The organism is Microbacterium sp. SYP-A9085, assembly GCF_009649635.1.
Classification (GTDB): Bacteria; Actinomycetota; Actinomycetes; order Actinomycetales; family Microbacteriaceae; genus Microbacterium.
The window spans coordinates 56,116-169,110 of sequence record NZ_WJII01000002.1; the positions used below are offsets into that span (position 1 = coordinate 56,116).

Consider the following 112,995-nt stretch of genomic DNA (forward strand, 5'->3'; position numbering starts at 1 on the left):
GTGGGCTCCGAACCTGTTCAGCGGCATCCGGGTGAGACGGATCGCCGAGGACTGGACGAGTGCCACCGTCGAGCTGCATGTGAACGTGATCACCCGCAATTACGTCAAGACGGCGTTCGGCGGCGCCATGTCGGCGATGACGGACCCGTACTTCTTCATGCTCGTGATGCATCAGCTCGGCCGCGACCACGTGGTGTGGGACACGCGGGGCGAGATCGAGTTCGTCAAGCCCGGCCGCGGCGTGCTCACCGCCCATTTCAAGGTGCCGCGCGAGAAAGCGCAGGAGCTGCGTGACCGCGCCGCCGGTGGGGTAAAGGTGCTGGAATGGTTCACCACCGAGATTGTCGACCGTGAGGGCGACGTCGTCGCCCGGGTGCGGCGCGAGGTGTACGTGCGCGAGAAGAAGCGCGTCAGGGCTCCGGCGGCATCTTGACCCTGTAGCCGCCCCGGACCCTACCGCCGCACGGCGCCGAGGCGCTACCGTCGGACCGAGCAGAGGGGCCGCCATGACCGCACGGTTCGTGTACTGGATGAACGTCTCGCTCGATCTGCGCATCGAGCGAGAGCACGACGAGCAGGGCGGCGGCGACTGGATGCGCATCGGCGAATCGCTGCACCGCGAATTCAACGCCCGCGCGAGCCGTATGACGCAGATGGTGCAGGGCCGGATCGTCTACGACACCATGGCGTCGTTCTGGCCGGCCGCTCGTGACGACACCGACCTGGACGATGTCATGCGCGAGTATGGCGCCATCTGGACCGCCATGCCGAAGGTGCTCGTCTCGCGCACCCGAACGCACGCCGAGTACAACACCCGGGTCATCGGCGGACCCGACGCCATCGATCAACTCGCGGCGCTGCGCGCGTCTGCCGACGGCGACATCGGCGTCGGCGGGGCGACTCTGGCCACCGCCCTCCTGGAGGCGCACCTGCTGGACGAACTGCTGCTGTTCAGCCATCCCGTGGTCCTGGGCGCGGGACGCCCGCTGTTCGACCGTCTCCAGCAGCCCCTGCAACTGGATCTTCTCGAGGAGCAGTCGTTCGCGGGCGGAGTGGTGATGCACCGCTACGCGGTCCGCGGCGCGCGCTGATCGCGGTCAGCCCAGCGGCCGGCGCTCGATCCCGTCCTGCCCTGCCGCCACGAGCGCGAACGCCGTGTACCCGTCGGCCGCGGCCCGCTCCAGCAGCGCCTTGAGGTTCTTCGTCCGGGTCTCCAGCCGTACCCGCGCCCCGTCGGCGACGAGCCGCGCCTTGTGCGCGGCAAGCTCCGCCATCGGCACGTCGCGATCGTGCACGAGCACGACGGCGTCGGCCGCGGCATCCTCGTCCTGCGTGACGAGGTCGACGATGCGCTCGAAGCCGATCGAGAATCCCACGGCGGGCACGTCCTGGCCGAGGAACCGGCCGATCATCCCGTCGTAGCGGCCTCCGCCGCCCAGCGAATACGCCACGCTCGGATGCGCGAGCTCCAGGATGGTGCCGGTGTAGTACCCCATCCCCCGCACGAGGAACGGATCGAACACGAGCGCGTCGCCGGACCCGGATCGCGCGGCCGCGACCGCCGCGCCGATGCCGACCAGGTGCGCCACGACGTCGTCGGGTGCGCCCGTCGGCAGCGCCGCGCGAATCTGCTCCTCGCCGTACGGTCGCTGCTCGAGCGTCTGCGGGCGACGCAGGAACGCCTCCACCGCATCGACGGCGGCGGGCTGCGCGCCGCGCTCGCGCAGTTCGGCGGCCACGCCGTCGGCGCCGATCTTGTCGAGCTTGTCGATGGTGATGAGCACGCCCGCACGCTCGTCCGCGGCGAACCCGAAGTGCCCCAGCATCCAGTCCAGCAGGCGCCGGTCGTTGATCCGGATGCGGCCGCCGGCAAGGCCCAGGGCGTCCAGCGTGTCGAGCGTCGCTATCGCCAGCTCCGCCTCGGCACGTGCCGTCGCGTCGCCGATGATGTCGATGTCGCACTGCACGAACTGGCGGTAGCGCCCCTTCTGCGGCCGTTCGGCGCGCCACACCGGTGCTATCTGGATCGCCCGGAACACGCCGGGCAGCTCGCCGCGGTGGGTCGCGTAGAAGCGGGACAGCGGCACCGTGAGGTCGTAGCGCAACCCGAGATCGGTCAGCGCCGCCGGGTCGTCGGCAGCGTTGCGGATATCGTCCGCGTCCAGGCCTCGGCGCAGGATGTTGTACGCCAGCTTCTCGTTGTCGCCGCCCATCCCGGCGTGCAGCCGCCCGTACTCCTCCATCACCGGCGTCTCGATCTCGTCGAATCCGTGCGCGCGGTAGCGGTCGCGGATGACGGCGAGCACCCGTTCGCGGCGGGTCTTGTCGGCGGGGAGGAAGTCGCGCATGCCGCGCGGCGGATTCACGGAGGGCACCCCCCTATCTTGGCAGGTCGCCCTCCGGCTCCCCTGCGGCGGTCTCCGCCGCCCGCACGTCCCGCGCCAGCCGGCGCAGCCGCTCCCGCAGCGCGCGCTCGGCATCCCATCCGCGAGCACGGGCCTGGGCGACCAACGCCAGGAGCGCGTCGCCGAGCGCAGCCTCGGTCTCCGGCGGCGCCGCCGCGGCCGCGGCATCCTCGACCATCCCGGACGCGCGTCCCAGCAGCTTCTGCGCGAGCGCGAGCGCCGGCATCCGTTCGCTGACCCCGTCCAGCACCGACCGGCGCTCGTGCTTCTCGGCGGCCTTCGCCGCGTTCCACAGCACGAGCACCTCGTCCGGCGTGCGGGCCACCGCGTCGCCGAACACGTGCGGGTGTCGCCGGATCATCTTCTCGGCCAGCCCTGCCGCGACATCCTCGATGCCGAACGGCTCGTCCCCGTCGCGCGACGCTATCTCGGCATGGAACAGCACCTGCCACAACAGGTCGCCGAGCTCCTCGCGCAGCTCGGCCCGCGATCCGGCCTCCACGGCGTCGATGAGCTCCGCGCTCTCCTCGACCAGGTACGGGATGAGGTCGCGGTGCGTGATCTGCTGCGTCCACACGCAGCGGTCCCGCACGGCGTGCATCACCTCGACGGCGCGCCGCAGGGGGTCGGATGCCGCCGGCCCGGCCGCCGGCCGCGCTGCGTCGTCGTCGCTCATGCGGTCTCCTCCTGCGCGCGGATCCGATGCGCGCGTGCACGCCACGATACGACGATCCCGGCCGCGACCAGCGACACCGTGGATCCGGCCAGCACGCCCAGGACCGCCTGATCGCCGAGCATCGGATCCCCCGCGAACGCGAGATCGGCCAGCAGCAGCGACACCGTGAACCCGATGCCGCCCAGCACCCCCGCGGCAACGAGGTCCGCGAACGCCAAGCGCACCGCCGCCGGTACGCGCAGCACGCGCTGGGCGAGCCACCCGATGCCGGCGATGCCGACGAGTTTGCCGACCGGCAGTGCGACAAGGATCGCCCAGAACACCGGGGACAGCCCGCCGGCCCCGACGTCCGGGATCGCTACGAGCGCGGCCGACAGCGCGAACAGCGGCAGGAACGCGCCGTTCACCCACGGCTCGAGCACGTACCGCGCCCGCATCCCCGGATGCTGCCCGATGGCGAGCCCGAGCATGACGCCGGCGATGGTGGCGTGCACCCCGGAGGCCAGCACGAGCGCCCACACCGCGAGAGCCAGCACGATCATGGCGGCCATGATCGGGCGCGTGCGCCGGCCGCCGAGCGCCCGGCTGAGCGCCCCGAAGACGATCACGAGCACGACGGCGGCCGCGAGCGGCAGAAGCTCCACGTCGTGCGCGAACAGCACGGCGATGAACACTATCCCGACGATGTCGTCGAGGATCGCCAGCGCGAGCAGGAAGATTCGCACGCCCGACGGCATCCCGCGCCCGAACACCGCGAGCACCCCGAGCGCGAAAGCTATGTCGGTCGCGGTGGGCACCGGCCATCCCGCAGCCAGCCCCGCGGGCGCCGCGAGGGCCAGGTAGACGACGATCGGCACCGCGACGCCGCCGCCGGCCGCCAGCGCCGGCAGCACGGCGCGGCGCGCGGAGCGCAGCTCGCCGGCCGTCAGCTCGACCTGCAGCTCGACGGCCACGCTGAAGAAGAACACGGCGAGAAGTCCGTCGGCGATCCACGAGCCCACCGGCAGCGCGAACGGCGTGCCGGCGATCCCGAGGTGCGCGTCCTGCACCGCGAACGCGACCGGCGCGGCGGGCGTGTTGGCGAGCAGGATCCCGGCCCCGGCGGCCGCCAGCAGCAGCACCGCGGGAAAGCGCGGACCGCGCAGCAGGCGCACGAACGAACGGAGGGGCGTGATCGGACGGATCGAGGTCATGGTGCTCCCAGTCACCCCGCCGCACGCGCGACGGGCGCCGACCAGGCTTCCCGGCACACCACGGTCCATCGTATCCGCCGCGGGTCGCGCCGCCGATGTCGCAGGCCCGGGTTACCGTCGTGCCATGACGACGAGGGATGCCGCAGCCGAGAAGATCGCCGCGCCGGAGACGTGCCCGGTGTGCGCGTCGGCGGACGTGCGGGCCATCGAGCTGGCGTGGTTCGCGATCGAGCTGGAACGCGCCGCCGAGGTGCGTGAGGCGGACGTGGAGTTCGCGTGCCGGGACTGCGGGTCGCGCTGGCGGTGAGGCTCAGTCCAGGCGCCGGTCGTCGGCGTGCCGTGACAGGCTGCGCCCGTACCGCTCGGTGAGCTGGACCATCAGGTCCGGTGTCTCGCGGTCCAGCCCGAACACGTAGCCGGGGAAGTCCAACTCCTGCTGCGCGGCCCAGATGCGCTCGTGCTCGGCCGCCGACAGGATCTGCACCGGGTCCCCCACGGCCACCCACCCGATCGGCACCACGGTGCGCTCCGGCAGCCGGGTGCGCAGGTGCACCACCGCGTTTATCTGCACTTCGCAGCGCGCCTCGATGTGCGCGCCGTTGAAGATGCGCGTTCCGGTGGCGAGGAACACCTCGTCTCCGATCGTGGCCCCGGACACGCTCGCCATGGGCCCCACGAGGGTGTGGTCGCCGATGTGCACGGGGTTGGCGGCGCTGGCGCGGATCAGCGCGTTCTCCATCACGATGACGCTGGCGCCGAGCGTGATGGGGCCGCCTTCGGACGTGATCACGGCTCCGTGCAGCACCTGGCAGTCCGGTCCGATGGTGACGTCGCCGCTGATCACGGCGGTCGGGGCTATCACTGCGGACGGGTCGATCCGCGCCGACGCGGACAGGTGATCGAACAGCATGAGCGCTCCCTTTGTTACAGCCACCGGCTGAGTGTCAGCGTAGCGTCGGTAGAGTGGGACGGATCGCGCGTGCGCGCGATCCTTTCGTATCCGGCCAGAAAGCCCTTCCCCGTGACCACGATCCTCACTGCGCTGCCGTCCTCCGTTCGCTCCGTCTACGACGATGTCGTGGCCCGCAACCCGCACGAGCCGGAGTTCCTGCAGGCGGTGCACGAGGTCCTGGATTCGATCGGGCCGGTCCTGGACGAGCACCCGGAGTTCGTGGACGCCGGCATCCTCGAGCGGCTCGTCGAGCCGGAGCGGCAGATAATGTTCCGGGTGCCGTGGGTCGACGACGACGGCCTGCTGCGCGTGAACCGCGGTTACCGGATCCAGTTCAACTCCGCGCTCGGGCCGTACAAGGGCGGGCTGCGCTTCCACCCGTCGGTGAACCTGTCGATCATCAAGTTCCTCGGGTTCGAGCAGACCTTCAAGAACGCCCTCACCGGTCAGGGCATCGGCGGCGGCAAGGGCGGCAGCGACTTCGACCCGCACGGCCGCAGCGATGCCGAGGTGATGCGGTTCTGTCAGTCGTTCATGTCCGAGCTGTACCGCCACATCGGCGAGCACACGGATGTCCCCGCCGGCGACATCGGCGTCGGCGGGCGTGAGATCGGCTACCTGTTCGGCATGTACCGCCGGATCACGAACCGGCACGAGTCCGGTGTGCTCACCGGAAAGGGCATCGGCTGGGGCGGCGCGGAGGTGCGCACCGAGGCGACCGGGTACGGCGCGGTGTTCTTCGTCCAGGAGATGCTCGCGGTGCACGGCGACACTCTCGAGGGCAAGCGCGTGGGCGTCTCCGGCTCCGGCAACGTCGCGATCTACGCCATCGACAAGGCGCGCCAGCTGGGCGGACTGCCGGTGACGGCATCCGACTCGTCCGGGTATGTCATCGACGACGCCGGCATCGACGTCGACCTGCTGCGCCAGCTCAAGGAGGTCGAGCGCGTCCGCATCTCGGAGTACGCCGTCCGCCGCCCCCGCGCCCGCTTCATCCCCGGCGCGCAGCCGTGGGAGGTGCCGATGGATGTCGCCATCCCGTCGGCGACGCAGAACGAGATCGACGAGCACGCCGCGCGCGCACTCGTCGAGGGCGGCGTGCGGGCGGTGGCCGAGGGCGCGAACATGCCCTCCACCCCCGAGGCCGTGGAGGTGTTCCAGTCCGCGGGTGTGCTGTTCGGGCCCGGCAAGGCCGTGAACGCCGGCGGCGTCGCGACGTCGGCCCTGGAGATGACGCAGAATGCCGGGCGCGAGAGGTGGAGCTTCGCCGACAGTGAGCACCGGCTGCGCGCCATCATGCGCGACGTGCACGCGGCGTCGTTCACCGCCGCGCGCCGGTACGGGCATGAGGGCGATTACGTCGTCGGCGCGAACTGCGCGGGCTTCGAGCGCGTCGCGAAGGCGATGCTCGCCCAGGGCGTCATCTGAGCGCTCAGGCGCGGTGCGCGGACAGGCTGCGCGCGATTGCGAGGATCTCCCGCGGTGACGCCGTCGGCATGTACGCACGCAGTATCGCGCGCGCGATAGCAGGCAGGCCCGCCGCGTCCTCGTACGACAGGTAGATCGTCTCGAGCTCGGGGTGGAACTTCTTCTTGAACTCGAACAGCGAGCGGAAGCCGTAGACCGGCTCAAGCACGTCAGCCAGCCACGCCAGCATCCGGTTCAGCAGGAATGAGCGCGGAGGCAGGCGTCCCTCGGGCGCGGGGCGGGTGACCAGCGGAGCGCCGGACAGGCTCATCACGGAGATTCCGGCGTCGCGCATCCGCATCGCCGCCGACGCGATCAGGTAGACCATGATCTCGGGCATCGCGTCGTCGCTGCGGCGCATGAAGTCCAGCGTCCATCCGGTCACCACCCCGTCTCGCCACGACGGGAGCCAGCTGGTCACCGCTTGCAGGTCGCCGTCGGCGCCGATCGCCAGCAGCAGCCTGACGTCCGGGTCGCGCAGTTCCGTGAGACCACCGAGCGTGAACCCCAGCTCCGGCAGTGCCTTCTCCGCCACCCAGTGCTCGCTGAGCACCTCGATCTGCGCGGCCAGCGATGCGGGCAGGTCGCCCCAGGCCGCCCATAGCGACCGCACACCCTCACGGTCGGCCTTCGCGAGCGCCTGCCGCACCCGTTTCCACCGTCCCCCCGTCAGATCCATCTCGGCGGGTCGGACGAGGGTCTCCTCGCCCACCGGGACATCATGCCAGCGCCGGGCGCGCAGCAGGTCTCGCGTGCGGGCGTGGATGCTGTAGAACACGGGGACCCATCCGTGGCGATCGCAGAACTCGATGAATGCGGCGAGCAGGCCTGCACGCCCCTCCAGCGGGCCGATCGGGTCGCCGATCACGAGCACGATGCCGCCGATCAGCCGATACGCGACGGCGCCGTCGTCGCCGATCCACTGCCGCGCCCCCTCCCACGTGCCCATGAAGCTCATGGTTCCGCCGCCGGTGGTGCGCAACAGTTCGCGGTACCGCACCCGCGGCAGGTCGTCGCTGCGGCCGACCGAACGCAGCAACCGGCCCGCGGCGACGATCACGGCGAGCCAGAGGACCAGCCCCGCCCACTGATCGACGAGCAGGGCCGCGCCGTGCCCCGGCAGTGCGCCGTGCGGGATGCCACGCGTGAATCCGGCGGGCAGCAGCAGCACGACCGCGTCGAGGAAGACCCGCCGGAACCCGAGAGGCACGGCGGGCCGCCCCGTGACGACGATCGCCACGGCCCACACCGCGATCACGGCGACGAACGCGATGCCGACGATGAGCCAGAAGTGACGGAGCGCGCCCCGGGAGGCGGTGATCTCGAACCGGCGGCGAGTCATCATCAATGCGACCAGCACCGCGAGGGGCACTCCGACGGCCATCACCGCACTGAGCGCAAAGCGCTCGCCGACACGTGCGATCCCGGTCGCTGACGACAGGCCGAGGATGCCGACCGCCGCGCTGGTGGCCACGAGGACGACGGCACTGACGACGACCGCCAGCACCCATGCGGCGCGTCGGCCCCTCCGCAGGCCCCACGCGGCGACCAGGCTCATCGCGACGGGCACCAGACTCAGCAGAATCTGGCCGATGCCGTGCGCGACGACGTGGATGTCGCTGGGGGCGCCGCACGAGTTGCGGAAATAGGTGGCGCAGGTCTCGAATGCCTCGCTCCGGTCGACCTGCGCGAAGCCCGACACGACGAGGGCGAGCGGTCCGATCACCGCCCGGTCCGCCAGCACGATCAGCGGCCCGATGCCGGTGACGGCGACGACAGCGGCGACGAGGGTGCGCACTTCGCCGTAGGAGGCGCGTCGCGGGCTGCGCGTGGGTGGTCGCACGCGCGCGTCCGCCACCGGCCGGTCGCGGCTCAGTACCGCGCCGAGTGCGAGTCCGAACACCGCGGCGATCATGCGGTAGACGCTGTCCTGGTCGCCGCCATACAACGCGAAGGTGAGCACCACGGCGAAGCCGATGACGCGGATTCGGCGACGGAACAGTGTCGGCGCGAACGCGCTGCCGGTCATCACTGTGCCGAAGATGCCGGTGGGCGGGTCGAGGGTCAGTTCCGGTCGCGCGAGCAGCAGCAGCGGCGAGCCCAGCCAGATCGTGAGGAGGTGAAGTCCGATCCCGGCGAGGAGCGCGACCACGCCGATGCCGACGTACGCGAGGACCGTGCGCACCGTACCGACGAGCCGCTCGATATAGGCCATCACGGTGAGGGCGAGGGCTGCGCTCAACAGCGCGTCCAGGAGCGAGCTGGGTACGAGCAGCGCCGTCACCAGCGTCCACCAGAGGTGCTCCTCCCCCGTGGTGACCGGCCCCGCGGCGAGCCAGCGCGTGGCGTGCGTACGCGGCAGCGAGAAGATGAGGCCGGTCACGATGACCGCGACCGCGACGGCCGCCGAGAAAGGATGCCGGCGGAGGTACCGCGCGGCGACGCGCACAAGTGCAGGCATCACGCGTGCGGCGACAGGCCGAGCACCGGATACAGCTGATCGAACGCGTCGGTCAGGCCTGCGCTGAGTGCAGTGCCCACATGAGTGGCGTCGCGTATCTCCATCAGCGTGGCGGTGAACCCCGCCGCGCGCAGCATCTCGGCGTTGTGCCGCGCATACCCCGAGAACCGCGCGTCCAGCGAGCCGCTCGTGAACAGGGCGACGTGACCCGCGAATCGCCCGGCATTCTCCTTGACGAACGCTGCGGGCCGCTGCGACAGTTCAAGACTCACGCTGCCGCGAAAGGCTTCGCGCAGTGACGTGGCGGGTTCGGAGGCACCCGGATAGTCGTCACCCGAGATGCTGATCATGTTCCCCCAGATCTGCGGATACTCGACGGCCCACTTCAACGAGCACCCGCCTCCGTCGGAGTATCCGGCGATCGTCCAGTACTTCGGGTCTTCGATGATGTTCAGATGCGTCCGCGCGTACCGGACGATGTCCGTGTTGACGTACCGCGACACATCACCGAACGTCGAGTACGGCGAGCACGCGGGCTGCTGCACGGGGCTGCCGAGCTGGTCCGCGACGATGACGATCGGCGCCAGGCCGTCGTGCCGCGCGGCAAGCCGGTTGAGCGCCGCCGCGACGAAACGGGGATTCGGGCTGCCCGGCTTTCCGTTCATCATCACCACGAGCGGGAGCGCCGGGGCGTTCTTGACGAGGGCTGCGGGAGGCAGGTAGATCGTTGCGTCCCGCGGAACGAACCGGCCCGAGGACCCAACGCGGTCGGCACCCGACAGTGTGCCGACCCGACCTGCCCGGGGCATGTCCGCCGGTGGTTTCCAGCGCAGGAACAGCGGAGTGGTCTGGTTCGGAGCCGGGACGTGCGAATGGGCGCCGGGAAGCGCGCCCGCACCGGGCAGCGTGTTGACGCCGAAGACGTCGGCGATCGTCGGCGTCAGGCCGAACCCGCCATTGATGCCCATCGCTGCCGACAGCGGTGCGATCAGGATGAGCGCACCGGCCAGGGCCTTGCGCCACACGGGTGTGCGCCACATGCTCGCCACGCCCAGGCCGACCCCGGCGCCGGCTGCCGCCATCCACCACGTCGTGCCCTTCGGCAGCGGCACGCCGAATGCGTCGGTGGCATCGCTGATCCACACGGCGATCGCGCCGGCGACGGCACCGCCGGCGACGGTCGGCAGTGCCGTGATCGTCCATGTGCGGGTGTGATCGCGCACCAGAAGCACGACGGCCACGGCGGCGGTGAGCAGCCACACGGTCTCCGGGACCGGCCCGCTCATCACATCGAGGTTCAGGAACCACCGGTCCATCGGCATTGACCCTTCTCCGCGATGCATGGCGCGCTCGCCCGTGATCGTATGAGAGCCGACTCACGGCATTCCCCGAAATCGCTATGCGCGCGCTTCAGGTCACCGATGTCGGGCTGAGCGTGGGATCCGCACGGTCAGGGTGCCGGCGGCCCAGCGGCTCGCTCAGACTCGGCCGCCGGCAGGGGCCACAGCTGGTCCAGCAGCTGACCCACCCACGCGATGAGGTGCGCGTCTGGCACGCGGGCGCCGTCGGCGGTGGGCAGGGGCACCACCATGGCGTCGCCGCCGGCGACGACTTTCGCCTTCGGGTGCAGGCGCTGCAGGCGCACCCGCATCGAATCGGCCAGGTGTGCGGGCGCCACCCGCAGGTTCGGCCCCATCGCCACGATGTCCGCCAGGCCCGCCTGCGCGGCGCGGCGCCGCAGCCGCGCGACGGCGACGAGCCCTTCGACCTCGGCCGGTGGCTCGCCGTACCGGTCGCGCAGCTCGTCGACGACGAGGTCGATGGCGTCCGGCTTCGCGCCGACGGATGCCGCGGCCGACAACTTCTGGTAGGCCTCCAGCCGCAGCCGCTCGCTGTCGATGTACTCCTCGGGGATGCGCGCGTGCACCGGCAGCTCCAGCCGCAGCTCGGTGGGGCCCTCGCTCTCCTCGCCCCGGAACGCCGCGACAGCCTCGCCGATCATCCGCAGGTACAGGTCGAAGCCGACGCCGGCGATGTGCCCGGCCTGCTCGGCGCCCAGCAGGTTCCCCGCGCCGCGCAGCTCGAGGTCCTTCAGGGCGACCTGCATGCCGCTGCCGAGGTCGTTGTTCACGGCGATGGTCTCCAGCCGGTCCGCGGCGGTCTCGCTGAGTGGCTTCATCTCGTCGTACAGGAAGTACGCGTATGCGCGCTCGCGCCCCCGGCCCACCCGGCCGCGCAGCTGGTGCAGCTGGCTCAGGCCGTACTTGTCGGCGCGGTCGATCACTATGGTGTTCGCATTCTGGATGTCCAGGCCGGTCTCGATGATCGTCGTGGACACCAGCACGTCCGCCCGGCGCTCCCAGAAGTCGTCGACCACCTGCTCGAGCGCGGTCTCCCCCATCTGTCCGTGCGCGACGACGATCCGCGCCTCGGGCACAAGTTCGGACAGGTGCGCGGCGACCCGCTGGATCGACTGCACCCTGTTGTGCACGTAGAACACCTGGCCCTCGCGCAGCAGTTCGCGCCGGATCGCGGCGGCTATCTGCTTGTCGTTGCGGGGGCCCACGTACGAGAGGATCGGATGCCGGTCCTCCGGCGGGGTCTGCAGCGTCGACATTTCGCGGATCCCGGTGACCGCCATCTCCAGCGTGCGCGGGATGGGCGTCGCGCTCATCGCGAGGATGTCGACGTTCGTCTTCAGCTTCTTCAGGGCGTCCTTGTGCTCGACGCCGAACCGCTGCTCCTCGTCGACGATCAGCAGGCCGAGGTCGCGGAAGACCACCTTCTCGGTGAGGATCCGGTGCGTCCCGATCACCATGTCGACGGTGCCGTCGGTGAGGCCGGCGAGGGTGTCGCGCGCCTGCGCGTCGGTCTGGAACCGCGACAACGGCCGCACCTTCACCGGGAAGCCGGCGAACCGCTCGCCGAAAGTGTCCAGGTGCTGCTTGACCAGGAGCGTGGTGGGCACCAGCATCGCGACCTGCTTGCCGTCCTGGATGGCCTTGAACGCGGCGCGCACGGCCACCTCGGTCTTGCCGAAGCCGACGTCCCCGCTCAGAAGCCGGTCCATCGGGACCGGCTTCTCCATGTCGGCCTTTATCTCGTCGATCGTCTGCAGCTGGTCCGGCGTCTCGGCGAACGGGAACGCCTCCTCGAGCTCGCGCTGCCAGGGCGTGTCCGGTCCGAACGCGTGGCCCTTCGAGGCCATCCGGGCGGAGTACAGCTTGACGAGCTCGACCGCTATGTCGCGCACGGCGCGGCGGGCCCGGCCCTTGGCCTGCGCCCAGTCGCTGCCGCCCATCTTCGAGAGCGTGGGCGCCTCACCGCCGACGTACCGGGACAGCAGGTCGAGCTGGTCGGTGGGCACGTACAGCTTGTCGCCCGGGTGGCCGCGCTTGGACGGCGCGTACTCGAGCACGAGGTACTCGCGCACGCTCTTGACCGGGTGGCGCCCGCCGCTGGAGACCTCGCGCTGGGTCAGCTCGACGAACCGGCCGATGCCGTGCGTGGCGTGCACGACGATGTCGCCGGTCTTCAGCTGCAGCGGGTCGACCACGTTGCGCCGGCGCGACGCGAGCTTGCGCACGACCCGCGTGTCCGCGCCGATCGTGCGCCCGTAGAACTCGGTCTCGGTCAGCACCGCCAGCCGCGCGGGCTCGGACTGAAAGCCGCGCTCCAGGCTCGCCACCACGACGTGCGCGACGCCCGGCTCGGGCGGCTCGAGGACCTCGTCGACCCGCCGCGCCGCGAACCCGTGCTCGGCGAGCACGTCGCGGGCGCGGTCGGCGAGCCCGGGGCCGGACGCGGCCACGACGACCCGGTATCCGTCCGCCAGCAGCTGCCCGACGTGCGCGGTGGCGCCGTCGATGTTGCCCTGGAACGACGGCACCGGAGTGCCGGGGATGCGCACGGCGTCCGCGTCGGCACCCGCGTCGAATGCGCTCAGCGTCCACCACACCCCGCCGCGGCCGTGGGCGACCTCGCGCAGCGCGGGCAGCGTGACGAAGTCGCCGGCGCCGAGATCGACGGGCACCTCTCCGCCGGCGGTGGCGACGCTCCACGCCGCCTCGAGGAACTCACGGTTCGTCTCGGCGAGCGTGAGCGCGCGGGTCACCGACCGCTCCGGGTCCAGCAGCGCCACCGCGGATGCCGCAGGCAGGTAGTCCACGAGCGTGACGAGGCGGTCCACGAGCGCCGGGGTCAGCGATTCCATGCCCTCGGCCGGGATCCCCTCGGCCATCTTCTCCAGCATCCCGCGCAGTCCCGGGGAGCGCTGCGCGAGCTCGCGCGCGCGGCCGCGCACAGCGTCGGTGAGCAGCAGCTCGCGGCTCGGCAGCAGCTGAACCGCACGCACCTCGCCGGGCAGGCTCCGCTGGTCGGCGACGGAGAACGCGCGGATCTCGTCGACCTCGTCGCCGAAGAACTCGATGCGGAACGGGTGGTCGGCCGTGGGCGGGAACACGTCGAGGATCCCGCCGCGCACCGCGAACTCGCCGCGGCGGGACACCATGTCCACACGGTGGTACGCACGCTCCACGAGCATCGCGGTGACCGTCGTCAGCTCATGCGTGCGCGCGCCGACCCGCAGCGCTATCGGCGCGGCGGCGTCGAGGCCGCCGGCGAGGGGCTGCAGAGCGGCGCGCACGGACGCCGTGACCACCAGCGGTCCGCGGTCCGCCGGCGCCGCGGCGTCCCACTCCCGGATCCGGCGCAGGGCCTCCAGGCGGCGGCCCACGGTCTCCACGCTCGGGCTGAGCCGTTCGTGCGGCAGCGTCTCCCATGCCGGGAAGTGCAGCACGGTGGCGCCGGGAAGCAGCGCCTGCAGCGCGGGCCCCACGGCGTCTGCGCGCCGCCCGGTGGGGGTGATCACCAGCAGCGCGGCGGGGAGGTCGGCGAGCAGGCGCCGCTCGAGGAGGGCGGCGAGCGCGGGGGCGGCGATGCCTTCGACGAGGGAGAGGTCGAGGTCGACGGATGCCGCCGCCAGCGTGTCGCGCACTGTCTCGGCCTGCGCGAGGGCGCGCGCGATCCCGGGAACTGTCACCACAGGAGTCTACGGCGTGGGCCGGTCATGCCCGCGGGGCGTGGTGTGTCTGCTGGGCGGCCACGAGGCCCGCGTCGATGAGCTGCTCGACGGCGTCCGCGGCGTCGGACAAGACCAGCGGCAGCGCCTTGCGGTCGGCGGCGGAGAACGGGTCGAGCACCCAGTCGGCGGCGTCGCGACGGCCCGGCGGCCGGCCGATGCCGACCCGCACCCGCGCGAACTCGGGGGTGCCGAGCGCCTTCGCGACGTCGCGGACGCCGTTGTGGCCGCCGTGACCGCCGCCGACCTTGAGCCGGATGGTGTCGAACGGGATGTCCAGCTCGTCGTGGACGACGACGAGATGGTCGGGCTCGATGCCGTAGAACCGCACGAGGCCGGCGACCGGGCCGCCGGACACGTTCATGAACGAGTTCGGCTTGGCCAGCACGATCTTCGCGGCGCCCGGGCGCAGCCACGTCTCGGCGACGCGGGCGTTCGCCCGGTGCGCCTTGAACGTCTCCCCGCGCCGCTCGGCGAGCTCATCGAGGACGAGCTGACCCACGTTGTGGCGGGTCAGCTCGTACTGGGGTCCGGGGTTGCCCAGACCCACGACAAGCCACGTCACTCCGCGGCGGCCTCCTCGGCTGCGGCGGGCGCGGCGGCCTCGGCCTCGGCGGCCTCGTCCTCGGCGGACACTGTCGGCACCGAGATGGCGACGATCAGCAGGTCGGGCTCGTCCATCAGGGCGGCGCCGCGCGGCAGCGGGATGTCGCCGGCGGTGACGTGGGCGCCCTCTTCGCGGCCCTCGACGCTGACCTCGATGTGCTCGGGGATGCGCGTGGCCTCGACCTCGAGGCGCAGGGTGACGGTGTCGAGGTTGACCATGGTGCCGGGGGCGGGCTCGCCGACGACGACGACGGGCACCTCGACCTCGATCTTCTCGCCCTTCTTGACGACGAGAAGGTCGATGTGCTCGATGATCTGGCGCACCGGGTCGCGCTGGATGTCCTTGACGAGCGTGAGCTGCTCGGTGCCGTTGACGTCGAGCTCGAGCACCGCGTTGGCGCGGCGCACGAGCAGCGACACCTGGTGGCCGGGCAGGGCGACGTGCACCGGGTCGGTGCCGTGGCCGTAGATCACGGCGGGGATCTTGCCGGCGGCGCGCAGACGGCGGGCGAAGCCCTTGCCGAAGCTGTCGCGCAGCTCGGCGCGGACCTTGGTGTCCTCAGACATGTGTTTCTCCTTGCAGGCCCGCGCGACGCGGGTTCGATGTTTCGGGGGTCTGTGTGTTCAACTCGAACGCATGCGCGTGAGGAAAGCCGCCGGGGCCCGCATCACCGCGTCGATCACGGATGTCACGGCCCGCACCGCGGGCGCACGGCATCCCTCGCCGAAGTTGCGATTCAGAGTCTACCAGGCGGCCCGATAGCATGAGGACGACCGTCCGCACACCGCCCTGGAGGAAACATGAACGCTCAGCTCGCCTCGGATCTGCTGCTGGGGTTCGTCGGCCTCGTGGTGGGCCTGGGGATCGTGGGCGTCGTCGCCTCGTTCTGGTTCCTGGGACGGCAGAACTACCGCAAGCACTGAGCCGCGCCATACGCCCGCGCCCCGCGCGGCGGACACCGTAGGCTGGGCGCATCCCTGATCCGGCGTCCCCGAGGAGTGCGTGTGACCGAGCAGAACGACCGTCCGCAGGCGAACATCGGGGTCGTCGGGCTTGCCGTGATGGGCTCGAACCTCGCGCGCAATCTCGCCAGCCGCGACGGCAACACGGTCGCGGTGTACAACCGCACCAGGGCGAAGACGGACGAGCTGATCGGCGCACACGCCGAGGCCGGGTTCATCGCCGCCTCCTCCTATGCGGAGTTCGCCGCGAGCCTCGTCCGTCCCCGCACCGCGATAGTGATGGTGAAGGCGGGACGGCCCACCGACGCCGTGATCGACGAGCTGCTGGCGGTCTTCGAGCCCGGGGACATCATCGTCGACGGCGGCAACGCCCTCTTCACGGACACCATCCGGCGCGAGCAGGCGGTGCGCGCCGCCGGCGTCGACTACGTCGGCATGGGCGTGTCCGGCGGCGAGGAGGGAGCGCTGCTCGGCCCCTCGCTGATGCCGGGCGGATCGGACGCGTCGTGGGTCACTCTGGGCCCGATCCTGCGCTCGATCGCCGCGGTCGCCGAGGGCGAGCCGTGCGTCACGCACGTCGGCCACGACGGCGCCGGCCACTTCGTGAAGATGGTGCACAACGGCATCGAGTACGCGGACATGCAGCTGATCGCCGAGGCGTACGATCTCATCCGCCGCGGCACCGGCCGGTCCCCCGCCGAGATCGCGGACGTGTTCGCGCAGTGGAACAGCGGCGAGCTGGAGTCGTACCTGATCGAGATCACCGCGGAGGTGCTCCGCCAGCAGGATGCCGCGACCGGCGCGCCGCTCGTGGACGTCATCGCCGACCAGGCCGGCGCGAAGGGCACCGGCGGATGGACCGTGCAGACGGCGATCGACCTGGGCGTTCCGGTGTCCGGGATCGCCGAGGCCGTGTTCGCCCGGTCGCTGTCCAGCCATCCCGAGCAGCGCGCGGTCGCCGCCGCCCTGCCCGGTCCCGCCTCCGCGCTGACGGTCCAGGACCCCGACGCCTTCATCGAGGACGTGCGCCTGGCCCTTTTCGCGTCCAAGATCGTCGCGTACTCGCAGGGCTTCGACGAGATCCGCGCCGGCGCCGCCCGATACGACTGGACTATCGACCTCGGTGCCGTGGCGCGGATCTGGCGCGGGGGCTGCATCATCCGCGCCCAGTTCCTGAACCGGATCGCCGACGCGTACGCGCTGACCCCCGACCTGCAGGTGCTGCTGACCGCCCCGTACTTCGTCGAGGCGCTGGGGCGAGCGCAGGACGCGTGGCGCCGGGTCGTCGCGCAGGCGGCGGCCGCCGGCATCCCCTCCCCCGCTTTCTCGTCGTCGCTCGCGTACTACGACGGGCTGCGCGCCGACCGGCTGCCCGCCGCCCTGATCCAGGGACAGCGCGACTTCTTCGGCGCGCACACGTACCGACGCACCGACCGCGAGGGCACTTTCCACACGCTGTGGTCCGGCGACCGCAGCGAGGTCCCCGCGGTGGACACGCACTGAGCACCGGCGGCGTATTCCGCGATTCACAGGAGCGGCATAGTCTCTCCCATAGGTCACTCACAGTCGGGTGACGAGAATCGGGGCATGACCATGACCGCTGCCGGAACCTCGCTGCACCGCGCGGACGGAGCCGCCCCGCGCATCCTCGTCGTCGACGACGAGCAGATGCTCACCGACCTGCTGTCGATGGCGCTGCGGATGGAGGGCTGGGACGTGCAGGCGGCCGCGAGCGGGTTCGAGGCGCTGCAGGCGGCACGCGAGTTCGCGCCGGATGCCATGGTGCTGGACATCATGATGCCCGACCTCGACGGGATGAGCGTCCTGCAGCGGCTGCGGCACAGCGGCAACAACGTGCCGGTGCTGTTCCTGACCGCGAAGGACTCGGTCGGCGACCGGGTCGCCGGGTTGACCGCCGGCGGCGACGACTACGTGACGAAGCCGTTCAGCCTCGAGGAGGTCGTCGCCCGGCTGCGCGGGCTGATGCGCCGCGCCGGCACCGCGCAGGCGGTCCACGCCGAGCCGATCCTGCGCGTGGGCGACCTGTCCCTGAACGAGGACAGCCACGAGGTCGATCGGGCCGGGCGGCAGATCGAGCTGACGGCGACGGAGTTCGAGCTGCTGCGCTACCTGATGCGCAACCAGCGCCGTGTGGTCTCCAAGGCGCAGATCCTGGACCGCGTGTGGAACTACGACTTCGGCGGCCGCTCGAGCGTCGTGGAGCTGTACATCTCGTATCTGCGCAAGAAGATCGACCAGGGCGAGGAGCCGCTGATCCACACCGTGCGCGGCGTCGGCTACATGATCAAAGCCCCGCAATGACCTCGGCCCCGGCGCCGACACGCGGGGTCCGCCGGCCGCTGAGCCTGCAGACGCGCCTGATGGCGACGGTGATCGGGATCGTGGCGCTGATTCTCGCCGCCGTCGCGGTGGGCACCAGCGCCATCCTCGGCGGCATCCTGCAGCAGAACCTGGACAACAAGGTCCGGGATGTCACGGCCGGCGTCCTGCAGCGCGGCCTGCCGGCCCCCTCTCTGACGACCGGCACCATGCTCGCGTTCCGGACGCTGCAGGACTCGCGCAACCAGCCCGGGTTCCTGCTCGTGGTGCGCGCGCCCGGCGGTATTCCCGACGGGGCATACGTCGATGATGAGGGCGACGTCCGGCAGCTGACGGCGCGCCAGGTGCAGCAGGTGGTCGCGAGCCTGCAGCAGTCGCCGTCGTCGACGGCCGCGGTCGACGCCCTGGGCGCCTACCGGGTGCGCGCCTACACCGTCGGCAACACGTATGACCTCGCGGCGGGACTGCCGCTGAGCGAGGTGAACACGACGATCGCGCAGATCCTCACCACGGTGCTGCTGGTCACTCTGGGCGGCCTGCTGCTGCTGGCGGCGGCGATCGCCGTGGTGATCCGCCGCGGGCTGCGGCCGCTGCGCGCCGTGGCCGCGACCGCGACCCGGGTGGCGGCGCTGCCGATGGCGCAGGGCGAGGTGTTGATAGCGGAGCGGGTGCCGGCCGACCAGGTCGACGAGCACTCCGAGATAGGGCGCGTGGGCGCCGCGCTGAACACGCTCCTGGACCATGTGGGCGCGTCGCTGCAGGCGCGCCAGCATAACGAGGAGCGGATGCGCAGCTTCGTGGCGGACGCCAGCCATGAGCTGCGCACTCCCCTGGCATCCATCCGCGGCTACTCCGAACTGTCGCTGCGGGACCCGTCGCTGAACGAGAACACGTCGCAGGCGCTGGAGCGCATCCAGGCGCAGTCGCTGCGGATGACCGCCCTCGTCGAGGACCTGCTCCTGCTGGCCCGGCTCGACGAGGGGCAGGAGCTCGTGGTCGGCACCGTCGACCTGACCCAGCTGGTGCTCGAGGCGGTCGGCGACGCCCGGCCGGCCGGCACCGACCACCGGTGGGTGGTGGACGTGCCCGAGGATCCCGTGGTGATCGCCGGGGATGCCGGGCGGCTGCACCAGGTCGCGGCGAACCTGCTGGCCAACGCGCGCACGCACACCCCCGCGGGAACCGAGGTGACGGCGACGGTGACCCGGGAGGGCGCCAGCGCGGTGCTGCGCGTGCACGACGACGGGCCTGGCATCGACCCGTCCGTGGCCGCGGAGCTGTTCGAGCGGTTCGCCCGCGCGGACCGCTCCCGGGCGCGGCAGACCGGCGGCACCGGGCTCGGCCTGTCGATAGCGCGCGCCATCGTGCAGGCCCACAACGGGACGCTCACCGTGCGCTCGAGCCCCGGCGACACGACGTTCGAGGTGCGCCTGCCGGCCCGGCCGACGACACCGGGTCAGTAGCCGCTGAAAGCGTCGGTCGTGATCGACCGGGCCCGCTCCAGCGCGGGGGTGAGGTCGGCGATGAGCTTCGCGGGACCGGACACGTACGCGTGCCGCCGCGCGATGTCCGGCACCGTGCGGGCCAGGCCCTCGGCATCCAGCCGCACGCCCTGCGCCCACTCCCACCCCGCGGGCAGCTCCGCGGGCCGGTCCCGGGTGAACACGATCACCCGCACCCCCGCCGCGGCGAGATCGTCGCGGAACGCCAGCTCGGATGCCTCGGAGGCCACGTACACCACGAGGATGTCGCGGCGGCGGTCGGTGGCGGTCAGGTGGCGCAGGTGCGAGACGAACGGCGTCACGCCGATCCCGGCCGCCACCATCAGCAGCGGGCTGTCCTCGTGCCGCGGCAGGACGAAGTCGCCCCACACGCCGGTGACCGCGAGCGCCGTGCCCGGACGCACCGCCGCGAGGGCCTTCTTGTATGTGGACTGGGATCCGCGACGGAACGCTATCCGCACGATGGGCAGGTCTTCGGGGGCCGACGCGATGCTGAACTCGCGGCGCGTGCCGCGGGCGTCGGGATGCCGGTGGGGCACGTCCAGTTCGAGGAACTGGCCCGCGGTGAACGAGAAGCCCCGCTCCGCCCGGAACGTCAGCTCGTCGATGCTCGGGGTGACCCGCGCGGTGCCCTGGTAGACCAGGCGCACGGCGGTGCGGACCGCGAACGCGAACGCTATCAGGTTGCCGACCAGCACCGCCCGCTCCTGGCCGAGCCCCACCGGGAACGCGCCGAACAGCGGCGCCCAGCCGACGAGCACGCCGACCACGGCGGCGACGACCATCTGCTGCCACCGCCGCGGCGGCAGGGTCAGCGGCTCGGACAGCATGAAAGCGCCCAGGAACAGCAGCGGCGACGACCACAGCTGCTGCCAGACGAGGGACCAGACATCGACCTCGACGCCCTGCTGCCGGTATGCGGTGGCGACCGCTATCACGCCGGCGGCAAGGCCCACGACCCAGAACAGCGCTATCACCCGCAGCTTCTCGGTGCGCCACAGCACGACCACGCCCATCAGCAGCACGATGGGGCCGAACAGCGGCGAGCCCACCCACCAGGAGGACCCGCCCAGGGCGTATCCCCCGGTGAGCGCCGCCAGGAGCGTGAGGACCGTCGCCCCCACCGCGGCGGGGTTGAACACATGCCGTCCCCGCCAGGCGAGCAGGTACTTCGAGATAGCGGCGGCCGCTCCCGCGATCGCAATCCCGGCCAGACCCACGGGGTCGGCGGCGGGCCGCAGCACGAACAGCAGGATGCCGGCGGTGATCAGCGACGACTCCAGGCGCCACGGCAGGTGCAGCAGCCGCTGCGCCGCGGCATCCACCGCCGCCGCCACCAGCACCAGTACCACCGTGGTGGCCAGCAGCTCGTACCAGGCGGGGCCGGCGAGGCCCGCGAACGACAGCAGCAGCGCGATGCCCGCGAGCACGCCCAGCGCCAGCAGCGTGAGGCGGTACATCGAGATCCGCCCGAGCACCGCGAAGCCGCGGGTGGACAGCGAGGTGAGCGAGGCGGTCACGGCGGACGGGTCAGGCGGCGCCGTCGAACATGCTCGTGACCGAGCCGTCGACGAACACCTCGTGGATGGCCCGCGCGAGCAGCGGCGCGATCGGCAGGACCGTGAGGCCCGGGAAATGCTTCTCGGCCGGCAGCGGGATGGTGTCGGTCACCACGACCTCGTCGATGACGTCATCCTGCATCCGCTGCACGGCGGGGTCGCTGAACACGGCGTGCGTGGCCGCGACGATGACCCGCTCCGCGCCGTTCTCCTTGAGCGCCTCGGCGGCCTTCAGAATCGTGCCGCCGGTGTCGATCATGTCGTCCACGATCAGGCATACGCGCCCGCGGACGCGGCCGACGATCTCGTTCATCGTCACCTGGTTGGCGACGTTGGGGTCGCGGCGCTTGTGGATGATCGCCAGCGGCGCGCCCAGCGAGTCCGACCACTGGTCGGCGACCCGCACCCGGCCGGTGTCCGGGGAGACCACCGTGAGCTTCGCGCGGTCTTCCTCGCTGAGGGTGCGCCGGAAGTAGTCCTGGAGCACGGACTTCGCGAAAAGGTGGTCGACGGGGCCGTCGAAGAAGCCCTGGATCTGCGCGGCGTGCAGGTCGACGCTCATCACCCGGTCGGCGCCCGCGGTCTTCAGCAGGTCCGCGACAAGCCGCGCGCTGATCGGCTCGCGGCCGCGGCCCTTCTTGTCCTGACGGGAGTACGGGTAGTACGGGGCCACGACGGTGATCCGCTTCGCGGATGCCCGCTTGGCGGCATCCAGCATGATCAGCAGCTCCATCATCCACTCGTTCACCGGCGGGCCGAAGGACTGGATGAGGAACACGTCGCAGCCGCGCACCGACACCTCGAAGCGGGTCAGGATCTCCCCGGACGCGAAAGTGCGGTATTCGGTGGGAACGAGCTCGGTGCCCAGGGCCGCGGCGACCTGGGCGGCCAGCGCCCGGTGCGAACTCCCGGACGCCACCACCAGGCGCTTCTTGGTCTTGGCGACCAGCCCGGGTGCTATCCCGCGATCGCGATCGAGATCAACCCTCTTGTCCTTGTGGCCCATCGCCGGCTTTCTGTGCGGACCGTGCGCGCGCTGCGACATCCGCCGCTTTCGTGCCCGGTCGGTTCTTCTCGACCCACCCCGCCACATTGCGCTGGGGTGCGACGCTCAGGGCCAGGGCTCCGGCGGGCACATCCTTGCGGATGACGGCTCCGGCCCCGGTCTTCGCGCCATCTCCGATCCTAACGGGCGCGACGAACACGTTGTGCGAGCCGGTGTGGACCTCGTCGCCGATCTCGGTGCGGTGCTTCGTGAGGTCGTCGTAGTTGGCGGTGATGGCGCCCGCGCCCAGGTTCACGCCGGTGCCGATCGTGGTGTCGCCGATGTACGACAGGTGCGGCACCTTGCTGCCGGCGCCGATCGTGGAGTTCTTCGTCTCCACGAAAGTGCCGATCTTGCCTCCGGCGTGCAGGTACGTGCCCGGGCGCAGGTACGCGAACGGGCCCACCGTGGCGTCGGCCTCGATCACGGCGAGCGTGGCGTCGGTGCGCCGCACGGTGGCGCGCGGGCCGACCTCGCAGTCCACGAGGCTCGTGTCCGGGCCGACCACGGCACCGGCGCCGATCGTGGTGGCGCGCAGGATGTGCGTGTTCGGCAGCACCGTCACATCCGGCTCGAGCGTGGCCGTCACGTCGATCCAGGTGGTGGCCGGATCCATGACGGTGACGCCTTCCAGCTGCCAGCGGCGCACGGTGCGCGCGTTCAGGAGCCGCCCGACCTCGGCCAGCTGCGCGCGATCGTTCACGCCGTATGTCACCGTCACGTCGGAGACGAGGGATGCCGCGACCCGGTCCCCGGCACGCCGCAGCATCCCCGGCACGTCGGTCAGATACTTCTCGCCCTGCGCGTTGTCGGTGCCGACGGCGGGCAGGTGCGTGCGCAGGGCCTCGGCCCGGAACACGTACACGCCGGCGTTGATCTCGCGGACCGCCACCTCGGCGTCGTCCGCATCCTTCTGCTCGACGATCCGGGCGACATCCCCCGCGGCGTCCCGGATGACGCGGCCGTAGCCGGTCGGGTCGTCGACCACGGCGGTCATCAGCGTCGCGGCGGCGCCGCCGGCGCGGTGACCGGCCAGCAGCGCGCTCAGGGTCCCGGCGTCCAGCAGCGGCACGTCGCCGGAGAGCACGAGCACGTCGCCGGAGAAGTCCGGCAGCGCGGCCAGGGCGACCTCGACGGCGCGCCCGGTCCCCGGGATCTCGTCCTGGTCGACGAGGCGCGCGGCGGGCTCGGCCTCGGTCACGGCCTCGGCGACCTGGTCGCGTTCGTGGCGGACCACGACGAGGACGTCGGCGGGGGCGAGGGCGTGCGCCGTGTCCAGCACGTGTCCGACGAGGGGCCGGCCACCGATCCGGTGCAGGACCTTCGGCAGCGCGGATCTCATCCGGGTGCCCTGACCCGCGGCGAGGATGACGACGGCAAGGCGGTGATCGGTTGTATCGGACATGCTCCGCCGCCAGGACTCGAACCTGGTCCTCACAGCTCCAAAGGCTGTCGTGCTGCCATTACACCACGGCGGACCGCCGCGACCGCGGCCGGATCAAGTCTGCCAGATCGCGCCCGCCCCGCCCCCTGCCCGATAATGGGAAAGTGACCGCGCAGACCGACGAAGTGGACCGCATCGTCGAGGCGTGGGTCTCGCAGCGGCCGGACCTGGACTTCTCGCCCCTCGAGGTGCTCTCCCGCGTCGACCGGCTCTCCCGGCATCTGGACCGCGCGCGCCGTGAGGCGTTCCGGCGCAGCGAGCTCGAGCCGTGGGAGTGGGATGTGCTCTCGGCGCTGCGCCGCGCGGGCGAGCCGTTCCGGCTGACCCCGAAGCAGCTGCTGCAGCAGACGCTCGTCTCCAGCGGCACGATGACGAACAGGATCGACCGCCTCGTCGGCCGCCGGCTCGTGCACCGCGAAGCCGATCCCGACGACCGGCGCAGCATCCTCGTCGTCCTCACCGGCGACGGGAAGACGCGCGTGGATGCCGCCATCACCCGGCTCGTGGACGCGGAGGCGGTGCTGCTGGCGCGGCTGGCGCGCACCGACCGGGAGCGGCTGGCGGCGCTGCTGCGCAAGCTCAGCCTCGGCTTCGACACCTGAGCCGGCGTGCTCAGTCCACGAGCGGCGGATGCGGCGCCATCCGGCTGGATGCGAGCCAGCCCACCTCGTCGCCGCGGTCGAAGAAGTGGCGGAACGCGTACACCAGCGGCCGCCACGCCGCCGGCTCGATGTCGTCGGTGCCCTCGCGCACGAGCGCGGGATCGGCGTGCACGCGGATCACCTCGGCCTCGACCATGAAGTAGCCGCCGTCCACGCCCGGCGTCATCCGCCGCACGGTGGCCTCGAACTGCAGCCGGCATTCCTGTACGCGCGGCGCCGTGACCAGGTCGGCGGGCTGCGGGGTGAGCCGGGCCGCCCCGAACTTGTCGGGCTCGTACGTGTACCGGTCGGCCTTGGCCGCCGGCACCGGGGTGCGGCCGGTCAGCCGCGACAGGCGCACCACGGCGGGCCACAGCTCGAGAGAGGGGAAGTTCACGGTGATGCCGGGCCGGTCGGCCATGTTGAGGGCGGTCTGGCCGTCCGACTCGATGCCCAGGCACAGCATGGTCCCCAGCGCGAAGTGGCTCGACGCGGCCGCGAGGTTCGCCGATCCGTCCGGGTTCGTCGAGGCCACCAGGTACGCGGGCGTACCGACATACAGCACGTTCGGGTGCGCGAGGATGTGGGAGTGCTCCGCCGCGGGCGGCGCCGTCAGCGGTGACACCCACCGGCCGTGCTCGCGGTGCAGCGGCGCGGCGGCGATCACGGCCGGTCCCCCGTCGCGCCGCAGCGGCGCGTACACGCGCGCGCCGTGGGGCGGGACATCCTCCACCCGCACGCCCTCGGCCCGCAGTGCCGCGGCATCCAGCGTCACCAGCGTGAGCGGCAGCTCGAGGTCCCGGTATCCGTCGTCGAGCAGGTCCTGCAGCCCGGCGGCGGTGGTCGCCCGCAGGTATCCCCCGGTCTCGTGGGCGACGCCGCCGGTCGCCGCCGCGTACTCGCCGGCCATCGCGCTCTGCTCCCAGTCGTCGGTGATGACAACGTGGTAGAGCGGTTCGGCGGTCATGAGGCGAACGTACCAGCGGCGATCAACCGGTCGACCCGGTGTGACGTGACTCCTTCCCCGCCGAACCCACCTCCCGTTGCCGAACCCACCCGCTGTCGCGAGTGGGTTCGGCAACAGCGGGTGGGTTCGGCGAGGAGCGGACCCGGGCCGCGCGCAGACAGAGGATGATGAGGGGATGGGCGAGGACGAGTGGGGGCGGGGTTTCGACGACGGCGCGGGCGGCGACGCCGCCTGCTGGCTGCCGAGCCTGTGCGCGGAGTGCGGCGCCATGATCGAGGGACCGCGGGGTGCGGCCTGCTGGCGCTGCGGCGGCACCCGGCGGGAGGGCGAGGACTGAGCATCGCCCGGCGCATCTAGGGTGATCGCATGGCGGGCATCCGGTACGAATTCGAGGCGACGCTGTTCCGCTGGGCGGCGCGGCGTGAGCTGTGGGTGTTCGCCCGGGTGCCGACCGAGATCTCCGAGGAGATCCACGACATGCCGCACCCGCCGGCCGGCTTCGGCTCGGTGAAGGTCGACGCGAGCCTCGGCTCGTCCCGCTGGTCGACCTCGATCTTCCCCGAATCCGACGGGACGTACGTGCTCGCGATCAGCCGCCCGATCCGCCGGCGGGAGGGCGTCGACCTGGGCGACACCGTGCGCATCGGCATCGAGACCCTGGTGTGACCGCGTGCAGGCCGTGATCCGCGCGTAGGGTACGGGCTGGCCGGTGGCCGGCCGTCCCGCCGGGTGGCCTAGCCTGGGACGGATATGGCACATCTTCTCGGGGCCCAGGCCCTGCACCTGGAGTACCCGACCCGGGTCGTGTTCGATTCCGTCAGCCTCGGCGTGTCCGCCGGCGACCGCATCGGGATCGTCGGCCGCAACGGCGACGGCAAGTCGAGCCTTCTCGGCATGCTCACCGGGCGCATCGAGCCCGACGACGGGCAGGTCACCCGCCGTGGCGGCGTGCGCGTGGGTGTGCTCGCGCAGCAGGACACCCTCGACGACGACGAGACGGTCGGGCACGCGGTGGTCGGCGACGCGCCCGCGCACGAGTGGGCGGGCGACCCGCGCATCCGTGACGTGATTGCGGGCCTTCTCACGGACCTGCCCTGGGACGCCCCGATCGGCGTGCTCTCCGGCGGCCAGCGACGCCGGGTGGCCCTCGCGGCCCTGCTGGTCCAGGACCTCGACGTGATAGCGCTGGACGAGCCCACGAACCATCTGGACGTCGAGGGCATAGCGTGGCTGGCCGCGCACATGAAGACGCGGTGGGCGACGGGCGCGGGCGCGCTCCTGGTGGTCACCCACGACCGGTGGTTCCTCGACGAGGTCTGCACGGCCATGTGGGAGGTGCACGACAGGATCGTCGAGCCGTTCGAGGGCGGATACGCGGCCTACATCCTGCAGCGCGTGGAGCGCGACCGGCAGGCAGCGGCCGTCGAGGAGCGGCGCCAGAATCTCGCCCGCCGCGAACTCGCCTGGCTGCGCCGCGGCGCGCCGGCGCGCACGGCGAAGCCGAAGTTCCGCATCGACGCCGCGAACGCGCTGATAGCGGACGTGCCGCCGCTGCGCGACCCGGTCGCGCTGCAGGCGCTGGCCACCGCCCGGCTCGGGAAGGACGTCGTGGACCTGCTCGACGCCTCCGTGTCGTATCCGGACCCGGACGGCGCAGCGCCGCGGGAGGTGCTGCGCGACGTCGTGTGGCGGATTGCACCCGGCGAGCGCACCGGCATCCTCGGCGTGAACGGGGCCGGCAAGTCCACCCTGCTCGGACTCGTCGACGGCACCGTGACCCCCGCCGGCGGCCGGGTCAAGCGCGGCAAGACCGTGCAGGTCGCGGCGCTGTCGCAGCGAATGGACGAGCTGGCCGAGCACCAGGACCGGCCGGTGCGGCTCGTGCTGGAGCGGCTGCGCACGACGTACACGTTCGGCAGCGGCTCCAAGGCGACTGAGCTGACGCCGGGCCAGCTGCTGGAGCGGATGGGGTTCTCCAGCGCGCAGCTGTCCACGCCGGTGAAGGACCTGTCCGGCGGGCAGCAGCGGCGACTGCAGCTGCTGCTGGTGCTGCTGAGCCAGCCGAACGTGCTGATCCTGGACGAGCCGACGAACGACCTCGACACCGACATGCTCGCCGCGATGGAGGAGCTGCTGGATGCGTGGCCGGGCACCCTGCTCGTGGTCTCGCACGACCGGTACTTCCTGGAGCGGGTGACCGACCAGCAGTACGCGATCCTCGACGGCCGGTTCCGCCACCTGCCCGGCGGCATCGACGAGTACCTGCGCCTGCGAGCCGACCAGCGCGCCGCCGGTTCGGAGCGCGAGACGCCGCAGCACGCGGCATCCACCACTCTCCTCGCGGGCGCCGAGCGGCGCGCCGCGCAGAAGGAGCTCACCGCCATCGACCGCCGACTGCACAAGCTGCAGGGCGAGATCGCCGCGGTCGACGCACGCCTGGCCGACGCGCACGACGACTACACGGCCCTGGTCGCGCTGCAGCACCGGCGCGACGCGCTCACGGCCGAGACCGCCGAACTCGAGGAGCGCTGGCTCGAACTGTCCGAGCAGCTGGAGGGCTGAGCGCGGTTCAGGCCACCGCTTCCTGCACCGCCGGCTCGATGCGGACCACGATGGACTTCGACACCGGCGTGTTGCTGACCTCGGCGGTCGCGCCCAGAGGCACGAGCGGGTTCGCCTCCGGGAAGTACGCCGCCGCGCACCCGCGCGCGGTGGGATACGACACGAGACGGAAGGAGCGCACGACCCGGTCGACGCCGTCGGTGAACTCGCTGTGCACGTCGACGCGCTGGCCGTCGCGCAGGCCGAGCTCGGCGATGTCCAGCGGGTTCACGAACACGACGTCGCGGCCCTTCTTCACGCCGCGGTAACGGTCATTGAGGCTGTAGATCGTCGTATTGAACTGGTCGTGGGCGCGCATGGTCTGCAGCAGCAGCCGGCCCGCGGGGCACTCGACGACCTCGAGGTCGTTCACGGAGAACATGGCCTTGCCGGTCGCAGTCGGGAACGTGCGGGAGTCGCGCGGTCCGTGCGGCAGCACGAACCCGCCCTCGTGGCGGATCTTCGTGTTGTAGTCGTCGCAGCCGGCGCACACGTGCGCTATGTGCTCGCGGATGGTGTCGTAGTCGCGCTCAAACCCGGCCCAGTCCACCGTGACCTTGTCGCCGAGGGTGGCGCGGGCCAGGCGGCTGACGATGGCTATCTCGCTGAGCAGATTCGGCGAGACCGGCTCCACCTTGCCCCACGACGGGTGCACGGCGCAGACGGTGTCCTCCACGGAGACGAACTGCTCCCCCGTGGCCTGGCGGTCGATCTCGGTGCGGCCCATCGTCGGCAGGATCAGCGCCTCGCGGCCGACGACGGCATGCGAGCGGTTCAGCTTCGTCGAGATCTGCACCGTCAACTCGGCCTTGCGCATGGCATCCTCCGCGGCGCGCGTGTCGGACACCGCCGAGATGAGGTTGCCGCCCAGGGCCACCCACACCTTGAGCCGGCCTTCGGCGAGCGCGCGGATGCCGTCGACGCTGTCGACGCCGTTCACGCGCGGCGGGTCGAATCCGAACTCCGCCTGCAGCTTGTCCAGGAACGCGGGCGGCATCTTCTCCCAGATGCCCATCGTCCGGTCGCCCTGCACGTTGCTGTGCCCGCGGATCGGCGAGGCTCCCGCCCCCGGCTTGCCGATGTTCCCGCGCAGGAACAGCAGGTTCATGATGTCCTTGATCGTGGCCACCGCGCGCTTGTGCTGCGTGAGTCCCATCGCCCATGTGATGATGACGCGATCGGCCTTGATGTAGCGGTCCGCGAGCCCGCTGATCTCGCCCCCGGTCAGGCCCGTCGCTTGCAGCACCGCGACCTCGTCCAGGCCCTTCAGGCTCTGCGCGAATTCCTCGTAGCCCTGGCAGTACCGGTCGATGAAGTCGTGGTCCAACACCGTCCCCGGGTTGGCCTCCTCGGCCTCGATGACGCGCTTGGCGACCGCCTGCATGAGCGCCTGGTCGCCGGCCAGCCGGATCTGCAGGTACTCGTCGGCAAGGCCCGTGCCCTTGCCGATCCATCCATTCACCTTCTGCGGGTTCTTGTAGCGCATCAAGCCCGCTTCCGGCAGCGGGTTCACGGCGACGATGGCCGCCCCCGCCTTCTTCGCCTCCTCCAGCGCCGTCAGCATCCGCGGGTGGTTGGTCCCCGGGTTCTGCCCCATGATGATGATCAGGTCGGCCTTCGCGAAGTCGTCGTAGCCGATAGTGCACTTGCCGACGCCGATGGCCTCGCCCAGCGCCGCGCCGGTGGACTCGTGGCACATGTTCGAGCAGTCCGGCAGGTTGTTCGTGCCGAACGCGCGCGCGAAGAGCTGGTACGCGAAAGCGGCCTCGTTCGAGGTGCGGCCGCTCGTGTAGAACGCGGCCTCGTCCGGCGAGTCCAGGGCGTTCAGCTTGTCGGACACGATCCGGAACGCCTCGTCCCAGCCGATCGGCGCGTAGTGGTCACTGTCGGCGGCCTTGTAGACGGGCTCCACGAGCCGTCCCTGCATGCCCAGCCAGTATTCCGACTCCTGCAGGAGCACGGGGATCGGATGCTCCTTCCAGAATGCGCGGGGGACGGTGACCGGTGTCGCCTCCCATGTGACGGCCTTCGCGCCGTTCTCGCAGAACTCCGCCACCTTGCGGTGATCCGGATCCGGCCACGCGCAGCTCATGCAGTCGAAGCCGTCCTTGTGGTTCATCGACGTCAGCAGCTTGGCCGCGCGTCCGACGCCCATGCCGCGCACGGCCGGCCCCACCGAGTGCAGGATGCCGGGGATGCCGGCCGCCCAGTCCCGTGGCGGGCTTATCTCAAGGTGCTCCTGGTCGTCGACCTGCCGCTCTGTCGCTACCTGCTCACTGGTCATCGTGGTGCACTTCCTTGCCTGCGTCGTCGCTTCTCTCAGGCTTACGCCACCGGACCACGTCTTGCAAGCACGACGCCCGGGCGGTTACGGAGGGTTCTTGTACTTCGCCGGACGCAGGATCACGATGTGAACCAAGGGGAACCTGATCGAAGATCGAAGAAGGTTCATGATGCAGTTCGCAGTATCGATGTTTCCGCCCCTGGCCCTCGGCTTCTTCGGGCTGGGCACCGGCTACCTCATCTACGGCCCGCAAGAGCTGTTCGGGTGGCCGCTCCGCGACGAGCGCGTCGATCGCGCCACCGGCATCTGGGGTGTCTGGCTGCCGGGCTTCTGTCAGTTCGTGACGGGAGCGATCCTGTTCATAGGCCTGACCTGGTTCCAGGTGTTCAAGGCACCTCCCCTGTACATGGCCGCCCTCGCGTTCAGCGCGTACGGCATCCATTGGTTCGCGATCGGCTACAATCGCCTCCGCGGTAACGACCCCCGCCCGAACGCGGGGATGTGCGTCGCGTTCTTCATCATCTCGGTCGTCGGCCTCGTCGTGTTCTTCGTCGCCGGCGACTGGCCGGTCGGCCTGCTGTTCCTGGGGCTGGCCCTGATCTACCTGTCGGACTTCTTCGCCGCCATCGGGGTGGCCCTGGGCGAGCGTGCCCTGGGCTTCTGGCACATCGTCACGGGGCTGTGGCTGATGTACCTGATGGTCGCCGTCGCGTTCGACTTCTCCCTGGGCTGGTCGCTCGCGGCGTGATGACTCACACGCCACCGCCGCGCCGCGCGTGTTCCCCTTGCGGCGGCGGCGGTGGCGTGTGGATGCGCGGGCGCGGGCCTATTTCAGCCCGTTGTCGGCGAGGAACTTCTTCGCGATGTCGGCGGGCGACTGCTGGTTCGTCGTGTTCTGCACGTTCATGTCGACGAGGGCCTCGGGTGTGAGCTTGGCCTGGACGGCGTTGATGACGTCGGCCAACGTGCCCTGGATGCTCTTGTTCACCAGGGGCACGACGTTGGATGACAGGATCATGCCCTTCGGATCCTTCAGCACGACGAGGTTGTCGGTCTTGATGCGCGGGTCGGACGTGTACACGTCGGCGACGTTCACGGTGCCGGCCACGAGGCTCTCCACGGTGGTGTCCCCGGTCGCCTTGAACCCGATGTCGATGCCGTACACGCTCCTCAGCCCCTTCGGGCCGTACGGACGGTCGGCGAGCTCGGGGTTGCCGCCGAGCGTGATCTTCTCGGTCACGTTCTTCAGGTCGGCGATCGAGGACAGCTGGTACTTGTCGGCGAACGCCTTCGTGACGGTGTAGGAGTCCTGGTCGGCGGCCGTCGCCATGTCGAGGACCGCGAGACCGGCCGGCAGCGCCTTCTGCAACGCCGCGTACACGTCGTCGGGTGCAGTGGCGGTGGCGGTCTTGTCGAGGTATTGCAGCAGGTTTCCGGTGTACTCCGGGAACAGCTGGATCTCGCCGCTCTTTATCGCCGGCATATACGCGTCGCGCTGGCCGATGTTGAACTTGCGCTGCACCGTGAGCCCGTCGCCTTCCAGCGCCTGCGCGTAGATCTCGGCGATGATCTCGTTCGAGGGGTACGTCTGCGAGCCGATCACTATCGTGGCACCCGGCCCGCCGGAGGTGGTGGCGGTCGGGCCCAGCGGGTTGTTCGAGGAGCAGCCCGCGAGGGCGAGCGCCGCACCGACGACGGCCGCCACGGCCGCAAGGGTCTTCTTCGCATGCATGATGGCTTCTTTCTGTCGAGGTCAGGTCAGGGCTTCTCGGGCGATCCGGTCCCGCGACTGAGTGCGCCGCGATCGGGCGGCGCGCACGCCGCGCGGCACGCTTGCCCGCTGCAGCAGGGCGAACACACCGTCCAGGACCAGGGCCAGCGCGGCGACGAGGATCGCACCGCCGAGGACCATGTCCAGTCTCTGCAGCGGGAATCCGGCGATGATGTACTGCCCGAGGCCGCCGACGCCGTAGACGTATGCGGCGATGGTGACGGTGGCCACCACCTGCAGCATCGCGGAGCGGATGCCGGCGACCAGCAACGGCAGCCCGAGCGGCACTTCGATGCGCCACAGCACCTGCCACTCGGTCATCCCCATCGCCCGGCCGGCGCCGAGCACCGATCGGTCGATCGCCTCGAATCCGGCATATGCCCCCGCAAGAATGGAGGGGATGGCGAGGATGACGAACGTGACGGTCGCCGCGGCGGGCGTGTACAGAACGCCCATCAGCAGCACGAGCAGGATGAAGAGCCCGAACGATGGCACCGCGCGCGCCGCGCCGGAGATGGCGACCGCGATGTCGCGGCCGCGACCCGTATGCCCGATCAGCCATCCCGCCGGCACCGCTATCACGATGGCCACGGCGACCGCGGCGACCGACGACAGCAGGTGCGCCACGAGGGCGACGGGGATCGGGTCGGTGCCGGCCAGGTCGCCGCCGAAGATCCACCGGATGGCGTCGAGGAGGAAGGTCATGCCATCGCCTCCCGCGCGCCGGCGGCGGCACCGAGGGCGTCGGGGCGGCGCGACCACGGCATCAGCACCCGGCCGGCGACCACGAGCAGCAGGTCCACCACGAGGGCTATCACGATCACCGCGACGATGCCCGCGAGCACCTCGAGGATGATCCGCCGCTGCAGCCCGTTCGTGAACAGGTAGCCGAGGTTCGTCACCCCGATCAGGATCCCAACCGTGGCCAGCGCAATAGTGCTCGCGGCCATGACCCGCAGACCCGCCAGCACGACGGGTCCGGACAGCGGGAACTCGACGGCCCAGAACCGCCGCCACGCGCCGTACCCCATCGCGGTGGCGGCGAGCCGCACGTCCGCGTCGACGGAGTCCAGGCCGTCGGTGACGGCGCGCACCATGAGGGCGACGCCGTAGATCGTCAGTGCGACGATCAGGTTGACGTCGCTGATGTAGCTGGAGCCGATCACGAGCGGCAGCAGCACGAGCAGCGCCAGCGACGGGATCGTGTACAGCAGACCGGTGACCACGAGGATCGCGCCCCGCAGCAGCCGGTACCGCCACGCCACCCAGCCGAGCGGGATCGACAGGACAAACGCGACCGCGATCGGGATGAGGCTCTGCCGCAGATGGACCAGCGACAGCTGCAGGATCAGCCCGAGGTTGTCGGAGAGCCAGATCACCCGCCGGCCTCCTCGACGACGGCGCCGTCGACGATGGCACCCTGCGCGCGACCCGCAGCGTCGACGACGACAAGGCCCCGTGCCGTGCGCTTCAGGCGCAGCGCGCGCGTCCCCCGTTCGGCGCCGATGAAGCTGGCGACGAATTCGGACGCCGGGTTCTCGATGATCTGGCTGGGGCTGCCGATCTGCGCTATCTGCGCGCCCTGCTGCAGGATCACCACCTGGTCGCCGAGCAGGAACGCCTCATCGACGTCGTGGGTGACGAACACTATCGTCTTGCCGATCTCGTCCTGCAGCCGGATGAGCTCCTGCTGCAGCTCGGCGCGCACGATCGGGTCGACGGCGCCGAATGGCTCGTCCATCAACAGGATGTTGGGGTCGGCCGCGAGCCCCCGCGCGACGCCGACGCGCTGCTGCTGCCCACCGGAGAGCTGGCCGGGGAACCGCCGTGCCATCGCCTCGTCGAGTCCGACCGTGCGCATGAGTTCACGCGCCCGCGCGCGGGCTGCCCTCTTCGCCACGCCCTGCAGGACGGGCACGGTGGCGATGTTGTCCTCGACGGTCAGGTGCGGCAGCAGGCCGGAGTTCTGCATCACGTAGCCGATGCTGCGCCGCAGCGCCACCGCCGAGCGGCCGGCGATGTCGTCGCCGTCGATCTCGATGACACCGGCGGTCGGCTCGATCATCCGGTTGATCATGCGCAGCAGCGTCGTCTTGCCGGACCCGCTCGAGCCCACGAGCACCGTGGTCTTGCGTGCGGGGATGACGAGGTCGAAGTCGCGCACGGCCGCGGTGCCGTCGGGGTACAGCTTGGAGACGCCGCGGAACTCGATCATGGTGTCCTTCATGTCGCTCGTGTCGCGTGCTACCGAGGGTAACCCAGGCCCCCGACACAGCACTCGGTCAGTACCAGAAACTCAGCTGCGGGACCGCCCGGTGACCGAGGACGGCGGCCGCCGCCGCGGCATCCGTCGACTCCACCCGTCCGGCTGCGGCGAGCGTGCTCACCGAGACCCCGCCCAGGTACGCGGTCGACAACGCGGCGGTCCCGAGCCGGAGGACGGGGATGTCCCGCGCGTCCGGTCCGCCGTCGGCGCGCACCCGGCCGGAGCCGTCGGCGCCGGCCTCCAGCAGCCAGCGGCCGGAGCTGTGTCCGAGCGGATCGGACACCTCCAGCACGACGGCACCGGCGGTGTCGTAGCCGCGCGCCTGCAGGGCGGCCGGGACGTCGAGGACGCGCACGTAGTGGTGGTCGGACACGGTGATCTCGGCGGCCCGCTGGTCCGACAGCATCCACAGCAGCGGCTCGTCGACCGACAGCTCGGAGGCGGTGACGGTGCCGATCAGGGGCAGCTCAATCAGGTGGCGCCACAGCGCCGCGTACGCCTCCGCGTCGACGGCGACAAGGTGGGACACCCGCACGGAGGACTTCGTGAAGTCGTCCTCGTTCTCGGTGACGGTGTACAGCACCATGCCGCGGACCCGTCCGGCCGGGTCGGCGTACTGCGCCGCGCGGACCCTGCCCGGCTTGTCGGCATCCGGATGCAGCTCCGTGAAGCGGTCCCAGTGGCTGCCGGGGATCGGGATCTCGCCGGGGCGGCGCAGCCGGACCTCGTCGTGCAGCCGCGGCAGCAGCGCCCGCGCGGTCTCGCGCGAGACGTGGTCCACCCGACCGGGGGCCGTCGGCCCCTCCCACCGCGCCCGCTTCGTGTCGATTCGCCACGTCGTGGCCGCCACTGCGGGACCGAACCCGTACCGCCCGTAGATCGTGGACTCGCTGGCGGTGAGCCCGGCCATCGGGATACCCAGCGCCACGGCGTGGCGCAGCTCGCCCTCCATCATGGCGCGCGCTATGCCGCGGCCCTGATGCGTGGGCGCGACCGTCACGGCGCTGATGGCGACCATCGGCGTCGTGCGCTCCCCCGGCACCGTCAGGTCGGTCGCCCACGACGCGAAAGTGCCGACCGGGACCTCGGGCATCGGTCCGGCCGGGTCGTACACGCCGATCATCCGCCGGTAGCCGTTCCTGGCGGTCGCGGCGTCCAGCTGCGCCTCGGTGGGCTCCGGGTCGAGGAAGCCGCGGCGCACCGCGCCGATCCAGGCGTCGAGTTCGGGCCGGGCGTTGCGGACGAGGCGCAGCTCGAGGCCCTGCGCCGCGAGCGCGGCGGCGGCCGAGGCGTCGACCGGTCCGTCGTGGTGGCGGGTCGTCAGGTCATCGTCCATGTGTGCTGTGCTCCGGATCGTTCAGGTGGGGATGATGCGGGCGCCGGGGACCGGTCCGTGCACATGCATGGTCTCGTGCCCGGCCGCGCTGAGCACCACCTGCAGCGCGACGGCGGCCTGCTCGTCGTCCGCGAGGAACGCGAGCGTCGGCCCCGATCCCGACACGATACCGGTGAGTGCGCCCTGGGAAAGGCCGAGGTTGATGATGTCGTCCAGCGCGGGCCGCAGCCGCAGCGCGGCGTGCGACAGGTCGTTGTGCGCGGTGGCGCCGAGCATGCGCGCGTCGCCCTGCCGCAGCGCCTGCAGCACCGGGGGGAACACCGCCGGGCGCACGGGCACGGGCGGGACGAAGGAGCTGCCGGTCGACCGGTAGTCGTCCAGCTCGTCGTACACGTCCGGGGTCGACATCCCCTCGTCGCTGATCACGAGCACCCAGTCGAACCGGCCGCGCGCGAGCGCGGGGCTGAGCTGCTCGCCACGGCCGGTGCCGACCGCGGTGCCGCCCATCAGGGCGAACGGCACGTCGGCGCCCAGCTGCGCGCCGATTCGCTGCAGCTGGGCGCTGGACAGGCCGGCGCCCCACAGCGCGTCGCACGCGAGCAGGGCCGCCGCGGCATCCGCGGAGCCTCCGCCCATGCCCCCGGCCACCGGGACGCCCTTGTGCACGCGCAGGTGCACGCCGCCGTCGTAGCCGATCTCCGCGGCCAGCAGGCGCGCGGCGCGCACGGCGAGGTTCGTGTCGTCCACGGGCACGCCGGACACGTCGACGGTGCCGTCCACCTCGACCGTGAACCGGTCCGACGGGCTCGCCCAGACATCCTCATACGCCGAGACCGCCTGGTACGCAGAGGCCACCTCGTGGTACCCGTCGGCACCGGCAGCGCCGACCTCGAAGAAGACGTTGATCTTCCCCGGGGCGCGCACCCGGATGCGCTCGACGGCGGCGGCCTGGCTCACAGTTGCGCGGACACCGCCCACATGTCCACGTCGATGCTGTCGCTGAGCGCGTCGATCTGCTCCAGCTCGGCGGTGTCGAAATCGGGGCCGGACAGGGCGCCGAGGTTCTCGTCGAGTTGGGCGGGACGCGAGGCGCCGATCAGCGCGGAGGCGACGACACCGTCCCGCAGCACCCACTGCAGCGCCATCTGCGCGAGCGTCTGCCCGCGCTCCTTCGCTATCACGTCGAGGCCGCGCAGCGCCGACAGGCCCCGGTCGGACAGCCGCCCGCCGGGCAGGGACGACCGCTGCTGCGAGCGCTCCGCGGTGCCGTCGCCGAGGTACTTCGACGTGAGCAGCCCCTGCGCCAGCGGCGTGAAGGCGATAGCGCCCATGCCCTCCTGAGCGAGCACCCCGGTCAGTCCGTCCTCGATCCAGCGGTTCAGGATCGAGTACGACGGCTGGTGGATCACGAGCGGCGTGCCAAGACTCCGGGCGACGGCCTTCGCTGTGGCCGTGCGCTCGGCGCTGTACGACGAGATGCCCACGTACAGCGCCTTGCCCTGTCGCACGAGGGTGTCCAGTGCCCCGATGGTCTCCTCGATCGGGGTGACCGGGTCCACGCGGTGGGAGTAGAAGATGTCGACGTACTCCAGGCCCATCCGGGTCAGGGACTGGTCGGCGCTGGCGAGGATGTACTTGCGGCTGCCGAGGTCGCCGTACGGTCCCGGCCACATGTCCCAGCCGGCCTTCGACGAGATGATCAGTTCGTCGCGGTACGCCCGGAAGTCCTCACGCATTATGCGGCCGAAGTTCGTCTCGGCCGAGCCGTACGGCGGGCCGTAGTTGTTCGCGAGGTCGAAGTGGGTGATTCCGGAGTCGAACGCGTGGCGCAGCAGCTCCCGCTGCCGGTCGAACGGGACGTTGTCGCCGAAGTTCCACCACAGGCCCAGCGAGATGGGGGGCAGGTAGAGGCCGGAGTCCCCCACCTGCCGGTAGCCGAACGCGTCGTATCGGCCCGGAGCGGCCGTGTACGGGCGGTGGATGTCGCCGACGCCGGACTGGAATCGCTGCTGGTCGCTCACTGATCAAGGGTATCGAGTCGGCGGTGCCGCGTGGGGTGGGGATGCGGCGGGACGCTTGTGTTCGCTCGGCGGCACGCCGACCTCTACGTGACCCGCCGTCAGCGGGCGGGCCTCTGCCGGGCGACGGCGACGAAGTCGTCGATCGTGAGCTGCTCCCCGCGCAGCGTCGGGTCGATGCCGGCGGCCTCGAGAACCGCGGACGCCGCCGCCGACCCGCCGAGCGTCGACGAGAGCGCCTGACGGAGCATCTTGCGGCGCTGGCCGAACGCGGCATCCACGATCTCGAACGTGCGCCGGCGCTCGGCTTCCGTCCCGCGCGGCTCCAGGTCCCGACTGAACGCGACCAGCACGCTGTCGACGCCCGGGACCGGCCAGAACACGTGGCGGGACACGGTGCCCGCGAGCCGCCACGGGCCGTACCAGGCCGCCTTGACGCTCGGCGCCCCGTACGTCTTCGAGCCGGGCGGCGCGGCCAGCCGCTCCCCCACCTCGGCCTGAACCATCACGACCCCGCGCTTGAGGTGCGCGAACGTCTCGAGGAAGTGCAGCAGCACCGGCACCGACACGTTGTAGGGGAGGTTCGCCACCAGCACGGTGGGCTCCCCCGGCAGCTCGGTGACCCGGAGGGCATCCGCGTCCACCACCGTCAGCGCACCGTCGTCGACGCCGTGGGATGCCGCGGTCTCCGGCAGGCGCGCGGCCAGTCGGTGGTCGATCTCGACGGCGGTGACCCGCGCGCCGGTGGACAGGATCGCCAGGGTCAGCGAGCCGAGCCCCGGCCCCACCTCGACGACGTGCTCGTGCGGCTGCACCGCGGCGATCTGCACGATGCGCCGCACGGTGTTCGCATCGACGACGAAGTTCTGCCCGAGCTTCTTGGTCGGGGTCACGTCGAGTTCGGCGGCCAGCGCGCGGATCTCAGCCGCGCCCAGAAGTGACACGGGCATGCCCACCATCCTGCCGCAGGCGGGAGAGCCTTTGTGTCCGTACAGCCGACGCTCGCCGGACGCGAACATCACGTCACGCGCCCCGCGACGCCAGGTGCACCGGTTGCGCCAGCGATTCGCGCTACACGAATCCGCGAACGCGCCAGCGAATCCGTGGCGCGGATGCCGAACAGTACCGCGCGAGCACGACGGCCACCCCGCAGCATCCCACCGCGCTACACAAATCGGCGAACGCTGCACCGATCCGCAAACGCGGCACCAATCGGCGAACGCTGCACCGATCCGCGTCCGCGCCACCCGCGGCGGGCGCTCCGAGGTTCGCGCTGCACGAATCCGCGAACGCGCCAGCGAATCCATGGCGCGGATGCCGAACAGTGCCGCGCGAGCACAGCGGCCACCCCGTGGAATCCCACCGCGCTACACGAATCCGCGAACGCGCCAGCGAAAACGCGGCGCGGATGCCCGCAGCCGGCGGCCTGTCAGTCCTCGAACGAGCCGTACACGGCGCGGGTGTTCGCCGCCAGCTGCGCGCACAGCTCGTCGAGGTCGACGCCGAGCTCAGCGGCCATGAACCGCACCGTCGTCGGCACGAGGTACGGCGCGTTCGGCCGGCCCCGGTAGGGCACCGGCGTGAGGAACGGCGCATCCGTCTCCACGAGGATCCGGTCGCGGGATGCCACCGCCAGCGCATCGCGCAGGTTCTGCGCGCCGCGGAACGTGATGTTCCCCGCGAACGACAGATAGTAGCCGTGCTCGGCGGCGATGCGTGCCATCGCGGCATCGCCGGAGAAGCAGTGGAACACCGTCCGCTCGGGCGCGCCGGCATGCTCCAGCGTCTGCAGCACCGCATCGTGCGCGTCGCGGTCGTGGATCTGCATCGCTATGCCGTGCTTCTTGGCCAGTGCTATGTGCGCCTCGAACGAGCGGCGCTGGGCCGGGATGCCGTCCGCTCCGGTGCGGAAGAAGTCCAGGCCCGTCTCCCCGATCGCCCGCACCCGCGGCTGCGCGGCCAGCTCGTCGATCACCGCGATGGCCTCGTCGAGCCGCCCCGCGGCCTCGTACGCGGGCGCCTCGTTCGGATGGATCGCGACGGCGGCCAGCACCCGGGGATGGCGGGCGGCGGCATCCGCCGACCAGCGGCTCGAATCGATATCGCCGCCGGCCTGCACGACCCCTGCGATGCCGACCTCCCGCGCGCGGTCCAGCTGCTCGTCGAGGGTGAGCCCGCCGTCGTCGCCGTCGGCGATCTCCAGATGGCAGTGGTTGTCGTACACCGGCACCGCGAGCGGCTCAGGCGCCGGCGGATAGCTGACGTCGCGCGTTCCCTTCTCGCGGTGCCGCACGTAGTTCGAGGGGTCGTCCGGCACGGTCAGTGCTGCTCCACGCGCGGGAACAGCGGCGCGAGCGGGGCGACAGCGGTGCCGGGCTCCAGGATCCCCCACCCGCCGGCCTGACGGATCGGCTGCTGCTGCAGCGGGCCGAGTGACCCGGCGGCGCCCAGGGCCGCCCACAGCGTCCCGGTCGAGGCGGGCATCACCGGGGACAGCAGCACCGCGAGCGCGCGCAGACCCTCGGCCGCCGTGTACAGCACGGTGCCCAGGCGCCCCCGCTGCGCGTCGTCCTTGGCGAGGACCCACGGGGCGCTGTCGGTGATGTAGCCGTTCAGCTCGTCCACTATCGTCCAGATCGCCGCGATGGCCTCGTCGATGCGGAACCGGTCGATCGCGGCGTCCGCCGCGGCCGCGGCATCCGCCACCGTCTTCTGCACGGCACTGTCCCGCTCGGCGTACTCCCCCGGGGCCGGCAACACGCCGTCGAAGTACCGCTCGATCATCGCGACGGTGCGGGACGCGAGGTTGCCGAAGCCGTTGGCCAGCTCCGCCTGGTAGCGCGCCGACAGGTCCTCCCAGGAGAACGAGCCGTCGTGACCGAACGGGATGGCGGACAAGAAGTAGAAGCGGTACGCGTCCGAGCCGAACACGTCGGTGATCTCGGTCGGCGAGATGCCGGTCAGCTTCGACTTCGACATCTTCTCGCCGCCCACCAGCAGCCACCCGTGCGCGAACACCCCGCGGGGCACCTCCAGCCCCGCGGCCATCAGCAGCGCCGGCCAGATCACCGCGTGGAAGCGGAGGATGTCCTTGCCGACGACGTGGTACGCGGGCCAGCGGCGGGCGAACCCGGCCTCGTCGCTGCCGTAGCCGACGGCGGTCGCGTAGTTCAGCAGCGCGTCCACCCACACGTAGATCACGTGCGACGGGTCCCACGGCACCTTGATGCCCCAGTCGAACGTGGACCGGGAGATCGACAGGTCCTTCAGCCCCTGCTTGACGAAGGACACCACCTCGTTGCGGGCCGAGTCCGGCCGCACGAAGTCCGGCTCGGTCTTGTACAGCTCGAGCAGCCGATCACCGAACTCGCTGAGCTTGAAGAAGTAGTTCTTCTCCTGCAGCAGCTCCAGCGGCTTGGAGTGGATGGCGCACACCTTCAGCCCCTCGAAGGGGCCGGTGCCGTCGACGATCTCCGCCTCCGGTTTGAACTCCTCGCAGCCCACGCAGTACAGCGCTTCGTACTCGCCGGCGTAGATGTAGCCGCGGTCGTACAGCGTCTGGAAGAACACCTGGACGCTGCTCTCGTGGCGCTCCTGTGTCGTGCGGATGAAGTCGTCGTTCGCGACATCCAGCGTCGTCAGCAGCGGAAACCAACTCTCCGTGACGAGCTTGTCGACCCACTGCTGCGGCGTGACGCCGTTCGCGGCGGCCGCGCGCAGCATCTTCTGCCCGTGCTCGTCGGTGCCGGTGAGCATCCAGGTGTCGTCCCCGGCTTGCCGGTGCCACCGGGCGAGGGTGTCCACGGCCACGCTCGTGTACCCGTGCCCGATGTGAGGCAGATCGCTCGGATAGTAGATCGGTGTCGTGATGTAGAAGGAGCCGCCGGAAGTCACCCCCCGAGTCTAGTTTGCGGGCGACATCCGATTTCTGCGGGCGCGGCGGTGGCAGAATCGGGCGCGTGCGGGTCGCGTTCGGCGGTCCGCTGAGCACGGGAGATCGTCATGCGCTTTGCCCGACTGGGCCCCGCGGGCCAGGAGGTGCCCGTCGTCATCGACGGCGGCCGCGTCCTGGACGTGTCGCCGGTGACCGCCGACATCGACGGCGCGTTCCTCGCCGACGGCGGGATCGACCGCGTCCGGGATGCCGTGGCCGCCGGGTCCCTCCCGGAGCTGGCCGACGCGGCGACGCGACGCGTGGGCGCCCCGGTCGCCCGCCCGTCGGCGGTGTACTGCATCGGGATGAACTACGCCGCGCACGCGGCCGAGTCGGGCTCGGCCCCGCCCGAGCACATGGTGGTCTTCATGAAGGCTCCCGGCGCGATGGCCGGTCCCGACGACGACGTCGAGATCCCGGCGGGCAGCACGAAGACCGACTGGGAGGTGGAGCTGGCGATCGTGATCGGGCGGCGCGCACAGCGGCTGCACGCCCCCGCAGACGCGGCCGCCCATATCGCCGGGTACGCCGTGGGCAACGACGTGTCCGAGCGGGACTGGCAGCTGGCGGTCTCCGGCGGGCAGTGGTCCAAGGGCAAGTCGGCGCCCGGCTTTCTGCCGCTGGGACCATGGCTGGTGACGCCGGACGAGGTGGATGCCGCCGACGTGCGTCTGCGCTCCTGGGTCAACGGTCAGCCGCGGCAGGATTCCCGCACGTCGGATCTGATCTTCGGCATCGACCACATCGTGTGGGAGCTCAGCCGCTATCTGACGCTCGAGCCGGGCGACGTCGTGCTCACCGGGACACCCGAGGGCGTCGCCCTGTCCGGCCGGTTCCCGTACCTGTCCGCCGGGGACGTGGTGGAGCTGGAGATCGAGGGCCTGGGCCGCCAGCGCCAGCGGTACGTCAGCCGTTCTTGACGGCCAGCGCCGCCTGATACAACTCGCGGCGCGAATGCCCGGTCGCCTCGGCCACCTCGGCCGCCGCCTCCTTCAGCCGGATTCCCGACCCGGTCAGCTCCCGCACGTGCGTGACGGCGTCGGCGAACGGCGTGCGCCGCGGCGCCGCCCCGCCCACCACCACGACGATCTCGCCGCGGACGCCCTCCGCGGCCCAGTCCGCCAGCTCCACGAGCGGGCCGCGGCGCACCTGCTCGTGCAGCTTCGTCAGCTCCCGGCACACGGCGGCGGGCCGGTCGTCGCCGAACGCGCGGCACATATCGCGCAACGACGCCGCGATCCGCGACGGGGCCTCGAAGAACACCATCGTGCGCGGCTCCGCCGACAGCGCCGCCAGCGCGTCCGCCCGCTCCCCGTCCTTGCGCGGCAGGAAACCCTCGAACGTGAACCGGTCGGTGGGCAGTCCCGACACCGCGAGCGCCGTGACAACGGCGCTCGGGCCGGGGATCACCGTCACCGTCACCCCCGCGGCGGCGGCGGCCACCACGAGGCCGTATCCCGGGTCGCTGACCGTCGGCATCCCCGCGTCGCTGAGCACGAGCACGTCCTCGGTGCGCGCCAGTTCGACCACCTCGGCCGCACGTTCCTTCTCGTTGTGATCGTGCAGTGCGAAAAGACGCGGCCGGTTCCCGACATCCAGCGCCTGCAGCAGGCGCTGCGTCGTGCGGGTGTCCTCCGCCGCGACGACTGTCGCGGCCTCGAGCGCCGCCACGAGCCGCCGGGACGCGTCGCCCAGATTTCCGATGGGCGTGGCCGCCAGGATGATCACCGCCCCAGCATAGGCTGGGACGGTGACTGCGACCGTGGACGGCCTGCTGCCCGACGCGCGCCCGTCCGTGCTGGACCGGTGGAGCGCCCGGGTGCGGGCCTCGGCGGTGCTGCGGCGGCGATTCGACGTGCTCGCGCCGGTGTTCGTGACCCTGCTGGCGGCGGCCGTGCGCCTCTGGGATCTGGGGCATCCGCACGCGCTCGTCTTCGACGAGACGTACTACGTGAAGGATGCCTGGAGTCAGTGGAACCTCGGGTATCCGACGAACTGGCCCGAGGGCGCTGACAAGGGGTTCGCCTCCGGCGGCATCCCCACGTTCCTGACCTCCGGCAGCTTCGTGGTGCACCCGCCGCTGGGCAAGTGGCTGATCGGGATCGGGATGTGGATCTTCGGGCCCGACTCGTCGGTGGGCTGGCGGATAGCGGCGGCCCTGTTCGGCACCGCCACGGTGCTCGTCGTGTACCTGCTCGGCAAGCGCCTGACCGGCTCGACGGTGTTCGCCACGGTGGCGGGTCTGCTGGTCGCGGTGGACGGCGTCTCGATAGTCCTCAGCCGGATCGCGCTGTTGGACGTGTTCCTCACGTTCTTCGTCGCGCTCGCGTTCCTGTTCCTGGTCCTCGACCGCACCCGGCACATCGATCGGCTGGCGACGCTGGTGCGGCGGCGCCCCGACCCGGCGTACGGACTCGGCCCGCTCGTGTGGAACCGCCCGTGGCTCGTCGCGGCCGGGGCGGCGGCGGGCGCCGCGACGGCGGTGAAGTGGTCCGGCCTGTACGCCCTGGCAGCGATCGGCGTGTACGCGGTGGTCAGCGACGCCGTGGCCCGGAGGCGGGCAGGCGTGGCACTGTGGACGTGGGGGGCGCTGCGGCAGGCCGTGGCATCCTTCCTCCTGCTCGTGCCCGTCGCGCTGGTCGTGTATGTCGCATCCTGGACCGGATGGCTGGTCAGCGCCGGCGGCTACGACCGGCAGGCGTCCACGAACCCGTGGGAGGCGCTGTGGATCTACCATCAGGCGATCTACGCGTTCCACGTGGGGCTGACCACCCCGCACAGCTATGCGAGCCCGGCGTGGCAGTGGCCGCTGCTGATCCGGCCCACGTCGATGTACTGGCACCAGGACACGCTCGGGCAGGCCGGCTGCACGTGGGCGAGCAACTGCGTGCAGGCCATCTCGTCGATCCCGAACCCGCTGATCTGGTGGGCGGGCTGCGCGGCCGCGGTGTACCTCGTGGTGACGCTCGTGCTCCGGCGGAACTGGCGCCACGCGGTGGTCCTCACCGGGGTGGCATGCACGTACCTGCCGTGGCTGCTGTACCCGGAGCGCACGATCTTCCAGTTCTACACAGTCGCCATGGTGCCGTTCACGGCGCTCGCGCTGGCCTTCGCGCTGCGTGAGATCGCCGGCGCCGGCGCCCGCTCGATCCGGCGGCGATTGGCCGGTCAGCGTGTCGTGTGGGTGTTCCTCGGGGTGGTCGTGGCGCTGTCGGCGTTCTGGTATCCGGTGTGGGTAGGAATGCGGGTGCCGTACGTGTTCTGGCTCTTGCACAACTGGGTCCCCACGTGGATCTGAGCCGCTAATCTCAGAGGGTGACAGTCCGCATCGAGAAGGTCGACCTGCCCGGGATCGGCGTGCGCCACGACCTGGTCACCGAGAGCGGCCGGCGGCTGGCCGTGGTCCGGTACCGCGACGGCGAGCGCGAGCTCGGGCTGTACGACGCCAACGACCCCGACGAGTGCCGCGAGTCGCTGCGCATCACCGACGACGAGGCCGAAGCGCTCGCCGAGCTGTTCAGCGCGTCGCTGGCCGTGAGCCGGCTCACGAAGCTGACCGAGGAGACCGACGGCCTGTACACGGAGAAGATAGCCCTGCCGGCGGACTCCCCGTTCGTGGACAAGACGCTCGGCGACACGAAGACGCGCACCCGCACGCACGTGTCGGTGGTCGCGATCATCCGGGATCGCCGCGTGATCGCCTCGCCCACCCCGGACGAGATGCTGCGCGAGGGCGACGTGATCGTCACGGTCGGCACGCGGGCAGGATTGGATGCCGCGGTCCGGCTGATCAGCGACGGCCCCGAGTGACCCGCGGGCGCCGCCGATGAACGACTCCTTCATCGTCCTCATCGAAGTCGGCGCCCTGCTGTTCGCCATGGGACTGCTGGGCCGGCTCGCGGCCCGGATCGGCTTCTCGCCGATCCCGCTGTACCTCATCGCGGGGCTGGCGTTCGGCACCGGAGGCGTGCTGCCGATGGACGCCAGCGCGAGCTTCTTCGAGATCGGCGCTGAGATCGGCGTCATCCTGCTGCTGGCGCTGCTGGGCCTGGAGTACTCCGCCGAGGAGCTCCTGCACGGCCTGCGCCGCTCGAAGGCGGCCGGGATCCTGGATGCCCTGCTGAACGCCTTGCCCGGCGCGGCGTTCGCGCTGATCCTCGGCTGGGGACCGGCCGCCGCCGTCGCCGTCGCCGGGATCACGTGGGTGACCTCGTCCGGCGTGACGGCGAAGCTGCTGCGCGATCTCGGACGCATCAGCAACCGGGAGACGCCGTCGGTGCTGTCGGTGCTCGTGATCGAGGACCTCGCGATGGCGTTCTACCTGCCGCTCGTATCCGCGATGGTGATCGGCGTGAGCCTGGCCCAGGGCGCGGTGCGGGTGGCCGTCGCGGTGGCCGTCGTGCTCGTGATCCTGTTCGTCGCCCTGCGCTTCGGCCCGTTCGTGTCGCGGCTGTTCACGCCCGAGCACGCCGAGCCGCTGGTCCTCGGGGTCCTCGGGCTGACGATGCTGATAGCGGGGCTGGCCGAGGAGGTGAACGTGTCGGCTGCGGTGGGCGCGTTCCTCGTCGGGATAGCGCTGTCCGGCCGCGTCGCGGAGTCCGCCCGGGAAGTGCTCACTCCGCTGCGCGACCTCTTCGCGGCGGTGTTCTTCGTGTTCTTCGGCCTGGCCACCGACGCCTCGCAGCTGATGCAGGTGATCCTGCCCGGCGCTATCCTGGCCGCCGTCACGATGGCCACGAAGATCCTGACCGGTTACATCGCCGCGCGGCGCGCCGGGATCGGCGTCCCGGGCCGGTGGCGCGCGGGGATAGCGCTGACCCCGCGCGGCGAGTTCTCGATCGTGATCGCCGGCATCGCCGCCGGCACCGCGCCGATGCTCGCGCCGCTGGCGGCCATGTATGTGTTCATGACGGTGATCGGCGCGACGCTGCTGGCACGGGTCAGCGACACCGCCTGGTTCCGCCGTGTCACGGCGCCGAAGGTGGCGCGGCTCGCAGTGCGCTGAGCGTGGTCACCGGCAGCCGGCACGCGAAGTCACGGCAGTCGTACACCGTCGTGACGTCCGCTGTCTTCCCTGCGAACAGCTCGAATCCCGCGTCCGCGAGCGCCGCGCACCGCTCGGCCGTGACGACGGCGACGACGTCCGCGGCGATGACGGACGCCGCGCGCGCCAGCGGGTCGCCGTGCGTCCCGACGATCACGAGCTGATGCGGGGCCACCGCCGTCTCGCACGCGACCCGCAGCAGCGCGCCGTGCGCAAGGGGCTCGGCCAGAGCGCGGGTGGCGTACCGGGCGACGAGCGCCTCCGCCGTCCGGCGGTACCGGTCCCCCGCGCCGAGCCGCCACAGGGCCACGGCGGCCTGTGCGAGCGCGGAGACGCCGGAGGGATGGTCGTCGTCGGACGGTGACGGGTCGGCGGGGAGGCCGTGTGCGGCCAGGACCGGGTCGCGGCCGCCGGGCGGGGCAGGATGCTCCGGGTCGGCCAGGCACGAGTCGACGAGAGCCCGTGCGCGGACCGCGTATGCCGGCTCGCCGGTGGCGCACGTGAGCGCGAGAAGGCCCGCGGCCAGCAGGCCGTGGTCTTCCAGGGTCGCCGGCGCCGTGGAGACGGTCTCATCCAGCCAGGCACGGTGCAGGCGCCCCCCGTCGTCGACCGCCGCTGCCAGGACGGCGTCGGCCGCCCGCCGCGCGGCCGTGACGAAGCGCGGCTCGCCGAGCCGGATGCCGGCGCGCGCCAGCGCGCCGATCGCCATGCCGTTCCACCCGGTCACGATCTTGCCGTCGACGGCCGGCGGGGAGAGCTCGGCGCGAGCGGCGGCATCCCGCGCGTAGTAGCCGCCTTCGCTGCGCTGCCCGTCGATCCACGACTCGGAGTCCTGCGCGGCCGCGAACCCGCCGGAGGGCTGCTGCAGCACGTCGAGGAGGAACCCGGCGATCCCACGGGCGACCTCGTCGTCCGCCGCGTCGAGGGCCACCTCGAGCAGGCCGGCGTTGTCGGTGAGCATCCGCTCGAAGTGCGGGACGGTCCAGTCCCGGCGGGTGGCGTAGCGGAAGAACCCGCCGTCCACCCTGTCGCGCAGCGGCGACGCGGCCATCGCCGCGAGCGCCCGCGACGCGGCCCCGGCGGCGTCCGGCGCGTCCTGCGCGAGCGCCGGACTCTGCAGGAATCGCAGCGCGGGGACGGTAGGGAACTTCGGCGTGGCCATCGTCGCGTCCCGCGGCGCGAACCCGCCGTACTCGAGGTCTTCGCGCGTCAGCGCGGCGCGCGCCGCGGCGACCAGATCCGGCACGGTCGGCAACCCGGATGCGGCGGCGGCATCCGTCGCCTGCGCGAGGGCGCGCACGACGGCGTCGGCGGTCTCGCGTACCGCGTCGCGGCGCTGCGTCCACGCTTCGCGGACGGCCTCCAGCACCTGCCGGAACGACGGCATCCCCCCTCGCGCGTCGGGCGGGAAGTACGTGCCGGCGAAGAACGCGCGCCCGGTGGGCGTGGCGAACACCGTGAGCGGCCACCCGAGGCTCCGCGTGAAAGCGGTGGCCGCGGCCAGGTACGCCGCGTCGACCTCCGGATGCTCCTCCCGATCGACCTTGATCGCCACGAACCCGTCGTTTATCTGCGCGGCGGTGTCGACGTCCTGGAACGATTCCCGGGCCATCACGTGGCACCAGTGGCAGGTGGAGTATCCGATCGAGATGAGGACGGGGACGTCGCGCCGCACGGCCTCCTCGAACGCGGCCGCACCCCACGGGAACCACGCGACGGGATTGTCGGCGTGCGCCCGCAGATACGGGCTGGCGGAGTCGGCGAGGGTCATCGCTCCAGCCTATGAGCCCCGGGCGATACGATGGCAGGCTGTGTCTTCCCCCGAACCCGTCATCGCGTACCCGCCCGAGCTGCCCGTCAGCGCGGCGCGGGGCGATATAGCGCGGGCTGTCGCCTCGAACCAGGTGGTGATCGTCGCGGGCGCCACCGGCTCAGGGAAGACCACGCAGCTGCCGAAGATCCTCCTCGAGCTCGGCCACGGCCGGATAGCGCACACGCAGCCGCGGCGCATCGCCGCGCGCAGCATCGCGGAGCGGATAGCGCAGGAGCTGCAGGTGCCGCTGGGGACCACGGTCGGCTACCGGGTGCGCTTCACCGACAAGGTGTCCGAGGACACCCGCGTTGCGCTGATGACCGACGGCATCCTCCTGAACGAGATCCACCGGGACCGGTTGCTGCGCCGCTATGACGCGATCATCGTCGACGAGGCACACGAGCGGTCCCTGAACGTCGACTTCCTGATCGGGTACCTGCGCCGCATCCTCCCGCAGCGACCCGATCTGAAGGTCGTGATCACGTCGGCGACGATCGACCCGGAGAGCTTCGCGACCCACTTCGCGGCGGCCGACGGCACGCCCGCCCCGATCATCGAGGTCTCCGGCCGCACGTACCCGGTCGACGTCCGCTACCGGGCACCTGCCGACCTGGACGACGACATCGAGCCCGTCGTCGCCGCGCTGCGGGAACTGGACAGGGAGAGCCCCGGCGACGTCCTCGTGTTCCTGCCCGGGGAGGCGGAGATCCGCGACGCGATCGATGCCGTCCGCGGCATGTATGCGAAGGATGCCGCCCCCACCGAGGTGCTTCCGCTGTACGGGCGCCTGTCGGCCGCCGAGCAGCACCGCGTCTTCGAGCGGTCCGCGCTCGCGGGGGTGCGCCGCCGGGTGATCCTGGCCACGAACGTCGCCGAGACCAGCCTCACGGTGCCCGGCATCCGCTACGTCGTGGACGCCGGCACCGCGCGCATCTCGCGGTACAGCAACCGCAGCAAGGTGCAGCGCCTGCCCATCGAGCCGATCTCACAGGCGTCGGCGCAGCAGCGCTCCGGGCGCGCCGGTCGCACCGCGCCCGGCGTCGCGATCCGCCTCTACGCAGAGGACGACTTCGCGTCCCGCCCGGTGTTCACCGAGCCCGAGGTGCTGCGCACGAGCCTGGCCTCCGTCGTGCTGCAGATGCTGGCGCTGGGCTTCGGGGACATCGCCGCTTTCCCGTTCCTGACGCCGCCGGACTCCCGCGGCGTGAAGGCGGCGTACGACCTTCTCGTCGAGCTGGGCGCGGTGCACACCGCGCGCGGCGGCGACGCTCCCACGCTGACCGCCATCGGCAGGGAACTGGCGCGGCTGCCGATCGACCCCCGCTTCGCACGGATGCTCGTCGAGGCGCGGCGGCTGGGCGTGCTCGCCGAGGTCCAGGCCATCGTGGCGGGGCTGTCGATCCCCGACGTGCGGGAGCGACCCGAGGACCGGAAGGACGAGGCCGACCGGCTGCATGCCCGGTTCGTGGACCCCACGAGCGACTTCCTCACGATCCTGAACCTGTGGAACCACCTCCAGCGGCTGCAGCACGAGCTCGGCTCGAGCGCGTTCCGGCGCACCTGCCGCAGTGAGCACCTCAACTATGTGCGCGTGCGGGAATGGTTCGACGTGCACCGCCAGCTCGGCTCCCTGATGCACGGGTCGCGGTCCGCCGGGCACGCTCGGGGTGCGGAGCCGGCACCGGATGCCATCCACGTCGCCATCCTGTCCGGACTGCTGTCGCAGATCGGCATCCTCGCCGAGCCGGGGCGCGACCGCAGCGACGCCAAGCGCAGGCTGCGCGCGGAATACGTCGGCGCGCGCGGCGCACGGTTCACCGTGTTCCCGGGGTCCGGGCTGCGCAAGAAGAGCCCGCAGGCGCTGATGGCCGCCGAGCTCGTGGAGACCAGTCGCCTGTACGCGCGGACCGTCGCCGCCATCGACCCGGCGTGGGCGGAGCCGCTGGCCGGCGACCTCGCGAAGCGTCAGCTGTCCGAACCGCACTGGTCGAAGGATGCCGGCGCGGCGGTCGCGAGCGAGAAGGTGACGCTGTTCGGGGTGGCGATCATCCCCCGGCGCCGCGTGCAGCTGGCGCGCATGGACCGTCCGCTGGCGCGCGAGTTGTTCCTGCGCCACGCGCTCGTCGACGGCGAGTGGGACATGACGCTGCTCGAGGCGCGCCTCACCGCGTTCGCACGCCGCAACCTCGAGCTGCGCCGCCGCCTCGAAAAGCTCGAGGAGCGGGAACGGCGCCGCGACATCCTCGCCGGCGACGAGGCGGTGTACGCGTTCTACGACGCCCGGGTGCCGCGCGACGTGTACGACGTCCGGTCGTTCGCCGCGTGGTGGCGCGAGACGCACTCCCGCAGTCCGCACCTGCTCGAGCTGAGCGAGGCCGACCTCGTGGACGACGCCACGCGGGCCGACGAGCGCGACTTCCCGACGCGGTGGCGGCAGGGCGACCAGGTGCTGTCCCTCGCGTACCGGTTCGAGCCGGGCGCCCCCGACGACGGCGTCACCGTCGTCGTCCCGCTTCCGCTGCTGGCGGCGCTGCGGCCCGACGGATTCGACTGGCAGGTGCCCGGGATGCGGGACGAGCTTGTCGCCGCGCTGATCCGTGCTCTGCCCAAGGCGATCCGCCGTCACGTCGTCCCCGCCGCCGACTGGGCTGCCCGGTTCGCCGAAGAGCTCGCCGGGGCCGGGCCCGAGTCCCACGACGGACTGCCGGCGCTGGGGCTGCGGGCCGCACTCGCCGAGCGCATCCAGCGCGTCGCGAACCAGCCGGTGACGGCCGCGGACTTCGACATGACGCGGGTCCCCGGGCACCTGCAGGTCTCGTTCCGCGCCGTGGACGCGCGCGGCCGCGCCGCCGGATCGGACCGCGATCTCGCGGCCCTGCAGACGCGGCTGGCCGCCAGCACGCGCGAGGCCGTGAGCAGGTCGCTGAGCCGCGGTGACCGGGCCGCGAGGCCGTCCCCCGCACCCGCCGGGGCAGGCGGCTCAGGGTTCGCCGAGCGCACCGGGATGACGGCGTGGGACATCGAGGAGCTTCCCGCCGTCGTCGATACGAAGGTCGCCGGCGGCGTGGTGCGCGGGTATCCCGCCCTCGTCGACGAGGGCGCAGCGGTCGCCGTGCGGATCGAGACGACACTCGAGAAGGCCGCGCGGGCGACGCGCGGCGGCGTGCGGCGCCTTGTCCTGCTGTCCACGCCCAGCCCCGCGGAGTATGTGCTCGGGCACCTCACGGCGGCCGAGAAGCTCGCGCTCGCGGCATCCCCCTATCCGGCCGCGCGCGCCGCGGTCGAGGACTGCCGGGTCGCCGTCGCGGACGCCGTGATAGCCCGGACGCACCCGGACGGGGTCGTCCGCACCCGCGCGCAGTTCGACCGGGTGCGGGACGCTTTCGCCGGGGCCGTGATGGACGAGCTGTTCACCGCCGTCGCGCTGCTCGCGCGGATCCTCGCAGCGGCCCGCGACGTGGAGCGGGCGGTGAAGGCCACGAACGCCCTGACCCTGCTGCCGGCGCTGAACGATGTGCGGGGGCAGCTGGCAGCCCTCGTGCACCCCGGGTTCGTCGCGCGCACCGGCCTCGCACAGCTCGCGCACCTCCCCCGCTACCTGCAGGGTGCGCTGCTGCGCCTGCGCGCGCTGCCCGACAATCCGGGACGAGACCGCCAGCGGCAGACCGAGTTCGAGCGCGCCGAGGCCGCCTACGCCGAGGCGGGCGGGACGCTGCCGCTGCCGGCGGACGCGCCGGACGGGCTGGTGGCGGTGCGGTGGCTCCTGGAGGAGTACCGGATAAGCCTGTTCGCGCAGAGCCTGGGCACCGCGGCATCCGTGTCCTTCCCGCGGATCCGCACGGCGCTGACATCGATTTGACGTGACGCCCGTTGCGGGAGAAAAGTATCTTCCCGGGTCGCGCACGATGCGGCCCTACACACAACTGAATTCCCGGAAGGATCGACGATGACGTCCACCGACACCCCCACGCGCGGCCCGGCTCGCCCCGGACCGTACATCGTCTCCGGCATCCTGATCGTGCTGGCGATCGTCATGCCGCTGCTCATCCCCACCTACGCGCGGTGGGATCCTGCCCTCTGGGACATCCCGTTCTTCTTCTGGTATCAGCTGATCTGGGTCTTCCTGGCCTCCGGGTTGCTGTCGATCGCGTATCTGCTGATGCGCAAGGAGGACCGCCGCCGTCGCGCCGCCGTCCGTGACGGGAGGGACGCCTGATGCTCGCCTACACCGCAGCCTCCCCCGTCGCGCCGAACCGGCCCGTGGAGTGGATTCCGCTGATCATCGTGGTCGTCCTGTTCGTCGCGGTCGCCATCGTCGGCTTCCTCGCGTCCCGCTGGCGCACCGCACCGGCCGACCGCGGCCTGAAGACCCTGGACGAATGGGGCCTGGGCGGACGCGGATTCGGCACCTGGGTCACCTGGTTCCTGCTCGGCGGCGACCTGTACACCGCGTACACGTTCGTCGCGGTCCCCGCGGCCATGTGGGCCTCCGGCGCCGTCAGCGGCTTCTTCGCGGTGCCGTACACGATCGTGCTGTACCCGATAGTGTTCCTGCTGATGTCGCGGCTGTGGTCGGTATCGCACCGGCACGGGTACGTGACCCCGGCCGACTTCATCGGCGGACGCTACGGCAGCCGCTCGCTGTCGCTGGCCGTCGCGGTCACCGGCATCGTCGCCACGATGCCGTACATCGCGCTGCAGCTGGTCGGCATCAAGTCGGTCCTGACGGTGCTCGGCCTCGGGTCGAACACGAACTGGTTCATGGCCGACCTGCCGCTGATCATCGCGTTCGTCGTGCTCGCCGCGTACACGTACACGGCCGGCCTGCGCGCCCCCGCGCTGATCGCCGTCGTGAAGGACATTCTGATCTACGCGGCCATCATCGTGGCGGTCATCTACCTGCCCACGAAGTTCGGCGGGTGGGAGCACATCTTCGACGCGGCCAACACGAAGCTCAGCGCGACCAACCCCGCCACCGGCAACCCGTTCGGTGCGGTGATCCCGGGCGCGGGCAGCTTCAACGCGTACTGGACGCTCGCCCTCGGCTCCGCGATGGCGCTGTTCATGTACCCGCACTCGATCACCGGCGTGCTGGCCACGAAGAGCCGCAACACGATCCGGCGCAACGCGATGATCCTGCCGCTGTACTCGCTGATGCTGGGCGGCCTCGCGCTGCTGGGCTTCGTCGCCATCTCCGCGGGCACGAAGCCGATCGACGTCAACGGCGCCGTGAACGCGCAGCTCGTCGTGCCGCAGCTGTTCACCGACGCGTTCCCGAAGTGGTTCGCCGGCGTGGCACTGGCCGCCATCGCGATCGGGGCCCTGGTGCCCGCGGCGATCATGTCGATCGCGGCATCCAACCTGTTCACCCGGAACATCTACAAGGACTTCTTCAAGAAGGACGCCACCCCGGCGCAGGAGGCGAAGGTCTCCAAGCTGGTGTCGCTGATCGTCAAGGTCGGCGCACTGGTGTTCGTCCTCGGCATGGACCAGTCCTCCGCGATCAACATGCAGCTGCTGGGCGGCATCTGGATCCTGCAGACGTTCCCGGCGATCGTCGCGGGCCTGTACACGCGGTGGTTCAACAAGTGGGCGCTGTTCATCGGCTGGGCGGCGGGGATCGTGTACGGCACCGTCGCGGCGTACAACGTCGTGAACCCCGCCACGCACAACCACTTCGGCGGATCGATCGCGAACTTCCCGTTCACGCAGATCCCGGTCTACATCGGAGTCTCGGCGTTCGCGCTGAACGCCGTGATCGCGGTCGGGCTCACCCTGATCCTGCGGGCCGTCAAGGTGGTCGACACCACCGACTCGACGTTCCCCAGCGACTACGGTGCCGACGAGGACGACCCGAAGGTCATCGACATCGAGCGCGAGGCGGCCGCCGAGGCCGACAACGTGCTCGCGCCGTGACATCCTGAAGGAATGGCACACGCAGTCCAGTACGTCGAGTTCGGAGGACCCGAGGTCCTGACACTGCGGGAGGTGACCTCCCCGGCACCCGCTGCCGGGGAGGTCACTGTGCGTGTGGCCGCCGCCGGCGTCAACCCGATCGACGCGAAGGTGCTCTCCGGGCTGCGGCCCACCGGCCCCATCACCGCGCCCCGCCGGATCGGTTCCGACGGGGCCGGCACCGTCGTCGCGGTCGGCCCGGACGTCGAGGGCGTCGTGCTCGGCCAGGACGTCATCGTGTTCGGCGTGACCGGCACGTACGCCTCGCACGTCACGGTGCCGGTCACCGCGGTGCAGCCGCGCCCGGTCGGCGTCTCCGCCGCCGCGGGCGCCGCCCTGGGCATCCCCGCCGGCACGGCGTATCAGACGCTGCGGTCCCTGGGCGTCGGTGCCGGCGACACCGTGCTGGTGCACGGCGGATCGGGGGCCGTCGGCCAGGCGGTCGTCCAGTTCGCGGTGCTGTGGGGTGCCGCGGTGGTGGCGACGGCGTCGCCCCGACGTCACGACCGGCTGAGCGCGCTCGGCGCCATCCCCGTCGCGTACGGCGACGGCCTCGAGCAGCGCGTGCGCGCGGCCACTCCGCAGGGGGTGTCCGCCGTGGTCGACATCGCCGGCACGGACGAGGCCATCGACGTGTCGCTGCGCCTGGTCGCCGACCGGCACCGCATCGTGACCCTGGTCCGCGGGAAGGACGCCGCCGCACTCGGCATCCGCGCGTTCCTGGGCGGTGCCCCCGACCCGCTGACCCCGCGTCAGCAGCAGCTGCGGGCGGAGGCCATGCCGGTCGCGCTCGCGCTGATGGCGGCGGGCCGGTTCTCCGTCGAGCTCGGGCCCGACTACCCGCTCGCCGAGGCGGCGGCGGCGCTGACGGCCCTGGCCGCCGGCGTCGACGGCAAGATCACGCTGGTCCCGTAGCCACCGGGCGCCCGGGCGTGTGCGACCACTGGCTCCACGACCCCGGATAGACCGTGACATCCAGGCCCGCGACGGCCCCGGCGAGCGCCGTGTGCGCGGCGGTCACGCCCGACCCGCAGTACGCGGCGACCGGGGTGTCCTCCTGCACGCCCGCCGATGCGAAAGCGTCCCGGATGGCCGCAGGGCCGGCGAACCTGCCGTCCCGCAGATGCACCGTGCTCGGCAGGTTCACCGCGCCCGGGATGTGCCCGGCGACCGGGTCCAGCGGCTCCGTCTCGCCCCGGTACCGCTCGGGGGCGCGCACGTCCAGCAGCACGCCGTGCCCCGGCCAGGCGGCGGCGTCGTCGATGGATGCCACGCCCCGGTCGATCTCGTGCAGCCGGAGCGTCCCCGGGGCCGGCCGGACGTCGCCCCGCTCCAGGGGCAGTCCGGCATCACGCCACGCGGTAAGGCCCCCGTCCAGCACGCGCACGTCCGGCACGCCGGCCCCGCGCAGCATCCACCACGCCCTGGCCGCGCCCATCATGTTCCAGTCGTCGTACGCGACCACCGGCACGCCGGGCTGAAGGCCCCAGCGCCGGGCGGCCGTCTGCAGCGCCGGCAGCGAGGGCAGCGGATGCCGCCCGTCGGCGGGGTCGTCGATGTGCGCGAGCTCGGTGTCCATGTCCACGTACACCGCGCCGGGGACGTGACCGTCGCGGTATGCGGCGCGCCCGTCCGGGGCATCCAGCCGCCAGCGCACGTCGAGCACCCGCACGGCGGTCCCGGCACACATCAGGGCGGACAGCTGCGCGGCGTCGATCAGGGGGTTCACTCCTCCATCGTGCCGTGTCCGGTGCAACACTGCGACACACGCCGGACCGCGTCGGCGCCCGGAAACGGAGAATGGACGCATGTCCGATCCCGCCGACTGTCCGGCTCCCGCGTTCGCCACCGCGCAGGTGCAGGCCGGGTTCGTGGCGGGGATGCCGGTGTCGGCCGCGGTCCCGCCGATCTACCAGTCCAACGCCTTCGAGTTCGCCTCGCTCTCCCACGCCCGCGACCTTTTCGCGCACCGCCGCGACGGCGACATCTACTCGCGCACCGCGAACCCCACGGTCGGCGTCTTCGAGCAGCGGATAGCGGCGCTGGAAGGCGGCGTCGCGGCCGTGGGGCTCGCGTCCGGCCAGGCCGCGTGCGCGCTGAGCCTGCTTGCCCTGGCCGGCAGCGGCGGTCACATCGTCGCCGCCCGGCAGCTCTACGGCGGCACCATCGACCTGCTCGAGGACACGCTGCCGGACTGGGGCATCCGCACCACGTTCGTGGACCAGGACGACATCGACGCGTGGCGGACCGCCGTACGGCCGGACACACGGGCGTTCTTCGCGGAAACCGTCGCGAACCCGATCGCGCAGGTCCTCGACGTGCGGGCCGTCGCCGACGTCGCCCATGCGGCGGGGGTCCCGCTCGTGGTCGATAACACCGTGGCCACGCCGTACCTGCAGCGGCCGCGAGAGTTCGGCGCGGACATCTCCGTGCACTCGGCGACGAAGTTCATCGGCGGGCACGGCACCGTGCTCGGCGGCGCCATCGTCGACCTGGGCACCTTCGACTTCACCGCCGACCCGCAGCGCTGGCCGGCGCTGACCGCGCCCTCGCGGCGGCTCGGGTTCGAGGCGAGCCTGGTGGAGCGGTTCGCCGGCGCATCGCCGTTCATCGCGCTCGTGAAGGGCAAGCACCTGCACGACCTCGGCCCGACGCTGTCGCCGGCGGCCGCGTTCGCGCTGCTGCAGGGCCTGGAGACGCTCGACCTGCGGATGCAGCGGCACGCGGCCTCCGCGCAGCGCATCGCCGAGCACCTCGACGCGCACCCCGCCGTCGCCGCCGTGCACCACCCGGGGCTCGCGCACAGTCCGTGGCACGCGGCATCCCGCACCTACCTGCCCCGTGGGGTGCCGTCGGTGTTCTCGATCGATCTGCATCCCGCCGGCGACCCGGACGCGGACTTCGCCCGGGTCGAGCGGTTCGTCGCGGGCCTGCGCCTCCTGCGGCTCCTGGCCAACATCGGCGACGCGCGCAGCATCGTCACACATCCGGCCTCGATGACGCACAGCCACCTGTCCGACCGGCAGCTGCGCGAGGCCGGGATCTCGCAGGCGACGGTGCGGATATCGATCGGCCTGGAGGACCCGGACGACCTCATCGACGACCTCGACCGCGCCCTGGCCGCGCTGTGAGGACCCCTAGTCTGGGGACATGACCGGACCCCGCACGCACGACCACCCCGGGCTCCGCTGGGGCATCCTCGCCACCGGCGGCATCGCCCACGCTTTCACCTCGGACCTGCGCACGGCGGGCCTGGACGTGCGGGCGGTCGCCTCCCGTCGGGCCGACGCCGCGCAGGAGTTCGCGCGGCGCTTCGACATCCCCCGCGCGCACGGCTCGTACGCGGAGCTCGCCGCCGACCCCGATGTCGACATCGTGTACATCGCCACCCCGCATCCCATGCACGCCGCCGACGCTCTGCTGTGCCTGGAGCACGGCAAGCACGTCCTCGTCGAGAAGGCCTTCACCGTGAACGCGCGCGAGGCGCGCGAGGTGCGGGATGCCGCGGCGGCGGCCGGTCTGCTGGCGATGGAGGCGATGTGGACGCGCTACCTGCCGCACATGGTGCGGGTGCGCGAGCTCGTCGCCGACGGCGCGCTCGGCGAGGTGCGCGCGCTTTTCGCCGACCACACGCAGCGGCTCAGCGCCGACCCTGCGCACCGGCTGAACGCCATTGCGCTCGGCGGAGGCGCCCTGCTGGATCTCGGGATCTATCCGATCTCGTTCGCGTGGGACATCCTCGGCGCCCCCACCGCTGTCAGCGCGCATGCACAGCTGGGTCCGACAGGGGCGGACACCGAAGTGGGGACGCTGTTCACGCACGCCTCCGGCGCCGTCTCCACGACGCTGTCCTCCTCGCGTGCAGCGGGCCCGAACACCGCGCACATCGTGGGCACCGCGGCCCGCATCGACATCGATCGGGTCTGGTACTCCCCCACGTCGTTCCGGCTCACCGCGCCGGACGGGACCGTGATCGAGGACTACGTGTCGCGCGTCGAGGGACGCGGGATGCAGTTCCAGGCGCTGGCGGCAGAGCGCATCATCGCGGAGGGACGCCGCGACAGCGACATTCTGCCGATCGACGAGTCGGTGGCGATCATGGCCGCGCTGGACGGGATCCGGGCGCAGATCGGCGTGCGCTACCCGGCCGACTGAGTCTCGTCGCCGGTGCGGCGACGCAACTCGGCGCGCAGCCGCTCCTCCTCGATCTCACGCTCGAGGTCGGCGAGCTGCTGCTCGGTGGTGCGCGTGTCGTGCATCGGCGCCGGCGCGGGGGCCGCGGCGCGGTGCGCGGGCCGGGACGCACGGGGTGCGCGCTCGGGATACTCCCGTCCGATCGTGAACCACAGCACCACACCGACCAGGGGCAGCAGGATCACCAGGAGCAGCCACACCAGCTTCGGCATGTGCTTTATCTGCCCGTCATCACGCAAGACGATGTCGACGACGGCGAACACCATCGCCGCGAGCATCAGGAGCGAGAAAACGAACGGCATGACACGAGCATAGGGTGACCTGACACACTGGGGTCATGCCCACAGCCCCAGATGCCCGCGTCGCCGTCTACCTCGACTTCGACAACATCGTCATGTCCTGGTACGACCGGGTGCATGGCCGCAACGCGTACTCGCGTGACCGTCAGCGGATCAGCGCCGACGTCACCGAGACCGAGATCGCGCAGCGCCTGCACGAGGCGACGATCGACGTGGGGGCGATCATCGACTACGCCGCGTCGTTCGGCACGCTCGTGCTGACCCGCGCGTACGCGGACTGGTCCAATCCGGTCAACGCCGAGTACCGCTCGCAGCTCGTGGCGCGCGCCGTCGACCTCGTCCAGCTGTTCCCCGCCGCGGCGTACGCCAAGAACGGCGCCGACATCCGGCTGGCCGTGGACACGGTCGAGGACATGTTCCGCCTGCCCGACCTCACCCACGTCGTGATCGTCGCCGGCGACAGCGACTACGTGCCGCTCGCGCAGCGCTGCAAGCGGCTCGGCCGGATCGTCGTGGGCATCGGGGTGGCCGGGTCCACCGCGAAGTCCCTGGCCGCCGCGTGCGACCAGTTCGACAGCTACGACTCGCTGCCGGGCATCAGCACCCCCGAGCCCGCACACAAGGCCGAGCAGACGGATGCCCCGCCCACCCGCAAGCGCAAGAAGAAGGAGCCGGATGTCTCCGGCGAACTGCTCGAGCGGGCCCTGAAGCTCGAGCACGTGCGCACCGACGACGAGTGGATGCACCTGTCCGCGGTGAAGAACCTGCTGCGCCGGATGGACCCGTCGTTCAGCGAGAAGGCGCTCGGGCACCGCTCGTTCTCCGACTTCGTGAAGGCGCACGCGGAGATAGCGGAGCTGGACGAGTCGACGAACATCGTGCGGGTGCGGCTGCAGCCGGCGCGCTCGTGACCGTCAGCCGGGCAGCAGGTCCCGCAGCGTCGTGATGGTGTCGGCCTCGTCGGGGCGCTTGTCGGGCCGGTACGCCTTGACCCGCGCGAATCGCAGCGCGACGCCGCCGGGATAGCGAGGCGAGCGCTGCACGCCGTCGATCGCCACCTCCACGACGGTGACCGGCTCCACGAACACGGCTGACGCGGTGCTGCGGGTCTGGATCTGCGGGAACCGCTCGGTCTGCCAGCGCAGCAGCTCGTCGGTCAGCCCCTTGAACGTCTTGCCGACCATCACGAAGCCGCCGGGCGCGCCGTAGGCGCCGTCGGGGTCACGGGCGCCCAGGTGCAGGTTCGACAGGAATCCGCGTCGGCGCCCGGACCCCCACTCGCACGCGAGCACGACGAGGTCGACGGTGAGCACCGGCTTCACCTTGATCCAGCTCTTCCCACGGCGCCCCGCCGCGTACGGCGCGTCGATGCCCTTCACGACGACGCCCTCGTGGCCGGCGGCGAGCGCCTCGTCCGCAAGACGTTGCGCGGCCGCGGCATCCGCCGTGACGATCCCCGGGATGCGGGCTCCGCCGGCGACACGCTCCAGCTCGGCGATCCGCACCCGCAGCGGCTCGTCGATGAGGTCGCGGCCGTCCACGTGCAGGATGTCGAAGAACCACGGCCGCAGCGCGAAGCCGCCGGCGGCGTCCGCGCCGAACCGCGCCATCGTGTCCTGGAACGGCCGCGGTGCCCCCGCCTCGTCGAGCGTGAGGGTCTCGCCGTCGAGGATCACGTCGCGCACCGGCAGCTCCCGGGCGACGGCGACGATCTCCGGCACCCGGTGCGTGATGTCGGCCAGGCTCCGGGTGAACACGCGCACCTCGTCCCCGCGCCGGTGCACCTGGATGCGGGCGCCGTCCAGCTTGTACTCCACGGACGCCTCGCCGGTGACCGCGATCGCCTCGGCGACCGTGGCGGCGGTCGCCGCCAGCATCGGCAGGACCGCGCGCCCCACCTGCAGACCCACCGCGTCCAGGTCGGCGCCGCGCAGCGCGAGCGCGGCGGTCGCGCCGAGGTCGCCGGAGAGCATCGCCGCCCGCCGCACCGCGTGCGCGTCGACACGGCCGGCGTGCGCTATCGCCTCCAGGAGCACGCCCTGCAGCGCCCCGGTGCGCAGCTCGCCCAGGATGGCGCGCGCCAGCAGGTCCCATTCCGCGGCCGTCGCGCGGGCGGCAAGGCCCCGCAGCAGCTCCCCGCGCAGGGTCGCCGAGCCATCGCCGGATGCCGCGGCCAGCGCGTCGAACGCCGCGTCGACGTCGCCGAGGGTCAGGGAGGCCTCCGCCGCGTGCACCGCCGGCAGGGCCGCGATGGTGCGCCATCCCACGCCGAGCCGCCCCTGCCGCGGGCTGCCGACCAGCAGTCCCACCGCCGTGGCCACCTCGTCGCCGTCGAGCCGCGACAGCAGGTCCGCGAGCACGGCGATCTTCTGCAGCCGCGACCGCGTCGCCGCGACCGCGTCGACCGTGAGGACCAGCTGGGCCAGCAGCATCCTCGCATTCTCCCATCCGGCGCCGACACGGGGAATGCCGGAGCGTCGCGGCATGGTTGGCTTGCAGTATGGCGAATCAGGTCGGTCTGCGGTCGGAGCGCGGGCCGATCCTGCTGGCGCTGATGCTCGCGTCGTTCCTGATAGCGATCGACTCGACGATCCTCGCCACCGCGGTGCCGACGATCGTCGCGGAGCTGGGCGGCTTCGCGCAGTTCCCGTGGCTTTTCTCGATCTATCTGCTCGCCCAGGCGGCGTCGGTGCCGGTGTACGCGAAGCTGTGCGACACCGTCGGGCGCAAGCCGATCATGATCGCGGGGATAGGGCTGTTCCTGGTGGGGTCGGTCGCGAGCGCGATGGCATGGAACATGACCGCGCTGATAGTGTTCCGCGCCGTGCAGGGGCTCGGCGCCGGTGCCATCACGCCGACGAGCATGACGATCGCCGGCGACATCTACACGGTCCGCGAGCGGGCCACCGCGCAGGCGTACCTGGCCAGTGTCTGGGCCATCTCCTCGGTGGCGGGCCCGACCCTCGGCGGCCTTTTCGCCCAGTTCCTGTCGTGGCGGTGGATCTTCTGGGTGAACGTGCCGCTGAGCCTGCTGGCGCTGTTCATGCTGCTGCGCGCCTACCACGAGCGGTTCGAGCGGCATCGGCGGCGCATCGACGTCGCCGGGGCCACGCTGCTGACGTCCGCGCTGGTGCTGCTGGTGCTCGGCGTGCTGGAGGGCGGCCAGGGCTGGGCGTGGGGCAGCTGGCAGAGCGTCGGATGCTTCGGCCTGGGCGCCGCGCTGCTGGTGGTGTTCGCGCTGGCCGAGCGCAGAGCCGCCGATCCGGTGCTGGCGCCGTGGGTGTTCGGCAGTCGCGTGGTGGTGACCACGTCCCTCGCGGCGCTGGGGGTGGGCGCGGTGCTGATCGGGCTCACGTCGTTCGTGCCGACCTTCCTGGAGTCCACCGCGGGGGCCACGCCGCTGCTGGCGGGGCTCGCGGTCGCGGCGCTGAGCCTGGGCTGGCCGTTGAGCGGCGGGCTGGCGGGCCGGTTCTACCTGCGGATAGGGTTCCGGGCCACCGCCATGATCGGCAGCGTCCTGGCGGTGGTGGGCGCCGTGCTGCTGGTGTCGTTCGCGTCGGCGCCGTCGCTGGTGCTCACCGCCGTCGCGTGCTTCGTGGTGGGCCTCGGGCTCGGCCTGGTGGCGAACCCTGCGCTGATCGCCGCGCAGTCGTCGGTGGATCTGCGGCGGCGCGGCGTCGTGTCCGGGACGAACATGCTGGCCCGGTCGGTGGGCAGCTCGGTGGGCGTCGCGGTGTACGGCGCCGTCGCGAATGCCGTGATCGGGGCGTCCGGCGGGGCGCAGCATCCCGCCGCCGTGCAGGCCGGGTCGATCGCCGTGTTCATCGGCGTCGCGATCTCGGCGGTGCTGCTGGTGGGGTGCACAGTGCTGATCCCACACGTGCGGATCGTCGACGAGCCCGGGGCCGAGGCCGAGGCCGCGTGACGCGGGTCATGCGCGCCGTGTCCGCCAGACGTCTGCCAGCGCGTCGTCGAGATCGGGGAAGGCGAACGGGTAGCCGGCGGCGAGGAGCCGGCGCGGCACCACCCAGCGGCTCTTCAGGACAAGCTCCGGCTCGGTGCGCAGCGCCCACATGGCCGGTTCCAAAACGAACCGGGACGCGGGAAGGCCGAACGGGATGCCGACGGTGCGACGCAGCGCGGCCATCAGCGTCCGGTTGTCGCTCGGCCGCGGCGACGCGAGGTTGAGCGGCCCGTCGATGTCGGGGCGGTCGCGCACGAACCGCACGGCGCCGACGACGTCGTCGATGTGGATCCAGCTGAACCGCTGACGGCCCCGCGAACGGTGCCACGGCGCGCGGCCGTCACCGGTGGGGTGCGCGCCGATCCCCCGGTACCGCAGGTGCGGGAACCACGGTCCGTCGTACTGCGGTCCGCCCAGGCCCGTGCGCGCGAGCCGGAACAGCATCGCGGTGGCCGGTCCGTCGCCCAGGACTATCGACATCCGCAGCGCTATCCGCCGGGTGCGCTCCAGCGTGCCGGCGAAGAAGGCCGCTTCCCAATCGCGGGCGACGTCGACCGAGAACCCCGTGCCTACGTCCCCGTCGTCCTCGCCCTGCGGGCGGTCGAGCGCGTAGCGGTAGATCGTCGCGGTGCTCGCGTTCAGCCACAGCGACGGCGGGGCGGATGCCGCGGCCACGGCCGCGTGCAGCGTCCGCGTCGTCACGACGCGGGAACGGTGGATCTCGTTGCGGTTCCGGTCGGTGTAGCGGCAGTCGACGGACCGGCCCGCGAGGTTCACGAGAAGCTCGGCGCCGTCGACGGCGCGGTGCACCGAGGGTTCGTCGTCCCAGCGGGCGTCGACACCGGCGCGGCCGATCAGGCGCGTCTCATATCCGTCGGCGCGAAGGGCTGCGGTCAGCGCCCGGCCGACGAAGCCGGATGCTCCGGCCAGCGCGGCGACCCGGGTCATGCGGTGCCGCCCGCGAGCCGGCCCACGGCAGCCGCGTCGCGATAGTAGTCCGGCAGCGCAGCGTCGGCCGGTGGCAGCAGGATGACGCGGTCCACGCCGACGTCCGAGAAGCGTCGCACGCCGGCGGCGACCTCCTCGATAGTGCCGGCCGGCATCCGGTCCGACCCGCCGGCATCCGGTCCGACCCGCCGGCATCCGTCCCGAACGTCGCGTCCACATACGCGACGATCTCCGGCATCCCGCCCTGCCCCGACGCCTCCCGGCCGGCGCGCACCGCGGCGACCGCGGCCCCGACCTCGGCGGGGGTGTGCTCGGAGACGAACACGGCACCGTCGGCCACCTCGCCGCACAGCGCGAGCGTCTTCGGGCCTTCCGCGGCCGCGTACACGCGCGGCGCGGTCTCGGGCGGCCAGTCCAGCCGCACCCGGTCGAGGTTCACGTAGCGGCCGGCGACGGTGACCTCGTCGCCGGCGAGCAGTCGGCGCAGCGCCGGGACATATTCGCGCATGAGCGTCAGCGGCGACGCGACGCGGGCGCCGGCCTGCCCCATCCAGCGCAGCACGCCGTGGCCGACCCCGGGTAGCAGGCGCCCCGGGAACATCCGCTCGATCGTCGCTATCTCCATCGCGGTGACCGCGACGTTGCGCAGCGGCATGGGGGCGATCCCGATGCCGACGCGCAGCCGCTCGGTCCACGCGAGGGCCGCGGATGCCGCGGCGAAGGCGGACTCGCGGAAGCAGTCCTCCCAGATCCACAGCTCGGCGAGGCCCGCGTCCTCGGCGGCCGCGACGGCGGCGCGGAACGACTCGGGCGGGTTCGGGTACGGGCTGAAGATGGCGCCGACGACGGTCATGCCCCCACCCTGCCAGACGCCGCCGCCTACCCCGCGAGCCGGCGGGCCCGCTCGGCGAATCGCACGTACGCGTCGACGTCGTCGGATTCGGTGATGGCGCGCAGCACGACCTCGTCGACCGCGGCGCGGTAGGCGGTGACGAGGTCTGCATCGGCCGGGCTGATCACGGTCGCGGATGCCGCTATCTGCAGCCGCGCGAAGTTGGCGGCGTACTTCGGGAACCGCGCGTAACGGTCGGTCTCCGCGCGCAGCCGCGGCATCCCGCCGTCCTCGAGCGCCGTCCGCACGTACAGGGCGACGTGCGCGGTGGGGGCGACGGCGTGTGCCTGCGCCGCCTGGGTCGCGGCGAGCTCGGGCGTGAGCCAGCTCAGCAGCGGGCCGTCGGCGGCCTCGGCGGCCAGCGCGCGCATCTTCGGGCCGAGCGCGCCGACGACGACGCGCGCGGAGGTGCCGGCCTTCAGCCGGGCGACGGTTGCGCGCACGCGGTCGAGCACGGGGCCGGACGCCTGACCGGATCCGACGCCGAGCGTGAGCCGGGCCGCGGGCAGCTCCGCGGCGGCCGCGAGGATCTCGTCCGGAGTGTGCCGGTCGAGCGGGATGACGCCGGTGGCAAGCCCTATCCGCGTCGTGGCGGCGGCCGCCGCGCGCAGCGCCGCGAGCGAGTCGCCGCCGGGGGTGTCGTTGACCCACAGCGCGTGCAGACCCGCGCGCTCGGAGGCGATCGCTATCTCGGCTATCGCGTCCGGGCCGAGCGTGCCGGCCACCCCCATCGAGACGTGTGCAGCATCCATCCCTCGAGTGTGGCACCGTGTGCGGATCGCAGGAGATTCCGGCCGACACGCCGGCATTCGGTGGCCGGTCGCGGCGTGTCGGCCGGGATCTCCTGCAGGATGCGCGCGGCCGGGCCGCGGGGTGTCAGGCCACGCCTGCGGCCACCGGGGCCGTCGCCACCCGCAGCACGTCGTCCGCGGCATCCACCAGCACCGCTGCCCCGTCCTCGAGGTCGCCCGAGACGAACAGGTCCGCGATCCGGTCGTCGACCTCCCGCTGGATGAGCCGGCGCAGCGGGCGCGCGCCGTACTCGGGCTCGTACCCGTGGTCGGCCAGCCACTGCACGGCCGCATCGGTGACATCGAGGCGCACGGCCCGGGACGCGAGGCGCTTCGCGGTGGCCTGAAGCAGCAGCCGGACGATGCCCCCCAGCTGGTCGCGGTCGAGCTTGCGGAACAGCACTATCTCGTCGATCCGGTTCAGGAACTCGGGCCGCATCGCCTCGCGGAGCTTCGCGAACACGCGCCCCCGCAGGTCGTCCTCGGAGCCGAACCCGGTCGCCCCGCCGCCGTCGGCGATGAATCCGATAGCGCCGGAGCGGGAGGCCAGGAACTCGCTGCCCAGGTTCGAGGTCATCACGACCACGGTGTTGCGGAAGTCGACCGTGCGGCCCTGCCCGTCGGTGAGCCGGCCGTCGTCGAGCACCTGCAGCAGCAGGTTGAACACGTCCGGGTGGGCCTTCTCGATCTCGTCGAACAGGACGACGGCGTACGGGGTGCGCCGCACCCGCTCGGTGAGCTGCCCGGCCTCGTCGTAGCCCACGTATCCGGGAGGCGCGCCGACCAGACGCGCGGCGGTGTGCCGCTCGCCGAACTCGCTCATGTCGAAGCGGATGACCGCCCCGTCGTCGTCGAACAGCGACTGCGCGAGCGCCTTGGCCAGTTCGGTCTTGCCGACCCCGGTGGGCCCCAGGAACAGGAATGAGCCGATCGGGCGGTGCGCATCGCCCATGCCGGTCCGGTTGCGGCGCACGGCCTTCGCGACCGCGGCGACGGCATCGTCCTGCCCGACCACACGCCGGTGCAGCTCGTCCTCGAGGACGGCGAGCCGGTCGCGCTCGGGCGCGGTCAAACGGCTGACCGGGATGCCGGTGGCCCGGCTGATCACGCTCGCGATCTCGGACTCGTCCACCACCGCGTCGCCGCGGGGGCCGCCGGCGCCGGCGGCGAGCCCGTCGAGCTTGGCCTGCACCGCGGCGATCTCGTCCCGCAGGCGCGACGCATCCTCGTAGCGCTCGGCCGAGACGGCGGCGTTCTTCTCCGCCTCGAGGTCGGCGAGGCCCTGCAGCAGCGCCGCGGCGTCCGCCTGCAGTCCCAGCCGCAGACGCAGGCGTGCGCCGGCCTGGTCGATGAGATCGATGGCCTTGTCCGGCAGCACGCGCGCGGTCAGGTAGCGGTCGGACAGCTCCACGGCGGCTCGCAGTGCGGCGTCGGTGTAGGCGACGCCGTGGTGCTGCTCGTACGCGGCCTTCAGCCCGTGCAGGATTCTCACCGCGTCCTCGACACCGGGCTCGCCCACCTTGACCGGCTGGAGGCGGCGCTCGAGCGCGGCATCCTTCTCGATCCGGCGGTACTCGTCCAGGGTCGTCGCGCCGATCAGATGCAGTTCACCGCGGGCCAGGCGCGGCTTGAGGATGTTTCCGGCGTCCATCCCGCCGGCGTCACCGCCGCCTCCGGCGCCGACGACCGTGTGCACCTCGTCGATGAACACGATCAGTTCGCCGGCGTGCGCGGCGATCTCGTCCATCGTCTTCGTGAGGCGCTCCTCGAAGTCGCCGCGGTACCGGGTCCCGGCGACCATGCCGGGCAGATCGAGCGAGATCACACGCGTGCCGCGCAGCTGCTCGGGGACCTCGTTCGCGACGATCGCGCGGGCCAGACCCTCGACGATAGCGGTCTTGCCGACGCCCGCCTCACCGACCAGCACCGGGTTGTTCTTCGTGCGCCGCGACAGGATCTCGATCGTCTGCTCGATCTCGTCGGCGCGTCCGATCACGGGGTCGAGTCTGCCGGCCTCGGCGAGCGCAGTCAGGTCGGTCCCGAACTGGTCCAGCATCGGCGTGTCCGGCGCGGCGGGCGCCTCGGCCGGGTCGGTCCCGGCGCTCACGGTCTCCGGGGTGCTCTGGGTGAGCGCATCCGCCGTGACCCCCGCCTGCGCGAGGACCTGCCCGGCCGGCGTGTCCTGGGCGAGGACGAGGGCGAAGAACAGGTGCTCCGGGTCGATGTAGGTCGAGCCGGACGACCGGGCCACCTGGAAGCTGTGGAAGAGGGCGCGCTGCAGCGCGGGGGTCACCACGGTGCCGTCCGCCCCGGTTGATCCCGCCGCCGACGGCAGCCGGCTCTCGGCCTCGCGGGCGATCCCGGTGGGGTCGGCGCCGATGCGCCGCACCGTCTCCTGGGCGGGCGCGGCATCCATCAGCACCCGCAGCACGTGCAGCGTGTCGACCTCGCGCTGCCCGCGGGACAGCGCGAACTGCGCGGCTTGCTGCAGCAGCTCCTGGGTCCGGGCGGTCATGAACCGCCCGAGGTCGATGGCTCGCTGCTCACGCGCGCGCTCACCGGCCAGGTAGCGCGCGAGGAAGTCGTCGAACGCGCCCCCGCCGCCCGACATAGTGCCGTCGTCCATACGGTGTCTCCTTGAAAACATGAGTCCTAGTGCATCAAGATTACAAACTTGAGCGTTGTCGTATCAACTTCAACGCGGATGACCGCGGGGTATTCCATGTCCGGGACCCCGTCTACCGTGGCGGTGACGGACAGAGGAGTGAGCATGGACTGGCGTATCGAGCTGATCTACGTCCCCGTGAGCGACGTCGACCGGGCCAAGGAGTTCTACACGCGGGTGGGCTTCCACCCCGACCACGACGAAACCCCGTATCAGGGGCTGCGCTTCGTGCAGATGACGCCGCCGGGCTCGGCCTGCTCGATAGCGTTCGGCACCAACCTGGGCATCGACCTGGAGCCGGGCCGGCAGAGCACCATCCAGGTCGTGGTGCCGGACGCCGAGGCGGCCCTGGCACACCTGCGCGAGGTCGGCGCCGACGCCGAGGGCGTGGAAGAGCAGGCGTGGGGGCGGTTCGTGACGTTCCGCGACCCGGATGGCAACCGGTGGACGTTGCAGCAGCTGCCGGCGCGGTAGTCAGCGCGCCAGGATGGCGGGGTCGACGTCGTCCCACCGCTGGACGGTCTGTGCGATCCAGAACACGGCGAACAGAAGGACAAGGCCGGCCTCCCCCACGAGGATCCACGGCTGCCCGGTCTGGTCGGCACCGGCCAGGCGCGCGATCATCACGGTGCCGAGGTACACGAGGAACGCCCCCATGCCGATCGCGACGCCGGCGTAGAGCCGCCGCCAGGCATCCTGCGAGGTGACCGCGGACACGATGGCGACGGCGACCATCAGGCCGAAGAACCCGCCGGTGGCGATCAGGTGGCCGATCCGCAGCAGCGACGCGTCGGCGGCCAGTGCCCACACCAGCGCAACGGCGGCGAGCACGACGGCCGCCACGGCGGCGACGGCGACGCCGGGAGTGAGAGTGCGCTGCAGGCGCGCGAGGATCACCGCGAGCGCGGCCCCGAGGATCGCCGTCACCGCGAGGGTCACGATGCCGGTGCGCAGCTCGGGGATGTAGCCGGCCGGCACACAGGGGATGCCGTCCGCGCAGATCGGGTCGATGCCGGGGCCGTCACCGGGGGCGACAGGAGTGGGCACTATCGCTATCGCCGGCGCGAACAGTGCCGCCAGATTCAGCAGCACCTGCTCCACGCTGTGCCCGGACAGCGCGAGGAACGCCAGCGCCACGGCGAACATCACGCCGGTGAACACGGTGCGCGCCGGCGTGTAGAAAAGGGCGCTCAGCGATGTCACCGGGCCGTGGGCGGCGGTCACGACCACCAGCGCGACGCCGAGGACGGCGACGGCGCCGACGATCGAGATCCGCACGTACCGGTAGGTGCGCTGGGTAGAGGTGCTCGACAGCTGCATGTCCACGATCCTGCACCCCGCGGGCGACATCCGCGGGCGATAGCCTGGAGACCGTGCCCACGCCGTCCACGCTCCACGGCCGCCTCGACGGCGCCGTCGCACAGCTGACACCGGGCTACTTCGCCCTGGTGATGGCGACGGGGATCGTCTCGATCGGGATGCGCACGAACGGCTGGGTGGCGGCATCCCTCGCCCTCCTCGTGATCGCCGGGGTCTCGTACGTTGTGCTCGTGGTGCTGAACGCGGTGCGGGCGGTCCGCCACCGCGCCCACCTCGCCGGCGACTTCGCCGATCCGGCGCGGGCGTTCGGATTCTTCACGTTCGTGGCGGCGACCTGCGTGCTGGGCAGTCGGGTCAGCCAGGAGCAGGGGTTCCACCTCGTGGCGGTCGTGCTGCTGGTGGTGGCCAGTATCGCGTGGATACTGTTCGGCTACACGGTGCCGTGGACCGCGGTGCTCGGCGACCGCAAGGCTCCGCCGATCAGGACCGCGAACGGCACGTGGTTCATCTGGGCGGTGGCGAGCCAGTCGGTCGCCGTCTTGGCGGCCACGCTGGAGGTCGAGCTGGAGGCGTGGCGGCCCGCTCTCGCCCTGCTGGCCGTCTTCTCCTGGTCGGTGGGCACATTCCTGTACTGCGCCGTCGGCGTGTTCGTCGGCGTGCGGATGCTGGCGGCGCCGTTCCGCCCGCAGGATCTCACTCCCCCGTACTGGGTCGCGATGGGGGCCACCGCCATCACGGTGGTCGCCGGCGCGCGGATAGTGCAGATGGCGGACGCGCCGATGGTGGATGCCACGCGCGGTCTTATCGCCGGTGCCGCGGTGTTCTTCTGGGCGTTCGGCACGTGGCTGATCCCGCCGCTGGTGATCGCCGGCTGGTGGCGGCATGGACGCCACCGCATCCCGTTCCGCTACGACGCCACGCTGTGGAGCATCATCTTCCCGCTCGGGATGTACGGCGTGGGATCGCAGTTCCTCGGCGACGTCGATGGTCTGCCGATAGTGCACGCCATCGGCGTCGCCGAGAGCTGGGTGGCAGTGGTGGCGTGGACGGCGACGTTCGCGTGGATGCTGGTGAACCTGTGGCGCGAGGTGCTGCGCTCGCCCGGCGACCGCGGGCGGGAAGCCGCGTACGACGTCCCGGTGAGGGCGCGCTGAGCTCAGGCCCGTCCGCCGGGAGGGCCGATCACGAGCAGCACGGTGAACACGGCCGCGACCGCGACGGCGCCGAGCCCGCCCAGCAGCACGGGGCGCACGAGGAAGAAGCGCAGCAGTCGGTCGTGCCACGCGTGGTCCCGCGGATCCTCGCCCGCGTCCCGCCGCCAGTCGCCGGCGAGGCGGCCGGTGCGGTGCAGCCAGATCTCGGCCGGGACGGTCAGGTACGGGATGATCGCCGAGCCGACGGCGACCACGACGGGCCACGGCGTCCACCGGTTGTTCTTGGCGACGAGGATCGCGGTGGCGCCATAGCAGAGGAACACGAAGCCGTGGATGCTGCCGCCGATGAGGGTCGCCATCGACAGGTCCATCGTGGCGCGCAGGATGAGGCCGGTGATCAGCAGGGTCCAGGTGACGGCTTCGGCAATGGCGAAGATGCGGAAGAGGCGCGAGGGAGTTCGGAACACACCTTCAGTATAACTGAAGACTCGTCAGGGTCTCTCCAGGTCCTCCCCGAACGGCTGCTCATGCAGGCCCTCCAGCGCGGAGGTGAGCGCGGGCGACGCCCGGGCGAAGGCGCGGTCCATGCGGGCGAGCCGAGCATCGGCCTCGCGCAGGGCGTCCGCGCCCTTGTCGGTGACGCGCAGCGTCGACGCCGCGCCGGCATGCGCGGTGGCGTCGGCCGCGAGGTCGTCGCCGACGAGGGCGCGCACGGCCGTGTGCGCGGTCTGCACGGTGATCTGCGAGCGGCGTGCGAGCTCGGAGAACGAGATGCCGGGCGTGGCGGCGATGTGCGCGAGCAGCGCGTACTTGCGGGTGGTGAGCCCGAGGTCCTTGAGCTGCGCGTTGAGCTGCCCGTCCCAGATCGAGCCGACCGTCAGCAGCGAGATGACGGGGCTGAATGAGGGGCGCTGCGGCATGGATTCCATCGTAGTGGGGTGGGGTGAGGAGATTCTGGGCGTGAGTATCCGTTCTATTCTCATACACACTGACTCTTGTCGATTTCGTTGCTTTGTACTACACTTGGGTCATGGACGACGAAACCTTCCCAGCGCCGCCGGCGGACGATGCCTTCGTCCTGCGCACGCTGTTCGAGGGTGCCGAGCAGGAGCAGTATGCGGCGAATCGTCGGGCCGCCCGCCGCGCCGAGGACCTCGCCGATGCGCTCGATTACGCACGCAGGCATCCGTGGGTCTACGTGGACGAGTTCGCCGAGTCTCCCGAAGGAGTGCAGCTGGCCGAGCGGTGCGCGGTGATGGAGGCGGCATCCCGCCTGTGCCTGTCTGAGAACGCCGTGCGCGCGCAGGCCGCCGCGGCGCGGGTCGGGCGGCGGGACTTCCCTCTTCTGTGGCGTACGATCCGCGAGGGCTTCGCCACGGTCGCTCACCTGGATGCCGCTATCGCCGGCATGGCGCCGTTCGACGCTGACCAGGCCGAACGGTACGACCGTGCGCTGACGGAGCTGGCGCTGACAGTGACTCTCGGGCGGTTCCGTCGCGAAGCGCGGGAGCTCGCGCGCAGGATTGCGCCGCAGCCGGAGAGCGCGCTGCACGCGGCGGCCATGAAGCAGCGGCGAGTGGTCGTCGAGGATGCCCTTGACGGTATGTCGTGGTTCATGGTGCTCACGTCGACGGCGAGGGCGCGGGCCGCCAAACGGCGTCTGACGTCGACGGCGAAGCACCTGTCGAAGAACGAGCGCGAGGAGCGCACGCGGGATCAGCTCCGCGCCGACCTGGCGACGGCACTGCTGCTCGGCGAGGGCACGCCGCAGATGGTCACCACGAAGGTCTTCGTCACCGTCCCGCTCGATCGGCTTTCGCCGGCGGCGCGCGCCACCGTGCGCCCCCACATCCCGGGTCGGGCGGGGCTGAACCTGAACCGGGAGTGCCTCATCCCCGGCGAGGGGCCTGTCGACGATGCGACGGCACGACAGCTGCTGCTGGACGAGGGGTCGTTCACCCGGGTGATCACCGACCCCATCACCGGCGTGGTCCTCGACATGGACCGTCGCAGCCGCCGCGCGACCACCGCACAGCGCGCATGGCTGGCCCTCATGCACGGCACGTGCCTACGCGACGGGTGCGACAGGCTCGCCATCGATGCCGACATGGACCACTGGTGCGCGTTCCACGGCCCGAAACGCGGGCCGACGAACATAGCGAACCTCGATCCGTACTGCGACCCGGATCACGCCGTGAAGGACACCACGAAGATCCGACATCGCCGACGACCCGATCAGAGTGTCGAGCTCACGTTCCCCACCGGGCATCGCACGCGGCGCGCCCCGGGTGCGACAGGCGTCCTCGCGTACCTCGCCGGCGACGACCCGCCGTTCTGACGGCATCCCCGGACGCGGTGAGAGGATCGCATCGTGAGCGACGACGCCCTGGCCCGCGTGTTCAAAATCGACGACCTGCTGCCCGACGAGGCCCGCCGATGGCAGAGCGTGGCGCGCACCCTCGCCCGCGACCTGCTCGCGCCCACTATCGAGGACGACTTCGAGGCGCAGCGTTTCCGCGCCGAGCACATTCCGGCTCTCGGGGAGGCGGGGCTGCTGGGCATGCACCTGAACGGGTACGGATGTGCGGGCGCCAGCGCGACCAGCTACGGCGCGGCATGCCTGGAGATCGAGGCCGTCGACAGCGGCTGGCGCACGTTCGTCTCCGTACAGGGGTCCCTGGCGATGACCGCGATAGCGACGTTCGGCACCGAGCAGCAGAAGCAGCGATGGCTGCCCGAGCTTGCGGCAGGGCGGGCGGTGGGATGCTTCGCCCTCACCGAGCCGGCCGGCGGCAGCGATCCCGCCGCGATGACCACTGTCGCGCGTCGCGACGGTTCCGACTGGGTGATCGACGGCCGAAAGCGGTGGATCGGGCTGGCCGCGGTGGCCGACGTCGCTGTCGTGTGGGCGCAGACCGACGACGGCGTGCGCGGGTTCCTCGTCCCCACTGACTCTCCCGGGTTCTCGGCGCAGGCGATCCCCGGCAAGCGCGCCATGCGCACGTCGATCCAGTGCGACATCGAGCTCGACGGTGTGCGCGTGCCCGACGACGCCCGGCTGCCCGACGCGCGAGGCCTGCGCGGGCCGTTCACGTGTCTGAACGAGGCGCGCTTCGGCATCGCGTGGGGCGCGATGGGCGCCGCGCGCACGTGCCTCGAGGTGGCCGTGGAACGCGCGCGCACTCGCGAGGTGTTCGGCGCGCCGATCGGGGCGCGCCAGCTCATCCAGTCGCAATTGGCCGACATGCTTCTCGAATACGAGAAGGGCGCCCTGCTCGCGCTGCACCTCGGGCGGCTGCGGGATGCCGGCGCCCTGACGCCGGCTCAGCTGAGCGTCGGCAAGCTCAACAACGTGCGCGAGGCCATCCGCATCGCCGGCGCCGCGCGCAGCATCCTCGCCGGCGACGGCCTCACTGACGAGTTCCCCGTGATGCGGCACATGGCCAACCTCGAGGCCGTGCGCACATACGAAGGCACCGATGAGATCCACGCCCTGATCCTCGGGCGGGAGCTCACCGGTCTCGACGCTTTCGGGTAAGTCAGGCCACTCCAGGAGCAGCTCGTACGGTTGTCAGTATGATGGGCCCGGCGCGCCATCATGGCGGCTCCAACGAAGACTCCGAGGTGCACCTTGATCGATAGCTCGCTCGCCATGCCTCTGTACCACCAGGTCGCAGGTGTTCTCCGCCAGCGGATCACCGACGGCGACTACCCAGTGGGAGGGAAACTGGTCTCCGAGGACGAACTGGCCGCCGAGTTCTCCGTCAGTCGTGCGACGATTCGCCAGGCGGTCGGCGAGCTCGTCGTCGAGGGCCTCGTCGTGCGCAAGCAGGGAAGCGGCACGTTCGTTCAGCCCGGGAACACGCGCGTATTGCGGCAGCGCTTCCGCGGCTCCCTCGGCGCTCTCATCAGCGAGTCCCACTCGGCCAGGACTCGCGACATCAAGCTCTCTCATGACGAACGCATCCCCGACTACATCGCGAGCGCCTTGAGGCTCGACGACGGCCACGGAACCGTGGTCCGACGCACGCGCATGATGTCCGGTGAGCCGTTCGCCTATACCGTGACCTATCTGCCTCCGCAGTTCGGCGATCTCCTGACCGCCGCCGACTTGCACACGCATGCACTCATGGAAATCCTCCTCGATCACGGTGTGCGGCTCACGAGCGCTACCCAGGCGATCCGCGCCCAACTCGCCGACGCAGAGGTGTGCGCGCGCATCGATGTACCGCTCGGGTCCGCCGTGCTCCACGTTGAGCGGCTCGTGAGCGACGATGCAGGGCATGCGGTGGAGTTCGTTCAGTCTTGGTACCGCGGGGATCGCTATGAGTACACCGTGAATCTCGACCTGGCCGACGCCGGCGAAGGGCTGTTCGCACAGCTGGCATGACCGTTCTGGGTCGCAAGTCATATGGATATCAGGATGTCCATACAATTTGCTAGCATCATCCCAGGCGTGCATCGCAGTGCTGAGAGACGGCACCGATACGCGGACGTGGGGAGGCATCCATGACGGTCGGTGAGCTCAGCGGCGCGGTGGCCCTCGTCACCGGCGGCGGCGCCGGGATCGGGCGCGCGATCTGCCTCGATCTCGCCGCTGCAGGCGCGCGGGTTGTCGTGATCGACAGGTCCGATCCGTCGGATGTGGCCGACCAGATCGCTGCCTCCGGCGGCGAGTCGCTCGCGGTGGTCGCAGACGTTACGTCCGAGCAGGCCATGGTGGACGCGGGGGCCGCCGCCGTGGACCGGTTCGGGGGCATCGACGCGCTCGTCAACAATGCCGGGGTATTCGCGTCCCTCGCCTCCGGCCCCTTCGAGCAGATCTCCGTCGCGCAGTGGCGCCTTGCGATGGATGTCAACGTGATGGGGAGCTTCCTCGCCACCAAGGCCGTCGTCGGCGCCATGCGCACGCGTGGCGGGGGGCGCGTCGTGAACATCGCCTCCACGACGGCCCTGAAGGGGACCGCCGACCTCCTTCACTACACGAGCAGCAAAGGCGCGGTTCTCGCCATGACGAGGGCGCTTGCCCGAGAACTCGGCCCCGACGGGATCCTTGTGAACGCGGTCGCGCCGGGCTTCACCGTCAGCACCGGCGTCGAGCAGAACAGCGACCACGTCGCGGGGATGCGCGTGGCCGCCCCCGGCGGCAGAGTACTCAAGCGCGAGATGGTTCCCGAAGACATTGTCGGAGCCGTGCGCTTCCTCTGCGGCCCGAGCTCCGGTTTCATCACCGGCCAGACCCTCGTCGTCGACGGCGGCGCCTACTTCCACTGATCGGCACGGCCATGCACAGCAGGCAGGAGATCGCGCTGGTAGACCTCGGGCAGCACGTCGGGCACGTGCTTGGCACGGGGTCCTGGCACCGGATCGACCAGGACCGCGTGGACGCGTTCGCCCACGCGACCGAGGATCGCCAATGGATCCACGTCGATCCGAAGCGTGCCGCTGCCGGGCCGTACGGCGGCACGATCGCGCACGGCTACCTGACGCTCTCCTTGCTCCCCCATCTCGCCTCGGATGCCTACGCGATCACGGGTGTCGGGGCCCGCGTGAACTACGGCGTGAATCGCGTCCGATTTCCGGCCCCGCTGCCGGTGGGTTCCACGGTGCGCGACCAGGCGACCCTGCTGTCGACGGAGCGAACCGATCACGGCATCCGCGTCATCATCCGCCACGAGGTGCAGATCCGCGGTGCGTCACGCCCGGCGTGCATCGCCGAGGCCATCACACTTTTCGTCCCTGAGGGCGCTGTGCCCCGGGAAGGAGCACCATGAACCTGCCTCTGCTCGAAGGGCGCGTGGCGGTGGTCACCGGCGCGGCGCAAGGTCTCGGCTACGCGATCGCCGAGCTGTTCGCCGCCCACGGCGCCTCCCTCGTCCTCGGCGATCTCGACGGCGACGCGGCGATGCGCGCTGCGGCCCGGGTAGGAGGTGACGCGATCGGGGTCGCGTGCGACGTGACCTCCCCGGCGCAGGTGGAACAGCTGGTCCGAACGTGCGCACGCACCTTCGGACGTCTTGACGTCATGGTCAACAACGCCGGGATCACCCGCGACGCGACGATGCGCAAGATGCCGGTCGAGGACCTCGAGCTCGTGCTCGATGTGCACGTCAAGGGCACCTGGCTCGGCACCCGCGCGGCGGCGGGGCTCATGCGGGAACTCGGCACCGGCGGCTCGATCGTGAACATGTCGTCGATCTCCGGCAAGGTTGGAAACGCCGGCCAGACCAACTACAGTGCCGCGAAAGCCGGGATCGTGGGGCTCACCAAGGCTGCCGCAAAAGAGGTCGGCTTCGCCGGGATCCGCGTGAACGCGCTGCAGCCCGGCATCATCGAGACCCCGATGACGACGGCGTTGTCGCCCGAGCTCAAAGCTCAGCGACTCGCTGACATCCCCCTCGGGCGCTTCGGCGAGCCCGAGGAGGTCGCGAAGGCGGCGCTGTTCCTGGCCAGCGACATGTCCAGCTACATCACCGGCGTGACGCTCGAGATCGCCGGTGGCAGGCACATCTGAGCAGGCCTGCACCCCCTTTGCGGGAGGAGCACTCACCGATTCAGGAACGCCTCCACCGCGGTGCGGTGCTCGTCGGTCGTGTACGCGATCGCTTGTGCCTCGCCGCCGAGGGCCGCGATCCGGTCCAGGGGTGTCTCGAGGCTCCGGTCCACGATCGACTTCATCAGGGCGATCGCCGGGCGGGAGCGCTCGGTGAACAGCGACGCGTAGGCGAGCGTGTCCTCGATCAGCGCCCCCTCGGAGGCCACCCTGTCGACGAGGCCGATGCGCTGGGCCTCGTCGGCGCCCACCACCCGCCCGGAGTAGATGAGCTCCTTCGTGCGCTGCAGTCCGATGCGCCGGGGCAGGAAATACATGCCGCCGCCGTCGGGGATGAGACCGCGACGCACGAACGAGGAGCCGAAGCTCGCCTCCGGCGCCGCCACGATGAAGTCGCACGCCAGCGCCAAATCGAGACCGAGGCCCATCGCCGCGCCGTTGACCGCGGCGATCGTGATCCGCTCGCTCTCGTGCAGCGCGGCGACGAACTCCGCGGTGCGCCGCTGGCGACGCCATCCGTCGATCGCGATGCGCCCGGGGTCGGCGCCGAGGCGGCCCCGCATCGCCTTCACGTCACCGCCCGCACAGAAAGACACGCCGGCACCGGTCAGCACGATCACGCCGACCTCGTCGACGGAGGAGACCTCGGCAAGCGCCGCGCTGAACTGGGTCCGCATCGCATCGTTGATCGCGTTGCGCGCCTCGGGACGATCCAGCGTGACGATCGCGACGGCGCCGCACACCTCGGTCCGGACGAACTGTCTCTCGGTCATGGATCCTCCCGGGCTCAGCGGGACAGGCCCGCGAGGTTGATGTACTTCAGTTCCAGCCAGTCGTCGATGCCGTACGAGGAGCCCTCGCGACCGAGGCCGGACTGCTTCCAACCGCCGAACGGTGCCTGCTCGTTGGACACCCGCCCGGAGTTGATCGCGACCATGCCGGTTTCGATGCCCTCCGACACGCGCCAGACCCGGCCGACGTCGTGCGTGTAGACGTAGGCGACGAGGCCGTATTCGGTCGCGTTGGCCATCTCGATCGCCTCGTCCTCGTCGTCGAACGGGGTCAGCGAGGCGACGGGGCCGAACGTCTCCTCGTCCTGCCACGGCAGCGTCCCGGTCCCGACGTCCGCGATCACCGTCGGCTCGTAGAACGTGTGACCGAGCGGCGAGCGGCGGGCCCCGGTCAGCACGCGGCCGCCCTGGTCGACGAGGTCGGCGACGTGGCGCTCGACCTTCTCCAGCCCGGCCTGGTCGATCAAGGGCCCCATCTCGACGCCCTGCTCGAAGCCGTTGCCCACGCGGACGCGTTCGGCCCGCGCGCGCAGCGCCGCCGAGAACTCCTCGAGGATGCCGCGCTGCACAAGGACGCGGTTGGCGCCGGTGCAGATCTGGCCGGCGTTGCGGAATTTCGCGGACACGACTCCCTCGACGGCCTGCGCGATGTCTGCGTCGTCGAACACGATGAACGGGGAGTTCCCGCCGAGCTCGAGTGAGAGCTTCTGGATGTTGGCCGCGGCCTGCTGCATGAGGATTTTGCCGACCTCGGTCGACCCGGTGAAGCTGAGCTTGCGCACGGTGGGGTTGCCGGTGAACTCGGCGCCGATCGGGACCGCGTCACCGCTGGTGACCATGTTGAGCACCCCCGCCGGGACGCCGGCTCGCTCCGCGAGGCGCGTGAGGGCGAGTGCCGTGAGAGGGGTCTGCTCAGCGGGCTTCATCACGATCGTGCAGCCGGCCGCGAGCGCCGGCGCGGCCTTGCGCGTGATCATCGCCGCGGGCAGGTTCCACGGCGTGATGCCGGCAGCCACGCCGATCGGCTGCTTGATCACGATGATGCGCGCGTCTGGTGTGTGGGAGGGGATGACGGAGCCGTCCACCCGGCGCCCCTCTTCGGCGAACCAATCGAGGAACTGCGCGCTGTAGACGACCTCGCCGCGGGCCTCGCCCCAGGGCTTCCCCTGCTCGGAGGTCAGGATCGTCGCGAGGTCGTCCGCGTTCTCGCGCACGAGATCGGCCCAGTGCCGCAGGATCCGCGAGCGCTCGAGCGCCGACAGGGCGCGCCAGGCCGGAAGTGCCGCCTTCGCCTGCGCGATCGCCTGACGCGCGTCCTCGGCACCGAGCGAGGGCAGCACCGCCAGCGGGTCTCCCGTGGCCGGATCCCTCACCTCGAACGTGCTCGCGGCGCCGATCCACTGTCCGTTGACGAAGGCGGCGTCCCGCAGGAGATCGCGATCGCGCAGCCGCTCGGGCAGGGGCGTGGCCGTAGATGTCAAGAGGTTCCTCCTCGGCAGTCAGTCTCGGATCAGGGCAGCCAGGCCCCGCGCGGCCCGCGCGGAGCTCGTGTACCACGGCACACCCAGTTCGTTCAGTATCGCGGCCGACGACGCCGCCGGCTTCGTGTAGGAGAACACGGCGATCGGCACCGACGACTCGCGAACGAGCCGCGCGAGCGCCTCCCGGTCGCCGATCAGCCGGCCCTGCGATGACAGCGACGTCGTGAGGACGACCAGATCCACTTCTCCGGAGTCGATGAGTGTACGCAGCGGTGGCACGAATGACCCGCCGGCGAGGAACTGGGCGGTCAGGTCGACGGGATTGACCGGGGAGCCGTAGCCGGGCATGTGGGCCGCGAGGGCGGCCTGTGTGGAGGCTTCCAGCACGGGTACTGTGAAGCCGGCCGCGGAGAGCGCGTCTGCGAGCCACACTCCCGAGCCGCCGGAGGTCGTCACGATGCCCGCCCTGCGTCCCGCGAGCGGACCCGACGAGTTCAGCGCCTGCAGTACGTCGATGAGCTCGTCGTTGTCGCCCACGGTGATCGCACCCGCGCGTTCGAGTGCCGCCGCGTAGAGCACCGCGTCGCCAGCCGCGTGGGCGGTGTGCGCGAGCGCACCACGCTCGCCGGCGTGAGAGCGACCCAGCTTCGCGACGACCAGATGCGTGGACCGATCCCGGCAGACACGGCCGAGTTCCTCAAGCCGCCCCAGGTCTGAGACACCCTCCACGAGCAGAACGATCGCTGTCGTGTCGTCTTCCTCGGCCAGGCGCTCTGCGATCTCGAGGCAGTCGAGGTCGTACTCATTTCCGGTTGTGATGATGTGGTTGAAGCCCAGCCCCACCTCACTCCCCCACCCGGCCACGGCGAACCCCAGACCCCCGCTCTGCGAGACCACCGCGATGCCGCCGGCTGTGAGGCGGCTTCCGGTGCGGTGGATGTCCAACACAGGGCTGAACGTGATCGGGGCCGATGCCGGAAGGCTTGCGAGCCCTTCGCAGTTCGGCCCCATGATCCGCATGGGGCTCTCCGCAAGCTCCGTCGCGACGGACGCGAGAAGGTCGGATCCCTGTCCCTGTCCCTCGCCGAACCCGGAGCTCACCACTACCGCGACACCGACGCCGGCCGCCGCGCATTCGAGCAGAACGCCGGGCACCAGCTCCGAGCGGACGGCGACCATCGCGATATCGACGGTCTCCGGCACGTCGGCGATCGATGGGTAGCTCTTGAGCCCCTGCACGGTGTCGTGGTGGGGATTGACCGGGTACACGCGTCCGGGGAAGCCGTAGCTCGTCAGAAAGCCGAGAGGCCGCCCCCCGAGTGCCTCCGGATTGGTCGATGCGCCGATGAGAGCGATGCTGCGCGGGCGCAGCAGTGCGTCGAGAGCCGGACGGCGTTCGGCGTCCATGGTGGCAATCAGGTGCTCGTCCATCAGGGAGTCCTGGTCAGAAGTACACGGCATCGCCGACGCCCCCGGTCAGGGCCACGACCTCGCCGGTCAGCGCGACCGAGAGGGGCGAGGCGAGGAAGGCGACGAAGTGCGCGATCTCCTCCGCCGTGACCAGGCGTCCGAGCGAGGTCCGCGCGGAGATCTTGACGAGGTGGTCCTCGGGTGTGCGGCCGTGGCGGGTCGCCATGCGCGTCAATCGATCCGGCAGTTCCCGGGTCATCGTGGTGAACGGATGGATCGCGTTGACGGTGATCCCGTCGCCGCCCAGCTCCAACGAGAGTGCCTTCGTGAGGTTCACGACCGCGGAGTTGCGCGCCCCGGCGGAGATCGCGCCGGCCTCCCTGGAGGTGTGCCCGGCGAGGTTGATGATGCGTCCGTACCCCTGTCCACGCATGTGGGGGACGACGCCGCGGACCGCGCGCAGGATGCCGACGAACTTGTCCTCGAAGGACCGCAGAATGAACTCATCGGTGATGTTCGCGAGATCTTCCGGCACGTTGCCGCTGACCTCGGCACCCGAGTTTACGAGGACGTCGACGCCACCGAGTTCGGCGACCGCCCGATCGACCGCCGCGGCGACCGAGTCGGCGTCGCGCAGTTCGACCTCAATGGGGACGAGCCGTCCGCCCCCGGCCACACCCATCATGTCGATCGCCGCCCGAGCCCGGTCGATGCTTCGACTGCACACCGCCGTGTCGATCCCCTCGAGGGCGAACTGGCGGGCGATCTCGAATCCGATCCCGGCGCTCCCGCCCGTGACGATCGCGCGCTTACCGGCAAGCTGCAGATCCATGTGTCTCCTTCTCCGTATCCGACGATCACCAAGTGCTCGGCCGGGCGGGGGCCGCCGTCGACCCGCTCCGTCCCGACCTAACCCATCTTGTCATACGTATGTCCATACGTCTTGTAGTTCGTATTTTATGATGACTAACGACATGATGTCCATCAGGACCGAGTGAGAGGGCCGACACATGAACAGACCCTTCGGCGCCACCGACGCCGACGGAGAAGATCTCCGCGGAGCGGCTGCGATCTACGACGACCTCCTCCGCCGCGCCGGCTGCGCACCACGCCCGGGTGACATCTCCTTCACCGGGGCCGATCCGGTCTTTCCCACGGTGTTCCCTATGGCCGACGCAGGGGCGGCGGTGATCGGGGCCGCCGCCACTCAGGCCGCACGCCTATACGAGCTGCGCACCGGCCGCCGCCAACACGCCACCGTGGCCGTCGACGCGGCCAGCGCCGCGATGCGGTCGTGGCGATACCTGCGCCAGGTGCCGGAGCCCCCGGCACGCGGTGCGCGCGCCCCGGTCGCGTTCTACGAGACCTGCGACGGGCGGTGGTTCTTCCTCCACAGACTCGCCGAGCATCACCTGGAGCGGGAGTTGAGGGTGTTGGGGCTTGCCTCGGCGGATGACGAGGATGCGGTGGCTCGGGCGATCCGGCGGTGGGATGCCGCTGACCTGGAGGAGGCCGTGATGGCCGCCGGCGCGTGCGCGGCGATGGTGCGCACGCACGACGAGTGGGCTGCGCATCCGCAGGGCCGTGCTGTCGCGGCCCAGCCGTTGTTCCGGATCACCAAGATCGGCGACAGCGACCCGATCCCAGCCGGCAGCGGCGACCGGCCCCTCGGCGGCATCCGCGTCCTCGACCTCACCCGCGTCCTCGCCGGACCCACTGCAGGGCGCACACTCGGCGAGCACGGCGCCGACGTGATCCGGGTGAACTCCCCGCGCTATCCCGACACTCTGCCCATGGTCCAGGACACCGGCCACGGGAAGAGGTCGACGATGCTCGACCTTTGCAGTGCGACCGACGCTCACCGCATGCGCGAGCTCGTGCGTGGCGCGGATGTGTTCGCGCAGGGGTACCGTCCGGGCGCGATCGACCGGCTCGGATTCTCGCCCGAGGCCGTGGCCGCGCTCCGCCCCGGGGTCGTGGTCCTCTCGTTGTCGGCCTTCGGCACGGCTGGACCATGGAAAATGAACCGTGGCTTCGACAGCGTGGTTCAGGCCGCCAGCGGGGTCGCCCTCGAGATGGGGCACACCGTCGGAGATGGCACGCCGCGCTCAATGCCGGGCAATCCACTCGACTACATCACCGGCTACTTGTCCGCTTTTCTCGTTCAGGTGGCACTGGAGCGCCGGGCGAGCGAAGGAGGCAGCTACCACATCGAAGTATCACTGGCCCAGACAGGTCGCTACCTCGATCGGCTTCCGCGCATCGATGCCGCACTCGCCGCATCCCGCCCTGCGGAGCTGTCCGCAGCGCGTCTGGCGGAACTGATGACCGAGCGGGACACACCGTATGGTCCACTGCGCTTTCTCGCTCCGGTCGCGAAGCTCGAACTGACCCCCAGCGCATGGGATAGCCCGACCGTGCCGGTTGATCACGACACCCCCCACTGGACATCCACGTAGGGCGCGGGATGTCACCAGCCTGGAGCGTCGTGCCCGGCGGGGGCGGTCGGCCGCTCCCATCGGGGCATAGTCACCGACAGCTGTGCTACCGGCCGCAGGTGACGCAGTCGCCCGTATGGTGTATCCCGCTCAGTCATCAGCTCCGCCAAGCGCGCAGCATCCAACTCGCGCGGGCGGGACGCGGCCAGGCCCGCGTCCACGCGGCCCAGCCGGTTGAGATGGTGGGCGGTCTGCGCCAGCGAGAGGTCGATGTGGTAGCTGCCGCCCTCGACGGCCCGGCGCTGCAACGCGACCTGGACGAGAAAAGCGGCGAGGTAGCCGCTCGTGTAGTCCAGGGGGCTCGCCGGCACAAGCGCGGGAGGGCCTTCCCGGCCGCCCTCTTCATGAGCGATGCCGTCGGCGGCCTCGACAACGCTGTCGAAGCCGCGGCTGGAGCTCCATGGGCCGTCCGGGCCGAACGCCGAAATCGCCACCGAGACGATGCCGGGACGCAGCTCGGCGAGTTCGGCCGGCGAGAATCCGAGCCGGTCGATCGCTCCCGGACGGTACCCCTGCGAGAACACATCCGCGCCACGCACGAGCCCGCGCAGTGTGGCACGCGCGTGCGATGTCCGCAGGTCGAGTGAGGCCGAACGCTTTCCGTGCCCCGTATCGCGCGGCATCGGTCCGTTATCCGGAAATCGGGGTGTCCCGATACGCAGCACGTCAGCGCCGTGCTCGGCCAAGGTCCGCGCATTCGTCGGTCCGGCGAGGACGCGGGTGAGGTCGAGGACGCGGATGCCGCCCAGGGGCCGGTCGCCGGTGCCCGCGGGGATCGGGTCGCTGTCGCCGATCTTGGTGATCCGGAACAACGGCTGGGCCGCGACAGCACGGCCCTGCGGGTGCGCAGCCCACTCGTCGTGCGTGCGCACCATCGCCGCGCACGCGCCGGCGGCCATCACGGCCTCCTCCAGGTCAGCGGCATCCCACCGCCGGATCGCCCGAGCCACCGCATCCTCGTCATCCGCCGAGGCAAGCCCCAACACCCTCAACTCCCGCTCCAGGTGATGCGGAAACGCTCGGTGCAGGAATATCAGCCGGTCATCCCGCGTCCCGTAGAAGCGACTCGCAATCGGCGCAGGGCCGCGGGGCTCGGGCGGCACGGACTCGAGATACCGGAAGCTGCGCATCGCCGCGGCGGCCGCGTCCGCGCGGACCGTCACATCCTGCGCGATGCCGGTCCGACGTTCGTAAAGCCGTGCCGCCTGCAGCGCGGCCGCCGCGATCGCCGCGGCGCCGAAGTCGACCATCCGAAATCGCGTCGGGAGCACGGGATCCCTTCCCAGGATGCGCACCCGACCGCCGGAAGGCTCCACTCCGGCGCGACGCAGCAGGTCGTCGACGATCTCGACGGTCATCAGCCGAACACCCTTCGCTCCAGCACACGCGGATCGTGTCCTGGGATCACCTCGCAATCGAGGGACTCGATCGTCTTGAAGCTGTCGAAGAAGTCAATGAGATTGATGAACGATCCGCTGGGCAGGTGGTCGACCGTCGCGTCGCCCTCCCAGTTCTCGTAGCGGTCGATGCAGTCTCCGGCCAGCAGGAAGCGGCCGGCGTCGGTCTCGACGAGCACGCCCTGAGATCCAGGGGTGTGGCCGGGCAGTGGCACTGCGGTGATTCCGGGGAGGATCTCGACGCGCCCCGTGATGGTCTCGACCCGCCCGAGGACAGAGAGGATGGGGGGTTGCGCGGTCGCCGTGCGCTGGTAGGCCTTGCGGAAGATCGGCACGGGATCCATCGCGAATGCCAACTCGTCCCTCTGCACGATGAACCGGGCGTTCGGGAAGAGCTCCGGGTTGCTGCAGTGGTCCCAGTGCAGGTGCGTGTAGATGATCGTGCCCACATCCGCCGGGTCGATTCCGGCGGCGGCGAGCACGCGCAACGGCTCATGTTCCGCGGGTCTTTCGAACTTCGCGTAACCGTGCTGTTCGCGCACGAACGCAGGATCGGAGGTGCCGGTGTCGACCATGACGACATGGTCGCCACCGGTGATCGCGAACATCATCATCGCCAGGTCGAATGTGCGGTCGGCGTTTCGCTGCAAGGTCACCCCCGTCCCGGGGACGCCGCGGACGTACCCCTGCGGGAGCGCCGTGATCTTCAGACCCATGCCGATTCGCCTCTCTTCCTGAAACCGCCCGTTTCAACCGTGCGCGGTGCCCCCCGCGACCAGGCCGGGGGAGCACCGCAACGGGTCAGCCCTTCTGCAATGCCTTGCGTATGAGATCGGTGGCGACCACCTTGTCGGCGATCGAGCCGTCGTAGCTCAAGACGTTGGAAAGTGTGCGCCAGACGCTCTCCGCATTCTTCGCCCAGCCGTCCGGGAAGGACAGGTCGGCCGGATAGACCTCCTTGACGAGGGTGGGCAGCGTATCCGGTTGATAGTCGAGAACCTTCGCGATGACGGCCGCCTTGTCCTTGTCGGTCTGGTACCCGTCTTGCAGGTAGTTGGCGTACAGGTCGGCAAAGCCGTCGAGGACCTTCTGTGCGAGGGCGGGTTCATCCTCCAGCAGGGACTTGCCGAAGAAGAGGAACCCCGGAGAAATCCCCTGCGGCCAGACCGCGGACGGACCCTCGATGACGTCGCCATCCTTGAGCAGCTGCTGACGGACCTTGATGCTCGCCGGAATGCCGGCGAATATGGCGCCCGACGTGAGCGCCGGTCCGACGTCATCCGGCGGAATCTGTGCGAACTGCAGGTCCTTGGGTGTCATGCCCGCGGGCTCCAGAATGTGGGCGAGGCTGATCATGACATACGAGCCCGCGCCCGTCGAGGTGTAGACCTTCTCGCCACGCCAAGCGTCGATCGAGTATTCCTTGCCCTTCAGCGCGGCCTTGCTGATGTACCAGTTCGACGGGTTTGAGGATGTGCCTCCGGGCGCCACGATCTGGAGCTTGGATCCGCTCCCGATCGCATTGAAGATGCCGGCGCTGACCGGGCCCATGAAGACATCGAGTTTGCCAGTGGCCAGCAGCGGCAGGGCGTCGGGCGCTGACACGAGCTGACCCTTGAACTTCAGACCGCGGCCGGCGAACTGGTCCATCCCCGATTCGGCCAACAATGCGGGCAGGACAAAGGGTGCACGCGCGGAGTAGCCGATCGTGATCGTGCGCTCTTCCTGGGACGCGCTGGGTTCGCCTTCAGGATTCGACGACGAGCAACCGACCGCGGTCACCGCGAGTGTGGCGGCGGCCAATGCAGCGACAGCCCTGCGCAGGCTGGTGAAACGCCTTCGGGACATTTCTCTCTCTTTCTGTGGTGTCTTGCATCCGACAGCGGACATGCGCGCGCCAGCGGATACCAAGGGATGTGCTTCTTCAGCGCCTCGTGGGCGCGTGGACCCCAGCGGCGGGAGCCGCGAAGGACGTTGCCGCTATTTCTCGGAGGCGCCGATGCCAGATGACCAGGGCACGAGCCGCGCGCCGATGGCCCTGACCAGCAACTGGAGCAGGTAGCCCAGCAGCGCGACCGTGACGATGCCGACGTACATCGTGTTGGCATCGAACAGCGACCATGAGTGCCAGATCCGATAGCCGATGCCGTTGGCGCCCATCAGATACTCGACCATGATGACGATGAGGACGGCCTGGCCGACAGCGATGCGTAGGGCGACGAAGATCGCCGGCAAGATCGCCGGCAGGACCACGTGGGTGAACGACCGCCAGCCCTTGACACCGAACGCTTCCGCCGCCTCACGGTACCCGGTGGGAATCGTCAAGACCGCCTCAAGGGTCGAGATCCACGCGATGAAGAAGATCGCCAAGCCGACCAGCAAGTATCCCGGAGTGTCGCCGATGCCGAAGATGAGCAGCATCAGCGGGAGCAGTGCGATCTTGGGAATCGTATAAAAGGCGCTCAGCGTCGGCTCGACGAGGTAGCGCAGCGTGGAGACCGCCCCCATCAGGACCCCGACGATGACGCCCGCGAGGAAGCCGGCGAGCGAAGCCGTCCCGATCGTACGGAGCGTGACCGCGACGTCGAGGAACCATTGTCCGCTGGCGATCATCTGAATCGCGGCGGCGAAGATGCGACTCGGCCCGGGGAAGAATCGCGCATCGATCCAACCGAGCTGCGCGGCGAGTTCCCACACCGCGAGCAGGACCACCGGTGTCAGCACACCCAGCATGATCTTGCGCCGCCGCCGGCGTCGGCCGTGGCCGACCGGGTCGAGCTCGGCACGGGTCGGGGTGATCCGCCAGACGCGCGACGTCGAGGTCGTGGCCTCTTCGGTGAGCACTGAGTGCAGAGCCGGGGTCATCATGCTGCGGCTCCCTTCGGGTCCTCGCCCGTGACCTCGTGCCTCAGCTGCTCCCATAGTTCCTGCTCCAGAGCGGCGAACTCGCCCGACCCCCGGATGCCCGCGTCGCGCGGACGCCCGAAGGGCACGGTGTAGTCGCCGATCACGCGCCCGGGACGCCCGGACATCACGACGACGCGGTCGCCGAGGAGAATCGCCTCGTCCAGGTTGTGCGTGATGAAAAGGACTGTGCGACGCATGTCCTGCCACAGGCTGAGCAGCTCTTCCTGGAGCAGACGGCGCAACTGGGCGTCAAGGGCGGCGAACGGCTCATCCATGAGGAGTATCTCGGACTCGACCACCATGGCCCTGGCTATCGCGACTCTCTGCCGCATCCCTCCGGACAGCTGCGAGGGGTAGCTGTCCGCGAACGCGGACAGGCCCAGCTTCGCGAGCCACAGTTTCACCCGGTCCTCAACCTCCCGCTTGGGAAGCCCCTGAGCTATCAGGCCGAACCGCACGTTCTCTGAGACTGATTTCCACGGAAAGATGCTGTAGTCCTGGAAGACGACCGCGGACGGACGCACCACGTGCGCCGTCGTGGCCACTTCGACGACACCGCTGCTCGGCCGCTGCAGATCGGCGATGATCCTCAGCAGTGTCGACTTGCCACACCCCGAAGGGCCGACCATGCAAACGAACTCGTTGTCGCGAATGTCGAGGTCCACGCTCTTGAGCGCTTCCACCTGTTTGCGGCCGGCGCCGTAGATCTTCCCTACGTCGCGAATCGAGATGCGAGTGTCAACGTCCATTGCGGATCCGCTTCCGGCGTTGGCAAGTGCGGTCGAACATCCTTGTCCCCTGTCGTGGCAGATATCTGTCCGCACGATGCTAGCAAACAAGTCGTATGGTTATCAATACGTCCATACGACCAGTGAAGCGGAACGGCCGGCCCGGGAGTTCACACTCCAGGTCCGGCCGTCGGGACGGGATGCTCAGAAGTCCCAGTCGTCGTCCTCCGTGGCCTCGGCCTTGCCCATCACATACGACGAGCCCGACCCGCTGAAGAAGTCGTGGTTCTCGTCGGCGTTCGGCGACAGGGCGGACAGGATGGCGGGGTTCACGTCGGTCGTGGTCGCCGGGAACATCGGCTCGTAGCCGAGGTTCATCAGCGCCTTGTTCGCGTTGTAGTGCAGGAACTTCTTGACGTCCTCGGTCAGCCCGACGCCGTCGTACAGGTCCTGGGTGTACTGCACCTCGTTGTCGTACAGCTCGTACAGCAGTGAGAACGTGTAGTCCTTCAGGTCCTGCCGGCGCTGCTCGTCGACCTTCTCCAGCCCCTTCTGGAACTTGTAGCCGATGTAGTACCCGTGCACGGCCTCGTCACGGATGATCAGGCGGATGATGTCGGCGGTGTTCGTGAGCTTCGCCTTCGACGAGAAGTGCATCGGCAGGTAGAAGCCCGAGTAGAACAGGAACGACTCCAGCAGCGTCGAGGCCACCTTGCGCTTGAGCGGATCGTCGCCCCGGTAGTACTCGAGGATGATCTGCGCCTTGCGCTGCAGGTTCACGTTCTCGGTGGACCACCGGAACGCCTCGTCGATGTCCTTCGTCGAGCACAGCGTCGAGAAGATCGACGAGTAGCTCTTGGCATGCACCGACTCCATGAACGCGATGTTCGTGTACACCGCCTCCTCGTGCGGCGTCACGGCGTCGGGGATCAGCGAGACGGCCCCGACGGTCCCCTGGATGGTGTCCAGCAGCGTCAGGCCGGTGAACACCCGCATCGTCAGGACCTGCTCGTCGAGGGTGAGGGTGTTCCAGGACTGGACGTCGTTGGACAGCGGCACCTTCTCGGGCAGCCAGAAGTTGCCGGTCAGGCGGTGCCACACCTCGAGGTCCTTCTCGTCCTCGATGCGGTTCCAGTTGATGGCCTGGACGCGGTCCAGGAGCTTGAGCGATTGCGGTGTCATTTCCAGGTTCCTTGCACGTGGTGGGTGGGATGCGACGGTCAGAGCATGCAGCTGACGCAGCCCTCCACTTCCGTGCCCTCCAGCGCCATCTGGCGCACACGGATGTAGTACAGCGTCTTGATGCCCTTGCGCCACGCGTGGATCTGCGCCTTGTTGACATCCCGCGTGGTCGCGGTGTCCTTGAAGAACAGCGTCAGGCTCAGGCCCTGGTCGACGTGCTGCGTGGCCACCGCGTACGTGTCGATGATCTTCTCGGGGCCTATCTCATACGCGTCCTCGTAGTACTCCAGGTTCTCGTTCGTCATGAACGGCGCCGGGTAGTAGACGCGACCGAGCTTGCCCTCCTTCCGGATCTCGATCTTCGACACGATCGGGTGGATCGAGCTCGTGGAGTTGTTGATGTACGAGATCGAACCGGTCGGCGGCACCGCCTGCAGGTTCTGGTTGTAGATGCCGTGTTCCTGCACGGACGCCTTCAGCGCGAGCCAGTCCTCCCGGGTCGGGATGCTGTGACCGGCGAAAAGCTCGGCCACCCGGCCGGTCTGCGGCACCCACTCCTGCTGGATGTACTTCTCGAAGAACTCCCCCGACGCGTACGTCGAGTCGGCGAATCCGTCGAATACCTGACCCCGCTCGATGGCGAGTCGGTTCGACGCCCGCAGCGCGTGGTACAGCACCGTGTAGAAGTAGATGTTCGTGAAGTCCAGGCCCTCTTCCGACCCGTACCGGATGTGCTCGCGGGCCAGGTACCCGTGCAGGTTCATCTGGCCCAGGCCGATGGCGTGCGAGCGGTCATTGCCGTCCTCGATCGAGCGCACCGATGCGATGTGGCTCTGGTTGCTGACGGCCGTGAGCGCCCGGATCGCGGTCTCCACGCTGCGGCCGAGGTCGCCGCCGTCCATCGCCAGGGCGATGTTCATCGACCCGAGGTTGCAGGAGATGTCCTTGCCGATCTGGTCGTACGACAGGTCCTCGTGGTACGTGGTGGGCGTGTTCACCTGCAGGATCTCGCTGCAGAGGTTCGACATGTTGATCCGGCCCTTGATCGGGTTGGCCCGGTTCACGGTGTCCTCGAACATGATGTACGGGTAGCCCGACTCGAACTGGATCTCGGCGAGCGTCTGGAAGAACTCGCGCGCGTTGATCTTCGTCTTCTTGATGCGCGGGTCGTCCACCATCTCGCGGTACTTCTCGGTCACCGAGATGTCGCCGAACGGCACGCCGTACACGCGCTCGACGTCATACGGGCTGAAGAGGTACATGTCCTCGCCGGTCTTGGCCAGCTCGAACGTGATGTCGGGCACGACCACGCCCAGGGACAGCGTCTTGATGCGGATCTTCTCGTCCGCGTTCTCCCGCTTGGTGTCCAGGAACCGCATGATGTCCGGGTGGTGCGCGTTCAGGTACACCGCGCCGGCGCCCTGCCGCGCCCCCAGCTGGTTCGCGTAGCTGAAGCTGTCCTCGAGCAGCTTCATGACCGGGATGATGCCGCTGGACTGGTTCTCGATCTGCTTGATCGGCGCGCCGGACTCGCGGATGTTGCTCAGCAGCAGCGCCACGCCGCCGCCGCGCTTGGACAGCTGCAGCGCCGAGTTGATGCCGCGCGCGATCGACTCCATGTTGTCCTCGATGCGCAGCAGGAAGCAGCTGACGAGCTCGCCGCGCTGCGCCTTCCCCGTGTTCAGGAACGTCGGGGTCGCCGGCTGGAAGCGGCCGGAGATGACCTCGTCGACGATCTCGCGGGCGAGCTGCTGGTCGCCGTCGGCCAGGCCCAGCGCCGTCATCACCACCCGGTCCTCGAAGCGCTCAAGATACCGCTTGCCGTCGAACGTCTTCAGCGTGTAGCTCGTGTAGTACTTGAAAGCGCCCAGGAACGTCTCGAAGCGGAACTTCGCCCCGTACGCGCGGTCGTTGAGCTCCTGGATGAACGCGAACGGGTACTTGGCCAGCACGTCGGCCTCGTAGTACTCCTTCTCCACGAGGTAGTCCAGGCGCTCCTGGAGCGAGTGGAAGAACACCGTGTTCTGGTTCACGTGCTGCAGGAAGTACTCCCGCGCGGCCCGCCGGTCGGCGTCGAACTGGATCTTCCCGTCCGCGCCGTACAGGTTCAGCATCGCGTTCAGGGCGTGATAGTCCATCCCCTCGAACCGGGCGTCGGTCTTGAAGGATGCCGTCTGAGTCACTGCAGCTTCCACCATCGTTCCAATCCGTCCCCTACGCGGGCGACGTCCTCGGGCGTGCCGAACACTTCGAGCCGATACAGGTGCGGCACGTGGCACTTGCGGCTGATGATCTCTCCGGCGAGGCAGTACGACTCGCCGAAGTTCGTGTTTCCTGCGGAGATGACTCCGCGGATCCACTTCCGGTTGTCCTCGTCGTTGAGGAACCGGATGACCTGCTTGGGGACCGCTCCCCGCTCCTCGCCGCGCCCCTGGCCTCCCCCGTAGGTGGGGGTCACCAGGACGAACGGCTCGTCCACGTGCAGCGGCGGCTCCGGGCTGTGCGGCCCGGTGTGCAACGGGATGCGCCGGGCCGGCAGGCCCAGCTTCTCGACGAATCGCGCCGTGTTTCCCGAGATGCTGGAGAAGTAGACGAGAAGCGGCGCAGCGACCGCGGTGGGCATGTCAGGCCAGTCGGGCGGCGAGCTCGTCGATCTTGTCGGGACGGAAGCCCGACCAGTGGTCCTCGTCGGTGATCACGACGGGAGCCTGCAGGTAGCCGAGCGCCTTGACCTGCTCGAGGGCCGCGGGGTCCTCGGTGAGGTCGTGCACTTCGTAGGCGATGCCCTTCGAATCCAGTGCGCGATACGTCGCGTTGCACTGAACGCAAGAAGGCTTCGTGTAGACCGTGATCGCCATGCCGACCACCTCTCCCCTCATCCGATTCATGATCTTTCCCGGCATTCCCCCCGCCGGAGCTCCAATACTACATATGGGGACCGACATCGAGAAGCACCACAAGGGATAGTAGTTACATCCGTGTAGTTTTCCACCGCCCTCCCCATCTACAACACAGGTTGTCCACCGTTTCATCCACAGCCGCGCGGCGTGTCGCGCCCTCCGCGAACGGCGGTTTCCTGCGGCTTGCGATCCTCGTCGGCACGACTGTCCACAGCCGGGACGCTACGGGCGGGTTCCGACATCCGATCCGCTGTGGACAACCGCTGTCGGCGTGTCGCGGCGTGTCTCGCCCGGTCGGTAACGTTGACCCGTGGCGGGATACCGGGATCTTCTGCGCACGCCGGGTGTCGGGCGCATCATCGCCGCGCAGCTGACGGCGCGGTTCCCGTCGGGCATGACGAGCCTCGCGATCCTCCTGCACGTCGAGCACATCACCGGCCAGTACGCCGCGGCGGGGCTGGTTCTGGCGGCCGCGTCGATCGGCCAGGCCGCGGCCGGGCCGGTTACCAGCCGCTGGATGGGCAGCTGGGGCATGCGCCGGGTGCTCACCCTCACGATGCTGGTGTGCGCGGCGGCTCTGGCGTGCATGGCGTTTCTCGTGATGCCGCTGGGCGCGTACATGGTCCTCGGCCTGCTCGCGGGCCTGTCCACGCCGCCCGTGCAGGCGGCGGTGCGCACCATCTACCCCAAGATGGTCAACTCGCGGCAGCTCACGCCGCTGTTCTCCCTGGACGCCTCGCTGCAGGAGATCATCTGGATTCTGGCGCCGGTGGTCGTCACTTTCGTGTCCACCCAGATCAGCACCGTCGTGGGCCTCGCCCTCATCGTGGTGATCCTGCTGGGCGGCGGGACGTGGTTCATCCTGTCCCCCGAGCTCGGCCGGGTGCGCATCCCGCGCAGCCGCCGCCGGCTCGGCAGAGTCCTGGCCCGCCCGCCCGTGCTGCTGGCCACGGTCACCGGGCTCCTGCTGATCGGCGCGTGCGCCGCGGTCGAGGCCGGCGTCGTGGCGACGTTCAGCGACGGCGGCGTGGAGGCGGGCCTCGTGCTCGCGGTGTTCTCGCTGGGAAGCCTGGGCGGTGGCCTGGTCTCCGGCACCATCCGCATCGGCCGCTGGGCGATGGCGCGCCGGATGGCCATCGTCTTCGTCGGGCTGGCGGTGACCACAGTGTCGCTGGATGTCTGGTGGATCGGCGGATCGCTGATAGTGGCGGGGATCGGCGTGGCCCCCGCGTTCGCGGTGATCTCGGCGATGACGACGGCGAGCGTGAAGTTCAGCGACACCGCCGAGGCGTTCGGGTGGGTCAACACCGGCCAGCTGATCGGCGCCGCGGCCGGTTCCGCCGTCGCCGGCTTCCTCATCGACGGGTACGGGCCGGGCGGCGCCTACTGGACCGCCGTCGCGTTCGCGGCGGCCGGGGTCGCCGTGTCGGTGCTTTTCGTGCGCGGGTTCCCCGATCTGCGGTTCCGGGATCCGAGCCCGCTGCCGGACACCGAGCCGGTGCATACTATTACGTCCTGAGGACGACAGTGAGGATGACGATGGCCGACAAACCGACTCTGCCCAGTGAAGTCTCAGCGCGCGTGGGCTTCTTCGACCATTTCGCGGAGGGCGCCTCGCACGTCGCCAGCCGCGCCTGGTTCTTCTGCTTCTGCGTGCTGCTGGTGGTGGTGTGGGCGCCGTCGATCCTCTTGCTGAAGAGCATCGACACCTGGCAGCTGATCATCAACACGGCGACGACCATCATCACGTTCCTGATGGTGGCGCTGCTGCAGAACAGCCAGACCCGCTCCGATCAGGCGGTGCAGCACAAGCTGAACGCGATAGCGGATGCCCTGAGCGACCTGATGGCGGACCAGTACCCGAAGGATGCGCGCGAGCTGCGCGCGGCCGTGGGGCTGGAGGAACGCGAGAGCACGAGCAACAACGTCGCCCACGAGGACGGCGCGGGGTCGTGACCGGGCTCGGTCACTGGGCGACGCGGCGCAGCAGCGCCAGCAGTGCGAGCGCGTAGGCATCCGACGGCTCGGGATGCTCGAAGCTCGCGGGCTGTCCGCCGATCTCGACATCCACCGCGAAGGCATCGGGAAGGCGCCGCAGCGCCCGGAACGTACCCCGCAGCAGGCCCCGCAGCTGCTCCTCGCTCGGCAGCCACAGCGCATCCTCCTGCGCGACCGAGTCCAGCGCCCACTCGGTCGTGCCGTTGAACGCGAGGATGCTGCCGGTCGGATAGGTCCGCGACTCTATCGTCATGTCGCTGACCGTGAACACGTCGGCCTCGAACTCCGGCTCGTCCAGCTGGAACCGGTCGCCGGAGCGGGGATGCCACACGAGACCGGCGGCACGCAGCTCGCGGGCGAGGTCGGTCGAGATCATCGGTTCCCGACGTCGTACACCTTGAGCACCTCGGCGACGGCCCGCTCGGTGGCCTGGCCGCCCTGCTCGAACATGTCGGCCACGTGCGTGCGCAGGTGGTTCTCCAGCAGCAGCTTGTCCAGCGACGCCAGCGCCTTCTGGATGGCACGGGACTGCCCGATGATGTCCATGCAGTAGTCCTCGCTCTCGATCATCCTGGCCAGTCCCCGCAGCTGCCCCTCCAGGATCGCGGTGCGGTGCAGCGCGCGCTTCTTGATGTCGTCGATCACGCCGCAAGGGTACCCGTCCCGGGCCCTGCGGGTGCGAGGATGGCCAGATGGCGCGCACTCCGACGGCCCTGCTGAGCCCCGCCGATCAGGAGCGGCGGCGGGGCCTGCGGACGATGAAGACGATCGCCCTGGGCGCCCTGCTGGCGCTGGCGGCGCTGTTCGTGGTGGCGTTCGTGCTGCAGGAGCGGATGCCGTGGCTGGGGTACGTCCGTGCGGCGACCGAGGGCGGCATGGTGGGCGCGCTGGCGGACTGGTTCGCGGTGACCGCGCTGTTCCGCCGCCCGCTGGGTCTGCCGATCCCGCACACGGCGATCATCCCGACCCGCAAGGACGAGATAGGCCGCACGCTCGGCGAGTTCGTCGAGACGAACTTCCTGTCCGGCCCGGCGGTGCGCACGAAGCTGGAATCCACCCCGCTGGCCGCGCGCCTGGGCGGCTGGCTCACCCGCCCCGCGGCCGCCGAGCGGGTCACGGCCGAGGCCGCGACGCTGGCCTCGGGCGTGCTGCGGGCGCTGTCCGACGCCGACGTGCAGGACGTGCTGGAGACCCTCACCCGCGAGCACCTGCTCACCCCGCCGTGGGGGCCGCCCGCGGGCGCCTGGCTGGAGCACGTCCTGGATGCCGGCGCCCACCGCGGCGCCGTGGACCTCGCCGTCGACAGCCTGGCGGCGTGGCTGCGCGCCAATCGCGTCGCGTTCGAGGGCCTCGTCTCCCGGCGGCTGCCGCCGTGGGTGCCGCGGGTGGCGCACCGGTTCGTCGACGAGACCGTGTACCGGGAGGCCATCGCGTTCGTCGAGGCGGTGCAGGCCGACCCGGGACATCCCGCGCGCGGCGCCGTCGACGGCTACCTCACGCGGCTCGCGGAGCGCCTGCAGCACGACCCCGCGATGATCGACCGGGTCGAGGACGCGAAGACGTCGCTGTTCGACTCGCCGCGCGTGCGCGAGCTGGCCGCCCGCGCGTGGGAGGGGGCGAAAACCGGCCTGCTGGCGGCGCTGGCCGACCCGGGCAGCGGACTGCGCCGGCGGGCGGCGGCCGCGGTCGCCGAGGTCGGCGAGCGGCTGCGCACCGAGCCGACGCTGCAGCGGCGCGTGGACGGCTGGGTGACGGATGCCGCGGTGGTCACCGTGGATCGGTACCGGCATGACATCGCGTCGATCATCACGGACACCGTCGAGCGGTGGGACGCCGCCGAGACGACCGAGAAGATCGAACTGATGGTCGGTCGCGACCTGCAGTACATCCGGCTGAACGGCACGGTCGTCGGGGCGCTCGCCGGCGTCGCGATCTATGCCATCGCGAATCTCGTGCTGCGATGATGGCGCCATGAGGGTCCTCGCACTCGTGCGCCACGCGAAATCCGACTGGGGCGGTCCGGTCCCGGATCACGACCGGCCGTTGAACGCCCGCGGCCGGCGGGACGCGCCCCGGATGGCGAGGCGTCTCGCCATGACCGGCCTGAAGCCCGACGTGATCCTGGCGAGCACCGCGCTGCGCGCGCGCACCACGGCGGAGGCGTTCGCCGCCGCGCTCGGCCGGCCGGTCGACCTCGAGCCCGAGCTGTACGGCGCGGACGCCGACGTGCTGCTGCACCGGGCGGCGGGCACGGGGGCGCAGACGGTCATGGTGGTCGCCCACGATCCCGGCGTGAGCGCGCTGGCGGCCCGGCTGTCCGCGGGTGGCATCGCGCGGATGCCGACGTGCGCGGTGGCGGTGTTCACCTGGGACGCGGATGCCGCGGGCGATGCGGATCCGACGGCGTTCGTCCTCCACGTCCCGGGCGGTCAGACCGGCAGCGGCACGCCGTCCTTGTAGACGGCGGCGACCAGCGGCACCCCGGGCCGGTAGGCGAGGTGTGTGCGGCTGGGCGCGTCCAGGATGACGAGGTCGGCGCGCATGCCCGCCGCGAGCGCGCCGACATCGTCGCGGCGCAGCGCCCGGGCACCGCCGGCGGTGGCAGCCCAGACCGCCTCGGGCACCGTCATCCGCATCTCGCGCACCGCGAGCGCTATCATCAGCGGCATCGAGCTCGTGAAGCTCGATCCCGGGTTGCAGTCGCTGGCGATCCCGACGGTGGCCCCCGCGTCGATCAGCCGGCGCGCGTCGGGGTACGGCTGCCGGGTCGAGAACTCGACGCCGGGCAGCAGCGTCGCCACGGTGTCGGAGCCGGCGAGGGCCGCGACGTCCTCGTCGGCGAGGTACGTGCAGTGGTCGACGGATGCCGCGCCCAGTGCGACCGCGAGTCGGACGCCGCCGCCCGCTCCGAGCTGGTTGCCGTGCACGCGCGGGGCCAGGCCCCGCCGGATGCCGGCCTCCAGCACCCGCCGCGACTCCTCCGGCGTGAAGGCGCCCGTCTCGCAGAACACGTCCACCCACCGGGCGTGCGGGGCGCACGCGTCGAGCATCGGCCCGCAGACGAGGTCGACGTAGTCGCCGCGGCGCTCCGCGTACTCCGCGGGGACCACGTGGGCGCCGAGGAACGTCACCTCCCCGGTGACCTCGGCGGCCAGCCGCGCCAGCCGCGCCTCGTCGTGCACGGTGAGCCCGTAGCCGGTCTTGACCTCGAAGGTCGTGGTGCCCTGCGCGTGCAGCTCGGTGACGAAGCCGGCCAGGCGCTGCCGCAGCTCCTCGTCGCCGGCCGCCCGCGTCGCGGCCACCGTCGTGCGTATGCCACCAGCGGCATACGGCTGCCCCGCCATCCGGGCGGCGAACTCGGCGGCGCGGTCGCCGCCGAACACGAGGTGCGTATGACTGTCGACGAACCCCGGGATCACCGCGCGACCGCCGGCATCGACGACGGCGGCGCCGGACGCGCCGGGCGCCGATGCCGCGGGACCCACCCACGCTATCCGTGCGCCGTCGATGAGGACGGCGGCGTCGGTGCGGGTGCCGCACGGGTCGCCGCCGGATGCGACGTTCGTGGTGAGTTCGCCGATGTTCGTGACGAGAATGGCGGTCATGCGTGTGCCTTCCGGGTGAGCACGCCGCCCACTATCGTCGCGGTGACGTCGCCCGCGCGGGCCACGAGCGGCAGCTGCAGCGGGTCCGCGCCGCGGGTGCGCGCGGTCGCGGCGTCGATCTCGACGGCGTCGAACGGGTCCCCCGCGCGCAGGCCCGCGGCATCCCGGTCCCCCGGCCTGCCGAGGGCGCGGGCGCCGCCCGCGGTGCCGGCGTGCCACAACTGAGCCGGCGTGAAGACGCCGCGCCGCTGCGCGCGCAGCCGCTGGTCGAGCTCGAGGCGGGCGACCTCCTCGAACGGGTCGATCACGGCGTGCTGGTCCGAGCCGATCGACAGCGTCGCGCCGGCGTCGCGCAGCTCCGGCGCCGGGCCGATGCCGTCGCCGAGGTCCGCCTCGGTGGTGGGGCACATCACGATGCACGCGCGGGCCCGGCCGAGGAGCGCCACGTCGTCGTCCGTGAGGTGCGTGGCGTGCACGGCCGCCAGCCGCGGGCCGAGCAGGCCGTTCTCGGCGAGCAGGCCGGTGGGGGTGAGCCCGTACGCGTCACGGCACGCCTCGTTCTCGGCGACCTGCTCGGACAGGTGCACGTGCAGCGGCACGTCTGCGGGCAGCTCGCGCGCGACGACGGCGAGGTCGGCGGGGGTCACCGCGCGCACGGAGTGGACCGCCGCGCCCACCGTGACGAGCCCGCGCCGGCGCGGATCGGCCGCGACGGCGTCGCGCAGCGCGTGCCACCGGTCGAGCCACGCGTGCACGTCGGCGTCGCCGAACCGCCGCTGCCGCGCGGCCAGCGCGAGCCCGACGCCGCCGCGCAGGTAGCAGGCGTCCAGCAGGACGAGCCGGATGCCCGCGGCCACGGCGGCGTCGGCGAGCGCGAGCTCCATCGCATGGCCGGGGTACGGCGTGCCGTCCGGCCGGTGGTGCATGTAGTGGAACTCCCCCACGGTCGTGTAGCCGGCATCCCGCATCTCGGTAAACACGCGCTCGGCGAGGTCGCGGTACGCATCCGGGGTGAGGGCGGCGGCCGCCCGGTACATCTGCTCGCGCCACATCCAGAAGTCCCCGCCGGCGTCGTGCGTGCGCCCGCGCAGCAGCCGGTGGAACGCGTGCGAGTGCGCGTTCACGAACCCGGGCGCGACAAGGCCCAGCCGGGTGTCGCCGGGCTGCGCGGGCACCCCGACGGTGAGGTCCGCTATCGCCCCGTCGCGCACTGTCACGCGGACGTCGTCGGCGAACACGCCGTCCACGAGCGCGGCGCGGCAGTGCGCGGCGGCGACGGTCGTCATGCGCGTCCCGCCAGGTCGCGCAGCGCCGCCGCCAGCGCCCGTGCGCCCGCCTCGCAGTCCTCGTCGCGCGCGCCCTCGGCGGGGGCGTGCGAGACGCCGGTGGGGTTGCGCACGAAGATCATCGCGGTGGGCACCACGGCCGCAAGGATCCCGGCGTCGTGGCCGGCGCCGGTGGGGATAGCGGGCACGGCGCCGAACTCCGGCTGCAGCGCGGCCGCTATCCGCTCGGTGAGGGCGGCGTCGAAGTCGACCCGCGGGCTGAACGACTCCTCGTGAACGGCGAGCGTGCACCGCTCGGCCCGCGCGGCGTCGCGGATCCGCTCCAGCGTCACCTCGACCTGCGCGCGCACCCGGTCCTCGGTGTCGGCGCGTGCGTCGAGCCACGCGTCCACGCGCGACGCTATGACGTTCGTCCCGTTCGGGGTCACCTGCACCTTCCCGATCGTGGCACGGGATCCGCCGGCGCGGGCGACATCCCGGGCCGCCAGCACGGCGCCGGCGAGCGCGACGACGGGGTCGTCCCGCCGGTCCATCGCCGTGGTGCCGGCGTGGTTGCCCTCCCCCGTGATCGTCAGGCGCCAGCGGCCGTGCGGGATGATCGCGGACGCGACGCACACGGGGATGCCGCGGTCCTCGAGGTCGCGGCCCTGTTCGACGTGCAGCTCGATGAACGCCGCCAGGCGGCCGATCCGCTCGGGGTCCGGACCCACCCGGGCGGTGTCGCGGCCGGACCCGGCCCACGCCTGTGCGAGTGTCACCCCGGCGGCGTCCGTGCGCTCCAGGACGGATGCCGCGTCCACGGCGCCGGTCAGCAGCCGCGTGCCCAGGCACGGCATCCCGAACCGGGAGCCCTCCTCCTCCGCGAACGCGCACACCGCGACCGGACGGGCGGGCACGACGCCGGCGGCCTGCAGCTGTGCGACGGCCTCGAACGCGGCAGCGATCCCCAGCGGCCCGTCGTGGGCGCCGCCGCCGGGGACGGAGTCCAGGTGGCTGCCGGTGGCGACGGCGGCGGGCCCGGGCGGGCCCCACCAGGCCCAGAGGTTCGCGTCGCCGTCCTCCTCAACCGTCAGGTCGAGGGCCTGCGCGCTGCGCCGGAACCAGGCGCGCAACGGCGCGTCGGACGCGTCGAAGAGGTGGCGCGAGTATCCGCCGCGCCCGGCGTCGCGACCGAGATCGGCGATCTCGGCGAGGCGTCCGGCGACCGTCATGTCAGAGCCCCGACAGCATCGGGATCTTCAGGCCCCGCTCGCGGGCTACGTCCTTCGCATGCTCGTACCCGGCGTCCACGTGCCGCATCACGCCGGTGCCGGGGTCGTTCGTGAGCACGCGCTCGAGCTTGCGGGCCGCCAGCTCCGACCCGTCGGCGACGGTGACCTGGCCGGCGTGGATCGAGCGGCCGATGCCGACGCCGCCGCCGTGGTGCAGCGACACCCAGCTGGCGCCGGATGCCGTGTTCAGCAGCGCGTTCAGCAGCGGCCAGTCGGCGATGGCATCCGAGCCGTCCTTCATGGCCTCGGTCTCCCGGTACGGCGAGGCGACCGAGCCGGCGTCGAGGTGGTCGCGGCCTATCACTATCGGGGCGGACAACTCGCCGGAGGTCACCATCTCGTTGAACTTCAGCCCCGCCAGGTGCCGTTCCTTATAGCCGAGCCAGCAGATCCGCGCCGGCAGTCCCTCGAAGTGCACCTTCTCGCCGGCCTTCTCCAGCCACCGGTGCAGGGCCGCGTCCTGCGGGAACAGCGCGGCGATGGCGCGGTCGGTCTTGTAGATGTCCTCCGGGTCGCCGGACAGTGCCGCCCACCGGAACGGGCCGCGGCCCTCCTCGAACTGCGGACGGATGTACGCCGGCACGAAGCCGGGGAACGCGAATGCGCGCTCGCAGCCGCCCAGCTGCGCCTCGGCGCGGATCGAGTTGCCGTAGTCGAACACGGCGGCCCCGGCATCCTTGAATCCGACCATGGCGCCCACGTGCACGGCCATCGAGGCGCGCGACCGCGCGGTGAACCCCTCCGGGTCGCGGGATGCCTCGGCCTTCCAGTCCGCGAAAGCGACATCCGCCGGCAGGTAGGCCAGCGGGTCGTGCGCGCTGGTCTGGTCGGTGACGATGTCGATCGGGATGCCGCGGCGCAGCAGGTCCGGGTAGACCTCGGCGGCGTTGCCGACGACGCCCACGGACAGCGCCTGGCCGGCGTCCTTCGCGGCGAGCACCCGCCGCAGCGCGGCATCCAGGTCCCTCGTGTACTCGTCGAGGTACCCGCGCTCGACACGGCGGGCCAGGCGCGACTCGTCGACGTCGACGATGAGCACCGCGCCCTCGTTCAGGGTGACCGCGAGCGGCTGCGCGCCGCCCATGCCGCCCGCGCCGGCGGTGAGCGTCAGGGTGCCCGCGAGCGAGTCGCGGCCCAGCGAGCGGGCGACGGCGGCGAACGTCTCGTACGTGCCCTGCAGGATCCCCTGCGTGCCGATGTAGATCCAGGAGCCCGCCGTCATCTGCCCGTACATCGTGAGCCCGAGCGCCTCCAGACGGCGGAACTCGGGCCACGTCGCCCAGTCGCCGACGAGGTTGGAGTTGGCGATCAGCACGCGCGGCGCCCATTCGTGGGTGCGGAACACGCCCACCGGCTTGCCGGACTGCACGAGCAGCGTCTCGTCGGGCTCGAGCTCGTCGAGGGTCCGCACTATCGCGTCGTACGCCTCCCAGCTGCGGGCGGCGCGCCCGGTGCCGCCGTAGACCACGAGGTCCTCGGGGTGCTCGGCGACCTCGGGGTCGAGGTTGTTCATCAGCATCCGCTTGGCGGCTTCGGCGCCCCAGCTCTTCGCGGTGCGCTGGTTCCCGCGCGGCGCGCGGACGGTGCGTGCTTCGCTCATCTTCTGCTTCCTTCGTAGGCGGCGTCACGGACCGCGCCGCTGCGGACGAGATCCGTGACGGTCTCGATGTCGGGGCTCACGAACCGGTCGTGCCCGGGGCCGGCGACCCCGTGCGCGCGGACGAGGTCGCGCATGGCCGCGGTGCCGGGCCCCGGCTGCAGCGGGGCGCGCAGGTCGAGGGCGCGCGTGCCGGTGATGACCTCGACGGCCAGGACGCGGGCCAGGCCGTCGATGGCGCGGCGGAGCTTGCGCGCCGCCGCCCATCCCATCGACACGTGGTCCTCCTGCATAGCGGAGGACGGGATCGAGTCCACGGATGCCGGCACGGCCAGGCGCTTGAGCTCGGAGACGATCCCCGCGGCCGCGTACTGGGCGATCATCAGGCCGGAGTCCACGCCCGCCTCGTCGGCGAGGAACGGCGGCAGGCCGTGGTTGCGCGCGACATCCAGGGCCCGGTCGGTGCGGCGCTCGGAGATGGAGGCGAGGTCGGCGACGGCGATAGCGAGGAAGTCCAGCACGTATCCCACCGGGGCGCCGTGGAAGTTGCCGTTGGACTCGACCCGGCCGTCGGGCGTGATCACGGGGTTGTCGACGGCCGCCTGCAGCTCGCGCTCGGCGATGGTCCGCGCGTGCGCGGCGGTGTCGCGCGCCGCGCCGTGCACCTGCGGCGCGCAGCGCAGCGAGTACCCGTCCTGCACGCGCCCGTCCTCGGGTCCCTTGTGGCTGGCCACCATCGGCGACGTGTTCAGCAGCGCCCGCAGGTTCGCGGCGCTCGCGGCCTGCCCGACCTGCGGGCGCAGCGCCATCAGGTCGGCGGCGAATACGGCATCCGTGCCCAGCTGGCTCTCGATCGACAGGGCCGCGGCGGCGTCGGCGGTGTCCAGGAGCACGTCGAGGTCGGTGAGCGCCAGCAGCAGCATCCCGAGCATGCCGTCGGTGCCGTTGATGAGCGCGAGGCCCTCCTTCTCGGCCAGGACGAGCGGGGTGAGGGATGCCGCGCGAAGGGCGTCGGCGGCATCCTGTCGTTCCCCGTCCACCCGGACGTCGCCCTCGCCCATCGCGGCGAGCGCTATGTGCGCGAGCGGGGCGAGGTCGCCGGAGCAGCCGAGCGAGCCGTATTCGCGGACGACCGGCACTATCCCCGCGTTCAGGAGCCCCGCGTACGTCTCGACGACGACCGGCCGCACCCCGGTGCGCCCGGTGGCCAGGGTCTGCAGCCGCAGCACCTGCAGGGCGCGCACGACCTCGGTCTCGACTTCGGTGCCGGTGCCCGCGGCGTGCGAGCGGATCAGGCTCTCCTGCAGCTGGCGCCGCCGGTCCGGCGCGATGAACGTCGTGGCGAGCGCTCCGAAGCCGGTCGAGATGCCGTAGTGCGGGACGGGGTCGGAGGCCAGCTGCTCGACGAGGGCCCGCGACGCGGCGACGCGGGTGCGGACGTCGACATCCAGCCGCACCTGTGCGCCGTGGCGGGCGACGGCCACGACCTCGGCGGGAGTCAGCGGCGCCGCACCGACGACGACGGATTCGGGGATGGTCATGACCCGATTCCACACCGTCGCGCTGCGCGGAACCACCGGGCCGTGCCATCCTGTGTCTGTGATGGCAGACAGGAAGCGGCCGCAGGTGCCGGCGGCCGATCAGACGCTGCGGCTCCTCGGCTACCTGGCCCGGCAGCGGGGTCCGGTCGCCGCCCGCACGATAGCGGACCAGCTGGGCCTGCCCCGCTCCACCGTGTACTTCCTGCTGCGGACGCTCGCCGACCACGGGTTCGCCGTGCACCTGGAGCGCGAGCGCCGGTGGGGCCTGGGCACCGCCGCGTTCGAGCTCGCCGGCGGATACGCGCGCCAGGAGCCGCTCGCGCGTCTGGGCCGGCCGCTCGTGGGGGCGCTCGTGGACCGGATCGGCGAAAACGCGCACCTGGCCGTGATGACCGGCCGGGATGTGCTGTACATCGTGGAGGAGCGGGCGCCGCGGCGACCGGCCCTGGTCACGGATGTGGGCGTCCGGCTGCCCGCGCACCTGACCGCGAGCGGCCGGGCGATGCTGGCGGCGCTTCCCCGCGAGCAGGTGCGCGCGCTGTACCCGGATGCCGCGGCGTTCGCGGACCGCACCGGGCGCGGGCCGGTCCGGCCCGGGCAGCTGCGGGAGCTGCTGCGCGAGGTCCGCGCCGCCGGCTACGCGACCGAGGACGGCGAGGTCACGCTGGGCATGCGCTCGGTGGGCGTCGCGGTGACCGATCACGCCGGGTGGCCGGCCGCCGCGATAGCGATGACGTGGCCCGCGGATGCGCACCGGGACGCGGCATCCCTCGCCCCCGTGGTCGCGGCCGCGGCCGCCGAGCTGTCGCGGCGGATCTCCGGACGGTAGGTCAGTCGACCTTCTCGACGGTGCCGCGGGTGAGGTGGACGAGCTCCGCGAACGTCACCGGGAACACCGTGTGCGGCGTGCCGCCGGCGGCCCAGATCTGCGGATGCTGCGCGAGCGCGCGGTCCACGATCGTCGTCACCGGCTGCGGGTGGCCGGCGGGGGCGACTCCGCCGATCGCCTGTCCGGTGGCGTCCCGCACCTGGTCGGGGGTGGCCCGGCGGATCTCGTGGCGGCCGAGCCGCTGCGCGAGCGCCTTCGTGTCGACGCGGTGCGCGCCGCTCGTCATCACGAGCAGGGGCGCGCCGTCGGACCAGAAGACGAGGCTGTTGGCTATCGCGCCGACCTCGACATCCAGCGCCGCGGCCGCCAGCGGCGCGGTGGCCGCGGAGTCCGGCAGGGCGATGATCGAGCCCGCGATCCCGGCCCGATCCAGCGCCTCCTGCACGAGGCGGCTGCGCGGGGGAAGGACGGTCTCGGGCACCTCGGTCTGCGAACGCGGGTCTGCCATGCCGCCAGCCTAGAGCCGCCCGGCAGGTCCAGGACGCAGGATGTCCCGGTCCGCCGCGCCCGACACGCCGTGCAGTGGCGGCTGCCGGGCGGATCCTCCTGCGACGTGAACGCGGTCACCGCGCGGCGTGCATGGCCAGCAGGCCGGCGACGGCGCCCACCACGGCGTCGGCGTTCCAGAAGATGTCCTCCGCGATAGGCCGGTACGTCACCAGGCCGCGTGCCGCGGCGGCCTGGTCGCGACGGCGGTCCCGCTTCTGCTGCGCCCAGCCCGCGTGGTGCGCCTCGCTGTCGCACTCCACGATGAGCCAGCCGTCGACGAGGAAGTCCACCCGGCCCACGCCCGGGATCTGCACCTGGCTCTGCACGCGACAGCCGAGCCGGCGCAGGATGATGCGCATGATGCTCTCCGCACCGGATTCGGCCGCGGCATCCAGGTGCGTCCGGATCGTGCGCAGCCGGCGCGGCAGCGCAGCGAAGACCTCGTCGAGCTGCGCGGCGGTGACGAGCCCGAGGTGCAGCGCCGAGTCGAGGGTCGCTATCGCGGCGCGGACGGGCTGGCAGAGCACGGCCCGGACGAGCGCCTCGACGATGCCGGCGTTCGCCCAGCCGTCCGCCCCCGCACCCACCCAGTGCACGCGGATGTCCCTGCCCACCGTCCGCAGGCGGCTGCTTGTACGCGGCACCGCCACGTGCAGGTGCGCGGCGTCCAGCACGAACACGCCCCAGCGGGCGAGCTCGGACACGCACGTCAGCGCGCCACCCACGCGGCACGCGTCCACGACGTCGTCCGGTGCGTCGGGCGTCAGGTAGACGCCGTCACGGGCGCGGATCAGCGTCCCGGTTGCCACAGCGCGCGTGATGCGACGGGGCGTCCACCCGGTCCGCACCAGCTCGCCGCGCGACCGGGTCGGCCAGTGCTGCGGCAGCGCCATCCCGTCCCGGCGGCGCTGCCGCACGAACGCGGCCGGGATCTCCGGACGCGTCGGGCGGTGGTTCGCGGGCTGCAGCATCCCTCGATCGTCGCCGCCGCGCCGGCCGCGTGGTGCGCCTGGGCGGGATCTGTGCACGACGGCCCGCGTGCCCGCGCCTGGGGAGGAGCCGCCGAAACGCCGGGCCGGTGTCCACATCGCAGGAGATTCTGCCGCCGCGGGCCCGACACGCCGCGTCCGGGCGCCCGCGGCGACGATAGTCCTGCGAGGTGAACACCGCACCACCGAATCGTCGCCGCTCAGCAGGACCAGGCAGAATAGACCGTGGATGCCGCGAAGCGGCGGCACCGCCCGCACTGCCCACAAGGCCCGCCGAAAGAGGACGCGATGTCGCACACCCTGCCCCTGCCCGATTTCACGCACGAACGCGTGGAGGTGATCACGGGCCCCCGCAGCGGCCTGTTCCTCACCGTCGCCCTGCACTCCTCGGCGCTCGGCTCCGCCCTCGGCGGCGCCCGCCTGTGGACGTACCCGCACTGGAGCGACGCGCTCGGCGACGCGCTGCGCCTGTCCGCCGCGATGACCCTGAAGAACGCGGCCGCGGGCCTGGATGCGGGCGGCGGCAAGTCCGTCATCCGCCTCGCGCCCGGCGAGATCCTCGACGCGGACCGCCGCCGCGCCGCGTTCCTCGACCTCGGCGACGCCGTCGAGTCCCTGGGCGGCCTGTACCGCACGGCCGAGGATGTCGGCTCGACAACGCAGGACATGCTGACCGTCAGCGAGCGCACCGCGCACGTGGTGGGCCTTCCCGACACCGTCGGCGGCTCCGGCGAGCCCGCCGGCCCCACGAGCCTGGGCGTCTACGAATCGCTGCGGGCGACGCTCGAGCGCGTCACCGGCAACGCGGATGTCGTCGGCCGCCGGATCACTATCTCCGGCCTCGGCCAGGTCGGCGGCCGCCTCGCGCAGCGCCTGTCCGCCGAGGGCGCGATCCTCACCGTCACCGACGTGAACCCGGCCAAGAAGGACGTCGCCGCGGGCCTGGGCGCCACATGGGTCACCCCCGGCACCGAGCAGCACGTCCCCGGCGACGTGTTCGTCCCCGCCGGCATCGGCGGCGTGCTGGACGACGAGACGATCGACGCGCTCGCCGTGAAGGCCGTCTGCGGTCCCGCCAACAATCCGCTCGCCGACCGGTCCGGCGCCGCGCGCCTGGCCGCCCGCGGCATCCTGTACGCGCCGGACTTCGTCGTGAACGCGGGCGGCGTGATCTACCTCGACCTCGAGGCGAAGCGCCACGGCAGCCGCGACGAGATCATGCAGCGGGTCGGCGCCATCGGCGACACGCTGCGCCGCGTGTTCGACGAGGCCGCCGCCTCCGGCAGCACGCCGCTGGACGCCGCCGAGAACCTCGCCGCCTCGCGCCTGGATGCCGCGCGCGCCGCACGCGTCTGACCGCATCGCCCTCGGACCCGGTCCCACCGCTGGTGGAACCGGGTCCGAGTGGCATGATGGGGCACGAACCGGCGATGCCGCCGGCGGCCGGCCCCGCACCGGTGCACGATGAATCAAGGGAGAAGCCTCGTGTTCCACAGCCCGTTCCCCGACGTCGAGATCCCCGCGCTCAGCGTCTACGACTACCTGTTCGGCGATCTGTCGGCCGAGGATGCCGCCCGCGTCGCGCTGATCGACTCCGCGACCGGCGCCGAGACGACGTACGGCGCGTTGAAGGCGCAGATCGACGCTTTCGCGGGGGCGCTCGCCGCGCGCGGCGTGGGCGCGGACACCGTGGTGGGCCTGCTGTGCCCGAACGTGCCGGCCTTCGCCACGGTGTTCCACGGCGCGCTGCGCCTGGGCGCCGCGGTGACGACGTTCAACTCCCTGTCCACCGCGGGTGAGATCCAGAAGCAGATCGAGGATGCCGGCGCCACCTGGCTCGTGACGGTGAGCCCGCTGCTGCCCCAGGCGGCGCAGGCGGCCGCCGCGTGCGGCATCGCCGACGACCACCTCATCGTGCTCGACGGCGCCGACGGCCACCCGGACCTGCGGAGCCTGCTCGGCGAGCAGCTCACCCCACCGGCGGTGCACATCGACCCCGCCGAGCACGTGGCCGCCCTCCCGTACTCGTCGGGCACCACCGGCATCCCCAAGGGCGTCATGCTCAGCCACCGCAATCTCGTCGCGAACGTCGAGCAGTCGCGCGTCAACATCGACCTGCGCTCCTCCGACCGGGTGCTCGCGGTCCTGCCCTTCTTCCACATCTACGGGATGACGGTGCTGCTGAACCTCGCGCTGCGGCAGCGGGCGAGCCTTGTCACGATGCCCCGCTTCGACCTCGTCGAGTTCCTGAAGAACATCCAGGAGTACAGCTGCACGTATCTGTACATAGCCCCGCCGATCGCGGTCGCCCTGGCCAAGCACCCGGTCGTCGACGAGTACGACATCTCCACGGTGCACACCGTCTTCTCCGGCGCCGCGCCGCTGGACGGCGACACCGCCGAGGCCGCCGGCCGCCGCATCCACGCCCGCTTCATGCAGGGGTACGGCCTGACCGAGACCAGCCCGGTGACGCACGCGATGCCGCACACCCGCGACGACATCCCGGTCAGCTCGGTGGGAGTGCCGCTGCCGAACACGCTGTGCAAGCTCGTGGACCCCACCACCGGCGAGGAGATCACCGCGTTCGGCGAGGACGGCCAGACGCAGCCCGGCGAGCTGTGGATCAAGGGGCCGCAGGTGATGATGGGCTATCTGAACCGGCCGGATGCCACCGCGGACACGATCGACGCGGACGGCTACCTGCATACCGGCGACGTGGCCGTGTGCAACGAGGGCGGCTGGTACACGGTCGTGGACCGCGTCAAGGAGCTCATCAAGTACCACGGCTACCAGGTGCCGCCGGCCGAGCTGGAGGCGCTGCTGCTGAGCCATCCGAAGATCGCGGATGCCGCGGTGATCGGCGTCTCCGACGAGGCCGGACAGGAGGTTCCGAAGGCGTTCGTGGTCCCTGCTCCCGGCGCCGACCTGACCGCCGAGGACGTGATGGCGTTCGTCGCGGAACGCGTCGCCCCGTACAAGAAGGTGCGTCGCGTCGAGTTCGTGGAGGCCATCCCGAAGTCGAGCTCCGGCAAGATCCTGCGCAAGGATCTGCGGGCCCGCCAGGCCGTCACGAACTGAGGGAGGCGCCGCGAGGCGACACGCGCAACAATGTCCCTATGCTGGGGGCATTCATCGAAGGGCTCGGGGCGCCCGAAGATATCCACTACGGGGAGATTCCGGACCCGGAGCCGGAGTACGGGCAGGTGCGCGTCGCGGTGGCCGCGACCACGGTCAATCCCGTGGACGTGCTGATCCGGTCCGGGGCGCTGAGGACCGAGTTGACGTTCCCGTTCGTGGTGGGACGGGATGCCGTCGGCACCGTCGACGCGGTCGGCGACGGGGTCAGCGGGTTCACCGTCGGCGAGCGCGTGTGGACCAACAGCATGGGCCACGACGGCCGGCCCGGCACCGCGGCGGAGCTCGTCGTGGTGCCCGTGGAGCGGCTGTATCACCTGCCGGACGGGGTCGGCAACGAGGCGGTGACGGTGCTGCACCCGGGGGCGACGGCGGCCATGGGCCTGCTCGTGCACGGGCAGGCGCGCGCCGGCGAGACCGTCCTCGTGGTCGGCGGGGCGGGCAACGTCGGCAGCGCCGCGGTGACGATAGCGGCCAGCACCGGCGCGCACGTGATCGCCGTCGCATCCGCCGACGACGCGACGTACTGCGAATCGATCGGGGCCGAGCGGGTGATCGGGCCGGACGAGCTCGCCGACGCGGACCTGCCGCCCATCGACGTGTGGCTGGATGCCGCCGGCGTCAACGACATCCCCCGCGCCCTGGGCGCCCTCGCCCAGGGCGGACGCATCCTGATCCTCGCCGGCCTGGACACGCACTCGACGCTGGCCACGGGCGAGCTGTACGCGAAGGACGCCAGCATCATCGGGTTCACGATGTCGCACGCCACCACCGCGCAGCTGTCCGCGGCATCCCTCACCGTGAACACGCTGATGGCCGACGGCGTGCTCGCATCGCGGCGGATCGAGCGGATGCCGTTGTCGGAGACCGCGCAGGCGCACCGGATGCTGCAGGACGGCCGGCTGGTCGGCGCGCGCGTGCTGCTCGCGGTGCACTGACGCTCTTCCGGCGTGCCGGGGCGCTGTCTACCATGAGGGGAAGATCCCGCTCACGACGAGGGGGCAGCGATGGCCGACAAGTACATCCCCACGACGACGCACGGCCCCTGGGGCTCGGGCCGCCCACATCTCATCCTCAGCGGTCCGGCCGGGCACCGCGAACTCCCGCTCGACCAGGACCTGGTCCGGATCGGCTCCGCGGGCGACGTGGAGTGCCGGCTGGGCGGGTTGGAGCCGCTGCACGCGGAGATCCACCACGACCCGAACGACGAGTATGTGCTCGTGCTGCACGGCCCGGCGCTGACCAACCACCGGCCGGAGCCGATCGCCTCGATCGGCGGCAAGCTCGGCGAGATCCTGCGCAGCGGCGCACGGTTCGTGCTGGGCGAGCACGCCTTCGTGTTCGAGCGGGACGAGTACGCCGACCACGGCCGCCCGTACGGCGGCCGGCAGGGCGGCGAGGGATCGCGCGAGCGGCTGCAGCCCGACCGGCCGGACTACACCGGCGCGCACCCGGTGATCCCGCCGGTCGCAGGCGACGCCGGCTGAGCCTGGCCATCCCGGCCGGAGGGTGTGCAGTCCCTAGAATCGAGGGGCGGGCACCGGCGCCACAAGCACGCGTGCCGCGAACACCCTCGACAAGGAGGCGCCGTGAAGGCACTGTACAAACCCGAGCCGGGACCCGGTCTTCAGCTGACCGAGCGCCCCGATCCCACCGCCGGAGCGGACGAGGTCATCATCCGGGTCCTGCGCACCGGAATCTGCGGCACCGACCTGCACATCCTGCGCTGGGACGACTGGGCGGCGTCCGCGGTGACGGCCCCGCTGGTGCCGGGACACGAGTTCTTCGGCGAGGTCGTCGAGATCGGCGCGGGGGTGCGGGACGTCGCGGTCGGCGACCTGGTCTCGGGCGAGGGCCACATAGTGTGCGGCACGTGCCGCAACTGCCGCGCCGGGCGCCGCCAGATGTGCATCCGCACGCAGGGGCTCGGGGTGCAGCGGGACGGCGCTTTCGCCGAGTACCTGTCGCTGCCCGCCAGCAACGTGTGGGTGCACCACGAGTCGATAGCGCCCGAAGTCGGCGCTATCTTCGACCCGCTGGGCAACGCCGTGCACACGGCGCTGGCGTTCCCCGTGGTCGGCGAGGATGTCCTGGTCACCGGCTGCGGGCCGATCGGCCTGATGGCGATCGCCGTCGCCCGGCACGTCGGTGCCCGGTTCATCGTCGGCACGGACGTCAGCCCGGAGCGCCTGGAGATGGCGCTGCAGATGGGCGCGGACCGGGTGGTGGACGTCGCGCACGCCGACATCGGCGCGGCCCAGCATGAACTGGGGATGCGCGAGGGCTTCGACGTGGGCTTCGAGATGAGCGGGGCGCCCACCGCGCTCCCCCAGATGATCGAGAACATGAACCACGGCGGCCGGATAGCGATGCTGGGCCTGGCCTCGCAGCCGTTCGCCGTGGACTGGGGCAAGGTCGTCACGCACATGCTGACCCTGAAGGGCATCTACGGCCGCGAGATGTTCGAGACGTGGAATGCGATGGGCGCGATGCTGCAGACCAGTGCGGTGCTGCGGGATGCCATCGCCTCGATCATCTCCGACCGCTTCGCCGCCCGCGACTGGGAGCAGGCGTTCACGACCGCCGCCGCCGGCGCCAACGGCAAGATCATCCTCGATTGGACCCAGCTATGACCTCCACCCGCTACGTCGAGTACGCGGCATCCGTCCTCACCGAGATCGAGGAGGCCGGCCTCACCAAGCGCGAGCGCGGCATCGCCGGCCCGCAGCAGGCCGAGATCGTCGCCGACGGGGCCGAGGTGCTGAACTTCTGCGCGAACAACTACCTGGGCCTGGCCGACGATCCCCGGCTCGTGGATGCCGCCAAGCAGGCGCTGGACGACTGGGGGTACGGGCTCGCGTCGGTCCGGTTCATCTGCGGCACGCAGGAGCAGCATCTGGAGCTGGAGCGGCGCGTGTCGGCGTTCCTGGGCACCGAGGCGACGATTCTGTTCTCGTCGTGCTTCGACGCGAACGGAGGGGTTTTCGAGGCGCTGTTCGGCGAGGCGGATGCGATCATCTCGGACGAGCTGAACCACGCGTCGCTGATCGACGGCATCCGGCTGTGCAAGGCGCGGCGGCTGCGGTACCGCAACCGCGAGATGGCCGATCTGCAGGCGCAGCTTGAGGCGGCATCCGATGCCCGGTTCCGGGTCATCGTGACCGACGGCGTGTTCTCGATGGACGGATACATTGCGCCGCTGCGGGAGATCTGCGAGCTCGCCGACCGGTACGACGCGCTCGTGTTCGTCGACGATTCGCACGCCGTCGGGTTCATCGGCGCGCACGGCCGCGGCACGCCGGAACTGTGCGGTGTCGAGGACCGCATCGACATCCGCACCGGCACGTTCGGCAAGGCGCTGGGTGGGGCATCCGGCGGGTACGTGTCGGCGCGGCGCGAGATCGTCGACGTGCTGCGGCAGAGGGCGCGGCCGTACCTTTTCTCGAACACCGTGGCCCCGTCGATCGTCGCGGGCACGCTGCGGGCCCTGGACCTGCTCGAGTCCTCGGATGAGTTGCGCGAGCGCCTCACCGCGAACGCGGCGCTGTTCCGCGGCCTGATGGCCGATGCCGGCTTCGACCTGCTGCCCGGCGAGCACCCGATAGTGCCGGTCATGTTCGGCGACGCCGCCCGCACCGCCCGCATCGCCGACGAGATGGGCCGTCGCGGCATCTACGTCACCGCGTTCAGCTTCCCGGTGGTGCCGCGCGAGAAGGCCCGCATCCGGGTGCAGCTGTCGGCCGCGCACACCGAGGAGCAGATCCGCCGGTGCGTCGACGCGTTCGTCGCGTCACGGGA

The 112,995-nt window shown here is 71.2% G+C and carries 103 protein-coding genes and 1 tRNA gene (2 of these 104 cut by a window edge); 45 read left to right on the forward strand and 59 right to left on the reverse strand.

Translation table 11 applies throughout. The features are described 5' to 3' along the window. On the forward strand, positions 1-433 hold the 3' portion of the coding sequence (locus GH740_RS05095) for a DUF4442 domain-containing protein (protein WP_253941265.1). 35 nt of this gene lie to the left of the window's left edge; only the last 433 of its 468 coding nucleotides appear in the window; its start codon lies off the left edge, out of view; its stop codon occupies positions 431-433. 73 nt (positions 434-506) lie between these two features. Beyond that, complete coding sequence (locus GH740_RS05100) at positions 507-1,091, forward strand: dihydrofolate reductase family protein (RefSeq protein WP_153745050.1); 585 nt, start codon at positions 507-509, stop codon at positions 1,089-1,091. 6 nt (positions 1,092-1,097) lie between these two features. Here the strand turns inward: GH740_RS05100 and GH740_RS05105 are convergent, their stop codons facing one another. Genes GH740_RS05105 through GH740_RS05115 form a run of 3 tightly spaced genes read right to left on the reverse strand, consistent with a single transcriptional unit; the run spans position 1,098 to position 4,274 of the window. After that, positions 1,098-2,348, reverse strand: a complete 1,251-nt coding sequence (locus tag GH740_RS05105) for a HisS family protein (protein WP_216644920.1) — start codon at positions 2,346-2,348, stop codon at positions 1,098-1,100. 31 nt (positions 2,349-2,379) lie between these two features. Next, on the reverse strand, positions 2,380-3,081 hold the full coding sequence (locus tag GH740_RS05110; RefSeq protein WP_153745052.1) for a MazG nucleotide pyrophosphohydrolase domain-containing protein: 702 nt from the start codon (positions 3,079-3,081) through the stop codon (positions 2,380-2,382). Continuing rightward, complete coding sequence (locus GH740_RS05115) at positions 3,078-4,274, reverse strand: Na+/H+ antiporter NhaA (protein WP_153745053.1); 1,197 nt, start codon at positions 4,272-4,274, stop codon at positions 3,078-3,080. Before GH740_RS05115 ends, GH740_RS05110 begins: the two co-directional genes overlap by 4 nt. A gap of 124 nt (positions 4,275-4,398) precedes the next feature. On the opposite strand from GH740_RS05115, the gene GH740_RS05120 reads away from it, so the two are divergent. Beyond that, complete coding sequence (locus tag GH740_RS05120) at positions 4,399-4,581, forward strand: hypothetical protein (protein WP_153745054.1); 183 nt, start codon at positions 4,399-4,401, stop codon at positions 4,579-4,581. A gap of 3 nt (positions 4,582-4,584) precedes the next feature. Here the strand turns inward: GH740_RS05120 and GH740_RS05125 are convergent, their stop codons facing one another. Continuing rightward, on the reverse strand, positions 4,585-5,184 hold the full coding sequence (locus GH740_RS05125) for a gamma carbonic anhydrase family protein (protein ID WP_153745472.1): 600 nt from the start codon (positions 5,182-5,184) through the stop codon (positions 4,585-4,587). A gap of 111 nt (positions 5,185-5,295) precedes the next feature. Between GH740_RS05125 and gdhA the strand changes: the two genes are divergently transcribed. Continuing rightward, entirely contained in the window at positions 5,296-6,654 is a 1,359-nt protein-coding gene (gene gdhA / locus GH740_RS05130; RefSeq protein WP_367640744.1) for an NADP-specific glutamate dehydrogenase, read from the forward strand. Positions 6,655-6,658: 4 nt separating this feature from the next. Here the strand turns inward: gdhA and GH740_RS05135 are convergent, their stop codons facing one another. From GH740_RS05135 to GH740_RS05155, 5 genes are all read right to left on the reverse strand, one after another. Then, positions 6,659-9,154, reverse strand: coding sequence for a bifunctional lysylphosphatidylglycerol flippase/synthetase MprF (locus GH740_RS05135; protein ID WP_153745055.1), 2,496 nt, complete (start codon positions 9,152-9,154; stop codon positions 6,659-6,661). Next, positions 9,154-10,470 (reverse strand): alpha/beta fold hydrolase, encoded by a 1,317-nt coding sequence (locus GH740_RS05140; RefSeq protein WP_172978302.1) that lies wholly within the window; start codon positions 10,468-10,470, stop codon positions 9,154-9,156. The genes GH740_RS05135 and GH740_RS05140 overlap by 1 nt, the downstream gene beginning before the upstream one ends. Positions 10,471-10,604: 134 nt before the next feature. Then, the gene (gene mfd / locus GH740_RS05145; protein ID WP_367640746.1) at positions 10,605-14,195 is read right to left on the reverse strand and encodes a transcription-repair coupling factor; all 3,591 of its coding nucleotides are present in this window, start codon (positions 14,193-14,195) and stop codon (positions 10,605-10,607) included. A 25-nt stretch (positions 14,196-14,220) separates the two neighbouring features. Next, positions 14,221-14,799 carry an aminoacyl-tRNA hydrolase gene (gene pth, locus GH740_RS05150; protein ID WP_367640748.1) on the reverse strand — a complete coding sequence of 193 codons (579 nt, stop codon included), beginning with the start codon at positions 14,797-14,799 and terminating at the stop codon, positions 14,221-14,223. Then, positions 14,796-15,407 (reverse strand): 50S ribosomal protein L25/general stress protein Ctc, encoded by a 612-nt coding sequence (locus GH740_RS05155; protein ID WP_153745057.1) that lies wholly within the window; start codon positions 15,405-15,407, stop codon positions 14,796-14,798. Before GH740_RS05155 ends, pth begins: the two co-directional genes overlap by 4 nt. Before the next feature lie 234 nt (positions 15,408-15,641). Here GH740_RS05155 and GH740_RS14200 point away from each other — a divergent pair, with 234 nt between their 5' ends. The 4 genes from GH740_RS14200 (at position 15,642) to GH740_RS05170 (ending at position 19,606) form a co-directional block, all read left to right on the forward strand. Beyond that, positions 15,642-15,764 (forward strand): hypothetical protein, encoded by a 123-nt coding sequence (locus tag GH740_RS14200; RefSeq protein WP_301538738.1) that lies wholly within the window; start codon positions 15,642-15,644, stop codon positions 15,762-15,764. 81 nt (positions 15,765-15,845) lie between these two features. Further along, entirely contained in the window at positions 15,846-17,306 is a 1,461-nt protein-coding gene (gene gndA, locus GH740_RS05160; protein WP_367640750.1) for an NADP-dependent phosphogluconate dehydrogenase, read from the forward strand. A gap of 90 nt (positions 17,307-17,396) precedes the next feature. Then, on the forward strand, positions 17,397-18,125 hold the full coding sequence (locus GH740_RS05165; protein WP_153745476.1) for a response regulator transcription factor: 729 nt from the start codon (positions 17,397-17,399) through the stop codon (positions 18,123-18,125). Further along, complete coding sequence (locus tag GH740_RS05170) at positions 18,122-19,606, forward strand: cell wall metabolism sensor histidine kinase WalK (protein ID WP_153745059.1); 1,485 nt, start codon at positions 18,122-18,124, stop codon at positions 19,604-19,606. Before GH740_RS05165 ends, GH740_RS05170 begins: the two co-directional genes overlap by 4 nt. Here the strand turns inward: GH740_RS05170 and GH740_RS05175 are convergent. The 4 genes from GH740_RS05175 to GH740_RS05190 form a co-directional block, all read right to left on the reverse strand. Then, positions 19,600-21,165, reverse strand: a complete 1,566-nt coding sequence (locus tag GH740_RS05175; protein WP_367640752.1) for an FAD-dependent oxidoreductase — start codon at positions 21,163-21,165, stop codon at positions 19,600-19,602. The two genes, GH740_RS05170 and GH740_RS05175, sit on opposite strands and share 7 nt — an antisense overlap. Before the next feature lie 10 nt (positions 21,166-21,175). After that, positions 21,176-22,210: a ribose-phosphate diphosphokinase gene (locus GH740_RS05180; RefSeq protein ID WP_153745060.1), complete on the reverse strand. Its 1,035-nt coding sequence runs from the start codon at positions 22,208-22,210 to the stop codon at positions 21,176-21,178. Continuing rightward, positions 22,185-23,654 (reverse strand): bifunctional UDP-N-acetylglucosamine diphosphorylase/glucosamine-1-phosphate N-acetyltransferase GlmU, encoded by a 1,470-nt coding sequence (gene glmU, locus GH740_RS05185; protein ID WP_153745061.1) that lies wholly within the window; start codon positions 23,652-23,654, stop codon positions 22,185-22,187. Before glmU ends, GH740_RS05180 begins: the two co-directional genes overlap by 26 nt. A gap of 1 nt (position 23,655) precedes the next feature. Beyond that, positions 23,656-23,727, reverse strand: a tRNA-Gln gene (locus tag GH740_RS05190). A gap of 70 nt (positions 23,728-23,797) precedes the next feature. Here GH740_RS05190 and GH740_RS05195 point away from each other — a divergent pair. After that, positions 23,798-24,295, forward strand: a complete 498-nt coding sequence (locus GH740_RS05195) for a MarR family winged helix-turn-helix transcriptional regulator (RefSeq protein ID WP_367640755.1) — start codon at positions 23,798-23,800, stop codon at positions 24,293-24,295. 10 nt (positions 24,296-24,305) lie between these two features. On the opposite strand, the gene GH740_RS05200 is transcribed toward GH740_RS05195, so the two are convergent. After that, a complete protein-coding gene (locus tag GH740_RS05200; protein ID WP_216644904.1) occupies positions 24,306-25,301 on the reverse strand; it encodes a flavin reductase in 996 nt (331 codons plus the stop codon). A gap of 175 nt (positions 25,302-25,476) precedes the next feature. On the opposite strand from GH740_RS05200, the gene GH740_RS05205 reads away from it, so the two are divergent. The 3 genes from GH740_RS05205 (at position 25,477) to GH740_RS05215 (ending at position 27,863) form a co-directional block, all read left to right on the forward strand. Continuing rightward, entirely contained in the window at positions 25,477-25,638 is a 162-nt protein-coding gene (locus GH740_RS05205; protein WP_153745063.1) for a hypothetical protein, read from the forward strand. Between the two features lie 29 nt (positions 25,639-25,667). Continuing rightward, complete coding sequence (locus GH740_RS05210; RefSeq protein WP_153745064.1) at positions 25,668-25,967, forward strand: DUF1905 domain-containing protein; 300 nt, start codon at positions 25,668-25,670, stop codon at positions 25,965-25,967. Positions 25,968-26,051: 84 nt separating this feature from the next. Then, on the forward strand, positions 26,052-27,863 hold the full coding sequence (locus GH740_RS05215; protein ID WP_153745065.1) for an ABC-F family ATP-binding cassette domain-containing protein: 1,812 nt from the start codon (positions 26,052-26,054) through the stop codon (positions 27,861-27,863). Positions 27,864-27,870: 7 nt separating this feature from the next. Here the strand turns inward: GH740_RS05215 and GH740_RS05220 are convergent, their stop codons facing one another. Beyond that, complete coding sequence (locus GH740_RS05220; RefSeq protein WP_153745066.1) at positions 27,871-30,186, reverse strand: FdhF/YdeP family oxidoreductase; 2,316 nt, start codon at positions 30,184-30,186, stop codon at positions 27,871-27,873. Between the two features lie 166 nt (positions 30,187-30,352). Here GH740_RS05220 and GH740_RS05225 point away from each other — a divergent pair, with 166 nt between their 5' ends. Then, complete coding sequence (locus GH740_RS05225) at positions 30,353-30,934, forward strand: hypothetical protein (RefSeq protein ID WP_216644905.1); 582 nt, start codon at positions 30,353-30,355, stop codon at positions 30,932-30,934. Between the two features lie 78 nt (positions 30,935-31,012). Here the strand turns inward: GH740_RS05225 and GH740_RS05230 are convergent, their stop codons facing one another. The 10 genes from GH740_RS05230 to metG form a co-directional block, all read right to left on the reverse strand. Then, positions 31,013-31,918, reverse strand: a complete 906-nt coding sequence (locus GH740_RS05230; protein WP_153745067.1) for an ABC transporter substrate-binding protein — start codon at positions 31,916-31,918, stop codon at positions 31,013-31,015. A gap of 21 nt (positions 31,919-31,939) precedes the next feature. After that, positions 31,940-32,662, reverse strand: coding sequence for an ABC transporter permease (locus GH740_RS05235; RefSeq protein WP_153745068.1), 723 nt, complete (start codon positions 32,660-32,662; stop codon positions 31,940-31,942). Then, positions 32,659-33,336 (reverse strand): ABC transporter permease, encoded by a 678-nt coding sequence (locus GH740_RS05240; protein ID WP_367640759.1) that lies wholly within the window; start codon positions 33,334-33,336, stop codon positions 32,659-32,661. Before GH740_RS05240 ends, GH740_RS05235 begins: the two co-directional genes overlap by 4 nt. Next, positions 33,333-34,172 (reverse strand): ABC transporter ATP-binding protein, encoded by an 840-nt coding sequence (locus tag GH740_RS05245; protein ID WP_153745481.1) that lies wholly within the window; start codon positions 34,170-34,172, stop codon positions 33,333-33,335. Before GH740_RS05245 ends, GH740_RS05240 begins: the two co-directional genes overlap by 4 nt. Positions 34,173-34,239: 67 nt before the next feature. Beyond that, positions 34,240-35,559 carry a GNAT family N-acetyltransferase gene (locus GH740_RS05250; protein ID WP_153745069.1) on the reverse strand — a complete coding sequence of 440 codons (1,320 nt, stop codon included), beginning with the start codon at positions 35,557-35,559 and terminating at the stop codon, positions 34,240-34,242. 21 nt (positions 35,560-35,580) lie between these two features. Then, positions 35,581-36,516: a 4-(cytidine 5'-diphospho)-2-C-methyl-D-erythritol kinase gene (locus tag GH740_RS05255; RefSeq protein ID WP_367640761.1), complete on the reverse strand. Its 936-nt coding sequence runs from the start codon at positions 36,514-36,516 to the stop codon at positions 35,581-35,583. Next, positions 36,513-37,580, reverse strand: coding sequence for an aldo/keto reductase (locus GH740_RS13930; RefSeq protein WP_367640763.1), 1,068 nt, complete (start codon positions 37,578-37,580; stop codon positions 36,513-36,515). Before GH740_RS13930 ends, GH740_RS05255 begins: the two co-directional genes overlap by 4 nt. Positions 37,581-37,678: 98 nt before the next feature. Then, the gene (rsmA, locus tag GH740_RS05260; RefSeq protein WP_153745070.1) at positions 37,679-38,527 is read right to left on the reverse strand and encodes a 16S rRNA (adenine(1518)-N(6)/adenine(1519)-N(6))-dimethyltransferase RsmA; all 849 of its coding nucleotides are present in this window, start codon (positions 38,525-38,527) and stop codon (positions 37,679-37,681) included. Between the two features lie 479 nt (positions 38,528-39,006). After that, entirely contained in the window at positions 39,007-39,900 is an 894-nt protein-coding gene (locus tag GH740_RS05265) for a TatD family hydrolase (RefSeq protein ID WP_153745483.1), read from the reverse strand. Beyond that, entirely contained in the window at positions 39,897-41,471 is a 1,575-nt protein-coding gene (metG, locus tag GH740_RS05270; RefSeq protein ID WP_367640765.1) for a methionine--tRNA ligase, read from the reverse strand. Before metG ends, GH740_RS05265 begins: the two co-directional genes overlap by 4 nt. A gap of 108 nt (positions 41,472-41,579) precedes the next feature. Here metG and GH740_RS05275 point away from each other — a divergent pair, with 108 nt between their 5' ends. Then, positions 41,580-42,431 carry a fumarylacetoacetate hydrolase family protein gene (locus GH740_RS05275; protein WP_153745071.1) on the forward strand — a complete coding sequence of 284 codons (852 nt, stop codon included), beginning with the start codon at positions 41,580-41,582 and terminating at the stop codon, positions 42,429-42,431. Here GH740_RS05275 and rsmI read toward each other — a convergent pair. After that, the gene (rsmI, locus tag GH740_RS05280) at positions 42,418-43,239 is read right to left on the reverse strand and encodes a 16S rRNA (cytidine(1402)-2'-O)-methyltransferase (RefSeq protein ID WP_367640767.1); all 822 of its coding nucleotides are present in this window, start codon (positions 43,237-43,239) and stop codon (positions 42,418-42,420) included. The genes GH740_RS05275 and rsmI overlap by 14 nt on opposite strands. Positions 43,240-43,261: 22 nt before the next feature. Here rsmI and GH740_RS05285 point away from each other — a divergent pair, with 22 nt between their 5' ends. From GH740_RS05285 to GH740_RS05295, 3 genes are read left to right on the forward strand one after another with little or no spacing between them, the layout of a single operon-like run. Next, complete coding sequence (locus tag GH740_RS05285; protein ID WP_367640769.1) at positions 43,262-44,809, forward strand: dolichyl-phosphate-mannose--protein mannosyltransferase; 1,548 nt, start codon at positions 43,262-43,264, stop codon at positions 44,807-44,809. A gap of 17 nt (positions 44,810-44,826) precedes the next feature. Beyond that, the gene (locus GH740_RS05290) at positions 44,827-45,321 is read left to right on the forward strand and encodes a cation:proton antiporter regulatory subunit (protein ID WP_367640771.1); all 495 of its coding nucleotides are present in this window, start codon (positions 44,827-44,829) and stop codon (positions 45,319-45,321) included. A 16-nt stretch (positions 45,322-45,337) separates the two neighbouring features. Beyond that, positions 45,338-46,516 (forward strand): cation:proton antiporter, encoded by a 1,179-nt coding sequence (locus GH740_RS05295; RefSeq protein WP_153745072.1) that lies wholly within the window; start codon positions 45,338-45,340, stop codon positions 46,514-46,516. On the opposite strand, the gene GH740_RS05300 is transcribed toward GH740_RS05295, so the two are convergent. Further along, the gene (locus GH740_RS05300) at positions 46,479-48,326 is read right to left on the reverse strand and encodes a thioredoxin domain-containing protein (protein ID WP_153745073.1); all 1,848 of its coding nucleotides are present in this window, start codon (positions 48,324-48,326) and stop codon (positions 46,479-46,481) included. The two genes, GH740_RS05295 and GH740_RS05300, sit on opposite strands and share 38 nt — an antisense overlap. Positions 48,327-48,366: 40 nt before the next feature. Between GH740_RS05300 and hrpA the strand changes: the two genes are divergently transcribed. The 4 genes from hrpA (at position 48,367) to GH740_RS05320 (ending at position 55,238) form a co-directional block, all read left to right on the forward strand. Continuing rightward, on the forward strand, positions 48,367-52,227 hold the full coding sequence (gene hrpA, locus GH740_RS05305; RefSeq protein WP_367640773.1) for an ATP-dependent RNA helicase HrpA: 3,861 nt from the start codon (positions 48,367-48,369) through the stop codon (positions 52,225-52,227). A gap of 87 nt (positions 52,228-52,314) precedes the next feature. Beyond that, on the forward strand, positions 52,315-52,584 hold the full coding sequence (locus GH740_RS05310; RefSeq protein WP_153745074.1) for a DUF3311 domain-containing protein: 270 nt from the start codon (positions 52,315-52,317) through the stop codon (positions 52,582-52,584). After that, positions 52,584-54,284: a monocarboxylate uptake permease MctP gene (gene mctP, locus GH740_RS05315; protein ID WP_153745075.1), complete on the forward strand. Its 1,701-nt coding sequence runs from the start codon at positions 52,584-52,586 to the stop codon at positions 54,282-54,284. Before GH740_RS05310 ends, mctP begins: the two co-directional genes overlap by 1 nt. A 12-nt stretch (positions 54,285-54,296) precedes the next feature. Then, a complete protein-coding gene (locus GH740_RS05320) occupies positions 54,297-55,238 on the forward strand; it encodes an NADP-dependent oxidoreductase (RefSeq protein ID WP_153745076.1) in 942 nt (313 codons plus the stop codon). Here GH740_RS05320 and GH740_RS05325 read toward each other — a convergent pair. Then, positions 55,222-56,052: a sulfurtransferase gene (locus tag GH740_RS05325; protein ID WP_367640775.1), complete on the reverse strand. Its 831-nt coding sequence runs from the start codon at positions 56,050-56,052 to the stop codon at positions 55,222-55,224. The genes GH740_RS05320 and GH740_RS05325 overlap by 17 nt on opposite strands. A gap of 79 nt (positions 56,053-56,131) precedes the next feature. On the opposite strand from GH740_RS05325, the gene GH740_RS05330 reads away from it, so the two are divergent. Together GH740_RS05330 and GH740_RS05335 are read left to right on the forward strand one after the other, a co-directional pair. After that, positions 56,132-57,454: an O-acetylhomoserine aminocarboxypropyltransferase/cysteine synthase family protein gene (locus tag GH740_RS05330; protein ID WP_153745078.1), complete on the forward strand. Its 1,323-nt coding sequence runs from the start codon at positions 56,132-56,134 to the stop codon at positions 57,452-57,454. Positions 57,455-57,473: 19 nt separating this feature from the next. After that, a complete protein-coding gene (locus tag GH740_RS05335) occupies positions 57,474-58,478 on the forward strand; it encodes a Gfo/Idh/MocA family protein (protein WP_153745079.1) in 1,005 nt (334 codons plus the stop codon). Here the strand turns inward: GH740_RS05335 and GH740_RS05340 are convergent. Next, positions 58,463-58,819 carry a PLDc N-terminal domain-containing protein gene (locus GH740_RS05340; protein WP_153745080.1) on the reverse strand — a complete coding sequence of 119 codons (357 nt, stop codon included), beginning with the start codon at positions 58,817-58,819 and terminating at the stop codon, positions 58,463-58,465. The genes GH740_RS05335 and GH740_RS05340 overlap by 16 nt on opposite strands. A gap of 35 nt (positions 58,820-58,854) precedes the next feature. Here GH740_RS05340 and GH740_RS05345 point away from each other — a divergent pair, with 35 nt between their 5' ends. Next, positions 58,855-59,727 carry an NYN domain-containing protein gene (locus GH740_RS05345; protein WP_153745081.1) on the forward strand — a complete coding sequence of 291 codons (873 nt, stop codon included), beginning with the start codon at positions 58,855-58,857 and terminating at the stop codon, positions 59,725-59,727. Positions 59,728-59,730: 3 nt separating this feature from the next. On the opposite strand, the gene GH740_RS05350 is transcribed toward GH740_RS05345, so the two are convergent. After that, a complete protein-coding gene (locus GH740_RS05350; protein ID WP_153745082.1) occupies positions 59,731-61,248 on the reverse strand; it encodes an ATP-dependent DNA ligase in 1,518 nt (505 codons plus the stop codon). Positions 61,249-61,316: 68 nt separating this feature from the next. Between GH740_RS05350 and GH740_RS05355 the strand changes: the two genes are divergently transcribed. Further along, the gene (locus tag GH740_RS05355; protein WP_153745083.1) at positions 61,317-62,741 is read left to right on the forward strand and encodes an MFS transporter; all 1,425 of its coding nucleotides are present in this window, start codon (positions 61,317-61,319) and stop codon (positions 62,739-62,741) included. 6 nt (positions 62,742-62,747) lie between these two features. Here the strand turns inward: GH740_RS05355 and GH740_RS05360 are convergent, their stop codons facing one another. The 4 genes from GH740_RS05360 to GH740_RS05375 form a co-directional block, all read right to left on the reverse strand. Then, complete coding sequence (locus GH740_RS05360) at positions 62,748-63,728, reverse strand: epimerase (RefSeq protein ID WP_153745084.1); 981 nt, start codon at positions 63,726-63,728, stop codon at positions 62,748-62,750. Then, on the reverse strand, positions 63,646-64,581 hold the full coding sequence (locus GH740_RS05365) for an LLM class flavin-dependent oxidoreductase (protein ID WP_153745085.1): 936 nt from the start codon (positions 64,579-64,581) through the stop codon (positions 63,646-63,648). Before GH740_RS05365 ends, GH740_RS05360 begins: the two co-directional genes overlap by 83 nt. A 26-nt stretch (positions 64,582-64,607) precedes the next feature. Next, positions 64,608-65,372 carry an LLM class flavin-dependent oxidoreductase gene (locus GH740_RS05370; RefSeq protein ID WP_153745086.1) on the reverse strand — a complete coding sequence of 255 codons (765 nt, stop codon included), beginning with the start codon at positions 65,370-65,372 and terminating at the stop codon, positions 64,608-64,610. A gap of 124 nt (positions 65,373-65,496) precedes the next feature. Continuing rightward, positions 65,497-68,037 (reverse strand): ATP-dependent Clp protease ATP-binding subunit, encoded by a 2,541-nt coding sequence (locus GH740_RS05375; RefSeq protein WP_153745087.1) that lies wholly within the window; start codon positions 68,035-68,037, stop codon positions 65,497-65,499. Between the two features lie 144 nt (positions 68,038-68,181). On the opposite strand from GH740_RS05375, the gene GH740_RS05380 reads away from it, so the two are divergent. Further along, positions 68,182-68,550: a VOC family protein gene (locus tag GH740_RS05380; RefSeq protein ID WP_153745088.1), complete on the forward strand. Its 369-nt coding sequence runs from the start codon at positions 68,182-68,184 to the stop codon at positions 68,548-68,550. Here GH740_RS05380 and GH740_RS05385 read toward each other — a convergent pair whose 3' ends face one another. After that, positions 68,551-69,396, reverse strand: a complete 846-nt coding sequence (locus tag GH740_RS05385; RefSeq protein WP_153745089.1) for a hypothetical protein — start codon at positions 69,394-69,396, stop codon at positions 68,551-68,553. A gap of 53 nt (positions 69,397-69,449) precedes the next feature. Here GH740_RS05385 and GH740_RS05390 point away from each other — a divergent pair, with 53 nt between their 5' ends. Next, positions 69,450-70,550: a tellurite resistance/C4-dicarboxylate transporter family protein gene (locus GH740_RS05390; protein ID WP_367640780.1), complete on the forward strand. Its 1,101-nt coding sequence runs from the start codon at positions 69,450-69,452 to the stop codon at positions 70,548-70,550. A 2-nt stretch (positions 70,551-70,552) separates the two neighbouring features. Here the strand turns inward: GH740_RS05390 and GH740_RS05395 are convergent, their stop codons facing one another. Further along, entirely contained in the window at positions 70,553-71,017 is a 465-nt protein-coding gene (locus GH740_RS05395; RefSeq protein WP_367640782.1) for a DUF3817 domain-containing protein, read from the reverse strand. Positions 71,018-71,041: 24 nt separating this feature from the next. Further along, the gene (locus GH740_RS05400; RefSeq protein ID WP_172978305.1) at positions 71,042-71,470 is read right to left on the reverse strand and encodes a MarR family winged helix-turn-helix transcriptional regulator; all 429 of its coding nucleotides are present in this window, start codon (positions 71,468-71,470) and stop codon (positions 71,042-71,044) included. A 110-nt stretch (positions 71,471-71,580) separates the two neighbouring features. Here GH740_RS05400 and GH740_RS05405 point away from each other — a divergent pair, with 110 nt between their 5' ends. The 6 genes from GH740_RS05405 to fabG all read left to right on the forward strand — a co-directional run bounded on the left by GH740_RS05405 (position 71,581) and on the right by fabG (position 77,064). Next, positions 71,581-72,888 (forward strand): hypothetical protein, encoded by a 1,308-nt coding sequence (locus GH740_RS05405; protein ID WP_153745092.1) that lies wholly within the window; start codon positions 71,581-71,583, stop codon positions 72,886-72,888. A gap of 33 nt (positions 72,889-72,921) precedes the next feature. Beyond that, a complete protein-coding gene (locus GH740_RS05410; protein ID WP_367640785.1) occupies positions 72,922-74,088 on the forward strand; it encodes an acyl-CoA dehydrogenase family protein in 1,167 nt (388 codons plus the stop codon). Between the two features lie 114 nt (positions 74,089-74,202). Next, positions 74,203-74,940: a GntR family transcriptional regulator gene (locus GH740_RS05415; protein WP_172978306.1), complete on the forward strand. Its 738-nt coding sequence runs from the start codon at positions 74,203-74,205 to the stop codon at positions 74,938-74,940. 119 nt (positions 74,941-75,059) lie between these two features. Further along, a complete protein-coding gene (locus GH740_RS05420; protein ID WP_153745094.1) occupies positions 75,060-75,824 on the forward strand; it encodes an SDR family NAD(P)-dependent oxidoreductase in 765 nt (254 codons plus the stop codon). Between the two features lie 11 nt (positions 75,825-75,835). Beyond that, on the forward strand, positions 75,836-76,324 hold the full coding sequence (locus GH740_RS05425; RefSeq protein ID WP_153745095.1) for a MaoC family dehydratase: 489 nt from the start codon (positions 75,836-75,838) through the stop codon (positions 76,322-76,324). Beyond that, positions 76,321-77,064: a 3-oxoacyl-ACP reductase FabG gene (fabG, locus tag GH740_RS05430; protein WP_153745096.1), complete on the forward strand. Its 744-nt coding sequence runs from the start codon at positions 76,321-76,323 to the stop codon at positions 77,062-77,064. The genes GH740_RS05425 and fabG overlap by 4 nt, the downstream gene beginning before the upstream one ends. A gap of 32 nt (positions 77,065-77,096) precedes the next feature. Here fabG and GH740_RS05435 read toward each other — a convergent pair whose 3' ends face one another. Genes GH740_RS05435 through GH740_RS05450 form a run of 4 tightly spaced genes read right to left on the reverse strand, consistent with a single transcriptional unit; the run spans position 77,097 to position 81,617 of the window. After that, complete coding sequence (locus GH740_RS05435) at positions 77,097-77,876, reverse strand: enoyl-CoA hydratase/isomerase family protein (protein ID WP_153745097.1); 780 nt, start codon at positions 77,874-77,876, stop codon at positions 77,097-77,099. 14 nt (positions 77,877-77,890) lie between these two features. After that, positions 77,891-79,375, reverse strand: coding sequence for an NAD-dependent succinate-semialdehyde dehydrogenase (locus GH740_RS05440; RefSeq protein WP_253941267.1), 1,485 nt, complete (start codon positions 79,373-79,375; stop codon positions 77,891-77,893). A gap of 18 nt (positions 79,376-79,393) precedes the next feature. Next, complete coding sequence (locus GH740_RS05445; RefSeq protein WP_172978307.1) at positions 79,394-80,806, reverse strand: CoA-binding protein; 1,413 nt, start codon at positions 80,804-80,806, stop codon at positions 79,394-79,396. Between the two features lie 13 nt (positions 80,807-80,819). Beyond that, positions 80,820-81,617: an SDR family oxidoreductase gene (locus GH740_RS05450; RefSeq protein WP_153745099.1), complete on the reverse strand. Its 798-nt coding sequence runs from the start codon at positions 81,615-81,617 to the stop codon at positions 80,820-80,822. 178 nt (positions 81,618-81,795) lie between these two features. On the opposite strand from GH740_RS05450, the gene GH740_RS05455 reads away from it, so the two are divergent. Then, on the forward strand, positions 81,796-83,244 hold the full coding sequence (locus GH740_RS05455; protein ID WP_153745100.1) for a CoA transferase: 1,449 nt from the start codon (positions 81,796-81,798) through the stop codon (positions 83,242-83,244). Between the two features lie 11 nt (positions 83,245-83,255). On the opposite strand, the gene GH740_RS05460 is transcribed toward GH740_RS05455, so the two are convergent. The 9 genes from GH740_RS05460 to nrdH form a co-directional block, all read right to left on the reverse strand. Then, positions 83,256-84,641 (reverse strand): CoA transferase, encoded by a 1,386-nt coding sequence (locus GH740_RS05460; protein WP_153745101.1) that lies wholly within the window; start codon positions 84,639-84,641, stop codon positions 83,256-83,258. Further along, complete coding sequence (locus tag GH740_RS05465; protein ID WP_172978309.1) at positions 84,641-85,288, reverse strand: N-acyl homoserine lactonase family protein; 648 nt, start codon at positions 85,286-85,288, stop codon at positions 84,641-84,643. Before GH740_RS05465 ends, GH740_RS05460 begins: the two co-directional genes overlap by 1 nt. A gap of 193 nt (positions 85,289-85,481) precedes the next feature. Continuing rightward, positions 85,482-86,528, reverse strand: coding sequence for an ABC transporter substrate-binding protein (locus tag GH740_RS05470; RefSeq protein ID WP_153745103.1), 1,047 nt, complete (start codon positions 86,526-86,528; stop codon positions 85,482-85,484). A gap of 132 nt (positions 86,529-86,660) precedes the next feature. Beyond that, positions 86,661-87,548, reverse strand: coding sequence for an ABC transporter permease (locus GH740_RS05475; RefSeq protein WP_172978310.1), 888 nt, complete (start codon positions 87,546-87,548; stop codon positions 86,661-86,663). Continuing rightward, positions 87,545-88,411, reverse strand: a complete 867-nt coding sequence (locus tag GH740_RS05480; protein WP_367640790.1) for an ABC transporter ATP-binding protein — start codon at positions 88,409-88,411, stop codon at positions 87,545-87,547. The genes GH740_RS05475 and GH740_RS05480 overlap by 4 nt, the downstream gene beginning before the upstream one ends. 108 nt (positions 88,412-88,519) lie before the next feature. After that, positions 88,520-89,497 (reverse strand): class 1b ribonucleoside-diphosphate reductase subunit beta, encoded by a 978-nt coding sequence (gene nrdF, locus GH740_RS05485; RefSeq protein ID WP_153745105.1) that lies wholly within the window; start codon positions 89,495-89,497, stop codon positions 88,520-88,522. A 38-nt stretch (positions 89,498-89,535) separates the two neighbouring features. Continuing rightward, the gene (gene nrdE, locus GH740_RS05490; RefSeq protein WP_153745106.1) at positions 89,536-91,695 is read right to left on the reverse strand and encodes a class 1b ribonucleoside-diphosphate reductase subunit alpha; all 2,160 of its coding nucleotides are present in this window, start codon (positions 91,693-91,695) and stop codon (positions 89,536-89,538) included. Beyond that, the gene (nrdI, locus tag GH740_RS05495) at positions 91,677-92,120 is read right to left on the reverse strand and encodes a class Ib ribonucleoside-diphosphate reductase assembly flavoprotein NrdI (RefSeq protein WP_153745107.1); all 444 of its coding nucleotides are present in this window, start codon (positions 92,118-92,120) and stop codon (positions 91,677-91,679) included. Before nrdI ends, nrdE begins: the two co-directional genes overlap by 19 nt. A gap of 1 nt (position 92,121) precedes the next feature. Further along, positions 92,122-92,355: a glutaredoxin-like protein NrdH gene (gene nrdH, locus GH740_RS05500; RefSeq protein ID WP_153745493.1), complete on the reverse strand. Its 234-nt coding sequence runs from the start codon at positions 92,353-92,355 to the stop codon at positions 92,122-92,124. A 352-nt stretch (positions 92,356-92,707) separates the two neighbouring features. Between nrdH and GH740_RS05505 the strand changes: the two genes are divergently transcribed. Then, on the forward strand, positions 92,708-93,916 hold the full coding sequence (locus GH740_RS05505; RefSeq protein WP_367640793.1) for an MFS transporter: 1,209 nt from the start codon (positions 92,708-92,710) through the stop codon (positions 93,914-93,916). Positions 93,917-93,936: 20 nt separating this feature from the next. Next, the gene (locus GH740_RS05510; RefSeq protein ID WP_153745108.1) at positions 93,937-94,353 is read left to right on the forward strand and encodes a low affinity iron permease family protein; all 417 of its coding nucleotides are present in this window, start codon (positions 93,937-93,939) and stop codon (positions 94,351-94,353) included. A 10-nt stretch (positions 94,354-94,363) separates the two neighbouring features. Here the strand turns inward: GH740_RS05510 and GH740_RS05515 are convergent, their stop codons facing one another. Then, complete coding sequence (locus GH740_RS05515) at positions 94,364-94,771, reverse strand: pilus assembly protein CpaE (RefSeq protein WP_153745109.1); 408 nt, start codon at positions 94,769-94,771, stop codon at positions 94,364-94,366. Next, positions 94,768-95,040 carry a metal-sensitive transcriptional regulator gene (locus GH740_RS05520; protein ID WP_367640795.1) on the reverse strand — a complete coding sequence of 91 codons (273 nt, stop codon included), beginning with the start codon at positions 95,038-95,040 and terminating at the stop codon, positions 94,768-94,770. The genes GH740_RS05515 and GH740_RS05520 overlap by 4 nt, the downstream gene beginning before the upstream one ends. A 47-nt stretch (positions 95,041-95,087) precedes the next feature. On the opposite strand from GH740_RS05520, the gene GH740_RS05525 reads away from it, so the two are divergent. Then, the gene (locus GH740_RS05525; protein WP_153745110.1) at positions 95,088-96,359 is read left to right on the forward strand and encodes a DUF445 domain-containing protein; all 1,272 of its coding nucleotides are present in this window, start codon (positions 95,088-95,090) and stop codon (positions 96,357-96,359) included. 7 nt (positions 96,360-96,366) lie between these two features. Beyond that, a complete protein-coding gene (locus tag GH740_RS05530; protein ID WP_153745111.1) occupies positions 96,367-96,855 on the forward strand; it encodes a histidine phosphatase family protein in 489 nt (162 codons plus the stop codon). Here the strand turns inward: GH740_RS05530 and hutI are convergent. Genes hutI through hutH form a run of 5 tightly spaced genes read right to left on the reverse strand, consistent with a single transcriptional unit; the run spans position 96,825 to position 103,695 of the window. Continuing rightward, positions 96,825-98,000: an imidazolonepropionase gene (gene hutI / locus GH740_RS05535; protein WP_153745112.1), complete on the reverse strand. Its 1,176-nt coding sequence runs from the start codon at positions 97,998-98,000 to the stop codon at positions 96,825-96,827. The two genes, GH740_RS05530 and hutI, sit on opposite strands and share 31 nt — an antisense overlap. After that, a complete protein-coding gene (locus GH740_RS05540; RefSeq protein ID WP_153745113.1) occupies positions 97,997-99,286 on the reverse strand; it encodes a formimidoylglutamate deiminase in 1,290 nt (429 codons plus the stop codon). The genes hutI and GH740_RS05540 overlap by 4 nt, the downstream gene beginning before the upstream one ends. Then, positions 99,283-100,497: an allantoate amidohydrolase gene (locus tag GH740_RS05545; RefSeq protein ID WP_153745114.1), complete on the reverse strand. Its 1,215-nt coding sequence runs from the start codon at positions 100,495-100,497 to the stop codon at positions 99,283-99,285. Before GH740_RS05545 ends, GH740_RS05540 begins: the two co-directional genes overlap by 4 nt. Before the next feature lies 1 nt (position 100,498). Continuing rightward, entirely contained in the window at positions 100,499-102,157 is a 1,659-nt protein-coding gene (gene hutU / locus GH740_RS05550) for a urocanate hydratase (RefSeq protein WP_153745115.1), read from the reverse strand. Then, entirely contained in the window at positions 102,154-103,695 is a 1,542-nt protein-coding gene (gene hutH / locus GH740_RS05555) for a histidine ammonia-lyase (RefSeq protein WP_153745116.1), read from the reverse strand. The genes hutU and hutH overlap by 4 nt, the downstream gene beginning before the upstream one ends. A 61-nt stretch (positions 103,696-103,756) precedes the next feature. On the opposite strand from hutH, the gene GH740_RS05560 reads away from it, so the two are divergent. Then, entirely contained in the window at positions 103,757-104,524 is a 768-nt protein-coding gene (locus tag GH740_RS05560; protein WP_253941268.1) for an IclR family transcriptional regulator, read from the forward strand. Position 104,525: 1 nt separating this feature from the next. On the opposite strand, the gene GH740_RS05565 is transcribed toward GH740_RS05560, so the two are convergent. Beyond that, on the reverse strand, positions 104,526-105,032 hold the full coding sequence (locus GH740_RS05565; RefSeq protein ID WP_153745117.1) for a YbaK/EbsC family protein: 507 nt from the start codon (positions 105,030-105,032) through the stop codon (positions 104,526-104,528). Between the two features lie 115 nt (positions 105,033-105,147). Continuing rightward, positions 105,148-106,044 (reverse strand): type IV toxin-antitoxin system AbiEi family antitoxin domain-containing protein, encoded by an 897-nt coding sequence (locus tag GH740_RS05570; protein ID WP_153745118.1) that lies wholly within the window; start codon positions 106,042-106,044, stop codon positions 105,148-105,150. Positions 106,045-106,350: 306 nt separating this feature from the next. Here GH740_RS05570 and GH740_RS05575 point away from each other — a divergent pair, with 306 nt between their 5' ends. The 6 genes from GH740_RS05575 to GH740_RS05600 form a co-directional block, all read left to right on the forward strand. Continuing rightward, the gene (locus tag GH740_RS05575; RefSeq protein ID WP_153745119.1) at positions 106,351-107,418 is read left to right on the forward strand and encodes a Glu/Leu/Phe/Val dehydrogenase family protein; all 1,068 of its coding nucleotides are present in this window, start codon (positions 106,351-106,353) and stop codon (positions 107,416-107,418) included. Between the two features lie 129 nt (positions 107,419-107,547). Beyond that, a complete protein-coding gene (locus tag GH740_RS05580) occupies positions 107,548-109,140 on the forward strand; it encodes an AMP-binding protein (protein WP_367640800.1) in 1,593 nt (530 codons plus the stop codon). 38 nt (positions 109,141-109,178) lie between these two features. Next, positions 109,179-110,135: an NADPH:quinone reductase gene (locus GH740_RS05585; RefSeq protein WP_153745121.1), complete on the forward strand. Its 957-nt coding sequence runs from the start codon at positions 109,179-109,181 to the stop codon at positions 110,133-110,135. A gap of 69 nt (positions 110,136-110,204) precedes the next feature. After that, entirely contained in the window at positions 110,205-110,684 is a 480-nt protein-coding gene (locus GH740_RS05590; RefSeq protein ID WP_153745122.1) for an FHA domain-containing protein, read from the forward strand. A gap of 102 nt (positions 110,685-110,786) precedes the next feature. Next, positions 110,787-111,830, forward strand: coding sequence for an L-threonine 3-dehydrogenase (gene tdh, locus GH740_RS05595; protein WP_367640802.1), 1,044 nt, complete (start codon positions 110,787-110,789; stop codon positions 111,828-111,830). Next, positions 111,827-112,995: the 5' portion of a glycine C-acetyltransferase gene (locus GH740_RS05600; RefSeq protein WP_153745123.1), read on the forward strand. The gene runs 19 nt beyond the window's last position; only the first 1,169 of its 1,188 coding nucleotides appear in the window; the start codon lies at positions 111,827-111,829; its stop codon lies off the right edge, out of view. The genes tdh and GH740_RS05600 overlap by 4 nt, the downstream gene beginning before the upstream one ends.

Excerpts from the sequence above, each read along its gene's own strand:
- mctP (WP_153745075.1), top strand. The coding sequence starts at position 52,584 with ATGCTCGCCTACACCGCAGCCTCCCCCGTCGCGCCGAACCGGCCCGTG.
- GH740_RS05310 (WP_153745074.1), top strand. The coding sequence starts at position 52,315 with ATGACGTCCACCGACACCCCCACGCGCGGCCCGGCTCGCCCCGGACCG.
- GH740_RS05165 (WP_153745476.1), top strand. The coding sequence starts at position 17,397 with ATGACCGCTGCCGGAACCTCGCTGCACCGCGCGGACGGAGCCGCCCCG.
- GH740_RS05105 (WP_216644920.1), bottom strand. The coding sequence starts at position 2,348 with ATGCGCGACTTCCTCCCCGCCGACAAGACCCGCCGCGAACGGGTGCTC.
- hutI (WP_153745112.1), bottom strand. The coding sequence starts at position 98,000 with ATGACCGCCATTCTCGTCACGAACATCGGCGAACTCACCACGAACGTC.
- GH740_RS05335 (WP_153745079.1), top strand. The coding sequence starts at position 57,474 with ATGACCGGACCCCGCACGCACGACCACCCCGGGCTCCGCTGGGGCATC.
- GH740_RS05400 (WP_172978305.1), bottom strand. The coding sequence starts at position 71,470 with ATGCCGCAGCGCCCCTCATTCAGCCCCGTCATCTCGCTGCTGACGGTC.
- GH740_RS05540 (WP_153745113.1), bottom strand. The coding sequence starts at position 99,286 with ATGACGACCGTCGCCGCCGCGCACTGCCGCGCCGCGCTCGTGGACGGC.
- rsmA (WP_153745070.1), bottom strand. The coding sequence starts at position 38,527 with ATGCCCGTGTCACTTCTGGGCGCGGCTGAGATCCGCGCGCTGGCCGCC.
- GH740_RS05110 (WP_153745052.1), bottom strand. The coding sequence starts at position 3,081 with ATGAGCGACGACGACGCAGCGCGGCCGGCGGCCGGGCCGGCGGCATCC.
- GH740_RS05380 (WP_153745088.1), top strand. The coding sequence starts at position 68,182 with ATGGACTGGCGTATCGAGCTGATCTACGTCCCCGTGAGCGACGTCGAC.
- nrdE (WP_153745106.1), bottom strand. The coding sequence starts at position 91,695 with ATGGTGGAAGCTGCAGTGACTCAGACGGCATCCTTCAAGACCGACGCC.
- nrdF (WP_153745105.1), bottom strand. The coding sequence starts at position 89,497 with ATGACACCGCAATCGCTCAAGCTCCTGGACCGCGTCCAGGCCATCAAC.
- GH740_RS05220 (WP_153745066.1), bottom strand. The coding sequence starts at position 30,186 with ATGACCAGTGAGCAGGTAGCGACAGAGCGGCAGGTCGACGACCAGGAG.
- GH740_RS05470 (WP_153745103.1), bottom strand. The coding sequence starts at position 86,528 with ATGTCCCGAAGGCGTTTCACCAGCCTGCGCAGGGCTGTCGCTGCATTG.
- GH740_RS05460 (WP_153745101.1), bottom strand. The coding sequence starts at position 84,641 with ATGACCGTCGAGATCGTCGACGACCTGCTGCGTCGCGCCGGAGTGGAG.
- glmU (WP_153745061.1), bottom strand. The coding sequence starts at position 23,654 with ATGTCCGATACAACCGATCACCGCCTTGCCGTCGTCATCCTCGCCGCG.
- GH740_RS05360 (WP_153745084.1), bottom strand. The coding sequence starts at position 63,728 with ATGACCCGGGTCGCCGCGCTGGCCGGAGCATCCGGCTTCGTCGGCCGG.
- GH740_RS05590 (WP_153745122.1), top strand. The coding sequence starts at position 110,205 with ATGGCCGACAAGTACATCCCCACGACGACGCACGGCCCCTGGGGCTCG.
- GH740_RS05320 (WP_153745076.1), top strand. The coding sequence starts at position 54,297 with ATGGCACACGCAGTCCAGTACGTCGAGTTCGGAGGACCCGAGGTCCTG.
- GH740_RS05120 (WP_153745054.1), top strand. The coding sequence starts at position 4,399 with ATGACGACGAGGGATGCCGCAGCCGAGAAGATCGCCGCGCCGGAGACG.
- GH740_RS05385 (WP_153745089.1), bottom strand. The coding sequence starts at position 69,396 with ATGCAGCTGTCGAGCACCTCTACCCAGCGCACCTACCGGTACGTGCGG.
- GH740_RS05295 (WP_153745072.1), top strand. The coding sequence starts at position 45,338 with ATGAACGACTCCTTCATCGTCCTCATCGAAGTCGGCGCCCTGCTGTTC.
- GH740_RS05115 (WP_153745053.1), bottom strand. The coding sequence starts at position 4,274 with ATGACCTCGATCCGTCCGATCACGCCCCTCCGTTCGTTCGTGCGCCTG.
- GH740_RS05575 (WP_153745119.1), top strand. The coding sequence starts at position 106,351 with ATGTCGCACACCCTGCCCCTGCCCGATTTCACGCACGAACGCGTGGAG.
- GH740_RS05560 (WP_253941268.1), top strand. The coding sequence starts at position 103,757 with ATGGCAGACAGGAAGCGGCCGCAGGTGCCGGCGGCCGATCAGACGCTG.
- GH740_RS05170 (WP_153745059.1), top strand. The coding sequence starts at position 18,122 with ATGACCTCGGCCCCGGCGCCGACACGCGGGGTCCGCCGGCCGCTGAGC.
- GH740_RS05350 (WP_153745082.1), bottom strand. The coding sequence starts at position 61,248 with ATGCTGCTGGCCCAGCTGGTCCTCACGGTCGACGCGGTCGCGGCGACG.
- GH740_RS05455 (WP_153745100.1), top strand. The coding sequence starts at position 81,796 with ATGAACAGACCCTTCGGCGCCACCGACGCCGACGGAGAAGATCTCCGC.
- GH740_RS05565 (WP_153745117.1), bottom strand. The coding sequence starts at position 105,032 with ATGGCAGACCCGCGTTCGCAGACCGAGGTGCCCGAGACCGTCCTTCCC.
- GH740_RS05250 (WP_153745069.1), bottom strand. The coding sequence starts at position 35,559 with ATGGACGATGACCTGACGACCCGCCACCACGACGGACCGGTCGACGCC.
- GH740_RS05515 (WP_153745109.1), bottom strand. The coding sequence starts at position 94,771 with ATGATCTCGACCGACCTCGCCCGCGAGCTGCGTGCCGCCGGTCTCGTG.
- GH740_RS05420 (WP_153745094.1), top strand. The coding sequence starts at position 75,060 with ATGACGGTCGGTGAGCTCAGCGGCGCGGTGGCCCTCGTCACCGGCGGC.
- GH740_RS05365 (WP_153745085.1), bottom strand. The coding sequence starts at position 64,581 with ATGACCGTCGTCGGCGCCATCTTCAGCCCGTACCCGAACCCGCCCGAG.
- GH740_RS05330 (WP_153745078.1), top strand. The coding sequence starts at position 56,132 with ATGTCCGATCCCGCCGACTGTCCGGCTCCCGCGTTCGCCACCGCGCAG.
- GH740_RS05525 (WP_153745110.1), top strand. The coding sequence starts at position 95,088 with ATGGCGCGCACTCCGACGGCCCTGCTGAGCCCCGCCGATCAGGAGCGG.
- GH740_RS05425 (WP_153745095.1), top strand. The coding sequence starts at position 75,836 with ATGCACAGCAGGCAGGAGATCGCGCTGGTAGACCTCGGGCAGCACGTC.
- GH740_RS05510 (WP_153745108.1), top strand. The coding sequence starts at position 93,937 with ATGGCCGACAAACCGACTCTGCCCAGTGAAGTCTCAGCGCGCGTGGGC.
- GH740_RS05475 (WP_172978310.1), bottom strand. The coding sequence starts at position 87,548 with ATGATGACCCCGGCTCTGCACTCAGTGCTCACCGAAGAGGCCACGACC.
- GH740_RS05465 (WP_172978309.1), bottom strand. The coding sequence starts at position 85,288 with ATGTTCGCGATCACCGGTGGCGACCATGTCGTCATGGTCGACACCGGC.
- GH740_RS05205 (WP_153745063.1), top strand. The coding sequence starts at position 25,477 with ATGGGCGAGGACGAGTGGGGGCGGGGTTTCGACGACGGCGCGGGCGGC.
- GH740_RS05545 (WP_153745114.1), bottom strand. The coding sequence starts at position 100,497 with ATGACGGTCGCCGGACGCCTCGCCGAGATCGCCGATCTCGGTCGCGAC.
- fabG (WP_153745096.1), top strand. The coding sequence starts at position 76,321 with ATGAACCTGCCTCTGCTCGAAGGGCGCGTGGCGGTGGTCACCGGCGCG.
- GH740_RS05450 (WP_153745099.1), bottom strand. The coding sequence starts at position 81,617 with ATGGATCTGCAGCTTGCCGGTAAGCGCGCGATCGTCACGGGCGGGAGC.
- GH740_RS05405 (WP_153745092.1), top strand. The coding sequence starts at position 71,581 with ATGGACGACGAAACCTTCCCAGCGCCGCCGGCGGACGATGCCTTCGTC.
- GH740_RS05100 (WP_153745050.1), top strand. The coding sequence starts at position 507 with ATGACCGCACGGTTCGTGTACTGGATGAACGTCTCGCTCGATCTGCGC.
- GH740_RS05210 (WP_153745064.1), top strand. The coding sequence starts at position 25,668 with ATGGCGGGCATCCGGTACGAATTCGAGGCGACGCTGTTCCGCTGGGCG.
- GH740_RS05345 (WP_153745081.1), top strand. The coding sequence starts at position 58,855 with ATGCCCACAGCCCCAGATGCCCGCGTCGCCGTCTACCTCGACTTCGAC.
- GH740_RS05215 (WP_153745065.1), top strand. The coding sequence starts at position 26,052 with ATGGCACATCTTCTCGGGGCCCAGGCCCTGCACCTGGAGTACCCGACC.
- GH740_RS05375 (WP_153745087.1), bottom strand. The coding sequence starts at position 68,037 with ATGGACGACGGCACTATGTCGGGCGGCGGGGGCGCGTTCGACGACTTC.
- GH740_RS05435 (WP_153745097.1), bottom strand. The coding sequence starts at position 77,876 with ATGACCGAGAGACAGTTCGTCCGGACCGAGGTGTGCGGCGCCGTCGCG.
- GH740_RS05230 (WP_153745067.1), bottom strand. The coding sequence starts at position 31,918 with ATGCATGCGAAGAAGACCCTTGCGGCCGTGGCGGCCGTCGTCGGTGCG.
- nrdI (WP_153745107.1), bottom strand. The coding sequence starts at position 92,120 with ATGCCCACCGCGGTCGCTGCGCCGCTTCTCGTCTACTTCTCCAGCATC.
- GH740_RS05355 (WP_153745083.1), top strand. The coding sequence starts at position 61,317 with ATGGCGAATCAGGTCGGTCTGCGGTCGGAGCGCGGGCCGATCCTGCTG.
- GH740_RS05235 (WP_153745068.1), bottom strand. The coding sequence starts at position 32,662 with ATGACCTTCCTCCTCGACGCCATCCGGTGGATCTTCGGCGGCGACCTG.
- GH740_RS05445 (WP_172978307.1), bottom strand. The coding sequence starts at position 80,806 with ATGGACGAGCACCTGATTGCCACCATGGACGCCGAACGCCGTCCGGCT.
- GH740_RS05370 (WP_153745086.1), bottom strand. The coding sequence starts at position 65,372 with ATGGATGCTGCACACGTCTCGATGGGGGTGGCCGGCACGCTCGGCCCG.
- GH740_RS05140 (WP_172978302.1), bottom strand. The coding sequence starts at position 10,470 with ATGGACCGGTGGTTCCTGAACCTCGATGTGATGAGCGGGCCGGTCCCG.
- GH740_RS05225 (WP_216644905.1), top strand. The coding sequence starts at position 30,353 with ATGATGCAGTTCGCAGTATCGATGTTTCCGCCCCTGGCCCTCGGCTTC.
- GH740_RS05135 (WP_153745055.1), bottom strand. The coding sequence starts at position 9,154 with ATGCCTGCACTTGTGCGCGTCGCCGCGCGGTACCTCCGCCGGCATCCT.
- GH740_RS05180 (WP_153745060.1), bottom strand. The coding sequence starts at position 22,210 with ATGGGCCACAAGGACAAGAGGGTTGATCTCGATCGCGATCGCGGGATA.
- hutH (WP_153745116.1), bottom strand. The coding sequence starts at position 103,695 with ATGACCATCCCCGAATCCGTCGTCGTCGGTGCGGCGCCGCTGACTCCC.
- GH740_RS05530 (WP_153745111.1), top strand. The coding sequence starts at position 96,367 with ATGAGGGTCCTCGCACTCGTGCGCCACGCGAAATCCGACTGGGGCGGT.
- GH740_RS05200 (WP_216644904.1), bottom strand. The coding sequence starts at position 25,301 with ATGACCGCCGAACCGCTCTACCACGTTGTCATCACCGACGACTGGGAG.
- nrdH (WP_153745493.1), bottom strand. The coding sequence starts at position 92,355 with ATGGCGATCACGGTCTACACGAAGCCTTCTTGCGTTCAGTGCAACGCG.
- GH740_RS05340 (WP_153745080.1), bottom strand. The coding sequence starts at position 58,819 with ATGCCGTTCGTTTTCTCGCTCCTGATGCTCGCGGCGATGGTGTTCGCC.
- GH740_RS05245 (WP_153745481.1), bottom strand. The coding sequence starts at position 34,172 with ATGATCGAGTTCCGCGGCGTCTCCAAGCTGTACCCCGACGGCACCGCG.
- GH740_RS14200 (WP_301538738.1), top strand. The coding sequence starts at position 15,642 with ATGAACGCTCAGCTCGCCTCGGATCTGCTGCTGGGGTTCGTCGGCCTC.
- GH740_RS05585 (WP_153745121.1), top strand. The coding sequence starts at position 109,179 with ATGCTGGGGGCATTCATCGAAGGGCTCGGGGCGCCCGAAGATATCCAC.
- GH740_RS05275 (WP_153745071.1), top strand. The coding sequence starts at position 41,580 with ATGCGCTTTGCCCGACTGGGCCCCGCGGGCCAGGAGGTGCCCGTCGTC.
- GH740_RS05300 (WP_153745073.1), bottom strand. The coding sequence starts at position 48,326 with ATGACCCTCGCCGACTCCGCCAGCCCGTATCTGCGGGCGCACGCCGAC.
- hutU (WP_153745115.1), bottom strand. The coding sequence starts at position 102,157 with ATGAGCGAAGCACGCACCGTCCGCGCGCCGCGCGGGAACCAGCGCACC.
- GH740_RS05125 (WP_153745472.1), bottom strand. The coding sequence starts at position 5,184 with ATGCTGTTCGATCACCTGTCCGCGTCGGCGCGGATCGACCCGTCCGCA.
- GH740_RS05570 (WP_153745118.1), bottom strand. The coding sequence starts at position 106,044 with ATGCTGCAGCCCGCGAACCACCGCCCGACGCGTCCGGAGATCCCGGCC.
- GH740_RS05415 (WP_172978306.1), top strand. The coding sequence starts at position 74,203 with ATGCCTCTGTACCACCAGGTCGCAGGTGTTCTCCGCCAGCGGATCACC.
- GH740_RS05155 (WP_153745057.1), bottom strand. The coding sequence starts at position 15,407 with ATGTCTGAGGACACCAAGGTCCGCGCCGAGCTGCGCGACAGCTTCGGC.